Origin of the sequence: Hymenobacter yonginensis (genome assembly GCF_027625995.1) — a bacterium.
GTDB classification, from domain to species: Bacteria; Bacteroidota; Bacteroidia; order Cytophagales; family Hymenobacteraceae; genus Hymenobacter; species Hymenobacter yonginensis.
On the sequence record NZ_CP115396.1, the window covers coordinates 1,599,285 to 1,710,658 of the forward strand.

Annotated in this window: 112 protein-coding genes, 2 tRNA genes and 1 pseudogene (1 of these 115 only partly in view); 67 read left to right on the forward strand and 48 right to left on the reverse strand. The window is 61.5% G+C overall.

Features of this window, described 5'->3' with window-relative positions; all coding sequences use genetic code 11:
* Positions 1–130: 130 nt before the first annotated feature.
* Positions 131–868, forward strand: coding sequence for a porin family protein (locus O9Z63_RS06930; RefSeq protein WP_270128580.1), 738 nt, complete (start codon positions 131–133; stop codon positions 866–868).
* 76 nt (positions 869–944) lie between these two features.
* Here O9Z63_RS06930 and O9Z63_RS06935 read toward each other — a convergent pair whose 3' ends face one another.
* The 3 genes from O9Z63_RS06935 to O9Z63_RS06945 form a co-directional block, all read right to left on the reverse strand.
* A complete protein-coding gene (locus O9Z63_RS06935) occupies positions 945–1,277 on the reverse strand; it encodes a hypothetical protein (protein ID WP_270128581.1) in 333 nt (110 codons plus the stop codon).
* A 484-nt stretch (positions 1,278–1,761) separates the two neighbouring features.
* The gene (locus O9Z63_RS06940) at positions 1,762–2,202 is read right to left on the reverse strand and encodes a hypothetical protein (RefSeq protein ID WP_270128582.1); all 441 of its coding nucleotides are present in this window, start codon (positions 2,200–2,202) and stop codon (positions 1,762–1,764) included.
* Positions 2,203–2,498: 296 nt separating this feature from the next.
* Positions 2,499–2,861 (reverse strand): hypothetical protein, encoded by a 363-nt coding sequence (locus O9Z63_RS06945; protein WP_270128583.1) that lies wholly within the window; start codon positions 2,859–2,861, stop codon positions 2,499–2,501.
* A 50-nt stretch (positions 2,862–2,911) separates the two neighbouring features.
* Here O9Z63_RS06945 and O9Z63_RS06950 point away from each other — a divergent pair, with 50 nt between their 5' ends.
* Complete coding sequence (locus O9Z63_RS06950; RefSeq protein WP_270128584.1) at positions 2,912–3,079, forward strand: hypothetical protein; 168 nt, start codon at positions 2,912–2,914, stop codon at positions 3,077–3,079.
* Between the two features lie 184 nt (positions 3,080–3,263).
* Here the strand turns inward: O9Z63_RS06950 and O9Z63_RS06955 are convergent, their stop codons facing one another.
* Positions 3,264–3,554 (reverse strand): hypothetical protein, encoded by a 291-nt coding sequence (locus O9Z63_RS06955; protein ID WP_270128585.1) that lies wholly within the window; start codon positions 3,552–3,554, stop codon positions 3,264–3,266.
* Between the two features lie 290 nt (positions 3,555–3,844).
* On the opposite strand from O9Z63_RS06955, the gene O9Z63_RS06960 reads away from it, so the two are divergent.
* Positions 3,845–4,105 (forward strand): hypothetical protein, encoded by a 261-nt coding sequence (locus O9Z63_RS06960; protein ID WP_270128586.1) that lies wholly within the window; start codon positions 3,845–3,847, stop codon positions 4,103–4,105.
* 257 nt (positions 4,106–4,362) lie between these two features.
* On the opposite strand, the gene O9Z63_RS06965 is transcribed toward O9Z63_RS06960, so the two are convergent.
* Both O9Z63_RS06965 and O9Z63_RS06970 read right to left on the reverse strand, forming a co-directional pair.
* Positions 4,363–4,713 (reverse strand): hypothetical protein, encoded by a 351-nt coding sequence (locus O9Z63_RS06965; protein WP_270128587.1) that lies wholly within the window; start codon positions 4,711–4,713, stop codon positions 4,363–4,365.
* Positions 4,714–4,814: 101 nt separating this feature from the next.
* Positions 4,815–5,192: a hypothetical protein gene (locus O9Z63_RS06970; protein ID WP_270128588.1), complete on the reverse strand. Its 378-nt coding sequence runs from the start codon at positions 5,190–5,192 to the stop codon at positions 4,815–4,817.
* A gap of 244 nt (positions 5,193–5,436) precedes the next feature.
* On the opposite strand from O9Z63_RS06970, the gene O9Z63_RS06975 reads away from it, so the two are divergent.
* The 7 genes from O9Z63_RS06975 (at position 5,437) to O9Z63_RS07005 (ending at position 9,514) form a co-directional block, all read left to right on the forward strand.
* Positions 5,437–5,640 carry a hypothetical protein gene (locus O9Z63_RS06975; RefSeq protein WP_270128589.1) on the forward strand — a complete coding sequence of 68 codons (204 nt, stop codon included), beginning with the start codon at positions 5,437–5,439 and terminating at the stop codon, positions 5,638–5,640.
* 49 nt (positions 5,641–5,689) lie between these two features.
* On the forward strand, positions 5,690–5,932 hold the full coding sequence (locus tag O9Z63_RS06980) for a hypothetical protein (RefSeq protein ID WP_270128590.1): 243 nt from the start codon (positions 5,690–5,692) through the stop codon (positions 5,930–5,932).
* A 1,836-nt stretch (positions 5,933–7,768) separates the two neighbouring features.
* Positions 7,769–8,188, forward strand: a complete 420-nt coding sequence (locus O9Z63_RS06985; RefSeq protein WP_270128591.1) for a hypothetical protein — start codon at positions 7,769–7,771, stop codon at positions 8,186–8,188.
* 12 nt (positions 8,189–8,200) lie between these two features.
* Positions 8,201–8,359, forward strand: coding sequence for a recombinase family protein (locus O9Z63_RS06990; RefSeq protein WP_270128592.1), 159 nt, complete (start codon positions 8,201–8,203; stop codon positions 8,357–8,359).
* Positions 8,360–8,509: 150 nt separating this feature from the next.
* Positions 8,510–8,686: a hypothetical protein gene (locus O9Z63_RS06995; protein WP_270128593.1), complete on the forward strand. Its 177-nt coding sequence runs from the start codon at positions 8,510–8,512 to the stop codon at positions 8,684–8,686.
* A gap of 57 nt (positions 8,687–8,743) precedes the next feature.
* Positions 8,744–9,232, forward strand: a complete 489-nt coding sequence (locus O9Z63_RS07000) for a BLUF domain-containing protein (protein WP_270128594.1) — start codon at positions 8,744–8,746, stop codon at positions 9,230–9,232.
* Between the two features lie 111 nt (positions 9,233–9,343).
* Positions 9,344–9,514 carry a hypothetical protein gene (locus O9Z63_RS07005; RefSeq protein WP_270128595.1) on the forward strand — a complete coding sequence of 57 codons (171 nt, stop codon included), beginning with the start codon at positions 9,344–9,346 and terminating at the stop codon, positions 9,512–9,514.
* 731 nt (positions 9,515–10,245) lie between these two features.
* On the opposite strand, the gene O9Z63_RS07010 is transcribed toward O9Z63_RS07005, so the two are convergent.
* Positions 10,246–10,319: transfer RNA gene (locus O9Z63_RS07010), tRNA-Met, on the reverse strand.
* A gap of 137 nt (positions 10,320–10,456) precedes the next feature.
* Here O9Z63_RS07010 and O9Z63_RS07015 point away from each other — a divergent pair.
* The 8 genes from O9Z63_RS07015 (at position 10,457) to bshB1 (ending at position 19,492) form a co-directional block, all read left to right on the forward strand.
* On the forward strand, positions 10,457–10,870 hold the full coding sequence (locus tag O9Z63_RS07015; RefSeq protein WP_270128596.1) for an START-like domain-containing protein: 414 nt from the start codon (positions 10,457–10,459) through the stop codon (positions 10,868–10,870).
* 114 nt (positions 10,871–10,984) lie between these two features.
* A complete protein-coding gene (locus O9Z63_RS07020; RefSeq protein ID WP_270128597.1) occupies positions 10,985–12,418 on the forward strand; it encodes an LptF/LptG family permease in 1,434 nt (477 codons plus the stop codon).
* 160 nt (positions 12,419–12,578) lie between these two features.
* A complete protein-coding gene (gene rpsO / locus O9Z63_RS07025; protein ID WP_022823754.1) occupies positions 12,579–12,854 on the forward strand; it encodes a 30S ribosomal protein S15 in 276 nt (91 codons plus the stop codon).
* 196 nt (positions 12,855–13,050) lie between these two features.
* Positions 13,051–15,210 (forward strand): polyribonucleotide nucleotidyltransferase, encoded by a 2,160-nt coding sequence (gene pnp, locus O9Z63_RS07030; RefSeq protein ID WP_270128598.1) that lies wholly within the window; start codon positions 13,051–13,053, stop codon positions 15,208–15,210.
* 133 nt (positions 15,211–15,343) lie between these two features.
* Positions 15,344–16,207 carry a sigma-70 family RNA polymerase sigma factor gene (locus O9Z63_RS07035; RefSeq protein WP_022823752.1) on the forward strand — a complete coding sequence of 288 codons (864 nt, stop codon included), beginning with the start codon at positions 15,344–15,346 and terminating at the stop codon, positions 16,205–16,207.
* 242 nt (positions 16,208–16,449) lie between these two features.
* Complete coding sequence (trxB, locus tag O9Z63_RS07040; RefSeq protein WP_270128599.1) at positions 16,450–17,397, forward strand: thioredoxin-disulfide reductase; 948 nt, start codon at positions 16,450–16,452, stop codon at positions 17,395–17,397.
* Positions 17,398–17,539: 142 nt separating this feature from the next.
* Entirely contained in the window at positions 17,540–18,676 is a 1,137-nt protein-coding gene (locus O9Z63_RS07045; protein WP_270128600.1) for a M23 family metallopeptidase, read from the forward strand.
* A gap of 96 nt (positions 18,677–18,772) precedes the next feature.
* Positions 18,773–19,492: a bacillithiol biosynthesis deacetylase BshB1 gene (gene bshB1, locus O9Z63_RS07050; protein WP_270128601.1), complete on the forward strand. Its 720-nt coding sequence runs from the start codon at positions 18,773–18,775 to the stop codon at positions 19,490–19,492.
* A gap of 98 nt (positions 19,493–19,590) precedes the next feature.
* Here bshB1 and O9Z63_RS07055 read toward each other — a convergent pair whose 3' ends face one another.
* From O9Z63_RS07055 to O9Z63_RS07065, 3 genes are all read right to left on the reverse strand, one after another.
* On the reverse strand, positions 19,591–20,520 hold the full coding sequence (locus O9Z63_RS07055) for a universal stress protein (protein WP_270128602.1): 930 nt from the start codon (positions 20,518–20,520) through the stop codon (positions 19,591–19,593).
* Positions 20,521–21,103: 583 nt separating this feature from the next.
* Positions 21,104–22,159, reverse strand: coding sequence for a response regulator (locus tag O9Z63_RS07060; RefSeq protein WP_270128603.1), 1,056 nt, complete (start codon positions 22,157–22,159; stop codon positions 21,104–21,106).
* Entirely contained in the window at positions 22,137–23,753 is a 1,617-nt protein-coding gene (locus O9Z63_RS07065) for a sensor histidine kinase (protein WP_270128604.1), read from the reverse strand. Before O9Z63_RS07065 ends, O9Z63_RS07060 begins: the two co-directional genes overlap by 23 nt.
* 144 nt (positions 23,754–23,897) lie before the next feature.
* Here O9Z63_RS07065 and O9Z63_RS07070 point away from each other — a divergent pair, with 144 nt between their 5' ends.
* Positions 23,898–24,233: a hypothetical protein gene (locus O9Z63_RS07070; RefSeq protein ID WP_270128605.1), complete on the forward strand. Its 336-nt coding sequence runs from the start codon at positions 23,898–23,900 to the stop codon at positions 24,231–24,233.
* A gap of 98 nt (positions 24,234–24,331) precedes the next feature.
* Here the strand turns inward: O9Z63_RS07070 and O9Z63_RS07075 are convergent, their stop codons facing one another.
* From O9Z63_RS07075 to O9Z63_RS07090, 4 genes are all read right to left on the reverse strand, one after another.
* A complete protein-coding gene (locus tag O9Z63_RS07075; RefSeq protein ID WP_270128606.1) occupies positions 24,332–26,878 on the reverse strand; it encodes a cation-translocating P-type ATPase in 2,547 nt (848 codons plus the stop codon).
* 160 nt (positions 26,879–27,038) lie between these two features.
* Positions 27,039–27,887: a universal stress protein gene (locus O9Z63_RS07080; protein ID WP_270128607.1), complete on the reverse strand. Its 849-nt coding sequence runs from the start codon at positions 27,885–27,887 to the stop codon at positions 27,039–27,041.
* 68 nt (positions 27,888–27,955) lie between these two features.
* Positions 27,956–28,819: a universal stress protein gene (locus O9Z63_RS07085; protein ID WP_270128608.1), complete on the reverse strand. Its 864-nt coding sequence runs from the start codon at positions 28,817–28,819 to the stop codon at positions 27,956–27,958.
* A gap of 327 nt (positions 28,820–29,146) precedes the next feature.
* Positions 29,147–30,172 (reverse strand): 2-hydroxyacid dehydrogenase, encoded by a 1,026-nt coding sequence (locus tag O9Z63_RS07090; protein ID WP_270128609.1) that lies wholly within the window; start codon positions 30,170–30,172, stop codon positions 29,147–29,149.
* A gap of 194 nt (positions 30,173–30,366) precedes the next feature.
* Here O9Z63_RS07090 and O9Z63_RS07095 point away from each other — a divergent pair, with 194 nt between their 5' ends.
* A complete protein-coding gene (locus O9Z63_RS07095) occupies positions 30,367–31,188 on the forward strand; it encodes a universal stress protein (RefSeq protein ID WP_270128610.1) in 822 nt (273 codons plus the stop codon).
* A 126-nt stretch (positions 31,189–31,314) separates the two neighbouring features.
* Here O9Z63_RS07095 and accC read toward each other — a convergent pair whose 3' ends face one another.
* Positions 31,315–32,826, reverse strand: a complete 1,512-nt coding sequence (gene accC, locus O9Z63_RS07100; RefSeq protein WP_270128611.1) for an acetyl-CoA carboxylase biotin carboxylase subunit — start codon at positions 32,824–32,826, stop codon at positions 31,315–31,317.
* 328 nt (positions 32,827–33,154) lie between these two features.
* Here accC and O9Z63_RS07105 point away from each other — a divergent pair, with 328 nt between their 5' ends.
* Both O9Z63_RS07105 and O9Z63_RS21105 read left to right on the forward strand, forming a co-directional pair.
* Positions 33,155–34,405, forward strand: coding sequence for an aminotransferase class I/II-fold pyridoxal phosphate-dependent enzyme (locus O9Z63_RS07105; RefSeq protein WP_044017719.1), 1,251 nt, complete (start codon positions 33,155–33,157; stop codon positions 34,403–34,405).
* A gap of 240 nt (positions 34,406–34,645) precedes the next feature.
* Positions 34,646–34,816 (forward strand): annotated as a pseudogene (locus O9Z63_RS21105) (histone H1); the annotation flags it as partial.
* Positions 34,817–35,034: 218 nt separating this feature from the next.
* Here O9Z63_RS21105 and tyrS read toward each other — a convergent pair.
* Positions 35,035–36,543: a tyrosine--tRNA ligase gene (gene tyrS / locus O9Z63_RS07115; protein ID WP_270128613.1), complete on the reverse strand. Its 1,509-nt coding sequence runs from the start codon at positions 36,541–36,543 to the stop codon at positions 35,035–35,037.
* Between the two features lie 194 nt (positions 36,544–36,737).
* On the opposite strand from tyrS, the gene holA reads away from it, so the two are divergent.
* The 6 genes from holA to O9Z63_RS07145 all read left to right on the forward strand — a co-directional run bounded on the left by holA (position 36,738) and on the right by O9Z63_RS07145 (position 41,368).
* Positions 36,738–37,814 (forward strand): DNA polymerase III subunit delta, encoded by a 1,077-nt coding sequence (holA, locus tag O9Z63_RS07120; RefSeq protein WP_270128614.1) that lies wholly within the window; start codon positions 36,738–36,740, stop codon positions 37,812–37,814.
* A 289-nt stretch (positions 37,815–38,103) separates the two neighbouring features.
* Positions 38,104–38,526 carry a hypothetical protein gene (locus O9Z63_RS07125; protein WP_270128615.1) on the forward strand — a complete coding sequence of 141 codons (423 nt, stop codon included), beginning with the start codon at positions 38,104–38,106 and terminating at the stop codon, positions 38,524–38,526.
* Between the two features lie 111 nt (positions 38,527–38,637).
* Positions 38,638–39,258: an FMN-dependent NADH-azoreductase gene (locus tag O9Z63_RS07130; RefSeq protein ID WP_270128616.1), complete on the forward strand. Its 621-nt coding sequence runs from the start codon at positions 38,638–38,640 to the stop codon at positions 39,256–39,258.
* Positions 39,259–39,675: 417 nt separating this feature from the next.
* Positions 39,676–40,137, forward strand: a complete 462-nt coding sequence (gene parS / locus O9Z63_RS07135; protein ID WP_269561073.1) for a type II RES/Xre toxin-antitoxin system antitoxin — start codon at positions 39,676–39,678, stop codon at positions 40,135–40,137.
* Between the two features lie 14 nt (positions 40,138–40,151).
* Positions 40,152–40,613: an RES family NAD+ phosphorylase gene (locus O9Z63_RS07140; protein ID WP_044017715.1), complete on the forward strand. Its 462-nt coding sequence runs from the start codon at positions 40,152–40,154 to the stop codon at positions 40,611–40,613.
* A 494-nt stretch (positions 40,614–41,107) separates the two neighbouring features.
* The gene (locus O9Z63_RS07145; RefSeq protein ID WP_269561075.1) at positions 41,108–41,368 is read left to right on the forward strand and encodes a hypothetical protein; all 261 of its coding nucleotides are present in this window, start codon (positions 41,108–41,110) and stop codon (positions 41,366–41,368) included.
* Here O9Z63_RS07145 and O9Z63_RS07150 read toward each other — a convergent pair whose 3' ends face one another.
* The gene (locus O9Z63_RS07150) at positions 41,369–42,202 is read right to left on the reverse strand and encodes a hypothetical protein (RefSeq protein ID WP_270128617.1); all 834 of its coding nucleotides are present in this window, start codon (positions 42,200–42,202) and stop codon (positions 41,369–41,371) included.
* Between the two features lie 181 nt (positions 42,203–42,383).
* Here O9Z63_RS07150 and O9Z63_RS07155 point away from each other — a divergent pair, with 181 nt between their 5' ends.
* The 9 genes from O9Z63_RS07155 to O9Z63_RS07195 all read left to right on the forward strand — a co-directional run bounded on the left by O9Z63_RS07155 (position 42,384) and on the right by O9Z63_RS07195 (position 54,124).
* Positions 42,384–45,596, forward strand: a complete 3,213-nt coding sequence (locus tag O9Z63_RS07155) for a tetratricopeptide repeat protein (protein WP_270128618.1) — start codon at positions 42,384–42,386, stop codon at positions 45,594–45,596.
* 100 nt (positions 45,597–45,696) lie between these two features.
* A complete protein-coding gene (locus O9Z63_RS07160; protein WP_270128619.1) occupies positions 45,697–47,394 on the forward strand; it encodes a TonB-dependent receptor in 1,698 nt (565 codons plus the stop codon).
* A gap of 91 nt (positions 47,395–47,485) precedes the next feature.
* The gene (locus O9Z63_RS07165) at positions 47,486–48,721 is read left to right on the forward strand and encodes an HU domain-containing protein (RefSeq protein WP_270128620.1); all 1,236 of its coding nucleotides are present in this window, start codon (positions 47,486–47,488) and stop codon (positions 48,719–48,721) included.
* Position 48,722: 1 nt separating this feature from the next.
* Complete coding sequence (locus O9Z63_RS07170) at positions 48,723–49,454, forward strand: MotA/TolQ/ExbB proton channel family protein (protein ID WP_269561080.1); 732 nt, start codon at positions 48,723–48,725, stop codon at positions 49,452–49,454.
* A gap of 92 nt (positions 49,455–49,546) precedes the next feature.
* The gene (locus O9Z63_RS07175) at positions 49,547–49,957 is read left to right on the forward strand and encodes an ExbD/TolR family protein (protein WP_270128621.1); all 411 of its coding nucleotides are present in this window, start codon (positions 49,547–49,549) and stop codon (positions 49,955–49,957) included.
* Positions 49,958–50,094: 137 nt separating this feature from the next.
* On the forward strand, positions 50,095–50,979 hold the full coding sequence (locus O9Z63_RS07180) for a hypothetical protein (RefSeq protein ID WP_044017709.1): 885 nt from the start codon (positions 50,095–50,097) through the stop codon (positions 50,977–50,979).
* 172 nt (positions 50,980–51,151) lie between these two features.
* A complete protein-coding gene (locus O9Z63_RS07185; protein WP_270128622.1) occupies positions 51,152–52,453 on the forward strand; it encodes a bifunctional folylpolyglutamate synthase/dihydrofolate synthase in 1,302 nt (433 codons plus the stop codon).
* 112 nt (positions 52,454–52,565) lie between these two features.
* Positions 52,566–53,228 carry a tRNA (guanosine(46)-N7)-methyltransferase TrmB gene (gene trmB, locus O9Z63_RS07190; RefSeq protein ID WP_270128623.1) on the forward strand — a complete coding sequence of 221 codons (663 nt, stop codon included), beginning with the start codon at positions 52,566–52,568 and terminating at the stop codon, positions 53,226–53,228.
* Positions 53,229–53,284: 56 nt separating this feature from the next.
* Positions 53,285–54,124: a maleylpyruvate isomerase N-terminal domain-containing protein gene (locus O9Z63_RS07195; protein WP_270128624.1), complete on the forward strand. Its 840-nt coding sequence runs from the start codon at positions 53,285–53,287 to the stop codon at positions 54,122–54,124.
* Between the two features lie 30 nt (positions 54,125–54,154).
* Here O9Z63_RS07195 and O9Z63_RS07200 read toward each other — a convergent pair whose 3' ends face one another.
* A complete protein-coding gene (locus O9Z63_RS07200) occupies positions 54,155–54,784 on the reverse strand; it encodes a beta/alpha barrel domain-containing protein (RefSeq protein WP_270128625.1) in 630 nt (209 codons plus the stop codon).
* Between the two features lie 194 nt (positions 54,785–54,978).
* Between O9Z63_RS07200 and mnmA the strand changes: the two genes are divergently transcribed.
* The 6 genes from mnmA (at position 54,979) to O9Z63_RS07230 (ending at position 62,759) form a co-directional block, all read left to right on the forward strand.
* The gene (gene mnmA / locus O9Z63_RS07205) at positions 54,979–56,151 is read left to right on the forward strand and encodes a tRNA 2-thiouridine(34) synthase MnmA (protein ID WP_270128626.1); all 1,173 of its coding nucleotides are present in this window, start codon (positions 54,979–54,981) and stop codon (positions 56,149–56,151) included.
* A gap of 19 nt (positions 56,152–56,170) precedes the next feature.
* Entirely contained in the window at positions 56,171–56,938 is a 768-nt protein-coding gene (locus O9Z63_RS07210; RefSeq protein WP_270128627.1) for a hypothetical protein, read from the forward strand.
* Between the two features lie 161 nt (positions 56,939–57,099).
* Positions 57,100–58,821, forward strand: coding sequence for a S8 family peptidase (locus tag O9Z63_RS07215; RefSeq protein WP_270128628.1), 1,722 nt, complete (start codon positions 57,100–57,102; stop codon positions 58,819–58,821).
* 124 nt (positions 58,822–58,945) lie between these two features.
* Positions 58,946–59,257, forward strand: a complete 312-nt coding sequence (locus O9Z63_RS07220) for a hypothetical protein (protein ID WP_269561091.1) — start codon at positions 58,946–58,948, stop codon at positions 59,255–59,257.
* A gap of 228 nt (positions 59,258–59,485) precedes the next feature.
* Positions 59,486–60,190 (forward strand): ribulose-phosphate 3-epimerase, encoded by a 705-nt coding sequence (rpe, locus tag O9Z63_RS07225; protein ID WP_270128629.1) that lies wholly within the window; start codon positions 59,486–59,488, stop codon positions 60,188–60,190.
* Position 60,191: 1 nt separating this feature from the next.
* The gene (locus O9Z63_RS07230) at positions 60,192–62,759 is read left to right on the forward strand and encodes a TonB-dependent receptor (RefSeq protein WP_270128630.1); all 2,568 of its coding nucleotides are present in this window, start codon (positions 60,192–60,194) and stop codon (positions 62,757–62,759) included.
* 103 nt (positions 62,760–62,862) lie between these two features.
* On the opposite strand, the gene O9Z63_RS07235 is transcribed toward O9Z63_RS07230, so the two are convergent.
* The 5 genes from O9Z63_RS07235 to O9Z63_RS07255 form a co-directional block, all read right to left on the reverse strand.
* Positions 62,863–63,876, reverse strand: coding sequence for a cupin domain-containing protein (locus O9Z63_RS07235; protein WP_270128631.1), 1,014 nt, complete (start codon positions 63,874–63,876; stop codon positions 62,863–62,865).
* A gap of 89 nt (positions 63,877–63,965) precedes the next feature.
* Positions 63,966–64,877 carry an AraC family transcriptional regulator gene (locus O9Z63_RS07240; protein WP_270128632.1) on the reverse strand — a complete coding sequence of 304 codons (912 nt, stop codon included), beginning with the start codon at positions 64,875–64,877 and terminating at the stop codon, positions 63,966–63,968.
* A gap of 31 nt (positions 64,878–64,908) precedes the next feature.
* On the reverse strand, positions 64,909–65,733 hold the full coding sequence (locus O9Z63_RS07245; RefSeq protein ID WP_270128633.1) for a sterol desaturase family protein: 825 nt from the start codon (positions 65,731–65,733) through the stop codon (positions 64,909–64,911).
* A gap of 141 nt (positions 65,734–65,874) precedes the next feature.
* Positions 65,875–66,438, reverse strand: a complete 564-nt coding sequence (locus tag O9Z63_RS07250) for a Crp/Fnr family transcriptional regulator (protein WP_270128634.1) — start codon at positions 66,436–66,438, stop codon at positions 65,875–65,877.
* A gap of 133 nt (positions 66,439–66,571) precedes the next feature.
* Entirely contained in the window at positions 66,572–67,489 is a 918-nt protein-coding gene (locus O9Z63_RS07255) for a DUF2911 domain-containing protein (protein ID WP_270128635.1), read from the reverse strand.
* Between the two features lie 513 nt (positions 67,490–68,002).
* Here O9Z63_RS07255 and hisG point away from each other — a divergent pair.
* The 9 genes from hisG (at position 68,003) to hisIE (ending at position 76,622) form a co-directional block, all read left to right on the forward strand.
* A complete protein-coding gene (gene hisG / locus O9Z63_RS07260; protein WP_270128636.1) occupies positions 68,003–68,854 on the forward strand; it encodes an ATP phosphoribosyltransferase in 852 nt (283 codons plus the stop codon).
* A 96-nt stretch (positions 68,855–68,950) separates the two neighbouring features.
* On the forward strand, positions 68,951–70,252 hold the full coding sequence (hisD, locus tag O9Z63_RS07265) for a histidinol dehydrogenase (protein WP_270128637.1): 1,302 nt from the start codon (positions 68,951–68,953) through the stop codon (positions 70,250–70,252).
* 182 nt (positions 70,253–70,434) lie between these two features.
* A complete protein-coding gene (gene hisC, locus O9Z63_RS07270; RefSeq protein ID WP_270128638.1) occupies positions 70,435–71,487 on the forward strand; it encodes a histidinol-phosphate transaminase in 1,053 nt (350 codons plus the stop codon).
* A gap of 74 nt (positions 71,488–71,561) precedes the next feature.
* Positions 71,562–72,158, forward strand: coding sequence for a hypothetical protein (locus O9Z63_RS07275; RefSeq protein ID WP_270128639.1), 597 nt, complete (start codon positions 71,562–71,564; stop codon positions 72,156–72,158).
* A 63-nt stretch (positions 72,159–72,221) separates the two neighbouring features.
* Positions 72,222–73,334, forward strand: a complete 1,113-nt coding sequence (hisB, locus tag O9Z63_RS07280; RefSeq protein ID WP_270128640.1) for a bifunctional histidinol-phosphatase/imidazoleglycerol-phosphate dehydratase HisB — start codon at positions 72,222–72,224, stop codon at positions 73,332–73,334.
* 223 nt (positions 73,335–73,557) lie between these two features.
* Complete coding sequence (gene hisH, locus O9Z63_RS07285) at positions 73,558–74,148, forward strand: imidazole glycerol phosphate synthase subunit HisH (protein ID WP_270128641.1); 591 nt, start codon at positions 73,558–73,560, stop codon at positions 74,146–74,148.
* A gap of 118 nt (positions 74,149–74,266) precedes the next feature.
* Positions 74,267–74,983, forward strand: coding sequence for a 1-(5-phosphoribosyl)-5-[(5-phosphoribosylamino)methylideneamino]imidazole-4-carboxamide isomerase (gene hisA / locus O9Z63_RS07290; RefSeq protein WP_270128642.1), 717 nt, complete (start codon positions 74,267–74,269; stop codon positions 74,981–74,983).
* A 117-nt stretch (positions 74,984–75,100) separates the two neighbouring features.
* Positions 75,101–75,859 carry an imidazole glycerol phosphate synthase subunit HisF gene (gene hisF / locus O9Z63_RS07295; protein ID WP_168679701.1) on the forward strand — a complete coding sequence of 253 codons (759 nt, stop codon included), beginning with the start codon at positions 75,101–75,103 and terminating at the stop codon, positions 75,857–75,859.
* Positions 75,860–75,983: 124 nt separating this feature from the next.
* Positions 75,984–76,622, forward strand: a complete 639-nt coding sequence (hisIE, locus tag O9Z63_RS07300) for a bifunctional phosphoribosyl-AMP cyclohydrolase/phosphoribosyl-ATP diphosphatase HisIE (protein WP_270128643.1) — start codon at positions 75,984–75,986, stop codon at positions 76,620–76,622.
* 175 nt (positions 76,623–76,797) lie between these two features.
* Here hisIE and O9Z63_RS07305 read toward each other — a convergent pair whose 3' ends face one another.
* The 5 genes from O9Z63_RS07305 to O9Z63_RS07325 form a co-directional block, all read right to left on the reverse strand.
* Complete coding sequence (locus tag O9Z63_RS07305; RefSeq protein WP_270128644.1) at positions 76,798–77,826, reverse strand: hypothetical protein; 1,029 nt, start codon at positions 77,824–77,826, stop codon at positions 76,798–76,800.
* Positions 77,827–79,153: 1,327 nt separating this feature from the next.
* A complete protein-coding gene (locus tag O9Z63_RS07310; RefSeq protein ID WP_044019045.1) occupies positions 79,154–80,296 on the reverse strand; it encodes a tetratricopeptide repeat protein in 1,143 nt (380 codons plus the stop codon).
* A gap of 155 nt (positions 80,297–80,451) precedes the next feature.
* On the reverse strand, positions 80,452–83,013 hold the full coding sequence (gyrA, locus tag O9Z63_RS07315) for a DNA gyrase subunit A (protein WP_270128645.1): 2,562 nt from the start codon (positions 83,011–83,013) through the stop codon (positions 80,452–80,454).
* Positions 83,014–83,137: 124 nt separating this feature from the next.
* Entirely contained in the window at positions 83,138–83,380 is a 243-nt protein-coding gene (locus O9Z63_RS07320) for a hypothetical protein (RefSeq protein WP_270128646.1), read from the reverse strand.
* An 81-nt stretch (positions 83,381–83,461) separates the two neighbouring features.
* A complete protein-coding gene (locus O9Z63_RS07325) occupies positions 83,462–84,121 on the reverse strand; it encodes an HD domain-containing protein (RefSeq protein WP_270128647.1) in 660 nt (219 codons plus the stop codon).
* 292 nt (positions 84,122–84,413) lie between these two features.
* Here O9Z63_RS07325 and O9Z63_RS07330 point away from each other — a divergent pair, with 292 nt between their 5' ends.
* The 4 genes from O9Z63_RS07330 to O9Z63_RS07345 all read left to right on the forward strand — a co-directional run bounded on the left by O9Z63_RS07330 (position 84,414) and on the right by O9Z63_RS07345 (position 86,923).
* Positions 84,414–85,853: a L,D-transpeptidase scaffold domain-containing protein gene (locus O9Z63_RS07330; RefSeq protein ID WP_270128648.1), complete on the forward strand. Its 1,440-nt coding sequence runs from the start codon at positions 84,414–84,416 to the stop codon at positions 85,851–85,853.
* An 87-nt stretch (positions 85,854–85,940) separates the two neighbouring features.
* Positions 85,941–86,013: transfer RNA gene (locus O9Z63_RS07335), tRNA-Thr, on the forward strand.
* 248 nt (positions 86,014–86,261) lie between these two features.
* The gene (locus O9Z63_RS07340; RefSeq protein ID WP_270128649.1) at positions 86,262–86,555 is read left to right on the forward strand and encodes a hypothetical protein; all 294 of its coding nucleotides are present in this window, start codon (positions 86,262–86,264) and stop codon (positions 86,553–86,555) included.
* Positions 86,556–86,638: 83 nt separating this feature from the next.
* The gene (locus O9Z63_RS07345; protein WP_270128650.1) at positions 86,639–86,923 is read left to right on the forward strand and encodes a hypothetical protein; all 285 of its coding nucleotides are present in this window, start codon (positions 86,639–86,641) and stop codon (positions 86,921–86,923) included.
* A gap of 160 nt (positions 86,924–87,083) precedes the next feature.
* Here the strand turns inward: O9Z63_RS07345 and O9Z63_RS07350 are convergent, their stop codons facing one another.
* The 3 genes from O9Z63_RS07350 to O9Z63_RS07360 form a co-directional block, all read right to left on the reverse strand.
* Complete coding sequence (locus tag O9Z63_RS07350) at positions 87,084–87,851, reverse strand: T9SS type A sorting domain-containing protein (protein WP_270128651.1); 768 nt, start codon at positions 87,849–87,851, stop codon at positions 87,084–87,086.
* Positions 87,852–87,976: 125 nt separating this feature from the next.
* Positions 87,977–88,447: a hypothetical protein gene (locus tag O9Z63_RS07355; protein WP_270128652.1), complete on the reverse strand. Its 471-nt coding sequence runs from the start codon at positions 88,445–88,447 to the stop codon at positions 87,977–87,979.
* A 77-nt stretch (positions 88,448–88,524) separates the two neighbouring features.
* Entirely contained in the window at positions 88,525–88,977 is a 453-nt protein-coding gene (locus tag O9Z63_RS07360) for a hypothetical protein (protein ID WP_270128653.1), read from the reverse strand.
* A gap of 920 nt (positions 88,978–89,897) precedes the next feature.
* Between O9Z63_RS07360 and O9Z63_RS07365 the strand changes: the two genes are divergently transcribed.
* Positions 89,898–90,080 carry a hypothetical protein gene (locus tag O9Z63_RS07365; protein WP_270128654.1) on the forward strand — a complete coding sequence of 61 codons (183 nt, stop codon included), beginning with the start codon at positions 89,898–89,900 and terminating at the stop codon, positions 90,078–90,080.
* Here the strand turns inward: O9Z63_RS07365 and O9Z63_RS07370 are convergent.
* From O9Z63_RS07370 to O9Z63_RS07400, 7 genes are read right to left on the reverse strand one after another with little or no spacing between them, the layout of a single operon-like run.
* Complete coding sequence (locus O9Z63_RS07370; protein WP_270128655.1) at positions 90,077–92,560, reverse strand: hypothetical protein; 2,484 nt, start codon at positions 92,558–92,560, stop codon at positions 90,077–90,079. The two genes, O9Z63_RS07365 and O9Z63_RS07370, sit on opposite strands and share 4 nt — an antisense overlap.
* 12 nt (positions 92,561–92,572) lie before the next feature.
* On the reverse strand, positions 92,573–92,740 hold the full coding sequence (locus tag O9Z63_RS07375) for a hypothetical protein (protein ID WP_270128656.1): 168 nt from the start codon (positions 92,738–92,740) through the stop codon (positions 92,573–92,575).
* Positions 92,740–93,792 carry a hypothetical protein gene (locus tag O9Z63_RS07380; protein ID WP_270128657.1) on the reverse strand — a complete coding sequence of 351 codons (1,053 nt, stop codon included), beginning with the start codon at positions 93,790–93,792 and terminating at the stop codon, positions 92,740–92,742. The genes O9Z63_RS07375 and O9Z63_RS07380 overlap by 1 nt, the downstream gene beginning before the upstream one ends.
* Positions 93,692–94,135 carry a hypothetical protein gene (locus O9Z63_RS07385; RefSeq protein WP_270128658.1) on the reverse strand — a complete coding sequence of 148 codons (444 nt, stop codon included), beginning with the start codon at positions 94,133–94,135 and terminating at the stop codon, positions 93,692–93,694. The genes O9Z63_RS07380 and O9Z63_RS07385 overlap by 101 nt, the downstream gene beginning before the upstream one ends.
* Complete coding sequence (locus tag O9Z63_RS07390; RefSeq protein WP_270128659.1) at positions 94,136–94,330, reverse strand: hypothetical protein; 195 nt, start codon at positions 94,328–94,330, stop codon at positions 94,136–94,138. It lies immediately after the preceding gene.
* Positions 94,331–94,366: 36 nt separating this feature from the next.
* The gene (locus O9Z63_RS07395; protein ID WP_270128660.1) at positions 94,367–94,612 is read right to left on the reverse strand and encodes a hypothetical protein; all 246 of its coding nucleotides are present in this window, start codon (positions 94,610–94,612) and stop codon (positions 94,367–94,369) included.
* A gap of 2 nt (positions 94,613–94,614) precedes the next feature.
* Complete coding sequence (locus O9Z63_RS07400) at positions 94,615–95,055, reverse strand: hypothetical protein (protein ID WP_270128661.1); 441 nt, start codon at positions 95,053–95,055, stop codon at positions 94,615–94,617.
* Positions 95,056–95,075: 20 nt separating this feature from the next.
* Between O9Z63_RS07400 and O9Z63_RS07405 the strand changes: the two genes are divergently transcribed.
* On the forward strand, positions 95,076–95,297 hold the full coding sequence (locus O9Z63_RS07405) for a hypothetical protein (RefSeq protein WP_270128662.1): 222 nt from the start codon (positions 95,076–95,078) through the stop codon (positions 95,295–95,297).
* A 10-nt stretch (positions 95,298–95,307) separates the two neighbouring features.
* On the opposite strand, the gene O9Z63_RS07410 is transcribed toward O9Z63_RS07405, so the two are convergent.
* From O9Z63_RS07410 to O9Z63_RS07435, 6 genes are all read right to left on the reverse strand, one after another.
* Positions 95,308–95,469: a hypothetical protein gene (locus O9Z63_RS07410; protein WP_270128663.1), complete on the reverse strand. Its 162-nt coding sequence runs from the start codon at positions 95,467–95,469 to the stop codon at positions 95,308–95,310.
* A 74-nt stretch (positions 95,470–95,543) separates the two neighbouring features.
* Entirely contained in the window at positions 95,544–96,101 is a 558-nt protein-coding gene (locus O9Z63_RS07415) for a hypothetical protein (protein ID WP_270128664.1), read from the reverse strand.
* 4 nt (positions 96,102–96,105) lie between these two features.
* Positions 96,106–97,302 (reverse strand): terminase large subunit, encoded by a 1,197-nt coding sequence (locus O9Z63_RS07420; RefSeq protein WP_270128665.1) that lies wholly within the window; start codon positions 97,300–97,302, stop codon positions 96,106–96,108.
* Complete coding sequence (locus O9Z63_RS07425; RefSeq protein WP_270128666.1) at positions 97,295–97,783, reverse strand: hypothetical protein; 489 nt, start codon at positions 97,781–97,783, stop codon at positions 97,295–97,297. The genes O9Z63_RS07420 and O9Z63_RS07425 overlap by 8 nt, the downstream gene beginning before the upstream one ends.
* 128 nt (positions 97,784–97,911) lie before the next feature.
* Positions 97,912–98,073, reverse strand: coding sequence for a terminase small subunit (locus O9Z63_RS07430; protein WP_270128667.1), 162 nt, complete (start codon positions 98,071–98,073; stop codon positions 97,912–97,914).
* Between the two features lie 92 nt (positions 98,074–98,165).
* A complete protein-coding gene (locus O9Z63_RS07435) occupies positions 98,166–98,372 on the reverse strand; it encodes a hypothetical protein (RefSeq protein WP_270128668.1) in 207 nt (68 codons plus the stop codon).
* A 150-nt stretch (positions 98,373–98,522) separates the two neighbouring features.
* Here O9Z63_RS07435 and O9Z63_RS07440 point away from each other — a divergent pair, with 150 nt between their 5' ends.
* Positions 98,523–98,711, forward strand: a complete 189-nt coding sequence (locus tag O9Z63_RS07440; RefSeq protein ID WP_270128669.1) for a hypothetical protein — start codon at positions 98,523–98,525, stop codon at positions 98,709–98,711.
* An 89-nt stretch (positions 98,712–98,800) separates the two neighbouring features.
* On the forward strand, positions 98,801–99,154 hold the full coding sequence (locus O9Z63_RS07445) for a hypothetical protein (protein WP_270128670.1): 354 nt from the start codon (positions 98,801–98,803) through the stop codon (positions 99,152–99,154).
* Here the strand turns inward: O9Z63_RS07445 and O9Z63_RS07450 are convergent.
* Positions 99,135–99,359: a hypothetical protein gene (locus O9Z63_RS07450; protein WP_270128671.1), complete on the reverse strand. Its 225-nt coding sequence runs from the start codon at positions 99,357–99,359 to the stop codon at positions 99,135–99,137. The two genes, O9Z63_RS07445 and O9Z63_RS07450, sit on opposite strands and share 20 nt — an antisense overlap.
* Before the next feature lie 314 nt (positions 99,360–99,673).
* On the opposite strand from O9Z63_RS07450, the gene O9Z63_RS07455 reads away from it, so the two are divergent.
* The 4 genes from O9Z63_RS07455 to O9Z63_RS07470 all read left to right on the forward strand — a co-directional run bounded on the left by O9Z63_RS07455 (position 99,674) and on the right by O9Z63_RS07470 (position 104,322).
* Entirely contained in the window at positions 99,674–100,993 is a 1,320-nt protein-coding gene (locus O9Z63_RS07455) for a tyrosine-type recombinase/integrase (RefSeq protein ID WP_270128672.1), read from the forward strand.
* A gap of 849 nt (positions 100,994–101,842) precedes the next feature.
* A complete protein-coding gene (locus tag O9Z63_RS07460; RefSeq protein WP_270128673.1) occupies positions 101,843–102,481 on the forward strand; it encodes a hypothetical protein in 639 nt (212 codons plus the stop codon).
* Between the two features lie 77 nt (positions 102,482–102,558).
* The gene (locus O9Z63_RS07465) at positions 102,559–103,161 is read left to right on the forward strand and encodes a hypothetical protein (RefSeq protein ID WP_270128674.1); all 603 of its coding nucleotides are present in this window, start codon (positions 102,559–102,561) and stop codon (positions 103,159–103,161) included.
* A 375-nt stretch (positions 103,162–103,536) separates the two neighbouring features.
* On the forward strand, positions 103,537–104,322 hold the full coding sequence (locus O9Z63_RS07470; RefSeq protein ID WP_270128675.1) for a hypothetical protein: 786 nt from the start codon (positions 103,537–103,539) through the stop codon (positions 104,320–104,322).
* 405 nt (positions 104,323–104,727) lie between these two features.
* Here the strand turns inward: O9Z63_RS07470 and O9Z63_RS07475 are convergent, their stop codons facing one another.
* Positions 104,728–105,162, reverse strand: a complete 435-nt coding sequence (locus O9Z63_RS07475; RefSeq protein ID WP_270128676.1) for a hypothetical protein — start codon at positions 105,160–105,162, stop codon at positions 104,728–104,730.
* Between the two features lie 170 nt (positions 105,163–105,332).
* Here O9Z63_RS07475 and O9Z63_RS07480 point away from each other — a divergent pair, with 170 nt between their 5' ends.
* Together O9Z63_RS07480 and O9Z63_RS07485 are read left to right on the forward strand one after the other, a co-directional pair.
* Entirely contained in the window at positions 105,333–105,914 is a 582-nt protein-coding gene (locus tag O9Z63_RS07480; protein ID WP_270128677.1) for a hypothetical protein, read from the forward strand.
* A gap of 87 nt (positions 105,915–106,001) precedes the next feature.
* Positions 106,002–107,165 (forward strand): RsiV family protein, encoded by a 1,164-nt coding sequence (locus O9Z63_RS07485; protein ID WP_270128678.1) that lies wholly within the window; start codon positions 106,002–106,004, stop codon positions 107,163–107,165.
* Between the two features lie 520 nt (positions 107,166–107,685).
* Here O9Z63_RS07485 and O9Z63_RS07490 read toward each other — a convergent pair.
* Together O9Z63_RS07490 and O9Z63_RS07495 are read right to left on the reverse strand one after the other, a co-directional pair.
* Complete coding sequence (locus O9Z63_RS07490) at positions 107,686–109,368, reverse strand: WG repeat-containing protein (RefSeq protein ID WP_270128679.1); 1,683 nt, start codon at positions 109,366–109,368, stop codon at positions 107,686–107,688.
* Between the two features lie 282 nt (positions 109,369–109,650).
* Entirely contained in the window at positions 109,651–110,094 is a 444-nt protein-coding gene (locus O9Z63_RS07495; RefSeq protein ID WP_270128680.1) for an energy transducer TonB, read from the reverse strand.
* A 501-nt stretch (positions 110,095–110,595) separates the two neighbouring features.
* Between O9Z63_RS07495 and O9Z63_RS07500 the strand changes: the two genes are divergently transcribed.
* Positions 110,596–111,374: the 5' portion of an energy transducer TonB gene (locus O9Z63_RS07500; protein WP_270128681.1), read on the forward strand. Its footprint extends 505 nt past the window's final position; 779 of the gene's 1,284 nt are visible here — the first part of the coding sequence; it begins with the start codon at positions 110,596–110,598; the stop codon falls past the right edge of the window.

Consider the following 111,374-nt stretch of genomic DNA (forward strand, 5'->3'; position numbering starts at 1 on the left):
TGGGGCAGCAGCAATGGAAAAACGATATACAATAAAAGACCGATACAGCCAGTTAGAAAGGCCTCGCCCTCGCCGGCTGGCAGCGGCCGGTGGGTTTACCGTGTCACATCATCCCTTACCTATTCTATCCATGCATATTTTTCTTCGCCACGGGCTGCTCGGAAGCGCCTTGCTACTGAGCGCCACCACCGGCGCGCAGGCCCAACTCACCTTCGGCCCGCGCGTGGGCCTGAACGCCACCACCATCCACTACGACTTCGGCGACTGCCGGGAGCCGGAAACCAGTCTGCACACGGGCCTGCAGGCGGGCCTGAGCCTGAATGCGCAGTTTGGCAAGCTGGCCGTGCAGCCCTCGCTGCTCTACTCCCAGCGTGGGGGCAAGAGCACGGCCACTGCTTCGGACACGTACGCCGATACCACCCGCACGTTCGACTTCCGCAACACAACGCGCCTGCACTATCTGGAGCTGCCAGTGAACCTGGTCTACAGCACGAAGGGAGCACAAGGCGGGTTCCAGGTGTTTGCCGGCCCGTACGTGGCCCTGGGGCTGGGCGGCCGACAGACCACCGATATGGACGTCACCATCCAGGCTGGCGCGCAGCGTACTACCTACGCCGATACCTTTTTTCAGAACGTCGACTTCACCAACAAGCGCGGCGAGGTCAGCCAGGTAGAATACCTGCAGGCGCTGGATGCGGGCCTCAACTTTGGGGTCGGCTACAAGCTGGGCGGGCTGCAGGCGCAGCTGGGCTACGGGCTGGGGCTGCGTAACATGATCCTGGACTACCCGGACGGCCGGTCGCCGATGCCGGAAGGGAAATCCTACAACCGCGGCCTGCACTTCTCGCTGGCTTATTTCCTCGGCTAAGCCAGAGTAGCGCGTAATCAAAAAAGGCCTGTCAGAAACTCTGGCAGGCCTTTTTTGTGGGGGAGCCGGGCACCGACTACCGACGCGGGCGCTTAAGCAAGTAGCGGTGGCCCTCACCCCCAGTGGGCATGATTTCCCAGCCCTGGGCGGCGAGGAAGTTGAGCACGGCGGCCTGATCGACAAAGATCTTGTCGCGGCCGTCCTCTTCGTAGTTTTTGAGCTTGGGGTTGGGCGTCACGCCATCGATGAGGATGAGCTTGCAGTTGCTGAGTGTTCCGGAAGGATTGATGTAGGCGACGCCGTAGTGGAAGGGGGTAGCAGAAGCGGCCAGCACCTCGCTCGGCGTCTGGGCCAGGGCGGCGGAGAGGGGAGCGAGTACGAGCAGCAGGGAGAGGAAACGACGACGCATAGCGGAAGAAGAAAGGGTAGTGGATATGGGGAACGAGGCACCGGCACGCATACTACTATTTAATGAAGTGTTTTAAAAAGTTATTTTTTCCGCCTCCGTAGCCACTGGTCGGCGCAGTAGTAGGTCACGGGCGACGATGACAGCTGCCCAAGCCTGCAAAGCGGTACACAGCAGATTAAGCATGATTTGGTGCCACGGCATACCGAGGTAGTGGGGCAGCCGCATCAGATAGAGTACCGTGCTTGGAATAGTGAATAGCAGCAACACAACTTTGGCCCAGCAGCGACCTACCCGTATGGCCCAGCTCATACCGACCAGTAGTGGATGTGTGAGAAGTAGTGTGACGTGAAATGTGTTCTGGCTGACATGAGGCGTGGGCTTGAAGGGCGTCTGGTAGCATAGGAGGCTAATGGTAGAAACGCCCAGGCCAATCAGATATAGATTCGACGCCTTGATGTCGTTCTTACGAATCGTGACTGCCATATCAGTTCACCCCGTTATGCTCGCCCTCAGTAACCCCAGCAGCAGAACGGCGGGTGAGTGTATCCCGGAACATAAAAAAGGCAACGCTGAGCATGAGGGCAAGGCCAAACCAGTTGCGGCTCGCAACCCAGAAGCTCTGGTGCAGCAGGGCAGAGGCGGATCTACCGAAGTAGTAAAGGATATAGGTCAGAAATAACCCATAGAGCACCTTCGTCCACGTCTTGCCGGCGCGGATACTGAAGCCGACGGTAATAAACAGGACGACTTCTGCCAGGCACATAAGCACAATGCCCGCAATGAATCCGTAGCCCAGGTTTGGGTGCTTGGCTGGGCCGAGTGGCTGGGGCACCAGCATATAAATTGCAGGCACCGCATAGACAGCCACTGCTACAAAATAGAGCGCAGCAGCTATATAATTGTTGTTGCGTAAGGATAGGGGCATTGATGATATCAAGATTACTTACTTAACTGCATCTACTGCAACTAGCTGATTAGCTTCTTTTCCCCGAGCTGGGATTCTAGCCTTTCCACCTCATAGCGTAGCGCCTTTTCTTGAAGTCCGCAATTGCTGCGCTGCTGCGGGAGCGAGGCTACGCCTGTACCCATATTTTTGACCCCACCGGAGCCGTGTCGGTGCGCGGCCCCCGCGTTGGCCCCGGGTAGGAGCCGCTGTGTGAGGCGCACTACCAGCTCGTGCCCGCCCACTGGGGGCCTTGCCCACTACCGAAGCCTGCTTCCTTATTCGGGAGCCGGGCCAATGCGCCGCCGCACTCGCCGCTTGGGAGCAGCTGCTTCCGCTGACTCCAGTGGTGGCGCCTGCGGTGCCTGTGGCGGCTGCCAGAGCTGATGCAGCAGCAGCAGGCCTTCGAGCAGCAGTAGGCGCTCCTCTTCCCAGCTGCGGTGCGTGTGGGGCGAGGGAGCCAGCAGCTCCAGCAGCTCGTCGGCCCGGTAGGGCACGTGCGGCTCCTGCGGCAGATAGGTAAACAGAAACACGCGGGCCTGCTCCAGCACACTGTCGCGGCCAGCATTCCCGGTGTCGGAGGCCTCAGCCAGCTGCTGGCCCAGGGTACTCAGATGAGAAGCAAGCTCGTCAGCAGTCATCGGCAAACACATACATACGCGTTTCAAATCTAGTCTTTTTCCCCGTTCTCATGATGGAAAAACAGAAATACTATGCCCTGCTCTCCCTTGTGTGCGAGATACTGCCGCACTACGCCGTTGCTCGGGCCATCTGGGCCGGCTACGGGCAGCGGTACGCCTCGGCCGCCACGCGTCTGGGCCACGTCAAACAAGGCAGGTGGCCCACCTGCCCGACCTAGTCGCGCTGGTGGAGGCCTCCACCAGCGCGAGTTCCTGATTCCGGACGCGTTGCGCCCCGAGAGCACGGCCGTGCAAGCGCCTTCGCTGCCCGCCTAACGCCCCCGTCAATTGAAACGCAGCACAGACACGGACGCCGGTCGCCGCCGATGATGCTCGCCCTGCGGGCTGCCAGGGCTGGCCAGCCTAGAGCAGTTGCACGGCCTTGCCCAGCATGTAGGCATACTGCTGTCGGTCGGCGGCCGTCAGCAGGGCTGGGCTGTCCGGGCCCAGCAGCCGCTCCTGCACGCTCAGCAGGTAGGCGCGGCACTGCGCAACGGCGCTCAGCTCGGGGGCCAGCAGCGACTGCGCCAGCAAGGTGGTTAGCACGTGAATCCACTCGGCGTGCAATTCCAGCAGCCGAGCCGTGGGGGTGGGATACAACAGCACCTCAATCATCTGCTGCTGTATGGTCTTGATTTCCTGTGTTGTAGGCATCAAAAAAATATAGGGGTGAAGCTGATTCTGCCGGGGTTATCCGGCGGTCAATACCTATAGCTTCAACCGGCAAAATGTGCCCATACGTTCCCCAAAAGGCTTTTTTGTGTAGCCGCTCACTCCCAGTTACATACCTCCGGCGCCCGACGCTCGCCCTCTTTATTTGAGAAGTCGTTCACCTTTTCTTCCTATATCCTTATGCACCTCAACTCCGCCCCCACGCCGCCGGCCCGCCGCCCGTGCCTGCGTGATCTGGCCACGCTTACGGCCACGCTGCTGCCCCGGCTCTGGTGACGCTCGCTTCGTTGCCGGAGTTCGAGCGCCGCTGCCACGAAATCAACACCACCCACCCACAGTACCGCGAGGAAACGCCGCTGGTGGTGGCCTACGAGTACCGTATCCACGACCAACTCAGCGGCGCGTTGCGCCTGGCCGGCCCGCTGGCGGCCGGCAGCTCGCTGCTCGTGGACGCGCAACTGGCCTCCTGCGCAAGAAAAGGGCTTCGACACCCTCGTTTCACTCACCGATACCCACACCCCAGCTCATCTTAGGCTACACAAACCAGCGCGCCACCTGACAGGTACGTCAGCGGCACCATGCCGCCGGCCATGCGCGCGGCGTAGTAGGAGGAGGGAGGCCTAGCGCAGCAAGTGCTGCTGGTGCCTACGCTGCCGGCCGGCATCCGCGAAATCGACCTCTCCGACTGCCGTCGCGAGTTTCAGCTGCTGCTGCCGCTGGCTGCCTGATGCCCATGCCACGCACTATTCTACGCTACGGCCCGGGTCTGCCGCGGCCCTGTTGGTTGCCCTCAAGAGCGCTGGCGCCCCCGTGCCGGGACCGGCAGCCCGGCTCCGGGCAGCAGGCTGGGCGGGGTCTGGAGCTCTTCCAGCAGGCTCAGCGCCTGCCGGGCCTCGCTGAGTTGCAGCTCGCGGCTGCGGGCCGGAAAACTAGCCGGAGCCAGTAGCTGCCGCACACTGGCCTCCACGCGCGGGGCCAGCGTCGGGGCGCCGGCCAGCAGCACCCACTGCGGTACCTGCTGCAGGTACAGCAGCAGCTCGCGGCGAATGGTAAAGAGGATGGTCGGGCCGAAGTCGCCGGACTCGGCGCTGGTGTCGAGCTCGGCGCGCAGCTGCTGCAGGCGAAGAAGGGTAGTGGTCATGGCAGGGGAATATGCCGGCCTCTACGCCCGGGCATCAGCCCTGGTTGCCATTTTAAGGCCGTTTTAAGGTCGTCAGCACTATATATCCCGTCCTCTTCGTCCTAGCTGCCGGCCGCCGTTGCCGCACTTGTTTCACCGCCCGCTGCCGCTGCGGGCATCAGCCAACAACATGCATGCGAATCCCCCCATGTTTTCTCTCGCTCTGGCGCCATGGACTCGAGCAGCAGCAAGGCCTGGCAGGCCTGCTGCCGCCGCTGTGTCAGCGGCTGGCCGGTGGCAGGGTGAGCAAAGGCATCGAGCAGGAAGAAGTATTCTTGCAGCTGGGTGGGCGAGGCCACTACCAGCCGGTAGGTTTCCAGGCCTCCGAGCGTATCGCTGAGCGTGTGTTCGAGGTCGGCGAGCCAGCGCTCATTTGGGGCTGGGGTGTGAAGCCCGGCGCGCAGGGCGTCGAGTTGAGAGAGCAGGTGGAGCAGATGCATACAGGTGCGGTAGGAGGTAAAAGAGCATACCGGAATTTATATATAATTCCGCTAATGTCACTGGCTATTCATCGAGTGCCAGCGCTCTTTCATCGACTAAAACGCCGAAGCAGCCCGCAAAGTACGCACCGGCCGGCAACCGGCCCCAATCATACTATCTGCCGCCACTTCCAGCCGCCCCAACGGCCACATTGCTATCCGCGGCCTTACCCTCTTCTCCCCGCCATGAGTCCTGATCATTCGGTTGGCCGTAGTGTTCGGCACGGAGTACACCACCGAGTATGTGGGCAAGGTGCTGGGCCACGAGGTGACCGAAGCTGAGCTGGGCCGCAAGTTCTCCATCAAGGGCGAGAAAATTACGGACGAGGCGCTGGGCAAGAATAAGGCGGCCCTCAAGCACCTAATCGAATCCAGAAGCGGCCCGCTCGTGCCCATCGACAAGACCTAGGGAAAGTATACGTTCCAGTATTTCTCACTGAGCGTTAACGACTGGTCCTATGGACTTATCGAAGTTGAGCCATTTCAGCGGCCTAGAAGGGGCCGACAACACGCCGGGTCTGCTGGGTTACGTGCTATGGGCCAGAACTAGCTGGTTTACCAACTTTACCAAGGCCCCGGCCTACGTGGGCGAGGCCCCGCCGGCCGTCATCGCCACCGCCCATGCCTTTCAGCAGGGCAAGGGCTACGCCAAGGGCGTGCAGATCTACGCCGGCGACGTCATCGAAAAGCCTGCCACCTAAGCAATGGAGCAGCCATCCTTGCCCCAGCTACTGCCGGAAGTCGCGGAGGAATAGCTAACATAACGCCCTGTGTTATCGAGGTCCAGCGACTACGGCGCAAAATCGACTTTCGCTGGCTCACGCTGGCGGAGGCCGATGAGCTGGCGAAGGATCCGCTCTTCACCTACTTGGTCACTCGGGAAGCCTGGAAGCGCCGGCCGCCAGTAGGAAAACGAAATTAGGTTTGTGAGAGAAGCGATACGTGGGACGAAAATGCCTCAGGCTTTGGCTAGGGCGTTTATGCGTTTGATGCCGTCCTGGCACGTGCAATAGGCTCCAACTGGGGAGTTGGAGCCTGGGCGTTGGTTGTGGGGAAGGAGCGGGGTATTTGGTAAGAACGGGTATATGTTATGCGCTTACGCCGCAGTCTGCGTTGGGGCGGAAGAAGCAGGCAGGCCGCCGAGCAACATCAGGGCAACCAAGGGAAGGAGTGGAGAAGTAGCGTTCATGCAAGTAGGGCGCAGTAGAAGGGTACGATAAGGTCAGCAAGGTAGCGCCCCGGGGAGGCCTACTCAAGGACAATAGGATTGATTTTGTGACATTAACTTTTTGAATACTAAAAAGCATAATAGGAAGGTAGATAATAGAAAGCTAGCTTGTTTTGCGTCCGCTTCACCCGCGGTTGGCCATGGCAGTTTTGCGGAATACAAACCCCTAACTCACCTGCTGGCCATCGGCCCGGTGCCAGAGCCACCAACAGCTGCCCTACCACGAAGGGCGATAGCCCGGCGCCGGTGGGGGCCCGGGCTGATAGGCGAGTCGTCAGAAATGGCGGCACTGCTGTGCACGATGGGCGAGGGCCAGTGCCAGCAGGATGAGCGCACCGCCATCTGGGTCCGTGAACTGACCGTGACGTAGCAACTATACCACCTGGACCAGGCGTACAACATCTTCTAAGAAAGTGAACCAGCAAATCGGCGTGACTTGCTGATCAAGCGTTCAGATTAGGGCGTTATTCTGAACGGTTTTACTACCCACGCAAATGCCCCCGAAAAACCGCGTTTTGGGGGCGTTTGCGTGGGTACTCTGGTCACTTCTTACAGTGGTTTGTTTGGCAACTATGATCATTGCCTGCCCCATTCTTGGTTGCGCTCAATGAAGGCAACTACTCCTTCGGCTTTCGTCAGGTATACTGCTATGACCCGCGGCCGTGAGTTCCCTCCCAGATTGTCGTTAAAGAGCGTAAGCACGTTGGGATATAAACGCCCTGCAAATAAAATAGGGCCTATTGAGAGCCGTCTTTCTTCAACTTCGAGTATAGGAGCAGAAAAATTGTATGAACTCCATTGCAGGGTTGCGCTGAATGGCTCATAGGGGTTTGTAGCAGCGAGTACGAAGGTATTTGTTACTTCTGCCGATGCAGCAACCGAATCGGTGCGCACCAAGCGTACCTCAGTGTAGTCACGGGTATAGTCAGGGCACGAAGGTCCATTGGTCCCTAGGTTTCCCATACGCGGTACGTTCGGGTCGTGGGCTGCACTAGGTACGTGCGCTCGTAGCCTGCCTGCGGTGCTGCGGAAGCGTAGTACGTTCCCGGCTATGTAGGGCGCCGCCCAAGCGCGTTGCGCTTCCGACAAGGAAAAAGATGGTGCCTCATCACAGTCATTGCTGCATGCTGGTAGCAGAGTTAGTGCACTCAAGCAAAGCACAGGTAGTGATGGCAACCGTTGGGAGCTTGTTGCGGATCGGGTAAATATCGAATGCATGGAGAGCAGGATAATGATTGTATGATGAAGAGGGTATCAGTAAGCACCCACTGGACAGTGTTTTTGTAGCTTTGAGCCTACCATCTGCGACATGCCGTACTCTGCTCACCATCCTGTTTACTTTGAGAATGCCGTTGGGCGCATTCTGGAACATCCCGAAGGTTATGCCTGGGTGATATATAAGGATACGCGCCGGGGGATAACGGAATTCCGTGCCCTGCTCACGCACCTCGGTCAGCTACTGCTGCGCCGCGGGTGGAGCCGCATTCTGGTAGATATGCATCTGATTCAGCCGTTGTCGGAGCCAGAGAAGCAGTTTCTGGTAGACGAATGGTACTCCCGTAAAATTGCCCGTCCGGAGCACGTCTGCGTGGCCTACCTGGCGGCGCAGGATGCTGTTTCCCGGCTCTCCATTCATCAGATTCAGGCGGAGGCCCGCAAGGAAAACACGTCGGATGCGTTTCAGACGCTAGCGGAGGCACAGGCATATCTACTTACCTGTCCCCTCTAAAGGTATCTGCTTATGAGAGATGCCATCTATGCTCGCATGAGTACCCGCGACAAGGGCCAGGACAACGAGAGCCAGCTGCGTGCCTTCGCCAAGCGGCTGGGCTACACGGTATATAAAGAGTACCTCGACACTGAATCAGGTGGCAAGACCGAGCGGCCTCAGTTTCAGTAACTCTTCACGGATGCGTACCAGCGCCGCTTCGACGTGGTACTGTTCTGGGCGCTGGACCGGTTTAGCCGCGAAGGCACTATTGAAACGCTCCATCACCTGCAGCGACTCTCGCACGCGGGCGTGTAGTTCAAAAGTTAATCCGAGCAGTACTTGGACTCGACCGGTATGTTCAAGGAGGCCATTATCAGCATCCTGGCCATCATTGCCAATCAGGAGCGAGTGCTGCGGCTGGAGGCCACTGGCATATCTACCCGGGCCATCGCCACCGGCATGGAGCTTTCACCGAGCACGGTGGCCAAGTATCTACTAAGTGCAGAAGCTCAATAATTGTCGAAGCTCAATAATTGTCGAATGTAGTAGCTACCTGCGAGCTTGCCGCCTTAAATGGGGGACAGCCGTTATCTTGCGAGCTTCCTAAAACCAGCAACCTCCCAAAATGAACAGTCGATGCTGCATCATATCATCTACATGAGTCGGGGCATACAACCGATGCAAGATCATGAACTGCGGGCCTTGCTAGAGCAGGCGCAACAAGCCAATGCGGAGCAGGATATTACGGGAGCCTTAATTTATGGCGACCACCAATTCATGCAAATCATTGAAGGAGAAGAGTCGCGTCTGGCCTCACTTTATGCAAAGCTCCTGAATGACCCGCGCCATACCAGTGTGGTGAAACTGGCGGACAAGCAAATCAACGAGCGCAGTTTCTCTTCCTGGTCGATGGCATTTCATGCAGCGTCTCCGGAGGAATTCAGCGAATTAGCCGGCTATGCTGAGCCGGAAACACTTGAATTGAAGAAACCTACCCTTAGCGCGGCTGATACGCTGCTGCTGGAGATGATGCAATCTTTCGTTTTAAAGAAAACAGATTAACGCATTCAGAAAGTCCCGCTATAAGGCGGGGCTTTTTTTGTCCTTTTCGCCAGTACCGCTGGGCGTGAGTTTTAGGCTCTGTTTCACACATCCCAAACTAACCCCAGTTGTATGAGAAACCTAATTGTGGTGCTCTTTGGCGGCATCTGCCTGTTGCTGGCTACTGCCTATAGCGCGCCGGCCCACGCCCAGCAGCGAAGCCCTGACCTCACCGTCCTCCACCTGCAGGCGCGCCATGTGCATGTCGACGCTGAGGCGATACCCGTTGCCACCGTGATGTAGCATAACTCGTGGCCGGCTTGCCCGACGAGCGCCGCAAGCCCCACCCAGACCGGTTCTACACCCGCTGGCGCCGGGTGCACGGCCGCTGGTAACAGTTCACCTTCCGAAAAGGCGAGCGAAGCGCCATGGTCACGACGCCGGAGCTTGGCTGGCGAAGTCGACTGTTTGTGTAAGGATCAATTGAAAAGGGCTCTCAGCAGTATGCGAAGAGTCCTTTTGTTAAAAGTCCGGCATCTCGGTCAGCTGGTCATCGTCGTCGAACATGCCTAGGTTGCGCAAGTAGGTGGCTGTGATGCTGGCGTGGGCGTGCCGGGAGTGTCGCTGTACCAGCTCGATGTCCTTGGTGGCCAGCTACAGGTTGATAGCGCCGGTGTGCATAGCCGTAGACCATATGCTCGCCGTCGAGCAGGCCCACGACCTCCATGACTTTGCGGTTGCGCTTGGCAAACCAGTTCTTGCCTACCGGCACGGGGCCGGGCTGCCGGGCGCGGGTGAAGATGTAGTAGTTGGGCGAGCGTAGTTCACTTATTAATGCCCGTGTACGGCTTTCGGATGAAGTCCTGCTTGTCCGTATCCCAGATCCGGTAGTCGATATATCACCGCTTACTCAGGTCGCCGTTGGCGTCAAACAGTTGGGGCTCATACTCAAGCGGGTATATGGGGATGTGATAGAACGATAAATTTCAACAAAAAAAAGGCCCTTTCTACTGCAGAAAGGGCCTTTTTACAAGTAGCGGGGACGAGAGTTGAACTCGTGACCTCAGGGTTATGAATCCTGTGCTCTAACCAACTGAGCTACCCCGCCGGGTTTTTGGTGCTGCAAAGGTAAGAACAAGATTTGTTCCGGCACAAGCCCTGAAGCAAAAAAAACCCGTGTATATTGCTCCCCTACGGTCTTTGGTGAATGCTGCGGACCAATAAATTCCTAAGTCTGTTCTGCTTATGCCTCTTTCTGCCACTCGTCACAAACATCGGTTTACCGTCGAATTTCCCATAAATGCTTCCCCAAAAATCCTGTACCCCTATCTGGCTTCAGCTTCCGGGCTGTCGCAGTGGTTCTGCCAGGATGTGCGCATCGACGAAGATCACCGCTTTAACTTCATCTGGGACAACCAGCCGCACTTTGCAGAAATGAACTCGCACCGCACCAATCGCTCGGTGCGTTATGTTTTCCTCGACCAGAACAAGCGCCACATACCGGATGCCAACTATCTAGATTTCACGCTGGAAGAGTCGCAGCTGACGCAGGAAGTGTACCTGCGGGTGCTGGACTACTCCGAGGAAACCGACGACGATGAGCTGCAGGGCATGTGGGAAGGCCTGATCGTGAAGTTGCGTGAACTGGTAGGCGGCTAAGCGGGTTTTACGCAGTAGAAAAGCGGAGCGGACGCGAAACGGACAGTATCTTCGTTTCCGTTCCGCTCTTTTTTGTGGCCCATTTCCGCTTGCGCGCCTGGTCGTCGCTACTGTATGAAAAAACTTGATAAGCTTATTCTGAAGGCCTTTATGGGGCCGTTCCTGCTCACGCTGGCCGTAGTGGAGTTTATTCTGCTGACGCAGTATATGCTCAAGTACCTCGACGACCTGGTGGGCAAGGACCTGGGGGCCGAGGTGCTGGTGCAGCTGCTATTCTACTTTGCGGTGCTACTGCTGCCCATTGCCCTGCCGCTGGCCGTGCTGCTGTCGTCGCTGATGACCTTTGGCACGCTGGGCGAGCACCACGAGCTGACGGCCATCAAGACCTCGGGCATTTCGTTGACCCGCATTCTGCGGCCGGTGCTGCTCACCAGCCTCGCGCTGATGGTGGGGGCCTTCTGGTTCAACAACGCCATTGTGCCCAAAGCCAACCTGAAAGCGTTCAGCCTGCTCTGGGATGTGCGGCAGCAGAAGCTCGCCCTCGACATCCGGCCCGGCGTGTTCTACAGCGGCATCCCCGGCTACACCATTAAGGTGAACGACAAGCAGGGCGAAGACGGCGAAATCCTGATGGGCATCATGATTTACGACCACACCCAGGGTTCGGGCAACATGCGCGTGATTCTGGCCGACTCCGGCCGCATGTTCACGCGCTTTGGCGGGCAGTACCTGGGCCTAGAGCTGTTTCGGGGGCAGAGCTACGTGGAGCAGCCCGACGCGCGCAGCCGCTCCGGCGCCACGTTCATCCGGCAGGCCTTCAACCGCAACATGATTACGTTCTCGCTGAAATCTTTCGACCTGAATCGGACGCAGGTGGAGCTGTTTTCGCAGAACAAGATGATGAAAAACATCCCGCAGCTCGAGTCCTATATCGACTCGCTGCAGGGACGCCTGCGCACGGAGCGCGGGCAGGTGTCGCGCCAGCTGGCTCCCTATTATACTTACCTGCGCTTCGATACCACCGGGCAGGCCCAAAACCGGCGGGCCGAGCCGATTCAGGTGGCTGAAACCCGGTTGCCGGCCCTCAATGTGAACGTGCTGGAACAGGCTGCCAATCGGGCCCGCAACGTCCGGGCCTTTGCCGGCACCACCGGCGAGCGGCTGGCCAATCTGGCTAAGGAGTCGGGCAACTACCGCATCGAGATTTACCGCAAGTATGTGCAGTCGGTAGCCATTCTGCTGATGTTTCTGATTGGGGCCCCGCTGGGCGCCATCATCAAAAAAGGCGGCCTGGGCGTACCGATCTTGGTGTCTATTCTGTTCTTCATCGTCTACTACATTCTGTCCATTATGGGCGAGAAGTACGGGCGGGAAGGCGTGATGCCCGTTACGCTGGGCATGTGGATGTCGACGGTGGCGCTGCTGCCTTTTGGCCTGTTTTTCCTGTATCAGGCCCGCAACGACTCCGGCCTGCTCGACTGGGACCTGGGGCGTTTCGTGCCCGCCTGGGTGCGCTGGCCAGTCCGGCGCTACAAAAAAGTGGTCTGACCGCTCGCTATTCGTTGTTCGGCACGGGCTATACTTCTGAATCAGGCAACGGGAAACAAACAACAAACCACTATTTTTTCTACCTTTGCGGCCACCCCGAAATGCGGGGTGGCTTTCTTTTTTTCATTTTTAAATCCAAGACGGGGAAACCTATCTGCCGATGAAACTCACTACCGAAGCAAAACAGGCGATTTTCGAGAAAAACAGCCTGCAAAAAGTAGCCACCGACACGGGTTCGGCTGAGGCTCAGATTGCGCTGTTCACGCACCGCATCACGCACCTCACCGAGCACCTGAAAGTGAACAAAAAAGACTTCTCGACCCGTCTGGGTCTGCTGAAGCTTGTTGGTAAGCGTCGTCGCATGCTGGACTACCTCCAGCACCGCGAAATCAACCGCTACCGCGCCATCATCAAGGAACTGGGCATTCGTAAGTAAGCCCAATGCCTGGAGCAGGGAGCCTTCCACCCCGGAAGGTTCCCTGCTCTTTTTTTGTCCGAAACCAAGTGCACCATTTGCTAGGTTCGGACGTTGATTTCTCAGAATATGATTTTTTAGAGCAAAATGGGGCCGCTGCCGGCCCCGTTTTTACGGCTGCTCGCCCGCTGCACGCTTTCCACAAGCACCCTCTCAGATGCCCAATTACACCGCGGTTACCAAACACATTACGCTGCCCGACGGGCGGCAGATTTCCATCGAAACCGGCAAGCTGGCCAAATTCGCCGACGGTGCCGTAGTGGTGCGCCTCGGCGACGCCATGCTGCTGGCAACGGTCGTGTCGCAGCCCAGCTCGCGCGGCGACGTGGACTTCCTGCCCCTGTCGGTTGACTACCAGGAGAAATTCGGTGGTGCCGGCAACATTCCCGGCTCGTTCCAGCGCCGCGAAGGCCGCCTCTCGGATTACGAAATCCTGGTGTGCCGTATCGTAGACCGTATCCTGCGCCCGATGTTCCCCAAGGACTATCACTACGAGGTGCAGGTGATGATTACCCTGATTTCGGCCGATAAAACCGTGCAGCCCGACGCCCTGGCCGCGCTGGCCGCCTCGGCTGCCCTCTCGATTTCGGATATTCCCTTCGCTGGCCCCATCTCGGAGGTTCGCGTAGCCCGCATCGACGGCAAGCTGCAAATCAACCCCCTCACCGCCGACATTGCCCGCGCCGACATCGACCTGATTGTAGGGGCCACGGCTGATTCGGTAGCCATGGTGGAAGGCGAAATGAACGAAGTGAGCGAAGAGGAAATGGTAGAAGCCATTGCCTTCGCCCACGAAGCCATCAAGGAGCAGGTGCGCGTGCAGCTGGAGCTGGCCGCCGAAGTGGAGAAATCCCACGTGAAGCGCGAGTACCCCAAGTACGAGGAAAACGACGACCTGAAAAAGCGCATCCACGAAGGTGTATATGAGCACGCCTACAAAGTGGCGCACTCGGGCAACCCCAGCAAGGCCGGCCGCAAGGAAGGCTTTAGCGCTATCAAAAAGTCGTTGACCGAGAAACTGCTGGAAGAGCAGCCCGAGCTGGACATGAAGATGTTCGGCCGCTACTACTCGTCGGCTGAGAAAAAGGCCATCCGCGACATGATGATCAAGGAGCGTACCCGCCTCGACGGCCGCGCCCTGACAGAAATCCGTCCGATCTGGAGCGAAGTGAACTACCTGCCCGGTGCCCACGGCTCGGCCCTGTTCACCCGCGGCGAAACCCAGTCGCTGACCACCGTAGCCCTCGGCACCAAGCTCGATGAGCAGATCATCGACACGGCCATGACCTCGGGCTACAGCAAGTTCATGCTGCACTACAACTTCCCGGCCTTCTCGACCGGTGAGGTGAAGCCTAACCGCGGCCCCGGCCGCCGCGAAATCGGCCACGGCAACCTGGCGCAACGCTCGCTGAAGAAGGTAATGCCTTCCGACGACGAGAACCCCTACACCGTACGCATCGTGTCGGACATCCTGGAGTCAAACGGCTCATCGTCGATGGCCACGGTGTGCGCTGGTTCGATGGCCTTGATGGACGCGGGCATTCCGGTGCGCGCTGCTGTTTCGGGCATTGCCATGGGCCTCGTGCAGGACAAGGAAACCGGCGAATACGCCGTGCTTTCGGACATCCTGGGCGATGAGGACCACCTCGGCGACATGGACTTCAAAGTAACCGGCACCGAGAAAGGTATCGTAGCTTGCCAGATGGACATCAAAATCCAGGGCTTGAGCGCCGAAATCATGACGGCTGCCCTGCACCAGGCCCGCGAAGGCCGTCTGCACATCCTGCGTGAGATGGCTAAGACCATTGCTGCGCCGGCTGCTGAGCTGAAGCCGCATACGCCTCGCTCGCACAAAATGCTGATCGACAAGGAGTACATCGGTGCCGTTATCGGACCCGGTGGCAAAGTCATTCAGCAGATCCAGAAGGACACCAACGCCACGGTTATCATCGAGGAGAAGGACGAGAAAGGCCACGTGAGCATCTACGCTTCCAATCAGGAAGACATGCAAGCCGCCATCGACCGGATCCGGGCCATTGCGGCCACGCCGGAAGTGGGCGAAACCTACAAAGGCAAGGTGCGCAGCATCCAGCCCTACGGTGCCTTCGTGGAAATCATGCCGGGCAAAGATGGCCTGCTGCACATTTCGGAAGTATCGCACGAGCGCCTCGCCGCGCTGGAAGGCGTGCTGGAAGTAGGGCAGGAGATTGACGTGAAACTGCTCGACATCGACAAGAAAACGGGCAAATACCGCTTGTCGCGCAAGGTGCTGCTGCCGAAGCCGGAGCGCGCTGCTGATTCCAACGGCGCAGCGTAAGCGCTGCCGCCGAACTTTCGCGGGTACCGGGGTGTTGCTTTCAACTGACCCGGTACCCGCGTTTGGGTATCCCTCGTATACCGGACCAACACGACCTTACTAGCATCAACAACTCAACTCTCTCGCGCCCGCAATGAGACAGCTAAAAATCAGCAAGCAGATCACCAACCGCGAAAGCCAGTCGCTGGATAAATACCTCCAGGAGATTGGCAAGGTGGATCTGTTAACCCCCGACGAGGAGGTAACGCTGGCGCAACGCATCAAAGAAGGTGACCAGCAAGCGCTGGAAAAACTCACCAAGGCTAACCTACGCTTCGTGGTGTCGGTGGCCAAGCAGTACCAGAACCAGGGCCTGAGCCTGGGCGACTTGATCAACGAGGGCAACCTCGGCCTGATCAAAGCCGCCAAGCGATTCGACGAAACCCGGGGCTTCAAATTCATTTCCTACGCCGTATGGTGGATTCGCCAGTCGATTCTGCAGGCTCTGGCCGAGCAGAGCCGCATCGTGCGTCTGCCCCTGAACCGGGTTGGCTCGCTGAACAAAATCAGCAAGTCGTTCTCGGAACTGGAGCAGAAGTTTGAGCGCGAGCCCTCGCCCGAGGAAATTGCCGAAGTACTGGAGTTGACTACCTCGGAAGTGGTGGATACGCTCAAGATTTCGGGCCGTCACGTATCGGTGGATGCGCCGTTCGTGCAGGGTGAAGAAAACCGCCTGCTCGACGTGCTCGAAAACGAGGACGAAGAATCGCCCGACACCGGCCTGATGAACGACTCGCTCCGCAAGGAAGTGCAGCGCGCCCTGAGCACGCTCACCAAGCGCGAAGCCGACGTCATCACGCTTTACTTCGGCCTGAACGGGGAACACTCGCTCACGCTGGAAGAAATCGGGGAGAAGTTCAACCTGACCCGCGAACGGGTGCGCCAGATCAAAGAGAAGGCCATCCGCCGCCTGCGCCACACCTCGCGCAGCAAGGCCCTGAAGCCGTACCTGGGGTAAGTAGTTCTACCCCGCAGCAGAAAACCCTGGCCTTTGGTTGGGGTTTTTTGTTGAATACGTGTCGGCGGCCTCCGTATTATCCTGCTTTCCCGGCGTTTCGGACAAAGTGGCCGATGTGCGGAGTTGGCGCAATTTTCGGCAATACGGAGTCGCACCGGATGAAAACCCGGGACGCGTGTACTTTTGCATCCCAATCTTAACCCTTCATGGCGCTGGCGCAAGCTGCCGCCACCTTCACTTGTATGGCGACTACCACCCCGGAACACATTAAGTGTCTGATTATCGGCTCCGGCCCGGCCGGCTACACGGCGGCTATTTACGCGGCCCGCGCCAACCTGAAACCCGTGATGTACCAGGGCCTGCAGCCCGGCGGCCAGCTCACGATTACCAACGACGTCGAGAACTTCCCCGGTTACCCCGACGGCATCATGGGTCCCGAAATGATGGAGGACCTCAAGAAGCAGGCCGCCCGCTTCGGCACCGATATCCGCTACGGCATTGCCACCTCGGTGGACTTCTCGGGCCACCCGCACCGCGTGACAGTGGATGAGAAGGTGGAGCTGACGGCCGATACCATCATTATTGCCACCGGGGCCTCGGCTAAGTGGCTGGGGCTGCCCTCGGAGCAGCGTCTGAACGGCTCGGGTGTATCGGCCTGCGCCGTGTGCGACGGGTTCTTCTACCGCGGCAAGGACGTGGCCATTGTAGGTGCCGGCGACACGGCAGCCGAAGAGGCTACCTATCTGGCCAACCTGTGCAACAAGGTGTACATGATTGTGCGCAAAGGCGAGATGCGCGCCTCGAAAATCATGCAGAAGCGCGTGACCGACAACCCCAAAATTGAGGTGCTCTGGAACACGGTAACCGATGAAATCCTGGGCGAGCACGCCGTAGAGGGCGCCCGCGTGAAAAACGTGCTGGACGGCACCACCCGCGACCTAGCCATCGAGGGCTTCTTCGTAGCCATCGGCCATGACCCGAACTCCAAGATCTTCCAGCCCTACCTGCACCACGATGAGCAGGGCTACCTGAAAACCATTCCTGGCACGGCTAAAACCAACGTGGACGGTGTATTCGCCTGCGGCGATGTGCAGGACTACACCTACCGCCAGGCCGTAACGGCCGCCGGTTCCGGCTGCATGGCCGCCCTCGACGCCGAGCGCTACCTGGCCGCGCTGGGGGACCACTAAAAGTGAATGAGCGAGTGAGTGAATGCGTGAGTTAAGCGGGCGTCACACTATCCTCCGGGATGGGACGTTGAGCTTACTTGCTCATTCACTCACTTGCCCAATCACTCTTTCACTCATTAATTTTTTGCCCTTGCTCCATTTTGTGAAACATTGGCTGCTGCCGCTACTACTGATCGGGCTGTTTTTAGGCTTGCCCGGCCAGCTGCTGGCCCAGCGACGCAAAGCGCCAGAGCCGAAGGCAAAAGCCGGCTCTGCGGGCAAGCGGAGTGATTTCTTCCGCATCAAATCTCCCACCATCCGCTACGTGCGGCCCGATACCACTATTCTGATCCAAACGGAGGAGCTGCCTGAGGAGGGCTCCGACGCCGCGAAGTCCATCTTCTTCAACCCCGCCAAAAAGCTGTCCATTGTGAGCGAGGACACTACCACGCTCAACGAAGGCGGGCAGGAGATTGTGGAGATGTCGGAAGAGGTGAAAATCGACTCTTCCTGGATTAAGGTGGCCGGCTACTATGCCATCTGGGACACCCACAACATCAACCCGTACCGCGTAGACGGCCGCCGGTTGCGCGACACGCTGAACCTGCGCCTGACCGAGCCGGAGCGTCAGCGCTTCGCCAAAATGCCGTTGGTAAAAACCCCGCTGACCTCGGATTTCGGGTTCCGGGGCTACCGCTGGCACTACGGCGTGGATCTGGACCTGGAAACCGGAGACTCCGTGAAAGCCGCCTTCGACGGGGTGGTGCGCATTGTGAAGTGGGACGGCTCGGGCTACGGCAACTACGTGCTCATCCGCCACTACAACGGCATCGAAACGCTGTACGGCCACATGCAGAAGTCGCTCGTGACGCCGGGCACATTTGTGAAGGCCGGCCAGCTGATCGGCCGGGGCGGCAGCACCGGGCGCAGCAGCGGCTCGCACCTGCACTTTGAGGTGCGCTACGAAGGCAACCCCATCGACCCGGAGCAGATGTACGACTTCCCCGACTACCGGTTGGTGAAGGACAATTTCCAGATTACTTCCGGCCTGTTTGCGTACTACAGCAAGTCGCTGAAGTACCGGGGCGGCAGCGTGCCGGGCGCGGCCAGCGGCAGTAGCCGCAGCAGCGCCAGTAGTGGCAAACCCACCCAGGCGCGCCGCATTGTGTCGCACAAAATCCGCAGCGGCGATACACTGTCGGAAATTGCCGATAAATACGGCGTGTCGCAGGCCCAGATCCGGCGCCTGAACGGTGGCACCGCCGTGCTGCGCGTGGGCCGGACGCTGCGGATCAAGTAAATAGCGTAAGAGCTGAATGGTTAAATGGCTGGTCGTTCAACGAATCGTCGGAACAGCCAGCCATTTAACCATTCAGTTTTTCAACCATTCAAGTAAATGAAACTAGACATCCTGGCTTTTGGGGCGCACCCCGATGATGTAGAAATGTCAGCAGCTGGTACGCTGCTGGCCGCAGCAGCGGCGGGCAAGAAAATTGGCATCGTCGACTTTACGCGGGGTGAGCTGGGCACGCGTGGCACGCCCGTTACCCGCGCCGAGGAAGCCGCCAATGCCAGCCGCATTCTGGGCCTGCACGCTCGTGAAAATCTGGGGCTGGCCGACGGCTTTTTCCGCAACGACCGGGAGCACCAGCTGCCGCTGATTGCGGCCCTGCGGCGCTACCAGCCCGATGTGGTGCTCTGCAACGCCATTACGGACCGCCACCCCGACCACGGCCGCGGCGCCCAGCTTGCCTCGGATGCCTGCTTTCTGAGCGGCTTACGCATGATTGAGACGCTGGGCGAAGACGGCCAGCCGCAACTGCCCTGGCGCCCCCGCGTGGTGTACCACTACATCCAGGACCGCCAACTGCCATCTGATTTCGTGGTGGATATTACGCCGCACTGGGTGAAGAAGTGGGAGTCTATTCAGGCCTATCAGACCCAGTTTTTCAACCCTAGCCTCGACCAGCCACAGACCTACCTTTCCAGCCAGGAGTTTGGCAAGTTTATGGAAGCCCGCGCCCGCGAGTTTGGCCACCTGATCGGGGTGGAGTTCGGCGAAGGCTTCACGCGGCAGCGGCCCGTAGGCGTGCGGGAAATTTCGGACTTGATATAGCGTAACGCCTTTTACCACCAAAACGATACCGCCCCGGTCGTCCGACAGCCCTTGCTGCCCGACGACCGGGGCGGTATCGTTTTGATTGCCGCCAGCCGCTAAGCCGGCCGGGCAGATTGGAGGAGAAGATTGGCTTGCATTTGTTCACGTGTCAGGCGCTCGGCGCACTTGCCGCAGCATACCGTGTAGGCTGGCGTGCCGGCGCTCCGCAGCACCAGCACCGGAATACGTGTGTGGTAAGCCTGCGTGGTGGTGTAGCAGGCATCGAAGTAGCGCAGTAGCTCGGCGCGGCTGGCGGGCGCTATGATGAGCAGCTGCGCCTGCTGGCGCGCGCAAAAATCACTCACGCCTTCCAGCGCCGACTCGTCTTCGAGCAGGTGGGTGTGCGCGTGGGGCCAGGTTAGCTGACGCAGGGCACGGGTCTGGGCCTGCTTGAGAGCAAGGCGCCGGCTGCGCTCGGTGGGGGCGTAGAACTGCACCAGATCCAGGGTACCGGGGAAAGCCTCCGCCAGGGCCGACAGCCGCGGGAGCGTGTGGAGCGGGAGCGTGCTGAAATCGGCGCTGAACACCAGCCGGCTGGGCAACGGGCGGCGGCCGGGCGGCACCACCAGCACGGGGCAGGCAATGAGGTCGGCAATGGCGGCGGCGTGGTTGCCGGGCGCTTCCTGGCGGCCGCAGTCCACGTGCTCCAGGCTCATCACCACCAGTTGGGCGGCGCAGCGCGCTGCTTCGGCGGCAATGTGGTCGTGGAGGCAGCCACGGAGCACGCGGTAGTGGTAGCGGATGCGGCGGCCGTCGTGGCGGGTAAGCTGCTGGTAGCGCAGGCGCTCCACGAGGCTGCGCAGGCGCTGTTCTTCCGCGGCCAAGTCGGCACCAGACGGGCTGGTAGGCGCGGCAGCATCGGCCGCGGGCGGCTGGCAGTAGAGCAGCACAATTTCGGCCGGCCAGCGCACGGCCAGCTTGTTGGCATAGGCGAGCAGGTGTTCGGCCGAAGCCGTGTGGTCGAGGGGAACGAGGAGCGTGTTCATAAAGCAAGCGTCAGGCAATCGGAAGGAAGCAGGTAGAAGTGACTAGTGGCTACATTGAACGGCCGGTGGTGCAGCCGGCCGGGCTACTTTTGCCGCAGAGGCGGCGCTCAGATGCGCAATGCCCAGCTTCCGCCGGATAGACGAAAGCTGCTTCCAGCCGGCCTTTGTGGAGATATAGCAGGTGCGCAACCGGTTATTTGCCGTAAATACAAACGCTGTTTTGCGTCTGATGCGGTAACTGTGCAATTCCGGGCTTTCGGTCAGCCGGACGCGGGCACCGGGGCAGAAGCTGCCGCCGTGGACGCAGGCCAGAGAGGTGAGGGGAGTGGCAGGAGCAGTAGGCATGGGCAAAGGAGCTGATGTCAGCCTCAAAGCTCCTCCGCTTCATGCGCCCATCACCTGACGAATGTCATGCCCATACCTGATTGATTTCAGGCGCAGGATATTGCGCAAAAGGGGGCATTCTTTCCCGTGCGGGGTATTATATCCAAAAGCCGGGTGGACATGGCCTGGTAGCTTGCCGCCGATATTGCCGCAACAGATCAGGGGCAGCACATTGCGGCTGCGGGCTGGGTGGTGCCAGCTACCAGTGGCCGTTGCGCAACCGGGCGGGCTGCAGCACCCGGATGTTTTTGGGCGTCAGCTCGATCAGGCCATCGTGCCGGAATTCGCTCAGCGTACGAATCAGCGACTCGGGTGCCGTGCCCACCATAGCTGCCAGGTCGTCGCGGGAGAGTTGGATGGCGGCTTCCGGGGTGCTGCCGAACTGCTCGTGCAGGTGCAGCAGCGTGTCGGCCACTCGACGCCGGATGGAGTTGTAGGCCATATCCAGCAACTGCTGCTCCCGCTCTCGCACCCGGCCCGCCAGCAGCCGAATAAACTGCTGGCCCACCTCGGCGTTGTGCATCACGAGCTGCAGAAAATCACTCTTCGGAATGTGTACCAAGTCGGCATCGTCCACGGCCACGGCTGAGTCGTCGTAGGGCGTGCGCTGCAGCACCGACAGGTACCCGAAAAACTCGCCGGGGCCGTAGAGGCCCGTAATCAGCTCCTTGCCGCCGCCGGTGGTTTTCACGGTTTTCACCCGGCCACTCTGCACAAAGTACACCCGCGCCGGTTCGTCGCCTTCACGGTAGATGTCTTGTTTTCTGCGCACGGCGTGAGGCTTGCGGTCCACGGACAGGCGCTGCAGGCCGTCCACGGCGCGGGCATCGTCCAGAAACTCGTGCAGGCCGCCTTCGCCGCGCAGGTCGTAGTCGGGCTGCAGGCGGCGGAAGCGGTTGAGGCGGCCCGTGATGGCGCTCAGCAGTTCGGCCTCATCGAAAGGCTTGGTGAGGTAGTCGTCGGCGCCCAGCTCCATGCCGCGGCGCTGGTCGGTGCGCTCGGTTTTGGCGGTCAGGAAGATGAACGGAATGCCGGCCAGCCGGGGGTTCTGGTTGAAGATATGCAGCACGCCGTAGCCATCGAGCACGGGCATCATGATGTCGCAGATCACCAGGTCGGGGCGTACGGCCAGGGCCTGCTCCACACCCAGCCTGCCGTTTTCGGCGGTATGCACGGTGTAGCCGGCCAGCTCCAGAATCTCGGCGGTGTTTTCGCGAATCGGGGCGTGGTCTTCAATCAGCAGAATGGTTTTCATAGGGGAGGGAGATAGTGACGGTGGTGCCGACCCCCAGCTGGCTGTGCAGGGCAATGGTGCCGCCCATCAGCTCCAGGTACTTGCCAACGATGTAAAGCCCCAGGCCGGTGCCGGGGATGTTAGTGACGTTGCGGGCCCGGAAAAACCGCTCGAACAGGTGCTGCTGGTCTTCCTTGGAAATGCCCACGCCTTCATCCTGCACCACCAGCGTGAGGCGGCCAGCCTGGCAGGCCGCGCGCACCTGCACCGTGGTGTTTTCGGCGGCGTACTTGAGGGCGTTGGAAAGCAGGTTGACCAGGATTTTGCGCAGCAGCGACGTGTCCAGCCAGGCGGGCTCGGTGCCCAGCAGCTCCGGCACAATGCGCTGGCCCGGCCGCAGTAGTCCCTGCACGTCGGCCACGGTTTCCTGCAGCAGCTCCGGCAGATCCAGCTGGGTGGGGCGGGCCTGCACCCGGCCTTCCTCAATCTTGCCCACCGACAGAAACTCTTCCAGAATGTCGCTCAGGTGCTTGACCGAGGTGCGGATACGGTCCAGGTGCCGCAGGCGCTTGTCCTGCTGGTCGGCGCCGGGGTACTTTTCGATGAGGGCGGCCGAGGTGAGCACTGTGGTCAGGGGCGTGCGGAACTCGTGGGAGGCCATGCTCACAAAGCGCGACTTCAGTTCGCCCAGCTCCTGCTCGGCGGCCAGGGCCTGGGTTAGCTCGCGGGTGCGCTGCTCCAGCTGGCCCAGTGTGGTCATCAGGGCGTGGGTGCGGTCGGCTACCTTGCGTTCCAGGTCGGCGTTGAGGCGCTCCACGCGCTGACGCTGAGCAATCAGCTCCCGCTCAGCTTCCTTTTTGAAGGTGATGTCGATGATGTAGGACACCACGAACAGCTCGTCGTCGAGGTGGAAGTAACTGAGGCTGATTTCCACCGGAAACACGCTGCCATCCTGGCGCAGAGCTTCCAGCGCGCCACGGTGGGCACCCATCACGCGGGCGGTGGGGTGGGCGTTGAAGCCGGCCCGCAACTGTTCGTGGCGGCGGCCGGCGGCATCGGGCACCAGCTCCTCGATGCGGCGGCCCGTGAGGCCCGTCGGGCCGGGGTAGCCGAACAGCTCCTGGGCCTTGGCATTGGCTAGCTCGATTTGGCCCTGGCGGTTGCAGACGATGATGCCGATGGTGGCGTGCGAAAACACGGCTTCAAACCGACCCAGGCTCTGCGCCAGCTGCTGCTCGGCCTGGTGCAGCGGCTGGGTGTTGGTGAGCCGCACCAGCAGATAGGGCCGCCCCTCCAGCTGCAACGGCGAAGCCTCTACCTGGGCCCAGAACGTGTGGCCGGCCTGGTGGCGCACCTCCAGCTCCTGCTCGTAGCGGCCTTCCTGCCGGATTTTTTCACGCAGCACGGCTTGGTCGGCGGGCAGGAGCGGCGCGGCCCGCAACGACCGGACCGGGTCCTGGTAGAGGGCCTGGGCCGAGGGGTAGCCCAGCAGCTGGTAGCCGGCCGCATTCACCCGCGAAAACCAGCCCAGCGTTACGTCGTAGAGGCCCACAAAGTCCTTGGCCTGCTCAAACAGAATGTCGGTTAGCGGATTCTGGTATAGCTGGGTGGGCATGGGCGGCAAGAAACAGAGAAGGGCGCAACTTGCGCAAAAAACCACAGATGACCTCTCTCAGCTGCCTGCCTGACGTTCGTCATGTGGGCGGGGGAGCCTGAATGGTAGTTTTGGCCTCGTCCTTCCCCATTTTCACCGCCGCCCATGCCAGGCTATCCTTCACCGGCGGCGCCAGAACTGCCGGCTGCTGCCGTGCTGCTGGTGCTGCTGCCCGCGTCGTCGTTTTCGGTCCCGGCAGCCGGGCCCGGCTTTTCGGCCCTCGATCTGGCGGCACTCCAGCGCCTGTTGGGCGCGGCCGTGCAGGTGATGCAAGTCAATGAGGCAGCTTTTCCGGCGGTGGTACACAGCTTTGCGCCCGAGCAGCTGCCCACCTGCGTGCTGCTGCACCAGGGCGTGGAGCTGTGGCGCCAGCCCGGCGTGCCCACCCCGGACGGCGTGGCCGCCCTCTACCGGGTGCTGCTGCAGGCCGGCATCAGTTGATAGGAACTGGTTGAATTGAGCTGGCCCATCAACGAAACGCAGTAGCAGAAACGCGGGTTATGGCGTTTCTGCTACTGCGTTTTTGCCTTAGTCGCTCGTCAGGCTTTGGCCCGCCGCACGGCTTTGTAGATTTCGACCCAGCCCGTGCCGGCCAGCGCCGCCAGCGTGCACCAACCCAGCGCGGCCGGTGGCACCAGCACAAACCCGAACAGCTGCCGGGCCGCGGGCACCAGTAGCGTGCCCAGTAGCAGCGCCAGCGTAAGGCCCAGCATCAGCCACAGTATCGGGTTGGGCACCCGCAGCATCCGCCCCACCGACTGCGTAAATGACCGGCTGCTGAGCGTGAGAAAGATGTTGCTGAGCACCAGCGTGGCAAACACCAGCGTGCGTACCGCCGCTTCGGGCTGGCCCTGGCGCATGGCCACGTAGTAGACGCCCAGCACCGCCGCCGAAATGCCCAGGCCCTGCACCAGGCTGCGGCTTAGCTCGGCCCCGGCTAGGAGGGTGGCCGTGAGGGGGCGCGGGGGCTGCAGCATCTGGCCGGCTTCGGCGGGTTCGTTTTCGAAGGCAATAGAGCAAGTAGGGCCCATCACCAGCTCCAGGAAGATGATGTGTACGGGCGTGAGCAGGTTGGCCAGCGGCCAGCCCGCCAGCAGCGGCACGGCCACCGTCAGCACAATGGGCAGATGGATGGACACCACGTAGAACACAGCCTTCTTGAAGTTCTGGTAGATGCGGCGGCCCTGCGCAATGGCCGTCACCATGCTGCCCAGGTCGTCATCCACGAGCACCAGCGAGGCCGCCTGCCGGGCTACCTCAGTGCCGCGCCGGCCCATCGCCACGCCGATGTGGGCGGCCTTGAGGGCCGGGCCGTCGTTGACGCCGTCGCCGGTCATGGCCACCACGGCGCCGTTCTTTTTCAGGGCTTCCACCACGCGCAGCTTGGCTTCCGGAAACATGCGGGCAAATACGGCAGTGGCCGCGGCCTGCCGCTGCAGCTCGGGCTCGGGCAGGTCCATCACCTGCTGGCCAGTGAGCAGCGTATTGGCGTCGGGCAGCTGAATCTGGCGGGCAATGGCCTGGGCGGTTTCGGGGAAATCGCCGGTAATCATCTTCACCTGAATGCCGGCCTGCGTGAAGGCCCGGACCACCTCAGCAGCGTTGGCTTTGGGCGGGTTTTCCAGCGCCACCAGCCCCAGAAGCGTCCACCGGAAATCGTCCTGCTCCGCCGGGAAGCCGCCCGATGCGGGCTGGCCCTGCGCCACGCCCAGCACCCGGTAGCCCTGCGTAGACAGCTGCCGGGCCATTTCGCGCACCCGGCTGGCATCGGTCGGGGCCAGGCGGCATACGGCCAGAATGTGCTCTACTGCTCCCTTGGCCGCCACCACCTGCGCGCCGCCGATTTGCCGTACGTGGGTCATCATGGGGGGCGTGCCGGCCAGCGGGTACTCGTGCACCATGGGGCAGGGGGCCTGGGCCTCGGCGGCGCTGGCCGTGGCGAAGGCCGCCATCAGGGCCTGTTCCATGGGGTCGAACGGGGTGGTTTCGCTGGCCCAGCGGGCGTAGGCCAGCACCTGCGTGGCCGGCGCGGGCAGCGCGCCCGGCACCGGCAGCAGCGCCTGGGTGGCTTCGGCGTACACCTGGGCCAGGCGCATGCCGTCCTGGGTGAGGGTGCCGGTTTTGTCGGTGCAGATGATGGTGGCCGAGCCCAGGCTTTCCACGGTTTGAGGCTGTTTGGTGAGCACGCCCAGCCGGCTCAGGCGGGCGGCGCCCAAGGCCATAAAGCTGCTGAAGGCCATCGGAATTTCCTCGGGCAGAACGGACATGGCCAGCGTGAGCCCAAACAGCAGCGCCGTCACCCAGTTGCCGGAGTGGGCATAGTTCACGCCCCACACCAGCGCAAAGGCACCCGCGCCCACCCAGGCCATGCGCAGCACAAACTGGTGCACCTGCCGCTGCAGCGGCGTTTTTTCGGTGACGATGCTTTCCATGCTGTGGCCGATGACGCCCAGCCGGGAGCTGTTGCCGACGGCCGTGAGCTGCAGCCAGGCGCTGCCCGCCACGGCGCTGGTGCCGCCAAACACGGCGTCGCCGGGGGCCTTGGCTACTGGCACGGCCTCGCCGGTCAGGATGGCCTCATCCACCGAGAAGTCGTTGGGCTCGGTCACGGTGCCGTCGGCGGGCAGGCGGCTGCCCTCGGCTACCAGCACGGCATCGCCCACCACCAGCTCCTCAACCGGTACCGTAACCACCGCCCCGTTGCGCCGCACCTGGGCCTGGGGCTGGGTAAGCTCGCGCAGGGCGCTTAGGGCTTGGTTGCTGCGTATATTCTGGTAGAGGGAAATGCCCGCTACCAGCAGCAGGGCCAGCAGCAGCGTAATGGCTTCCTGGGCTTGGCCCAGCACCACGTACAAGCCGCCGGCCGTCAGGAGCAGCAAAAACATGGGCTCCAGCACCACTTCCTTCAGGGTACTCAGCCAGCCGGCCCCGGCGGGTGCCGCCAGGGTGTTGCGGCCATGCGCCCGGCGGGCTTCGGCTACGGCCGCATCAGTGAGGCCCGGGCCGCCGGCAGTTTCGCTGGCCACGGAGGCAGCGGCTGAGGAGGCTGGTTTCGGCGGGGCGGGAGCGGGGAGTGCAGCGTGCATGGCGGCGGTTAATGATATACGAAACCCGGTGCCCCGTGCGTAGGGCAACAGCCAGCGGGGCGGGTACCGGGCCCATGCCCGATGCCCGCCCCGCCTGGGTTCAGGAGTGGAAGGATACCGCTGACCGGTGGCACGCTGCCAGCCGGCCGGAAAAACCGGCTCAGGGCAATAGCGGCTCGGGGGCGGTGGGCAGCAGCAGCACCGGTAGCGGCGTGTGGCACAGCACATGGTCGATGACGCTGCCGTGGAAGAGCTTGTGCACCCAGCCGTGGCCCTGGTCGAGCAAACCCACCATATCCGCCGACAGTTCTGCCGCAGCCTGCAGAATGCCTGGCCCCAGTGCGTCGCCGGTGGCTTTGTGCAGCCCGCAGCCACTTATGGCGGCGCTCAGGCCGGAGTGCTGCAGGGCCCGCAGCCCGGTCCAGCCCTCGGCGTGCTGGTCGGCGGGCAGCACGCACACTGCTACTACCTCGGTGTCCAGCGCATCGAGCAGAGGCGCTACGGCGGTGGCGGCCGGCGCCAGCCGAAACGCCCGGTCCTCGACGGCCAGGGCCAGGCGGCGCGGCGCGTGCAGGGCCGAGTCGGGGAGGTGCTCCGGCACCAGTAGCAGCGGGTAGCCGGTTTCATGGGCCAGGGGCAGGGCACGGTTGCTGAGCCACTCATCCAGCAGGCCCTCGGTAGCCGTGAGGCCGGCCACCAGCAGCAGCGGATGGTAGTGGTTGAGGGTGTACACCACCGCCCCGTACCAGTCGGTTTCCAGCAGCTCGGCCGTGGCCGGCACCGACAGGCTGGCCGCCACCTGCTCCAGCGCCTGCCGGGTTTCCTGCGCGTAGCGGGTGTCAATGGGCGGCATAATCACCCCGAACTCGGTGGCCGTGAGCGGCATCGGCGAGTAGGCGTGCACGAGATGCAGCTCAGCGCCCAGCGCCACCGCCAGCGCAGCGGCATAGGCCTGGGCCCGCTCGGCGGCGGCCGAAAAATCGGTGAGAACAACCAGGTTGGGTTTCATGGTGCAAGAGGAAAAAGTAGCAGAGTGCATCGTGCCAAGGTATCAGCGAAGCGCGTGCCGCGTGCCGCTTAGCACATCGGGGGCATCCAGCCGGGCTGTTCGGGCGCTTCAACCGGCAGCAGCAGCACCGGCACGCGGCTGCCGCGCAGCACCTGGGCCGTCACGCTGCGGTGAAACCGCCCCACGAAGCTCCGGGGACGGGCCATCAGCACCAGCAAATCGGCCTGCATGTCGTCCAGGGCCTGCAGAATCCCGGTAGCCGGGGGCATGAGCTTGGACTCGTAGAGCACGGGCGCGGTGGCGGCCGGCAGCAGCCCGCTCAGGCGCACGGCCCCGAGGGCCCGCTGGCCCGCAAAGGCCTCCCGCTCGGCTGTTGGCGCTACGTGTACCACCGTGAAATCGGCGCCCCAGCGGGCCAGCAGCGGGGCTACGGCCCGGGTGGCGGCGTTTGGCGTGAATTCTTCGGCATCGACAGCCAGCACGACGCGGCGCGGGGGGACCTCTGCGGAGGCCGCGGCTGGCACCAGCAGTAGCGGGCGGTGCGTGGCCCGCAGCACGGGTAGCGCCTGGTTGTGCAGCAGGTGGTCGAGCGTATCCTGCTCCGCGCTCAGGCCCATGGCCAATAGCAGCGGCTGGTGCCGCCGCACGGCTTCATCCACGGCCTCGGGCGCCGACCATACCGACACTTCCACGCTGGCCGGGGCGCTCAGGCGGTCGGCCAGCTGGTGCAGCGCCACCGAGGTTTCGGCCTGGCTGCGGTAGGCCTGCGTGGTGGTCACGGTCACTAGCTCGGGGTCCAGCACCGGATTGTGGTAGAGGTGCAGCAGCACCAGCCGGGCGTGCAGCGGCGCTCCGAGCAGGCCCGCATAGCGCGCGGCCTGCTCAGCGGGGGCGGCCAGATTGGTCAGGACGAGAAGGGAAGGAGGAGGCATAACGCAGCGCTGGAAAGAGGGAAATTGGCATCGGGCCGTCTGCCGCCGCCCGGCCCCGGCCTGCGGCGGCGGCGTCCCGCAACGGGTGCCGCGTCAGGCGGCGGGCCACTGCTGCGTGCCGCGCCGGTAGGCACTGGTGAGGGCCAGGGCGGCCAGCAGCAACATTGTAAGCAGGAGCGTGGGAGTAACCATGGTGTTTGGGTATTGGGGGCTGAAGGGCCCACGTTAGACAAGAAAATTTACTGCAAATTCGAAGTTTTATCCTGCTAATAAACTGACCTGCATCAGTTTGCGCTATGACATTCGTCATGCCCTGCGGGGTGAGCCTCAGCCAGGGCTGCCGGCGGCCAGGGCCCGCACCATTGGCTGAAGCTCGTGTGCCGGGGCTTCGCCCCGGTCCCAGGCCGTGAGGCTGGCCACGGTGGCTTCGGCAATGTTGGTGAGGGCCTCGCGGGTCAGGTAAGCCTGGTGGCCGGTGACGAGCACGTTTTTGAAGGTCAGCAGGCGGGCAAACGTGTCGTCGAGTAGCAGGTCGCGGGTGTGGTCCGTAAAAAACAGGCCCTTCTCGGCCTCGTATACATCCAGCCCCAGAAAGCCCAACTGGCCCGATTTAAGGGCCCGCAGCGCGGCGGCCGTGTCCAGCACGCCCCCGCGGCCGGTGTTAATGAGCATCACGCCGGGCTTCATGCTTTTCAGCAGCCGCTCATTGATCAGGTGGCGGGTTTGGGGTGTGAGCGGCGTGTGCACGCTGATGATGTCCGATTGGGCGCAGAGCTGGTTGAGCGGCACGTACTCCAGGCCGTAGCGCTCGGTCAGCTCGGGGTTGGGCTGCACGTCGGTGCCCAGTAGCCGGCAGCCAAAGCCGTGCAGAATGCGCGCCACCACGGCCCCAATGCGCCCCACGCCCAGAATTCCCACCGTTTTGCCGTGCAGCTCAAACCCGATCAGCTGGTCGAGGCGGAAGTCGTTGGCGCGCAGCTGCTGGTCGGCCTGGCGCAGGTGGCGGCACAGCGTCAGCATGAGCGTCACGGCGTGCTCGGCAATGGCGTGGGGCGAGTAGTCGGGCACGTTGGCCACCCGGATGCCCAGCTGCCGGGCCGCCACCAGGTCTACGTTGTCGTAGCCGGCGGCGCGCACGGCTACGTAGCGCACGCCGTAGCCGCCCAGCTGCTCCAGCACCGGCCCCGACACGTCATCGGGGCTGAACACGCTGATGGCCGCCGCGCCCTGGGCCAGATGGGCGGTGTCGGCGCACAGGCGCGTGTCAAGCAGCTGCAGCTGGTGGTGGCGGGTGTTGGCGTGCTGCAGAAAGCTGCGCTCAAACGATTGAACACTGAACAGGGTGGCGCGCATAGGGCAGGGCGAAACGCAACCCGGCCACCCACCGAAAACCGGCAGGCCGGGCAGGCTGCAGCACAAGGTTACGGCCTAGCCCGGTCGGTTTCCATGACGAACGTCATGCCCGCCGCTAAGCTTTGGCATAGGACGGGCGGCGGCGGCACCGGTGCTTTGCAACCTACTTTCTCTTCCCGCTACGCCCCCTGCTCATGGCCACTTCGCTGCTGATTCTCACCGACTTCTTCCAGGCCGCCAACCGCGCCCTCGACTACGCCACCAATCTGGCTGGCCCGCTGGGTGCGCGCCTGGTGCTGCTGCACGTACGCCGCGACTCCGTCCTCGACCCCGAAATGTTCACCGGCGAGCTGTCCAACCTGAGCCAGGAAGCCGTTGGCCTGGCCCTCAGTAGCCTGGCCGGCAACCTGGCCGTGCCCGTAGTGGCCGAAGTGGCGCACGGCCGCGTGGCGTTTGCCGTGGCCGATGCCGTCAGCCGCCACCATCCGGCCCTCATCATCCTGGGCCGCCCCGACCACACCGGCACGCCTGATGAGCTGGTGCAAACCACCGCCCTCGACATCCTGCGCACGGCTCCGTACCCCATGCTGGTGGTGCCCCACAGCCAGCAGTCCACCGCCCCACCCCGGCGCGTGCTCCTGGCCGTCGATGGCGAGCCGTTCACGCTCGGCGAGTACGCTGGTTCCGCCCGCCACCTGCTCACGACGCTGCAGGCCCAGCTCACGGTGCTGCACGTCGCCCCCGACGGCGGTTCGTCGGCCGCCACCGAAACCCAGGCCCTGGACTCCGTGCTGCGCACCGGCCTCACCATCGATTTGCCGCCGGTGCAGACCCGCACGGTCGGGCACGCTCCGCCCGCCGCCGCCATCCTGCACGCCGCCAACCCCGCCGACTATGATCTGGTGGTGCTGATTGCCCGGCACCGCAGCTTCTTCGGGCAGCTCTTTCACCGAAGCGTAACGGCCCAGGTGCTGCTGCACAGCCGGCTGCCGGTGCTGGTGCTGCCTGCGGCGTAGTATGGGCGCCGAACAAGGGAAGCTGGAGCCGAAATAGAGAGCTGTACTAGCCCTCTAATAAGTTTATACAAAGCAAAACGCCCGACCAGATGGTCGGGCGTTTTGCTTCACAGTAGCCTGCTTATTCTACCGCACCCCCAGCCGGTTGCGCTTCCAAGCCGAGCCGGTAGCGGCTGGCGCGTCAGCGGATGCAGCGGTGGCACCGGGTTTTTTGTCCGTCAGGAGCATGGCGGTGAGCACGGCGGCGAGCTTGGCGGTGGCTTCATCGGGGGCGGCGGGCTTCAGGGCGTCGGCCGGGAAATGGTCGCGGATGAAGTTGGTGTCGAAGTTGCCGCTCACGAAGGCCGGGTGCTGCAGCACGTAGCGGCCGAAGCCCAGCGTGGTTTCGATGCCCGTAATCTGGTACTCCTCAATGGCGCGCAGCATCCGGGCAATAGCCTCCTCGCGAGTAGCCCCGAAGGTGACGAGCTTGGCAATCATCGGGTCGTAGTAAATCGGAATTTCCATACCCTGCTCAAAACCGTCGTCGACGCGCACGCCGGGGCCCTGGGGGCGCACGTAGGTGGTCAGCGTCCCGATGTCGGGCAGGAAGTTGTTCTGCGGATCCTCGGCGTACACGCGCAGCTCCAGGGCGTGGCCGGTGATGGTCAGGTCTTCCTGAGAGAAGGCCAGGGGCAGGCCCTGGGCCACCTTGATCTGCTCCTTTACCAAGTCGAGGCCGGTGATTTGCTCTGTCACGGGGTGCTCTACCTGCAGGCGGGTGTTCATCTCCAGGAAGTAGAAATTGTGCTGATCATCGAGCAGAAACTCCACGGTGCCGGCCCCGGTGTAGTCGCAGGCGCGGGCCACATCCACGGCGCAGCGGCCCATTTCGGCGCGCAGCTCGGGCGTGAGCACCGAGGAAGGCGCTTCCTCAATCACCTTCTGGTGGCGGCGCTGAATCGAGCATTCCCGCTCGAATAGGTGCACGATGTTGCCGTGCTCGTCGCCCAGGACCTGAATTTCGATGTGGCGCGGGCCGGTCACGAACTTCTCGATGAACACCGAGCCGTCGCCGAAGGCCGAGGTGGCTTCGTTGATGGCTAGCTGCATCTGCTCCTCGAAATCTTCGGCCGAATTCACGATGCGCATGCCCTTGCCGCCGCCGCCGGCCGAGGCCTTGATCAGGATGGGGAAGCCCACCGTGGCGGCAATGCGCTTGGCTTCTTCCACGTCGGAAATAGCCTCATCGGTGCCGGGCACCAGCGGGATGTTGTAGGCTTTCACGGCCTGCTTGGCAGAAAGCTTGTCGCCCATCACGTTCATGGCTTCCGGCGAAGGACCCACGAAAATCAGCCCGGCCTCCGTGACCATGCGGGCAAACTCGGCGTTTTCGCTCAGGAAGCCGTAGCCGGGGTGAATGGCATCGACGCCCAATTGCTTGCAGACTTCCAGGATTTTGTCGCCGCGCAGGTAGCTGTCCTTGCTGGCGGGCGGGCCCACGCACACGGCCTCGTCGGCGTAGCGCACGTGCAGGGCGTTGCGGTCGGCCTCGGAGTAGATGGCTACGGTCTGCAGGCCCATTTCCTTGGCCGAGCGCAGCACGCGCAGGGCAATTTCGCCGCGGTTGGCAACGAGCAGCTTGGTTATTTTTTTCATCAGGAGAGAGGTGGAGCGGGTGGGAGTGGCAGCTGTCATCCTGAGCGGAGCGAAGGATCTTATCACGGGTAGACTACAATAGAACAGTTGCCGTTCCAGCGTGATGAGGTCCTTCGCTCCGCTCAGGATGACAGGGAATTTTCTGATTCTGACACCCAAAGAAACGCCATTCCGGCCGGACCGTAAAACCGTGCGCGCCAATTCGTGGATGGTTGGAAGCCTGCCTGCTGAGGGTTACCTTTGCGGATTGCCATAACTTTGTACATTCCCCGGTGGTTAGTTCTTCGCGGACAGCCGCTCGTTTCCTTTCACATTAACCCGTCCCCTCGTGGATCTATTTGAGAAGATTGCCGCCAACCGCGGCCCGCTGGGCAGCCACTCGCACTACGCGCACGGCTATTTCACGTTCCCTAAGCTGGAAGGCGAAATCAAGCCCCGCATGATTTTCCGCGGCAAGGAGGTGCTCACCTGGAGCCTGAACAACTACCTGGGCCTGGCCAACCACCCCGAGGTGCGCAAGGCCGACGCCGACGCCGCTGCCGAGTTCGGCATGGCCCTGCCCATGGGCGCCCGCATGATGTCCGGCAACTCCAACCTGCACGAGCAGCTGGAAAATGAGCTGGCCGAATTCGTGATGAAGCCCGACTGCATGCTGCTCAACTTCGGCTACCAGGGCGTGGTGTCTATCATCGACGCCATGGTGAACCGCCACGACGTGATTGTGTACGACGCCGAGTCGCACGCCTGCATCATCGACGGGGTACGCCTGCACGCCGGCAAGCGCTTCGTGTATACCCACAACGACATGGGTAGCCTGGAGAAGCAGCTGGAGCGCGCCAAGCGCCTCACCGACGAAACCGGCGGCGGCATCCTCGTGATTACCGAGGGCGTGTTCGGCATGTCGGGCAACCAGGGCGACCTGCGCGGCGTGATTGCGCTGAAGGAGAAATTCCAGTTCCGGCTGTTTGTGGATGATGCGCACGGCTTCGGCACGATGGGCACTACCGGCGCCGGAACGGGCGAAGAACAGGGCGTACAGGACGGCATCGATCTTTATTTTTCGACGTTTGCGAAGAGCATGGCCAGCATTGGCGCCTTCGTAGCCGGCCCCGAGAACGTAATTGAATATTTGCGCTACAACATGCGCAGCCAGATTTTCGCCAAAAGCCTGCCCATGCCGCTTGTAGTGGGCGCTTTGAAGCGGTTGGAGCTGCTGCGCACCCGTCCCGAGCTGAAGGAAAACCTTTGGACCATTGTGCGGGCCCTGCAGAGCGGCCTGCGCGAAAAAGGCTTCAATATCGGCACCACCACCTCGCCCGTAACGCCGGTGCTGCTGGAGGGCCAGATTCCCGACGCCACCCAGGTAACCTTCGATCTGCGTGAGAATCACGGCATTTTCTGCTCTATCGTGGTGTATCCGGTAGTGCCGAAGGGCGTCATCATGCTGCGTATTATCCCTACCGCGGTTCATACCCTCGAGGACGTGGATACGACCATCAAGGCGTTCGAAGTGGTGCAGGAAAAGCTGTCGAAAGGGCTTTATTCCAAAGCCGAAGTACCTGCCGGCCTGCAGAACTAGGTTCGGCTTCGCTAAATACAAAAGCCAGTCCCTGAGAGGGGGCTGGCTTTTGTATTTGGTACTATTCTGTGATGCGGGTGGCCGAGGGTAAAACCTTAAATCAACTTTTTTTCAAAAAAAGTGGCCCTGAGAGCCGTGAAACGCGTTTAGGAAAAAAAGTGGGCCACTTGCTTGTATTTGAAATCCCTGTATATTAGGCCCGGTCAAACTATTTTTTCCACTCCACACAACCCCTCACACATGAGCAATTTCAGCCAACTCAAGGACCTCGTTATGGGCCTGGAAAGCGACTTCGAGAAGTTCTACGACAAGAACAACTCGGCCGCTGGCACCCGCGTGCGCAAAGGCATGCAGGAACTGAAGAACATGGCCCAGAGCATCCGCACGGAGGTTCAGAACGCCAAAAACAGCGCTGCTCCAGCTGCTGGTGCTGCTAAAGCTGCTCCGGCTGCCAAGAAGGCTGCTCCCGCTGCCGCCAAGAAAGCTGCTCCGGCTGCTCCCAAAAAGAAGTAATCACGGATGAACACGGATTCGACAGATTAGTCGGATGCTGTTCGCCTGGATTATGCAAAAGAAAAGGCCTCACCTATCCGGTGAGGCCTTTTTTTATGGCTCGCAGCCATCGTGGCTTACACTACCTTAATGAGGTAGTAGTTTTTCTTGCCCTTCTGCGCCACCACGTACTTGTCGTGCAGCAGCGGCAGCTCGGCGGCCTGCTGCTCCAGCGTAGCCTTGGCGCGGTTCAAACTCACGCCGCCGGCCTGAATCATCTTCTTAGCCTCGCCTTTGGAGGGGAAGATGACGGCGTTGGTGGCCTCGCTCAGCAGGCTGATGACGTTGTGCTCCGAGAGGCTGGCGCGGGGCACCTCCACGTGGGGCACGCCGGCAAATACGTCGAGTAGCGTGGCTTCGTCGAGCGAAGCCAGCTCCCCGCCGCCGAACAGCACCTGCGAGGCCGCCACGGCCGCCTCGTAGGCCGCCTGGCCGTGCACGCGGATGGTCACGTCCTGGGCCAGGGCTTTCTGCAGGGTGCGCAGGTGCGGGGCCTGGGCGTGCTCAGCTTCCAGCGCTTCGATTTCCGGCTGGCTCAGCAGCGTGAACACGCGGATGAGGCGGGGCACGTCGGCGTCGGCGGCGTTGAGGAAGAACTGGTAGAACTGGTACGGGCTCGTCATGGCGCCATCGAGCCACACGGTGCCGGTTTCGCTCTTGCCGTACTTGGTGCCGTCGGACTTAGTGATGAGCTGGCCGGTGAGGGCGTAGGCCTTGCCCTCGCCGCCCGACATGCGCCGGATCAGCTCGGTGCCGGTGGTGATGTTGCCCCACTGGTCACTGGCGCCCATCTGCAGGGTGGTGCCCAACTCTTTGTAGAGGTGGAAGAAGTCGTAGCCCTGCAGCAGTTGGTAGCTAAACTCGGTGTAGCTGATGCCAGTCTCTTCTAAATTCTCCCAAATACTTCCCTTGAAAGCCTCTCCAAATTTCTCGCTTTTCGCTTCAAAATCAGGATCAGAGAGCTGCTGTACAAGTGAAAGAATACCTAACGTAAACTGAATTTCTTTCACTGCCTCGTCTACTTTCCCTTCATTGATAAGCTCAACAGCAGAGTTAAGGTTGGAAGAAGCAGTGTCAATTGTGTTGTGAATTCTTCCAACGGTTTTGTTGATGCCTATTCGTTTCTGCACAGAATCTTTAGACATCATGTAGTTCACGGTAAGGTGCTTGCCCACTTCGCGCAGAAACTGCAGGAAGTTGAAGTCCTTGAACCAGTCGTAGTTGTTCACCACCCGCGCGCCGGTGGGCGAGTCGTCGAACACCAGGAACTTCTCTAGCTGGGCCTGAATACCGGCCTGGTTGCGGCGCAGGGCTTCTTCATCGAGCAGGTTGCGCTCGGCCGATTTGCCCGATGGGTCGCCAATCATGCCAGTGGCACCGCCCACCAGGGCCAGGGGCCGGTGCCCGGCCCGCTGCAGGTGCACCAGCAGCATGATGGTGGCCAGGTTGCCGATGTGCAAAGAAGGCGCGGTGGGGTCGAAGCCGATGTAGCCGGTGATGGGCGCGTTCTTCAGCAGGTGCTCCTCGGTGCCGGGCATCATGTCGTGAAACATGCCCCGCCAGCGCAGTTCGTCTATTAAGTTCAAGGGTGAAGTTGTGAAGTGGTGAAGTTGTGAATTAGGCGGTGGTTGTAGGATAAAGACACGACAGACACGGCCAACTCACGCAAGTAAGAGGCGCAAAGGTAAAAAGGCCTGTGGTACATTTGCAGTCCAAGTGAAAGCCGCGGCGGGATTGCGCCGTGGGGCCTTCACAACTTCATCACTTCACAACTTCACCCTTGACCGCCTCGCCCGACGAAATCCTGAAGCAGCTCCAGCAGCGGCAGTTTGCGCCCGTGTACTTTCTGCAGGGGGAGGAGCCGTACTATATCGATCTGCTGGCCGATCTGCTGGAAAAGCACGTGCTGCCCGAGCATGAGAAAGGCTTCAACCAGGTGGTCATGTACGGCAAGGACACCGACGTGGCCGGCATTCTGGGCCAGGCCAAGCGCTTCCCCATGATGGCGGAACGCTCGGTAGTTATTGTGAAGGAGGCCCAGGCCGTGGCCGATCTGGAGGCCGAGAAGTCGTGGCCGTTTCTGGAGGCCTACCTACGCAACCCGCTGCAAAGCACGGTGCTGGTGTTCTGCTACAAGCACAAGACGCTGGATGCGCGCAAAAAGCTGGGCAAGCTGCTGGCCGGCGACAAAAAGGACCCCGCCCCGGCCGGTACCGTGCTCATGACCAGCAAGAAGCTCTACGATAACCAGGTGGCACCCTGGCTGAGCAACTACGTGCGCTCGAAAAACCAGCAGATTACGCCCCAGGCCACGGCCATGCTGGCCGAGTACATCGGCGGAGAGCTGGGCCGCCTCACCAACGAGGTGGACAAGATGCTCATCAACCTGCTGCCCGGCCATAGCATCGACGAGGACCTAGTGCAGCGCATGGTGGGCATCAGCAAGGAGTACAACATCTTCGAGCTGCAGAGCGCCCTGGTGCGCCGCGACGTGCTCAAAGCCAACCGCATCCTGCTCTACTTCGAGGCCAACCCCAAGAACAACCCGCTCATCCCGAACCTAACGCTGCTGTTCAATTACTTTTCCCGCCTGCTGGCTCTGCACCAGAATCCCAACCCCTCCGAAGCCGACTGGCTGAAAATGGGCCTGCGCTTCCCCATCCAGCGCAAAGACTACCAGACCGGCCTGAAGGTGTTCGACTTCCACCGCACCCGCGACATCGTGCACCTCATCCGCCGCGCCGACGCCCAGAGCAAAGGCATCGACTCGGGCTCTATGACCGACGGTGAAATCCTGCGCGAGCTGATCTGGCTGATCATCCACCCGGTGCCACTGCACGCGGTAGTAGGGCAGTAGAGGACGAGTTAAGGTTACCTTGAAGAGTAGGTGACGGCAGGGGGCGTGAGTAGTGTATACTTAGTTAATATGATGGAGCGTAGTCGTAAACTGAAGTGGTATTGGCTGCTTGCGACGCTGTTCATAATGGGAGGGTTATGGATGACATACCCGCTCGACCATAGTCTGCTGCCAGCTCTGTTAGGTGCCGGATTTGCCTCCTTTTTCCTGTACGCCGTAATCTGGCTGCTGCGCCGCATCCTGAAACCCCGCCCCAAACGAAATGTGCCCTGACTGCTTCCCGGCCGGGTTGTACGGTTTTCCCTCGTGGTGGGAATATGAGGCGTTTGAGCAGCACCTGCTCCGCAAGCCGCTGATGATGCTGCCGGCTGAGGAGGCACCATCGGCGGAGCCGGTGGTGCGTTTTGCGTGCCCGACGTGCCGGGAAGTATGGGTGCTGTCGGAGCCGGAGGGAGCGTGGCGGGGCTATTTCCTGCCGGTGGCCGCTGCCGCCGCTTATGGCCGCTGGCTGGCCCTGCGCGAGAAGCTGCGCCGGCTCGGCGGCTTCGGGCTGTTGCTGGCGGCGACACTGCATTGCGGGTGGCGGTGGTGGGGAGCGTTCGGGGTGTGGGGAGTAGTTGTCGGTGCCGGGTTGGATGGTGGGAAGTACTTGGTAGAGCAAAATAGAAAGAGGTTTGAAACTATGTCGGTACAATTAATGTATAGACATTGATTTTCATTTTCGCGGACCGCATATCTGGCCGAAGCATCGCACCTACGGGACGGGGTCGGCACGATTTCGCGGTGCAGCGGGGAGACGCCTACTTCTTTCTATTACACTAGCATGAACATTCTGAACGTCATTTCCAGCCCCCGCGGCGGCGCTTCCTTCAGCATCAAACTGGCCAACGGCATCATCGAAAAGCTGCAAGCCGCTTATCCCGACAGCACCGTAACCACCCGCGACCTGGCCACGCATCCGTTCCCGCAGCTGGAAGAAGCCAAGCTGCAGTCTTTCTTCACGCCGCCCGCCAACCGCACGCCCGAGCAGCAAGAAGCCGCCCGCCACTCCGACGACGCCATTGCCGAGCTGCAAGCCGCCGACATCATCGTTATCGGCGCACCACTCTACAACTTCGGCATCCCGTCCACGCTCAAAGCCTGGATTGACCACATTGCCCGCGCCGGCATCACGTTCAAGTACGTCGATAACGCACCTCTGGGCCTGGTAACCGGCAAGAAAGTGTACGTGGCCATGTCCAGCGGCGGCATCTACTCAGAAGGCCCTGCTGCCGGCTTCGACTTCGTGGCTCCGTACCTGCAGGCCGTCCTCGGCTTCCTGGGCATGACCGACGTAACGGTAGTGCGCGTGGAAGGCGTTGCCATCCCTGGCGTACAGGATACGGCCTTGGAAAATGCCCTGAACAGCGTGAGTATCCCAGAGCCGGCCGAACTTACCGCGTAGCCAGCAGCAACGGCGTAGAGACGCAAGACCTTGCGTCACTACGCCGTTGCTGATGTTGTTAAAAATTCACGCTTCGAGTCGTTCAACGACGAGACGCAACATGTTGTGTCTTTACATCGGCTGCTTCCAGCTTAACCCGCTAGTGAAGATCCATAGCTGGTTCCCTCATTACCAGAAAAGCCCGTCCGGCTTCCCATTGGGGAAATCGGGCGGGCTTTTCTGCTTGGCGGGGGGCCTGTTGAGATGCGCGGGTGTCCCTGAAGCCCCGGTCTATTTAGGAGCCTACGATACCCGCTGATAAGCCCAAGGTACCCGCCTTGGAACGCCCGCGCTGACAGCTCCGGAGAACCAAAGGAAATTTTTCCTCGTTAATCAGAAAAAATTCCATAAGTTCGATTCGCTAACCGGAAATTTACCATGGCCACACCTGCTCATCAACCCAAGATTACGGCCCCCATGCCGGCGGCTTTGCGCAAAAAATGGGCCGCCTGGGGCCGGGCCGGGCAGGACGCCTACGCCTTGGTGATGGAGGCCCGCAAAGGTGTGCCGGCGGCCACGGTGTTTGAGGTGGCCGAGGCCTACCAGCTGCAGGCCCAGGAGCTGGAGGCCATCTACGAGCTATCCACCAAAACCCTGCGCACCTACTCCCAGGAAAAGAAAAACCTGAGCGCAGCCAGCAGCGAGAAAACGCTTAAAATCATCAGCCTCTACAACCTGGGGCTGGAGGTGTTCGGCAACGCGGCCGCATACCTGCGCTGGCTCGACAAGCCCGCCCACGGCCTCGACGGCGAGATTCCGCTGCGGCTGCTGGAAACCAGCGGCGGCATTGATCTGGTGGCCGAGGAACTCACGCGCATCGCCTACGGCGACTTGTCGTAACCGGGAGAATCTGCATGCTGGTATACCGCATCTGCTTGGCCAAGTACGCCGACGACCTGTTCGCCTCGGGCTACCGGGCGCGCTGGAATTTCAAGGACCAGTTCGTGATTTACACGGCCGCTACCCGCGCCCTGGCCTGCCTCGAAAACGTGGTGCACCGCAGCGGCGAGGGCCTCACCGACCAGTTCCGGGTGCTGGTAATTGAAGTGCCCGACGACGTGCTGATCGAAGAAATCAGCCCCGCCCAGCTCCCCGCCGACTGGGAAAAAGCCAGCCGCTACGCCGTGTGCCAGCCCCTCGGCGACGCCTGGTACCGCCGCCGCAGCTCGGCTGTGCTGCGCGTGCCCTCGTCCATCGTACCCCAAGAATTCAACTACATCCTGCACAGCCGCCACCCCGATTTCAAGCGCATCCGCATCGTGGCCCGGGAGGAGTTTCGGTTCGACTCGCGCATCAAGGCGCAGGATGTGGGTTGAGTGCAGACCAGGATGGATAAGAAGATTTTGACGCTGCTACTTGGGCTGACGTGCCGCTATAGTATAGCGCAACAGCCGCAGAAAGTTACTCGTCTGAGAATATCGGTTTCAGAGATGTTTGCCCACCGGGAGTACGTACTTACCGATAGCACAATTCAGGTTGAGCTACATGGGTTAGGCATCCGGGATGCATTGTTTACCAGAGTAATAACACCAGCGGAACGGAGTGCGCTGTTTGCCCCACTGGACCAAGTGTATTTGTCCACGCTAAAAAGCCACTACCGAAACGGCGGCACCGACTCCCACCAGCCCAGCTACACGTTCACAGTGGTGAAGGAAAGTTTCATCAAGCAAATCAGACTGGATGACTACCGACTCAGCTGTCTGATAGGCGTTTCGGAGAAGCTGGATAGGCTTCTTCCTGAGGCCTTCCGGCTACGCTACGCCACTGAAGTGACCAAGTGATTTTTTCTACTATCTCCGCTGCCTTTCCTATGCAAGTCCTCGACATCATCCCCGTATCCCCCAAAGAAACCTTCCTCATCGGCCACCTGACGGGGCCGGTGCAGCCGGGCAAGTGGGCGCTGCGCCTGAACGGCGAAACCGTGGCCGTGCTCGATATTGTGGGCGAGGCCCAGGTCCAGACCGGGCCTAAGGGCAAGCTGCTGCCGCCCCGCGTGCTGGAATGCCGCGGCCCGGTAGACCGCCGCGCCATCGACTTCACCCGCGACGAGGTGACGCTGGAGCGGCAGTAGCTAATACCGCTCCTCGCCGCGGGCCGAGCTGAGGTCCAGCAGATACTCGCAGGCTTTATGGAAACCGTCCGTTTCATCAGGGCTACGGCGTGCCACCATATTATAGCCGCTGGCCTGATGGGCTTCGAGCAGCCAGTAGGCACCATCTAGCATAAGAACGGGCTGGCAGGCAGATGTACGTTGGAACTGGTATTGTGCCAATAGCTGCCGAAAATGCTGCAGCTGTTGATGCGTGACCGGCAAGACAGTATCAGCCGAGTCTATGAGTTGTGCCCGGCGTTTTCCTTCAGCTACGCTCCTAATAAATTCAGGATCGGCCATCGTCTGAGTATAATATTTCTGTGCACGAGTCCGCTCGCCGGCGGTTACGGTGGGTGATAGGCTATCCGGATGCTGGACAGTTAGCATATGAAAGCCCGGCTTCTTGTCGAGAACCTGAGTACGCAGCGAAGCCCCTTCTTCATTGGCACTGAGCGTCAGAAGTACTGGTAAGTGAAAGGAGCGAAGCCAAAGAAATCGATACGTATCCGTGCCTAGGTAATAATTGGACAGGACTGGTGCTTTGAAATACGTCAGCGCATAGGAGGCATATTTCATTTCGTCAGTACAGTTCATCACACTTTCGTCGATGACGTACGAAGTCGGGCGCTTGCTCTTAGAAACATAAGTGGCAGGCAGTGAATCCGCCGCCGGAAAATAGAACGTGGTGGAGTCCCGTGGATGGCCCTGGGCATCGGAAATGGCCGGGTTTTGCGGGTAGCTGCCCGCAGAATCAGTGGGAGCGGAGCAGCCGGCCAGCAGCAGGAGCGGGAGCAGCAAACAGGAGCGTTGCATGGGGGAGAGGCTGGCGGATAAACAGCGGACCGAAGGTAACTGCCGCCTTTCGGCTACACCAAACCCACCTAATCCCTCGTTACCACTAGCTAAAAGGCGATTCTGCCGCAACCCAAGCGCGTTTTTCGCTACTTTTGGCCAACTCCGGCCCTGGTGGGGCCGCTTCCCGTAACGCCGAGCAATGAAGTTATTCCCCCGGATTGCGCTGGCCGCTTCCCTCAGCGCCGCGGCGCCGCTGGCCGCCCAAGCCCAGCAAACCCAGGTGTTCGCCTCCGACGAGCGCCATTTCCAGGAAGGCCTGGAGCTGTTCGACCGTGGCAAGTATGGCGCCGCCCAGCAGGCGTTCCAGCGCTACCTCGACCTGACCCAGCGCCGCACCGGCGAGCTAGCCGAGGGCCGCACCATCGACGCCGAGTACTACTACGCCGTGGCCGGCCTCTACCTGTTCCACCCCGACGCCGAGGACCGGATTCTGGCCTTTGCGCGCCAAAACCCGGCCCACCCCAAGGCCGCCGTGGCGTTTTTCGAGCTGGGCAAGTTCTACTTCGACAAGAAGGACTACGTCAAGGCCATCGACTACCTGCAGCGCGTGGGCACCGACAACCTGAGCACCGAGCAACGTGCCGAGTCGGAGTTCAAGCTGGGCTACAGCTACTTCGCGCAGAAGGAGTTCGACAAGGCCAAGCTGCAGTTCGACCGCAACAAGCAGGGCACCCACGAGTACCGCTACGCCAGCTCCTACTACGCCGGCTACTTGGCCTACCGCGCCGGCGACTACGCCGGAGCCCGCCAGGACCTGGCCGTGGCCGAGCAGAACGACGCCTACCGCCCCGTGGTGCCGGCCGTGATGAGCCAGATCTACTACAAGGAAGGCAACTTCGACGGCCTGATCGACTACGGCACCAAGGCCCTGGCCCAGACGCCGCCGCCGCAGTCAGCCGACGAGATTCAGCTGCTGGTGGGCGACGCCTACTATCAGAAGCAGGACTTCAAGCAGGCCGCCGAATATTTCGACAAGTATGCCGCCGGCCGCAAGAAGATCGAGCCCGAGGTGCAGTACAAAATCGGGTATGCCAACTACAAGCAGGGCGACTTCAAGGGTGCTATCGGCTCGTTTAAGGGCGTGGCCGCCCGCCGCGACTCGCTGGGGCAGAATGCCGCCTACCACCTGGGGCTGAGCTACCTGCAAACCAGCCAGAAGCAGCTGGCCCTAAACTCGTTTGACGCGGCCCGCAAAGCCAGCTTCGACCGGAACATCACCGAAAACGCCACCCTCAAGTACGCGCAGATCAACTACGAGCTGGGCAACACGCCGGAGGTAATTGCGGCCCTCAAGGACTTCGGCAAGAAGTACCCGCGCTCCAAAAACCGCGAAGCCGCCGACGACATCCTGAGCGAGAGTTTCCTGAATTCCTCCGACTACGCCCAGGCTCTCAACTACCTCGACAACCTCGACGACCGTAGCGCCAAGCTCGACGCTACCTACCAGCGCGTATCCTACCTGCAGGCCGCTACGCTCTACAACAACGCCCGCTACACCGAGGCTCTGCCGCTGCTCGACAAGAGCCTGAAGTACCCCCAGGACGACGCGCTGCGCGCCGCTGCCCAGGTGCTGAAAGGCGAAATCTACAGCGTGGGCCAGCAGTACCAGCCCGCCATTACGGCCTACACCGCCGCGGCCCGCACCGCCCGCTCTGGCGGCGTCACGCCCGACGAGAAGGTGTTCGAGCAGAAGGCCCGCTACGGCCTCGGCTATGCCTACTACAACACCCAGCAGTACGACCGCGCCCGGCCGCAGTTCCAGGCCTGGCTGCAGGACCCGGTGGCCAAGCCCGTCGACCCCAACTACTATGACGTGAGTCTGCGCCTGGCCGACACCTACTACGTAGCCAAAAACTACACCCAGGCGCTGGAACTCTACAACAAAGTCATTGCGGCCAATGCTGCCGACAAAGACTACGCCTACTACCAGAAAAGCGTGGTGCTGGGTTTGCTGGGCCGCCGCGACGAAGCGGCCAGCACACTCGGCACGCTGTTGCGCACCTCGCCCACCTCGCGCTACGCCGACGACGCCGTGTACCAGCAGGCCCAGCTGGATTTCGAGGCGGGCTCGTTTCAGCAGGCCGTGGATGGCTTCTCGCGCCTGATTACCAACCGCCCCAACTCGGCCCTCATCCCGCAGGCGCTGCACAAGCGCGGTGTGGCCTACGCCAACCTGGAGCAGCACGATAAGGCCGCCGCCGACTTCAAACAGGTGCTGAGCCAGTATCCGCGCACCAAAGCGGCTAGCAGCGCCATCTACTCGCTGCAGGAAAGTTTGTCGGCGCAGGGCAAGACCGAGGAATTCGACCAGTATCTGGCCCAGTTCAAGCAGCAGAACCCCGACAGCAAAGCCACCGAAAGCGTGGAGTTTGAGGCCGCCAAGTCGCTGTACCTGGCCGAGAAGTACGCCCAGGCCATTCCGCGCCTGGAGTCGTACCTGAAGCAGTATCCCGATAACGCCCTGGCGGCTGATGGCCGCTACTTCCTGGCCGACGCGCTGCTGCGCACTGGCAAGAAGGCCGAGGCGCTGCCGAAGCTGAAAGCTGTGGTACAGGAAGGTAAGTCGGAGTTTGTGAACCGCGCCGTGGGCCGGGTGGCCGAATTGGAGTTCGAGAACAAGAACTACCCCGAGGCCATCAGTTACTACACGCGACTGCGCACGTCGTCGCAGAACAAGCGCGAAATTGCCAATGCCGGGCTGGGGCTGATGCGCAGCTACTACGAAAGCGGCGACCTGGAAAACACGCGCCGCGTGGCCCAGGAGCTGCAGACGCAGGCCGCTTCGCCCACCGCTACCAACGCCGCGCTGCTCTACCTGGGCAAGGCCAGCTTCAAGGCCGGCAACTTCGACCAGGCCATTACGGAGCTGAACACAGCCGCCACGGCGGCGGCGGCCGATGAAAACGGCGCTGAAGCCCAGTACCTGGTGGCCGATGCGCTGTATCAGCAGAAGAAGTACCCAGAAGCCCTCGACGCCGCCTACAAAACCAACACCTCCAACTACGAGCTGTGGCAGGGCCGGGGCTTCCTGCTCATCTCCGACATCTACGCCGCGCAGGGTGAAAACTTCCAGGCCCGCGCCACCCTCAACTCTATCATCGACAACAAATTTCCAGTGGCCGAGGTGATTGACGGGGCCAAGAAGCGCCTCGCCGCGCTGCCTTCCGACAGCCCGGCCGGCGGCACCAAACCCGCCCCGACCAAGCCCACGACCACCAAGCCCGGCACCAGCAAAGCCCCGGCCACGCCCAAGGGCAAAACCGCCGGCCGCAGCTCCCTGCTGCCCAGCACTGCCCAGCCCACCGACACCATCAGCAACCGCACCGATGGGCCGGTAGGCGAGGAGGAATAGGCGCAAGCTTGCTTGTGTATCCTGAAATAGTTGTCTGAATATTAATTGGTTGCTGCAGCGTATCTCAACCGATGCCTGCACTGAATCCACTCCCGAACTTATGACGCTTCATCCGTCGAAAATGCTGGCGCTGGCCGGCCTGCTGGCCGCCGTGCCCGCCGTGGCCCAGGCCCAGACTACGCGCCCCAACCCTCGCGGCAAGATTGAGGAGGCCGAAATCGAAATCGTAAAAGAGCGGGTCAACCAGCTGCCCGAAGCCACCCGCAACTTCGAGAAAATCACCATCGCGCCGCCCACCAAAACCGCGGCCCAGGTGCCGTATACTTACCCCGACTACAAGCTGCCGTCGGACCTGCTCAACCCCTCGGTGCGGGTGCTCACCATCCGGCAAGAGGAGCTGACCCCGCAGACCGGCAACTACCTCAAGGCCGGCATCGGCAACTACGGCACCTTCCTGGGGCGCGCCCACCTGCACAACACTCGCAGTAACTCGGCCTCCTACGGGCTCGATTTGAACCACCTGTCGTCGAGCCGCGGCCCGATTGACAAGCAGAACTCCGGCCAAAGCCGCACCAGCCTGGGCGTGCACGGTGAAACCTACAGCGGCAGCACGGCGCTGGGCGCTAAGGTGGACATCGGGCGGGAGCGGTACAACTTCTACGGCTACAACCGCGACCGGCCCGTGCTGCCCGAAGCCGACAGCCTCAAGCAAACCTTCTTCCGGGCCGATGCCAAGGTGTACGCCCGTAACCGCGCCACCGACGCCGCCTTCCAGTACGACGTGGCCCTGGGCTTCCGGCACTGGAACGACCGGTTTGAGGCCAAGGAAAACAACATCTACGCCGAGCTGCGCTCCAGCTACGCCCTCACGGAAACCAGCCGCGTGACCGTCAACGGCGACCTGTCGTTTATCTCCTTCAAGGATTCGCTGAGCTACCGCCGGCCCTTCGTGCAGGTGACGCCCGCCTACAACCTCACCCTGAACCGCCTGGCCCTGACCGTGGGCGCCACCCTGGGCTACACCGGCGACACCATCCGCGACGTGTCGCAGTTCAAGGTGTACCCGGCCGTGCGGGTGGGCTACACCGTTACGGAAGACAAGTTCGTGGTCTTTGCCGGTTTGGGCGGCGGTCTGCAGCGCGTGAGCATGTACGACCTGACCACCGAAAACCCCTGGCTGGCCCCCAACCAGCGCGTAGCCGACACCCACCGCGGGCCCACGCTGTACTTCGGCTTCCAGGCCGCGCCGGCCCGGGCGCTGGAAGTGAATGCCAAGGTGACGCTCAGCAACGACCGGAACCTGTACTTCTACAACAACTCCCGCCGCGACTCCACCAAGTTTGACCTGGTCTACGACAAGAAAGCCACCCAGCTGCTCAACATCCACGGCGAAATCATCTACAACGCGGCCGAGAAAACCCGCATCGGCCTCAAGGCCGACTACAACGGCTACAACGTGAAGACGCTGGCCGAGGCCTTCCACCGGCCGGCCTTCCAGTCGGTGCTGTTTGCCTCGCACAACGTGTATGAAAAGCTGCTGCTGGGCGCTGAGCTCTACACCTATAGCTCCAGCTTCGGCTCGGGCTACCGCTACGGCGCCAATGCCCTGCAGCCCCGCGAATTCGTGCGCCCCACCGACTCCGTAATCGACCTGAATCTGCGCGCCGATTACCGCATTATGGAAAATCTAAGCATCTTTGCTCAAGGCAATAACCTGCTTAACCGGCAATATGAGCGGTTCCTCAACTACCCAGTGAAGGGAATCAACGTATTGGCCGGTGTCACCTACGACTTCTAAAATTAGTGCTTGGTGCCTGGTGCTTAGTGCATAGGTCGTGCAACGACCAGTTACTAAGCACCAAGCACCAGGCACTACGCACTAAAAATATATGCCGCTCTCCGACCATATCCGCACCCTGCTCCGGGACCATGACTGCGTCATCATCCCCGACTTTGGCGGCCTGATTGCCGACTACGCGCCTGCCCGCATTCATCCGGTGCGGCACACGCTGGCCCCGCCGGCCAAGCGCGTAGCCTTCAACCAGTCGCTGACCCGCAACGACGGGCTGCTGGTGGATGCGCTGAGCGCACGCCTGAACCTGAGCACGGCGCAGGCCCGCCAGCTGGTGCGCGAGGCCGTGGCCCGCATGCAGGAAGAACTGGACACCACCCAGCGCGCCGAATTGAGCGGTATTGGCACGTTCCGCCGCTCCGCCGGCCGCGGCCTGGAGTTTGAGTACACCGGCACCGACAACCTGCTGTCGGCCAGCTTTGGGCTGCCGGAGCTGGTGTCGCGCCCGGTGCGCGCTACCGATGCGCTGAACTCGCGCGAGCGGCAGCCGGCCGTGCCGCAGCTGGCCACCGTGCGCCGCCGCGCCGCGCGGCTGGTCTACAACGCGCTTACCGCCGTGGTAGTAGGCCTGATGTTCTCGGCCAGCTATATGTTCGCCGATCAGCAGGGCTATCTGCCCCAGAGTCTGCGCCTGCCGGCTTTCCGGGAGGTAAGCGCTAACACGCCGCAAATCCAGCCAGTAGTAACCGCGCCAGCCATCAGCCGCCAGCAGGCGGCCCTCACGCCCGCCGATAACTACGTGGCTCCGGCGCCAGCCGCCGCTACCCCGGCCGCTGAAGTAGCTGTAGCTACGCCCGCCGTGGCCACCAAGCCCGCCGCTGCTCCGGTGGCGGCCGTGGTGCGGAAAGCGCCGGTAGCCGCGCCGGTGGTGAAAGCCGCGCCGGCCGCTGCCGCCAAGGCCGTAGCCGTGAAGCCCGTGAGCAAGGACGTGCAGGGTCCGGCTGCCAAATCGGCCAAAGCCGCCGTGAAAGCGCCGGGTTGGGAAAAAGCCCGGGCCGGTAATGCAACCCCGGTAGCCAGCACCGCGACAATTAACAGCCGCACCAACCGTTACTACGTGGTGGCCGGTTCCTACACCAGCCTCGCCAATGCCGAGAAAGGCCGTCAGGCCCTGATTCGGTTGGGCCACCCGGCCCGCGTGATTCTGCCGCAGGCCGGCAGCCGGCAGTTCAAGCTCTCCGTTGCCGATTACGCCGACCGCACCTCGGCCGACCGGCAGGCCACCATCCTGCGCAAGCGGATGGGTTCCTCTCTCTGGGTACTCAATTACTAGCATGACCGTATTGCTTTCCCTGCTGCTTCAGATGCAAGTCGGCAGCGCGCCCGCCGCCGGCGCGGCCACCGCCGACTCCACCGCCACGGCCGCCAACGCGGCTGCCAACGCCGCCGCCGCCGACCTCTCGCTGGTGGATTTGATTGTGAAGGGCGGGGGCATCATGATTCCGCTGTTTCTGCTCTCGTTTGTGTCGCTCTACATCATCATTGAGCGCTACATCACCATCCGCAAAGCCGCGGCCGTGCCCGAGTCGTTCATGCCCGGCATCCGCAACCTGATGGTGAAAGGCGACCTGCAGGGGGCCAAAATGCTGTGCGCCCAGACGGCCACGCCGCTGGCCCGCATGATTGAAAAGGGCATTCGCCGCATCGGGCTGCCGCTGAAAGACATCGAAACCAGCGTGGAGAACGTCGGCAAGGTGGAAATTGCCCGCCTCGAAAAGAACATCAGTATCCTAGGCATCATTGCCGGCATTGCGCCGATGCTGGGCTTCGTGGGTACCATCATCGGGGTTATCAAGATCTTCTATGCCATCAGCGCCACCGGCGACTTCGGCATTGCCCAGATTTCGGGCGGTCTGTACACCAAGATGGTTACCTCGGCCACCGGCCTGATTGTGGGTATCATTGCCCACATCGGCTACCACTGGCTCAGCATCATGGTCGAGCGCCTGGTGTTCCGCATGGAAAACTCGGCCATCGAGTTCATGGACATCCTGCAGGACAACTAAGTGAGCAACTGAGTAGCGGAGTAACTGAGTAGGTTTTCCTTCTGCTCAGTTGTCTGCACATCCACTCAGTTACTCCGCTACTCAGTTACTCTATGAACCTCAGCCGCCGCCGTAAGCTTTCCTCGCACGTCGAAACCAGCTCGATGAACGACATCATGTTCTTTTTGATGCTGTTCTTCCTGATTGTGTCGACGATGGTGAACCCCAACATCATCAAACTGATGCTGCCCAATGCCAAAAGCAGCAAGCAGATGATGAAGCAGCCCATTACGATTTCCGTGGACGCGGCCGGCGGTTATTTCATCGACCGGCAGCCGACCAGCGCCGCGCAGTTGGAAGGCGAGCTGCAGCGCCGCGTGCAGGGCCTTGACAGCCCTATCGCCGTGCTGCGCGTAGATGCCTCCCTGAATGTGCAGAAGCTCGTAGACATCCTGGAAATCGGCAACCGCCTCAAGATTAAAATGGTGATGGCCACCCAGGCCCAGCAGGCCGCTGGGAAATAAGTTGGGTGATGAGGTATATGAAGTGAAGACGTGAAGAGGAAGCGGGCGAGGAAGTTCATCTGGCCTCTTGTTCTGAACCATTAGTACTTTACCTCCCTTACCTAGTCACCTGATTTCTTCATCACCTCATCACCGCAATGGAATACCGCGAAGAACATCGGAAAGAAGCCCTGGTTGGCACCGTGCTGCTGCACGCGGCCCTGGCTGCCGTGTTCTTCTTCACCGTGTTCAAAGGCCCTGATCCGCCCCTCGACGCGCTGGGTGGCGACGGCGTGGAGCTGAACTATGGCGTGGACGAAGCCGGCTCCGGCGACATCCAGAGCCTGGCCACCGCCAACGACTCGCGCAACCGCGAGGACAGCCGCCCGCCCGCCTCCAACCCCGACCCGCAGCCCACGCCGCCGCAGCCCCAGACGGCGCCGCCCGTACCGCAGCAGGCCGCCGAGGCCCGCACCGTCACGAGTGAGGCCGAGGAAAGCCCCGTAACGGCCCCGCCCGTGGAAAAGCCGTCGCCGGCCCCGCGTGAGGAGGTAAAGGAAGCCCCCCGGCCCGTGGAGCGCCCGCGCACGCTCTACACGCCCAAAGGCAGCGCCAATGGAGGCGGCAACGGCGTAAACGGCAGCAGCAACGCACCCACCGGCAACAACAACGGCGACCGGCCCGGCTCCGTCGGCGACCAGGGCGACCCGAATGGCTCGCTGGATGCCAAGGCCCTCTACGGGCAGCCCGGCAGCGGCGGCAGCGGCAGCAGCCCCGGCTCCGGCGGCCTCGAAATGAGCGGCTGGGCCTTCGTGAACCGACCCACGGCTCCGGCTATCGACAACAACTCCGGCTTCGTGCGCTTCAAGATTAAAGTGAGTGCCGACGGCGAAGTGGAGGCCGTGACCAAGGTATCCGGCAACGTATCGGCGGCGCAGGAGCGGGCCTGCCGCGACGCGCTGGAAAACGCCGAGTTCCGCCGCACCAACTCCGCCAACGGCGGCGGCACCGGCTTCTACACGTTCCGCTTCACGGTGCGCTAGACTTTCAAACGCTTAAAATCATACCGGGCCGCCGGCTGGAGAAATCCGGCCGGCGGCTTTGTTTTGCGGGCCGTAGCGCGAACTTTGTAGTTCGCGCCTTCGCGCCGTTGCAGTTATCTGAACGGTGCGGGGGCGCGCACTACAAAGTGCGCGCTACTGCTTTCCTGCCTCCATGACCTACCAGCAAACCCTCGATTACCTCTATAGCCATCTGCCCATGTTTCAGCGGGTGGGCGAGGCCGGCTACAAGCCGGGGCTGGAACGAACGGAGGCGCTGGCCGCGGCCATGGGGAACCCCGAGCGGCAGCTGCGCTGCGTGCACGTGGCGGGCACCAACGGCAAGGGCAGCAGCTCCAACCTGCTGGCGGCGGTGCTGCAGGCAGCCGGCTACAAGGTGGGCCTCTACACCTCGCCCCACCTCAAGGAATTCACGGAGCGCATCAAAATCAACGGGCAGGACCTGACGCCGGAATATCTGGTGGCGTGGGTGGCCCGCTGGCAGCCGCTGTTTGCCGAGCTGCAGCCCTCGTTTTTTGAGATGTGCGTGGCCCTGGCCTTCGTCTACTTCGCCGAGGAGCAGGTAGACGTGGCCGTGGTGGAAGTGGGGCTGGGCGGACGCCTGGATTCCACCAACATCATCACGCCGCTCGTCTCGCTCATCACCAACATCAGCTACGACCACCAGAACCTGCTCGGCAACACGCTGCCGCTGATTGCGGGCGAGAAGGCCGGCATCATCAAGCCCGGCGTGCCGGCCATCATCAGCCAGACCCAGCCCGAAGTGCAGGCGGTGTTCGAGCAGAAAGCTGCTGCCGAACAGGCCCCGTTGCGCTTCGCCGATCAGCACTACCTGGCCGAGCTGGCCGCGCCCACGGCCCCCGCCGACGACACCCAGCTCCTCACCATCACCCAACCCGACGGCCAGCTGCTGCTCTCCAAACTAGAGCTGGGCTTGGTGGGCGACTACCAGCGCCTGAACCTGCCCGGCGTGCTGGCCGTGGTGGACGAACTGCGCCGCCAGGGCTTCACGATTCCGGAGGCCGCCGTGCGCGAAGGGCTGCGCGAGGTGCGCCGCCTCACCGGGTTTCTGGGCCGCTGGACCATCCTGGGCCGCCAGCCGCTGGTTATCTGCGACACGGGCCACAACGAGGCGGGCATTCGCTTCATCGTGGGGCAGCTGGCGCGCCTGCCGATGCAGCGGCTGCACTTTGTGCTGGGCGTGGTGAATGACAAGGATGTGAGCAAGATGCTGAGTCTACTGCCGCCGCACGCCACCTACTACTTCTGCCAGGCCAACATTCCGCGGGCCCTGCCAGCTGCGGAGCTGGCTGAGCGCGCCGCGGCCGTAGGCCTGCATGGTAGCGTGTACGGCCCGGTGCCGGTAGCCGTGCAGGCCGCCCGCGCCGCCGCCGGCCCCGATGATGTGGTGTTCATCGGGGGCAGTACCTTTGTGGTTGCCGAAGTGGACTTTTAGGGAAGTCGTTATTTGTTGTTCGTCGTTCGTTTTTCGGCGACTCATTGAACAATGAAAAACTACCGGCCCATTTGCTTCGAAAAACGAACGACGAACAACAAATAACGACCCAGTGCCCCGTATCAAACTCCAACGCTTCGCCGAAAACGCCGAACGGCCCGACATTGTAGAACCCGGCAAAGCCAATTACGAGCAGCTGCGCGGCCGCTGGCACGAAGACTTCTTCGGCACGCCGCACCCCATCACGCTGGAAGTGGGCTGCGGCAAGGGCGAATACACGGTGGGTCTGGCCGCCCGCTACTCGGAGCGCAGCTTTCTGGGGCTCGACATCAAGGGCGAAAGAATCTGGCGCGGCAGCAAGCGGGCCGAGGAGCAGGGTTTGCGCAACGTCGGCTTCGTGCGCACCCGGGCTCACGACCTGCTGCAGCATTTCGCGCCCGCCGAGCTAACTGAAATCTGGATAACCTTTCCCGACCCGCGCCCCCGCGACCGGGATATAAAGCGCCGCCTGACCTCGCCGCGCTTCCTCGACCTGTACCGGCAGATTCTGCAGCCCGGCGGCCTCGTGCACCTCAAAACCGACAACGAAGCCCTGTTCGACTACACCCTGGAAGTGCTAGCCGAGCGGCCCGGCGTACAGATCCTGGCCCAGACCAAAGACCTCTACGCCACGCCCGAGCTGCTCCCGCACGCCGAGGACATCGTCACGAACTTCGAGAGCAAGTACCGCGCCCAGGGCGTGCCCATCAAGTACGTGCAGTTTCAGCTAAGTTAGGTTCCCGCAAACAGCCAAGTCGGCTGCGTAGAACGCTCCGCGTCATAGTCGAAAGTATGCAACCGTTGCCCGTTCTGGATACTGCGCAGCTGTTCCCGGTGGTGGATGCGCACCTGATTGCGCTGCTGCGGACTCTGGCCCCGGCCGACTGGGAGCAACCTACGCTGGCCCCGCAGTGGCGGGTGCGCGACGTGGCCCTGCACCTGCTCGACGGAAACCTGCGGACCTTGTCCATGCTGCGCGACGGGCATTTTGGGGGCGCCGGGCCCGCCAGCCCGGCCTACGCCGACGTGGTGGAGTACCTCAACGGCCTCAACAACGAGTGGGTAGCTGCCGGCCAGCGTCTCAGCCCAGCCATCCTCACGTGGCTGCTGGAGCTGAGCGGGCCGGCCTACAGTGCCTACATCAGCTCGTTGCCGCCTTTTGAGGTGGCCGCCTTCCCAGTGGCCTGGGCCGGCGAAGAAACGTCCCTCAATTGGTTTCACGTAGCCCGCGAGTACACCGAAAAGTGGCACCATCAGCAGCAGATCCGGCAGGCGGTAGGGCAGGAGGCGGCGCTTTTCGCGCCTGAGCTGTATCAGCCGTTTCTGAGTACCTGCCTGCGGGCGCTGCCGCACCACTACCGCAAGGTGCCGGCCCCCGCAGGCGCGGTGGTGGCGCTGGCTATTACGGGCGCGGGGGGCGGCAGCTGGTATCTGCGGCGGGCCGAAACCAGCTGGGAGCTGGGCACCGGGTATACCGGGCCGGTAGCTACCCAAATCATACTGGACGGGAGCGTGGCGTGGCGACTGTTCACGAAAAGCCTGCCGCGCGAGCTGGCGGTACAGCACATGCAAGTGGAGGGCGACAGGGCGTTGGCCGACCCGCTGCTTGGTCTGATAACCGTGATGGCCTGACGGCCCGCTAGCGGCCTGAAGCTGGCAGGCCTACGCCTCCAGCTCCTCGAACACGGCTTCCAACTCGGTGAAGTCGCGCAGGCCGGGCTTGATTTCGTCGCCGCCTTCCAGCACGATGCCGGCGGGGCGCACCGTTTCCACCAGTTTCCGGACGGAGCCGCCGGTGCTGGCCGCAAAGCCGGCCCCCAGCCACAGCGGGAACATGCGGGCCTGTTGGATGAGGTGGGTCAGCTGGGTGGCCGAAAGCGGCTGGGCGGGCGGTGTGGCCAGCACGAAGCCGGCCAGATGGTGTTGCTGGTCGCGGAAACGGGTGTCCACGTCTTCGGGCAGCATATCCGGAATCCAGGAAACCAGCTTCTGGGTCGGCAGCAGCAGCTGGGCCAGGTCGGCGGGAGTGCGGCGCCGGTGCAGCAGCAGCCCGTGCAGGTTGCAGCGCTGGCCCAGCTCGTTGATGTCTTCAGCAGGCAGCTTCTCAAACTCGCCGACCAGCTCCACGCCGGCCACCCAGCCGCTGATTTCCTGCACGGCCTCGGGCGTGAGGTAGCCGGGCAGGGCCGGGTCGAGCAGGAAGGAAAGGCGGTCGGCCCCCATGCCGGCGCAGTAGCGGGCATCGGAGAGGTTGTTGATACCGCGCACCAGCACGGACGTAAGCAAGGCCATAGCAAAAACAGAATTAGACGGGCCAGCGGCTTAAAAGCGGCTGGCCGCAACGAACGGAGCGCGAAAGTACAGATTCCGGCCGGCCCGGCGCGTTTCTGCGGGCGGGTTTCGGCCGGGAAGAAACCACGAGCCCGCCGCGGTTGTTATCTTTGCCACTGCGGCCACGGGCCTTGACCCCGCGGGCGCCTCTTTCTATGACGCAATTTGCACCCTCGACGCCTGCCGCTCCGCGCGGCCGCGTCCTCGTCGCCATGAGCGGCGGCATTGATTCCTCGGTAGCGGCTGTGCTTCTGCACGAGCAAGGCTACGAAGTGGTGGGGATGACCATGAAAACCTGGGACTACGCCTCGGCCGGCGGCTCCAAAAAGGAAACCGGCTGCTGCTCCCTCGACAGCATCAACGACGCCCGCCAGATTGCCGTGGACCTCGGCTTTCCGCACTACATCATCGATATCCGGGATGAGTTCGGCGACTTCGTGATTTCCAACTTCACCGAGGAATACCTGGCTGGCCGCACGCCCAACCCCTGCGTGCTCTGCAACACCCACATCAAGTGGGACGCGCTGCTGCGCCGCGCCGACCAGCTCGGCTGCGAGTTCATTGCCACCGGCCACTACGCCCAGGTGCGCCACGAAGACGGGCGCTACGTCATCAGCAAAGGCCTCGACGAAAACAAAGACCAGAGCTACGCGCTGTGGGGCGTCAGCCAGGAAAGCTTGGCCCGCACATTGTTTCCGCTGGGCAAGATGCGCAAAACCGAAATCTATGACGAGGCGCGCCGCCGCGGCTTCACCGAGCTGGTGAACAAGCCCGAGAGCTACGAAATCTGCTTCATTCCCGACAACGACTACCGGGGCTTCCTGCGCCGCCGCGTGCCGGGCCTAGAGGAGCGCGTGGCGGGCGGCAAGTTTGTGTTGCGCGACGGCACCGTGCTTGGCACCCACGAAGGCTACCCGTTCTACACCATCGGGCAGCGCAAAGGGCTGGGCGTGGCGCTGGGCTACCCGGCCTACGTCACCGAAATCCGGCCCGATACCAACGAGGTGGTGCTGGGCAATTTCGATGACCTGGCCAGCTCGCGCACCACGGTGGGCAAGCTGAACATGGGCAAGTTTGCCTCGCTGGAAGGCCGCGGGCTGGTGCCGAGCCGCACCAAAGTGCGCTACAACCACAACGGCGGCGCGGCCGCCTTCCTGGAGCAGATCGGCGACAAAATCCACGTGTACTTCGAGGAGCCCGTGCACGCCGTGACGCCCGGCCAGGCCGCCGTGTTCTACGACGGCGACGACGTAATTGGCGGCGGCTGGATTGAGCGTCACACCATCGGCGAAACTCCCGTATCTTCGGAAGCCGCGGCCGCCTGTTAGGCCGCCCCTATTTACATCTATGACTGTGGGTTCAACTGTTATTTCCGGGCTGCGGGCCCGCCGCTGGCTGGTGCCGGCTCTGCTGACGCTGGCCGTGGCCGGCTGCCAGAACGAAACCGAAACCGTAGCGCCCACCGACACCAGCTACTACCAGCCGGAAGTCGGCCAGTTTCGGATTTATGAGGTGACCGATACGCTCTGGAACAACTATGTGCGCCAGCCGCAGCCCCGGTTTCAGTTTCGGGAGCGGGTGGAGGAGAAGTTCACCGACGCCAGCGGCCGCACGGCCTACCGCGTGGTGCGCGCCCGCCGCAACTCGCCCACCGACGCCTGGCGCGACGACAGCGTGCTGGTGGTGAGCCCCTCGGCCACCAATGTGCTGGTGACCCGCAACAACCGCCGCACCGTGGAGCTGGTGTACCCGGTGCGCACCGGCTACTACTGGAACCTGAACGCCTTCAACGAGCAGAATCCGGTGGATAAGGCCGATGCCCACTACAAGCAGGTGGAAGCGCCGTTCACAACTACCAGCGCCGCCGGCCAGACCACCACGTATCCGAAGACGGTCATGACCGGGCTGCGCGAAACTGATGCGGAAGATGGCGGCGAGTACATCAACGCCTTCTACTATTTCCGCAACCGCCAGGTGTATGCCGCTGGGGTGGGGCCGGTGTACCGGAGCCGCCGCCGCTTCATCTACTGCCCGCCCGGCAACTGCGTGCCCGACCCTACGCGGCCCTTCACCGGCTCCACCCGCACCGAAGTTCTGATAGAGTCTGGCCGCTAGCCAGGCTGGTTACCCTTCGTATTGGATGCTGACTGTACAGCCGCCGCCCCGTTATTACGGGCGGCGGCTGTTCTGTTGTAGGCCCGGTTGGCAGGAGCTGGCTTTGTCGGAGTACGAAGCCAAATTCGTATCTTCCGGCACGTCTACCAGCTGAGTTTTCCATGCAACACTCGTATTCCGCCTTGCTGGCGGGTTTATTTTTGGCGGCCGCCAGTGCCGCGCTGCCCACTGCCACTCAGGCCCAGGCCATACCGGCTTCCGGCCAGGCCAACACCGTGCGCAAACACCTGGTGTATTTCCGCGACAAAGCCGGCACGCCTTTCACCGTGAGTCAGCCGCAGGCCTACCTGTCGGCGCGGGCCGTGCAGCGCCGTACCCGCCAGAACATTGCCGTGCAGCCCCGCGACCTGCCCGTAACGCCCGCCTACGTGACGCAGCTGAAGGCCGTGCCGGGCGCCACCGTGTGGTACACCTCGCGCTGGTTCAACGCCGCGGTGGTTTCCTGCGATTCGGCCACGCTGCGCAACCTGCAGGCGCTGCCGTTTGTGCGCAGCGCCACCACGCTCACCCGCACGGCCGCCGCTGGCCCGGCCCCGGTGCGGCCCCGCAGCTTCGAGGATGCTGCCGACCCCACCCTGGACCGCACCCAGGCCAATCCGGTGTATGGCACCGCCTACAAGCAGGCCCAGATGATCGGGGCCGTGTCGCTGCACAACGCCGGCTTCCGGGGCGAGGGCATGCAGATTGCCGTGTTCGACTCCGGTTTTCCGGGCGTCAACCAGACCGCGCCGTTTGCCGCCATGCGCACGGAAAACCGCCTGGCCGACGTCTACAACTTTGTGGAGCGCAACGCGGCTGTGTACGGGCGCGACAGCCACGGCACGCACTGCCTGTCCACCATGGCCGCCAACCAGACGGGCGCTTTCGTGGGCACCGCGCCCAAGGCCACGTTCCGGCTCTACATCACGGAGAACATCATCGGCGAAAACCCCATTGAGGAAGTCAACTGGCTGCTGGCTGCCGAGCGCGCCGACTCGGCCGGGGTGGACGTTATCAGCTCCTCGCTCGGCTACAGCACCTTCGACACGCCCTACGGCAACTACACCTACGCCGACCTGAACGGGCGCACCACCATCAGCACCCGCGCCGCCACGCTGGCTGCCCGCGCCGGCATGGTGGTGGTGAACTCGGCCGGCAACGAGGGCAACAGCGCATGGCAGCGCATTCTGGCCCCCGCCGACGCCGACTCCATTCTGGCCGTGGCCGCCGTCGACTCGTTTGGCCGGCGGGTGGGCTTCAGTTCCATTGGGCCCAGCGCCGACGGCCGCATCAAGCCCAACCTGGCTGCTATGGGTTCCCAGACCGCCATTGTGAACACGGCCGGGCAGCCCACGCGGGGCAGCGGCACGTCGTATGCCTGCCCGGTGCTGGCCGGCATGGTGGCCTGCTTCTGGCAAGCCAACCCCACGCTCACAGCCCAGCAGGTCATCAGCTTTCTGCAGCGTTCGGCTTCGCAGGCCGCCGCACCCAACAACCTGCTCGGCTATGGGCTGCCCAATGCCGTGGCGGCCTACACGCTGGCCAACCCCGGCGTGCCGCTTTCTACTGGTAGTCCCAAAGCCGTGACGGGCCAACTGGTGGTATACCCGAATCCGGTGAAAGGCGAGGAGCTGAATTTGGAAGTAAGTGAGGCGCTGCGCGGCAAGCCGCTGCAGGTGCGCTTCTACGATGCCCGGGGCGCGCTGGTAGCCGAGCAGAAGCTGCCCGCCACCACCGCCGCCGTGCTACGGCTGCAGCCCGGCCCGCTGGCCAAAGGTGTGTATACCTGTGACGTAACGGCCGGCGACACCATCCGGCGCACGGTGCGGTTTGTGAAGCAATAAATAGCCAGCCATATTAGTAGCGTAAGCGAATAATTTTAGTACCTTGGAAAGGAATTCGGACGAACCGGATTCCTTTCTTTTTTTCAGGGGAAAATCTCCCACAAGCCGCAATACCATGTTGCAAATGATGATTTCGAAGCGTCTGGGGCGTCGCCAGTTCCACTTCACCGTGCAGGGAGCCAATCTGCACGAAGTCGTAACCGAGTATGAGCGGCTCAGCTTTCCGGATGTGGCCAAATGCGGCATCTGCGGTTCCGACAACCTCGACCTGACCGCCCGCGTGGCCCAGGACAAGTTCAAATACACCTCGCTCCGCTGCCTGGACTGCCGCGCCGACGTCACGTTCGGCAAGCGCCAGGAAGACGACCAGACGTATTTCCTGCGTAAAAACGAAGAAGGCAAGCTCGACTGGCGCGCCTATGACAAGAGTAACTGAGTAGTGGAGTAACTGAGTGCTGTGTGGTACTCACAGGATAGAAGAGGCGCCGGCGGCAACGTCCGGCGCCTTTTTTTGTGGAAACCGGCCGGCGGTAGAATACCAGACGGGGGCAGTTGGTCGTTTGGGTGAGCAGCCTGAAATGCCTGGCATGCCAGCGGCTAACTTTTATTGTATACTCCGCTACTCCACTACTCAGTTACTCTTTACTCTTTCTACCTTCGCGGTATGACTCAAAACCGCCGCCCGATGCCGTTGCTGGCTCCTTCTTTGCTTGCTGCCGACTTCGGCAACCTCCAGGCCGAAACTGAGCGCCTCGCCGGCAGCGCCGCCGACTGGCTGCACTGCGACGTGATGGACGGCCGCTTCGTGCCCAACATCTCCTTCGGCATTCCGGTGCTGCAGGCCATTCACCGCCACGCCAAGCAGCCGCTCGACGTGCACCTGATGATTGAGGAACCCCAGCACTACCTGAGCGCCTTCCGCGACGCCGGCGCCCACAACCTCACCGTGCACTACGAAGCCTGTACGCACCTGCACCGTGTTATTCAGCAGATCAAGCAGCTGGGTTGCAAGGCCGGCGTGGCCCTGAACCCGCACACGCCCGTGGGCGTGCTCGAAGACGTGGCCGCCGACCTGGACCTGGTGTGCATCATGTCGGTGAACCCCGGCTTTGGCGGGCAGGCCTTCATCCCGAACACGCTGCGGAAAGTAGCCGCCCTGAAAGAGCTGCTGGTGGACTGCGGCTCGTCGGCGCTGATTGAGATTGATGGCGGCGTAACCAGCGAAAACGCTTCGGCCTTGGTGGAAGCCGGCGCCGACGTGCTGGTGGCCGGCTCGTTTGTGTTCAACGCCCCCGATCCGGTGGCCACCCTGGCCGAGCTGCGCGCCCAGCTGGCCGCTACGGTCGGTGCCGAAGAAGCCCGCCGCTAGTATGCCGCACCGTTCCTCTGGCTTGCCCGGTCTGCCGCGGGCTTTGCGCGTGGCGCTACTGCTACTGAGCCCGGCGCCGCTGGCACTGCTGCCGGCCTCGGCCGTATGGGCCCAGACCACGGAGCGCATTACGCTCAGCGGCACCGTGCGCGACGCCGCCGGCCAGCCGCTGGAGCAGGTGGGCGTGGGCGTGGAAGGCCAGCCCGGCGGCACCGTTACGGACTCGAAGGGGCGTTTCTCGCTGCAGGTGCCGCGTACGGGCCGGCCGGCAGTGCTGGTGGCGCGCAGCCTGCGCTACCGCGCCCAACGCCTGCCCGTAGTGCTGAGCGAAGACCGCACCGAGCTGAGCCTGACCCTGCAGACTGATTCCCGCACGCTGGGCAACGTGACCGTGCGCGCCCGCACCGACGAGGCTGACACCCGCGAGCAGGTGAGCATGATCCGGCTCGACCCGCGCACGGCCAAGGTGCTGCCGTCGCCGTTCGGCGACTTCAACGCCATCCTCAAAACCCTGCCCGGCGTGCAATCCACCAACGAACTGACGAGTACGTACTCGGTGCGGGGCGGCAACTACGACGAAAACCTGGTCTACGTCAACGGTATTGAGATTTACCGGCCATTTCTGGTGACTACGGCGCAGCAGGAAGGCCTGAGCTTCGTGAATCCGGACCTGGTGAACAAGGTGGAATTCTCGACCGGCGGCTGGCAGCCCAAGTACGGCGACAAGCTGTCGTCGGTGCTGAGCATCGACTACAAGCAGCCCACCAAATTCGCGGCTTCGGCTACCGGCAGCCTGGTGGGCGGGGCCATGCACGTGGAGGCTACCTCGCCGGGCAAGCGCCTGAGCTACCTGGCCGGTATCCGCTACAAGAATGCCACCTACGTGCTCAGCTCGCTGAACCAGGCGCAGGGCGGCTACAATCCCACGTTCTACGACGGCCAGGCCTACCTCAACGCCAACCTGGGGCCCAAGGGCAACGAAGACCGCACCTCGCTGGGCGTGCTGGCCACCTTCGCACACAACGACTACCGCTTTACGCCCGAGTCCGGGCAGGCCACGTTCAGCACGGCTACCAACCAGGCCACGCGCCTGTTTATCGTGTACCAGGGCCGGGAGCGGATGCAGTACGATATGGCCCAGGGCGGCCTGAGCTTGAAGCACAACTTCTCGCCGCGCCTGCAGGGCGAAGTGCTGGGCGGGCTGGTGTATTCGCGCGAGCTGGAATACCGCGACGTGGAAGCCAGCTACAGCCTGGCCGACATCAACCGCGACCCGACCTCGCGCGACTTCGGGCAGGCCGTGCGCCAGCGGGCTGTGGGCAAGCGCTTCGACCACTCGCGCAACACGCTGCAGGCGGCCATTGCCACGGCCGAAGCCCGCGCCCGCTGGACGCCCGGCAGCCGCAATACCGTGCGCTTCGGGGTGAAAACCGGCCGCGAGCGAATCGAGGACGTGCTCAACGAGTACAGCTTCGCCGACTCGGCCGACTTCGTGCCCGATGCGCGCCGCACGCGCCTGGTGGCCGACCTCGACCTGCAAAGCACCCGTACCCAGGGCTACGCCCAGCATACCATCGAGCTGGACTCGCTGCGCACGCTCACGTACGGCGTGCGGGCACACTGGTGGTCGGTCAACCAGCAGCTGGTGGTGAGCCCGCGGGTGCAGTATTCGTTTATTCCGCGCAGCCGGCCCAACCACTCCTATAAGGTAGCGGCCGGGGTGTACTACCAGCCACCGTTCTACCGCGAGCTGCGCGACCAGCAGGGCAGCCGCCCCACGCCGGGCAGCCCGCTGCTGGTGGAAGCGCGTCTGAACCCCGAGTTGCGAGCCCAGCGCTCCATGCACTTCATCGTGGGTAATGAAATCCGGTTTCAGCAGTACGGCCGGCCCTTCCGGTTCACGGGCGAGGCCTATTTCAAGTACATGACCGACGTGGTGCCCTACGACGTTGACAACGTGCGGCTGCGCTACTTCGCCAAAAACCTGGCCACGGCCTACGCCGCCGGCGCTGACTTCCGGGTGGGCGGCGAATTTGTGAACGGGGCCGAATCGTGGTTTACGCTGGGCGTGCTCACCACCCGCGAAAACCTGCAGGGCGACTCGCTGAACCTGTTTGAGCCTAACCGCGTGGGGGCCGACAGCTTGGTGGGGCGGGAAGCCAAAGGCTACATCCGCCGTCCGCAGGATCAGCGCCTCAACTTCGGCATCTTCTTCCAGGACCATCTGCCCAACAACCCGTCGGTGCGGGGCTACGTGAATTCGGTGTTTGGCACCGGTCTGCCGTTCAGCCCGCCCAACAACGAGCAGGAGCGCGGCACCACCAAGCTCACCCGTGCCTACTGGCGCGTGGACCTGGGCTTTTCCAAGGTGCTGACCCTGAACACCGAGCCCGACCGGCGCCTGGGCCGCCTGGAAAGTTTGTGGCTGGGCCTGGAAGTGCTGAACGTGCTGGCCCGCAACAACGTGGCCGGCTACAGCTACGTGCAGGACCTGAACGGCCGCACCTACGCCGTGCCCAACTACCTCTCGCAGCGCCTTGTGAATCTGCGCGTCATTGCCCGGTTCTAAGCCGCTCCCTCCGCGTCAGGATAGAATATTTAGGCCCCGGGCCCGGTAGCTGCCAGCTGCCGGGCCCGTTTTTTTATCCACTATTCAGCCAGCATCGGTCCGGCTAACGAAACGCCAGCGGTGGCCCTACCACGCGCATGTCGTGGCGGGCAAAGAGGGCGGCGGCCTGGGCAGGGGTAGGTGGAACTTGGAAGGCGGCCGCGGCCCGGAAAAAGTCTTCCATGTGTCCGGCGGGCTGAAAGCCGTAGAGCAGCCGGCCCGTGTCGGTGAGCTGGGCGAAGGTATGCGGCACGTTGCGGGGCAGGAAGACAAAGTCGCCGGCCGACAGTGTGTGCTCGGCCTCGCCGACCCGGAACCGGTACGTGCCGCTCAGCACGTAGAAGGTTTCGTCCTGGTGAGGGTGCACGTGCAGGGGCGGGCCGCCGCGCTCCGCCCCGCGGTACTCAAACAAGCTGAACGCGCCGCCGGTATCCTGGGCGGCCACCTTGAGACTGTTGGCGCTGGGCCCCAACTGCGTCTGGCCGTGGGGTGGCCGCGCGGTGCCGGCCCGCACCACGAAGCCGGCCGCAAACTCCGCACTCAGCTCATAGTGCTCGGTCGGCGACAAGCCCGGCCCCACGTTCTGCAGGCCATGCTCGGCATTGACGCGGGCCAGTGCATCCGGGGAAAGGGGCGCCTGCTGTCGGCTCATGTACACAAAAAACTCTTCCAGCCGGCCCGCGGGCAGCAGCCAGTACAGCAGCTGGCCCCGGGCAGAGCGCTGCACCCAGGTGTGCGGCAGCTGGCGCGGCAGAAACACCGTGTCGCCGGCCTGCAGCAGCAGCTTCCGCTCGCCCAACTGAAACAGGTACTCGCCCTCCGCCACGTAGAATATTTCATCCTGCGCCAGGTGGCGGTGCAGCGACGGGCCGGCTGGTTCAAGCCCCGTGTAGTCGAAGAATGCCAGGGCGCCGCTGGTGTCGCGGGCAGAAAGCTTGAGGTCGTTGGGATTGATGCCGTGGAAGGGCGTCGGGATGCCGAAGCGGCTTTGTCCCGCCCGCACCACCAGGCCGGCCGGGGACGGAGCAGTTTGGGCTGCCACCGGCCAGGCCCAGTCCAGCAGGGGAAGGGCACACAAAGAAGGGAGGGCCGAAACCAGGAAATCGCGCCGTTGCATAGCTCTGAGGATTGGTGAGTATGCGAAAGGTAGCGGCGCAGGCCAGGGAGTTAGTGGTAAGAATCGGACGTTTCTGCCTGCCCAAACACGCGCTCCGGCGCCTGGCCCTCGTGCAACAGAAAGGCGTTGGGCGAGAGGCCCGTGAACTGGCGGAAGTCGCGGGCCAGGTGCTGGTAGTCGTGGTAGCCCACGGCCAGGGCTACGCTCAGCCAATCCGTCAGCGGCTGGGTATTTTTCAGACGCATGGCCTGGCCGAAGCGGGCTATGCGCGCAAACAGCTTGGGGCTGATGCCTTGCCGCTCCACAAACTGCCGGTGAAACTGCCGCCCACTCAGGCAGGCCTGCCCGGCCAGCCAGTCGAGGGAGGTCTGGCCGGGGTGGCACAGCAGGTACTCGGTGGCCTTGTGAAACGCCGGCCGGTAATCGGGCCGGGCCCGGCCGATCAGCCGGGCCAGAAACGTTTCCACCACCGGAATCATGTCGGGATAGTGGCGGGTGTTGCGCAGCTGCTCGCTCACCTGCCGGATTTCGCCGGCAAACACGGTTTCGGCGTCCAGTAAGGTGTCGTTGAGCTCGGCCAGCGGCAGGCCCGTGAGGCGGTGCAGGGCCCCGGGCTGAAACACCACCTGCAGCACCAGGAAGTCGCGCCCCACGTGCCGGCTGGTCAGGAGCGTGGGCTGCCCGGCCAGCCGGCACGCGGGGCTGGTCTGCAACGGCCCGCTGAGGCCCTGTGCCACTTGCTCCGGGTCGCGTGGGAAAAAGCTCAGGCAGTTTTCAGCCCGTGGCCAGTAGGCTTTCACCGGTAGCTGCGTCATCTCCGCCGGAAAATGGCAGCCCACTATCTGCAGTTGCCGCACGTAGTCGCGCAGGCCGGGGCTGGGCAGTCGGTAGTCGAACACGGGCGTCATCATGGCGGAGGCAGGCCGGAACGTAAGCACGGGGAACAGGCAGAAGATACGCAAACATCCGGCGCGTTGCGCGGCCTTCACATGCTTATGTGGCGGGCGTGCCGGGTGCGGGCGGTTGGGTGGGTTCCTCGTGCACGTCGCGGAAGAGCAGCATAGGCAGCAGGCGTTCCTCCTTGTCGGCGTCGAAGCCGCAGGTGGCCTGGAACTCACGCGGGTTGTGATAGGTGCCGAATAGGTAGTCCCAGAGCGGCAGGTCACCGTAGTTGTGACTGTGCTTCTGGTATTCGTGGTGGATGCGGTGCATTTCGGGCCGCTGAAACACGTAGCCGATCCACTGGGGCGTGCGCACGTTGGTGTGGTAGAAGAACTCGCCCAGCGCGGTGCAAAGTGTATATACGGCCCCCGCCGCCGGACTCAGGCCCAGCAGCGTGAACACCAGCAACCCGCCCAGAATGGAGTTGACCGTCATTTCCAGCGGGTGCTTGTAGAAGGAGGTAATCACCTCGATGCGCCGGGGGCTGTGATGAATCTGGTGAAAGTGCCGCCACAGAAAATCGACGGTATGCCGCCAGCGGTGCCACCAGTAAAACACGAACGTGGCCACCACATAGGCCAGCACGCCGCCCGCCACCGGCCCCACGTGCCGCGAAAGGTGAAACACCGAGTATTCCGACAGCCACTTTTCCCAACTCACGCCCGCCAGCAGCACCACGCCCAGTTGGGCCCCGTTTATGGCCAGCACGCGCAACGGCCACGACGAAATCCGGGGCAGCGGCCAGCCCGGAATCAGCCGTTCCAGCACGAAGCAGCCGGCAAAGGCCAGCAGAATATAGCCGAGCGTGGGCGGAAAATCCAGCTGAGGCAGGAGGGAAGAACTGTCGCAAACGGACAGCAGCGTCGTACTAAACATACAAATCTGAGCTTGGTGAAACCATGCTCAAAGGTGCCCGGGCTGGCGGCGCTTTCTCTTGATCTATATCAAGTTCGTTGTGTGTAGTTTGTAGCTAATACACGATTCACAAACTACACACAACGAACCACGCCCTACGTCCTACGCCCGGGCGCGCAGGCGGCTGAGGGTTTCGGGGGTGAGGCCGAGGTGAGAGGCAATGTGCTTGAGCGGCACGTGCTGGAAGATGGCCGGGAAGTCGCGCAGCAGCAGCTGATAGCGTTCAGCAGCAGACAGCATCCGCAGATTCAACGCCCGCTGTTCGCTGAGCACATAGTAGCGCTCCGTAAGCACGCGGCCCACAAAGTTGAACTCGGGAAACTGCCGGTACAGTTGCTGCAGCTGCTCCCACGACAACGACCACAGCACGCAGTCGGTGAGCAGCTCCACGTACTCGTGCGACGGTTGCCGCGAAAAGAAGCTCAGGATGGACACCACAAAGTCGCCGTCGCGCATAAACCACGCCGATACGTCCTTGCCTTCGTGCAGCGAGTAGCCGCGCACCACCCCGCGCTCCACAAAATACAGCCGCCCGGCTACCTGGCCCGGCTGCAGCAGTTGATGCCGCCGCGGCAGCTCCTCGCGCCGCACCAGCTGCGTCAGGGCCAGTTGCAGGCCCTCGGAAAGCGGGCAGATGGCCTGGCATACCTGCAGAAAAGGGCCCATTTACAGGGAGGTGAGGATGTGAATGGAATGGTGGGACTGAAATACTGCAACTACAGTCGGTTCAGACCGCCAAGAAACGAAGAAAGCAGGCTCGCGGCCTGCTTTCTTCTAAATTCACCTGTCACCTCACTGCCTAATACGCTTTGCCCTGCCACTCAATGAGGGCGGTGCGCATGGTGGGGAGCTGGGATTTGAAGGCTACATCGTCTTTGTCGCCCATCTTGATGGCCTTGCGGCCGTACACGATGGCCGTGTCGTAATCGAGCTTGGACGCCAGCAGGCGCGCCTTGATCCAGTTGTTGGTGTACACGTCGCGCAGCCGGATAGACTCGTTGATGAAATACAGGGCCCGTTCGGCCTGCAGGTTGTTTTGCACCAGATAGTCGGCCGCCTGGGCCAGCAGCTGCCAGTCGCCGGGGCGCTGGGCCACGGCCTTTTCGATGCCGGCCACCACCTTGGCCTGCACATTCGTGTCAATGTAGAGGCTGACGGTTTTCTTTTCCCAGCTCAGGTTGAGGTGGGCCGAGCCGGGCTTCACGTCGGAAAACCAGTAAAGCAGCGTTTCGTGGAAGGCCGAAACTTCGGGTACCACCGGCACGCGCAGCACGTCGTCCTTCGGGTCGTAGCCCTCGGCGCCCCAATGCGTGGTCACGCGGTTGAACACCATGTCCCAGTCTTGGTCGGAGCGGGGGAAGACGTAGAACGAGTACTTGCCGGCCGGCAGGGTTTTGCCGTTCACTCGCACGGTATCGGCGAAGGTGATGACCGTGTTTTCGTTGGCGCCCGCCCGCCAGATTTGGCCGTAGGGCACCAGGCCTTCCCAGATAACGCGGTTACGGACGCTGGGAGCATGGTAGTCCAGGTTCACTTCCGACAGGCCGATGGTGTGCGAGAGCAGCACATGGGGGCTGGCCTGCGGCAAGGGCAGCAGCGAGGCCGGCGGCATAGCCGGGGCAGGTCCGGTCTGGGCCAGGGCGCCGGAAATAGCCCCCACGCTCAGCAGCAGGCCGCAGATACCGGGAACGACAAGTTGAACGAAAGAACGACGCATAGGATAGCAACAGATGGCAGGAGGGAAGCGGGCCGGGAACTAGGCTGATGTAGGAGCAGCAGAAACAATGATGCCAATAATCAGTTTAAGGCAAACGGGAGGGCAAAGGTCCGGGTTCTACAGAATTTTTGCCGGATTTAATTTCGTTCTGACCGATTCCCGTGTACTTTTGCCCCGCAACTCTGCTTCTATGCCTGCATCTGCCGCGCTTTTCTTCTGCACCAACAGCCCCGGGGCTGCGTCCGCTACGAGCGGCGCCCTGGTTGGGCTGCGCGCGGCGCATCATCATCTGCACGGCCACCATTCCTCTTTTTAGAGGAATGATACACGCATATTGTCCCGTTGGGCGAACCGCCTCAGGTTCCCCGGCCCCCGGAAGTGGTGGCCCCGGCACCCTATTGCCGCCTGCCAGCCCTTTCGCACCTCCCCAGTCACTCTTCCCGAATTACAGTTAAGCCTTGGCCACTCGGTCAATTCTTACTTGCTAATTCTTAATTACTAATTCCCCACGATATGCTCCGTCTGGCCATCCAGAAATCGGGCCGCTTAAGCGAAGACTCCCAGAACCTGATTCGGGAGTGCGGCATCAGCTTCCTTGCGGCTTCCAGCAAGCTCAAAACCGAAGCCACCAACTTCCCCCTCGAAATCCTCTACCTGCGCGACGACGATATTCCCGGCTACGTGCAGGACGGCGTGGCCGACCTGGGCATCGTGGGCCAGAACGTGCTGGTGGAAGCCGGCTTCCCCAACCTGGAAGTGGAAGGCCTAGGCTTCAGCAAGTGCCGCCTGAGCCTGGCCGTGCCCCGCGCCGCCACCTACGACTCCATTGAGGATTTGCAGGGCGTGAACATTGCTACCTCGTACCCGCGCATCCTGGGCGACTACCTCACGGAGCGCGGCGTGAAGGCCAATCTGCACACCATCAGCGGCTCGGTGGAAATTGCCCCCAGCATCGGGCTGGCCGAGGCCATCTGTGATATTGTGAGCAGTGGCTCCACGCTGCTGGGCAACGGCCTGCGTGAGGTGGAAACTGTGTTCCGCTCCGAGGCCGTGCTCATTGCCAACCAGAACCTGAGCGCCGAGAAAAAGGAGCTGCTCGAGCAGCTGCAGTTCCGGATGCAGGCCGTGCGCCGCGCCCGTCGCAACAAGTACATCATCCTCAACGCCCCCGTGGCGGCCCTGGATGCGGTAAAGCAGCTGCTGCCCGGCATCAAGTCGCCCACCGTTACGCCGCTGGCCGAGGAAGGCTGGGTATCGGTGCAGTCGGTGGTAAACGAGGACGACTTCTGGCACATCACCAGCCAGCTCAAAGCCGTCGGCGCCGAAGGGATTCTGGTTCTCCCGATTGAGAAAATGATTAGTTGAATGGCTTAATGGCTGAATTGTTAAATGGTTGAATTGTGCCAGGACTTCCTGAACGACCAACCATTTAACCATACAACAATTCATCAATTCAACCTCATGAACATCTTCCAATATCCATCCCAGCCGGAGTGGGCGGCGCTGCAGCAGCGGGCGGCCCAGCAGCAGGCCCAGGACGTGGAGCAGCGCGTGCAGCAGATTTTCGAGGACGTACGCCAGCGCGGCGATGCAGCCCTGCTCGACTACGCCCGGCAGTTCGACGGGGCCGACCTCTCTAGTGGTCTGCGCGTGGGGCCCGAGGAACTGGCAGCCGCCGCGGCCCAGGTGCCGGCGGAGTTGCAAACGGCTATCCGGCAGGCGCACGCCAACATTCTGCGGTTCCACAAAGCGCAAATCCCGCAGGAGGAGCGCGTGGAAACCATGCCGGGTGTTACGTGCTGGCGGCGGGCGGTGCCCGTGCAGCGCGTGGGCCTCTACATTCCGGGCGGATCGGCTCCGCTGTTCAGCACGTTGCTGATGCTGGGCGTACCGGCCAAGCTGGCCGGCTGCCCCGAAATCGTGCTCTGCACCCCGCCCCAGAAGGACGGGTCGGTGAACCCCATCATCCTGTTCACGGCCCAGTTGCTGGGTATTAGCACCATCGTGAAAGCCGGCGGTGCCCAGGCCGTGGCCGCGCTGAGCGGCGGTACGGATTCGGTGCCGGCCGTGGACAAGATATTCGGCCCCGGCAACCGCTACGTGACGGCCGCCAAGCAGCTGGCCACCCGCTACGGCGTGGCCATTGATATGCCGGCTGGCCCATCTGAAGTGCTGGTTATTGCCGATGAATCCGCCACGCCGGCCTTTGTGGCCGCCGACCTGCTCAGCCAGGCCGAGCACGGCCCCGACTCGCAGGTGATTCTGCTGTCGGACTCCCTGTCGATGCTGGAGCAGACCAAAGCTGAGGTGGAGCGCCAGCTGCGCGAGCTGCCCCGGGCCGAGGTGGCCGCCCAGGCTCTTACCGAAAGTCGCGCCATTCTGCTGCGCACGCCGGAGGAAATGCTGTACTTCTCGAACCAGTACGCGCCCGAGCACCTGATTCTGGCCGTAAAAAATCCGGAACAGCTGGCCGAAGGCGTGACCAACGCCGGTTCCGTGTTCCTGGGCCACCTCACCCCAGAAGCCGTGGGCGACTACGCCTCGGGCACCAACCACACGCTGCCCACCAACGGCTACGCCCGCAACTACAGCGGCGTGTCGCTTGATTCGTTTCTGAAGAAAATTACCTTCCAGCGCCTCACCTCCGAAGGCCTGCTGAACGTGGGCCCCGTGGTAGAAACCATGGCCGAAGCCGAAGGCCTCCGCGCCCACGCCCGCGCCGTCACCCTCCGTCTGGAAGCCCTGGCCGGCGGGGAGGAATAAGTATAGGATTAACAGTAGAACGTCATGCTTGATCTAGCGTCCGCTTGTCGAAGCATCTCGCTTGCCGAAGCCAAAACGACAACCGCTCTATAGCCCAGGGTTTGAACCCTGGGCTACTGAACTGCCGCCGGCCGTTCTACAAAATCCGTGAAATCCGAATAATCCGTTTAAATCCGTGATTCATGTTCAACCTCGATAGCCTCGTACGCCCCAACCTGCGGGATATGAAGCCCTACTCGTCGGCCCGCGACGAATTTCAGGGCGAGGCCCAGGTCATGCTCGACGCCAACGAGAACAGCCTCGGCAGCGCCGGCCCCGACCAGTTCAACCGCTACCCCGACCCGCTGCAGCGCGCCGTGAAGCAGGAGCTGGCCCAACTCAAAGCCGTACGTCCCGAGCAGATTTTCCTCGGCAACGGCTCCGATGAAGCCATCGACCTGCTGGTGCGCCTCACCTGCGTCCCCGGCCACGACAGCCTGCTCATCCTGCCGCCCACTTACGGCATGTACGAGGTGGCCGCCAACCTGAATGATGTGCGCGTGGAGCGCCTGCAGCTGACGCCCGACTTCCAGCTCTCGCCCGAAATCGTGGCCGGTGTGCTGGCTTCGGATGCCAAAATTGTGTGGCTCTGCTCGCCCAACAACCCCACCGGCAACCTGCTTCACGCCGAAGCCATCGAGGAAATTCTGCGCGGTTTCCGCGGGCTGGTGGTGGTAGATGAGGCCTACGCCGATTTCGCCGCCGCCCCCAGCTGGACCACCCGTCTGGCTGAATTTCCTAACCTAGTGGTGCTGCAAACCTTCTCGAAGGCTTGGGGTCTGGCCGGTCTGCGCCTGGGCATGGCCTTCGCCTCGCCGGAAATTATCGGCTACCTCAACAAAATCAAGCCGCCCTACAACGTGTCGGAAGCTACGCAGCGTTTCGCCCTGCAGGCCCTGCGCGACGCCGACCGGTTCGAGGCGCTACGCCAGCAGCTGCTGGTAGGCCGCGACTGGCTGGCCGAGCGCCTGCCCGCGCTGCCCATCGTGGCGGAGGTTTTCCCCTCGGATGCCAACTTCCTCCTGGTGCGTTTCCGTCCCGATGCCACGGCCGTGTACGATTTCCTGGTCGCCCGGGGCATTATCGTGCGCAACCGCACCACCCAGCCCGGCTGTGTCGGCACGCTCCGCCTCACCGTAGGCACCCCCGCCGAGAACGAGCTGCTGCTCCAGGCCCTGCGGGAGTTTGCGGGGTAGTATATATAAGGAGTAAAGCAGTTTCACGGTTCGTACTCCCGAGCACTTTCGCCACTCCTTCCGAATTACTGACAATGAAAACAGCTTCGCCAGTTCGGTTCAAGGATCAGAACAAAATTCTTCGACACTTTCAGCAGTGCATTTCGGTGTGCTGTCCTAAGTGTGAAAAGAAGGCGGAGGTTTCCACGGACTTCACATCATACCACAGCCACCTTTATTGCCCGAGCTGCTTTTATCAGTCGGACAAGCCATTGGTGTGTTTTGATATGGTGGTGAAGGAGTATTGCAAACGGTGCAACTTCAGGATTGTGGTGGAAACGCCAGAGGTCAGGCACAAGAAGGAAGCCATCAAAGTCCGGTGCCCCGATTGCGGCTGTGAGGAATCATACAAGCCGACGTACATCGAACACGTAGGCTATTCTTACAACTTTGATGGCGTCGATCCTTTTTTTCAACTGCCGCTCTGGTATCAGGCTCCCTTCAAAGACGAACTGCTTTGGGCCTATGGTCCGGAGCACTTGCTTTATCTGGAGGAGTACATTGGAGCTAAGCTGCGGGAACGGAATCAACCGCGTTACACGACGATGGTGGAGCGGCTGCCGCAGTTTATCAAATCCGCCAAAAACCGGGATGCGCTGCTGAAACTGCTGGAACGCATGAAGCTGAAGTAATCATCAGCTGACTTACATTTTGTACTGCTAACCCTGTCGTTGGATGACAGGCTTGACCAACTCATGAAAAAAGTACTCTTCATTGACCGCGACGGGACCATCCTCATCGAGCCGCCGACGGATTTTCAGGTGGACGCGCTGACGCGAGAAAAATTTCAGTTTGTGCCCGGTGCCATCACCGGCCTCTCGCGCATTGCCCGCGAGCTGGATTACGAGCTGGTGCTGGTGAGCAACCAGGACGGCCTCGGCACCGCCAGCTACCCGGAGGATACCTTCTGGCCAGCGCACAATATGATGTTCGACGTGCTGCGCTCGGAAGGAGTGGAGTTCGTGCGCGAGCACATCGACCGGAGCTTCCAGCACGAGAACCTGCCCACCCGCAAGCCCGGCACCGGCATGCTCACCCAGTACCTGGGCGAGGGCAGCGGCTATGACCTCACCAACTCCTTCGTCATCGGCGACCGGCTGACCGACGTGGAGCTGGCCCAGAACCTGGGCTGCCAGTCCATCCTGCTGAAGCCGGAAGGGGAGGGCGACGACCGCGCCGCGCTGACCACCATGAGCTGGGAAAAAATATACCAGTTTCTGCGGCTGCCCGCCCGCACCGCCGTGGTACAACGCGACACCAACGAAACCAAAATCAGCATCGAGCTGAACCTTGACGGCAACGGCCGCCCCGAGATGCACACCGGCCTGGGCTTCTTCGACCACATGCTCGACCAGCTCAGCAAGCACTCGGGCGTGGATATGAAAATCACCGTACAGGGTGACCTGCACATCGACGAGCACCACACCATTGAGGACACGGCCATTGCCCTGGGCGAAGCCTTCACCCAAGCCCTCGGCGACAAGCGCGGCCTGGCCCGCTACGGCTTCCTGCTGCCCATGGACGACGTGCTGGCCCAGGCCGCCATCGACTTCTCGGGCCGCCCCTGGATTGTGTGGGACGCCGAGTTCAAGCGCGAGAAAGTAGGGGATATGCCCTGTGAAATGTTTTACCATTTCTTCAAGAGCTTCTCCGACGCCGCCCGCTGCAACCTCAACATCAAAGCCGAGGGCCAGAACGAGCACCACAAGATTGAAGCCATTTTCAAGGCCGTAGCCAAGTCCATCAAAATGGCCCTGGTGCGCGACGCCGGCCGCATGGAAATCCCCAGCACGAAAGGTGTTTTGTAGTTTATCCATTTGTATAAACAAATGGATAAAGAGCTGGTTACGCGTGATTTGCACGCACAACTGTCATCCTGACTGAAGCGAAGATTCTTACATCTTGCACCGATTCGTGCTACCGTAATAAAGGCTCTCGGTTCCAGTCAGGATGACGATTTATAAGCTAAACACTCTTTAAACATTTGTATAAACAAAAGAGTAAACGACGTCCTTCACTCGATATGTTCAAATGGAAATAGCCATCATTGATTACAAAGGCGGCAACGTGCAGTCGGTGCTGTTTGCGCTGGAACGACTGGGCGTGCAGGCCACGCTCACGGCCGACCACGACGTGATTCGCCGCGCCGACAAAGTGCTGTTCCCGGGTGAGGGCGAGGCCGCCTCCGCCATGCGGGAGCTGCGCGCCCAGGGCCTGCACGAGCTGCTGCCCACGCTCACGCAGCCGTTCCTGGGCATCTGCCTGGGCATGCAGCTGCTGGGCCGCCACACCCAGGAGGGCGGCGGTACCGAGCTGCTCGGGATTCTGCCTTTCGACGTGGTGCGGTTCCCGGCCACGCCGGAGTACAAAGTGCCGCACATGGGCTGGAACAACCTGCAGGCGCTGCGCGGTCCGCTGTTCGAAGGCCTCAGCGCCGAGGACTACGTGTACTTCGTGCACAGCTACTACGCCCCGGTGGGTGAGTACACCATTGCCGAGGCCGCGTACCCCGCGCCGTTCAGCGCCGCCGTGCAGCACGAGAACTTCTACGCCGTGCAGTTCCACACTGAAAAGAGCGGCTCCGTCGGCACCCGTATCCTGGAAAACTTTCTCAAGCTGTAAGCCCTGTCTGTCATCCTGAACGGAGTGAAAGACCTTATCAAACCAGAACGAATTGTTACAACTTGATAAGGTCCTTCGCTCCGCTCAGGATGATAGGTGAACTGTTCTTAAATCCAACATGGAAATCATTCCCGCAATTGACCTCATCAACGGCCAGTGCGTGCGCCTGACGGAGGGCGACTTTGCTCAGCAAACCACCTACGACGCCGACCCGCTGGCCGTGGCCCAACGCTTCGAGGCCGCCGGCGTGAAGCGTCTGCACCTGGTGGACCTCGATGGGGCCCGCGCCAAGCGCCCCGTAAACCTGCCCGTGCTGGAGCGCATTGCCCGCCACACCAGCCTGCACATCGACTTCGGGGGGGGGCTGCAGAGCGAGGACGCCGTACGCCAGGCCTTCGACGCCGGAGCCCGGCAGATTACCGCCGGCAGCATTGCCGTGCGCGAGCCCGAAACCGTGAACGGCTGGCTCCGCGCCTTTGGGGCCGACCGCATCATCATCGGGGCCGACTACCGCGACAACCACATTTCCATCAACGCCTGGGCCGAGCAGAGCGAGCGGACCCTGCGCGAGTTCGTGGAGGGCTACCTGGCCAGCGGAGCCACCACCTTCATCTGCACCGATGTGAGCAAGGACGGCAAGCTCCAAGGCCCGTCACTGGCAACCTACACCGAACTGCGGGAGCAACTGCCCGCTGCCCGCCTCATTGCCAGCGGCGGCGTGACCACCATTGCTGACGTGGAGGCCCTGGCCGCCGTGGGCATGCACGGGGCTATCATCGGCAAAGCCATCTACGAAGGCACCATCACGCTGGAGCAGCTGCAGCCCTGGCTATGATTTCGTTTTTAAGTTGTCAGTTGTTCGTTGCTTGTCCACTCTCGATGTAGTCAGCCGGCAATAAATCATACAATCACTGACAACTGATAACGAACAACTAACAACTAAAAACCAAGCATGCTAACCAAACGAATTATACCCTGCCTCGACGTGAAGGATGGGCGCACCGTGAAAGGGGTGCGCTTCGAGGGCCTGCGCGACGCCGGCGACCCGGTGGCCCTGGCCGCCCGCTACGCCCGCGAAGGGGCCGACGAGCTGGTGTTCCTCGATATCACCGCCACCAACCAGAAACGCGCCACGCTTGTGGCCCTGGTGCGCGACGTGGCCCGGGAGCTGGACATTCCGTTCACCGTGGGCGGTGGCATCGGCACCGTATCCGATGTGGAGGCCCTGCTCATGAACGGAGCCGACAAAGTGAGCATTAACTCGGCTGCTCTGGCCCGCCCTGAGCTGATTGACGAGCTGGCCGCCCGCTTCGGGTCCCAGTGCATTGTGGTGGCCGCCGATGCCCGCTACCACGACGCCGACGGCTGGCAGATCTACACCCGGGCCGGTACCCACAACACCGGCCGCGACGCGGTGCAGTGGTGCCGGGAAGCCGCCGAGCGGGGCGCGGGTGAAATCCTGCTGACCTCCATGAGCAACGACGGCACCAAGGACGGCTTTGCGCTTGACATCACCGGGGCCGTAAGCCGGGCCGTAACCATTCCGGTGGTAGCCTCGGGCGGCGCGGGCTCCAAGCAGGACTTCACCAACGTGTTCCAGCAGGCCCACGCCGATGCCGGCCTCGCCGCCAGCATCTTCCACTTCGGCGAAATCGGTATCCGCGAGCTGAAAGAACACCTGCGCCAGGACGGCATTGCCGTGCGGCTGTAATTTTTGAGTGATGAGGTGATGGGGTGAATAGTGATGAGGTAGCTCGTCAATCTGTTTTACTTCTACATCAATGTCGGAATTCTGACGCCTTACCTCATCACCTCTTCACCTCATTACTTAGAATATGAATTTTGCAAAAATGCCCGATGGGCTGATTCCGGTGATTGTGCAGGATGCCTACACGGGGCAGGTGCTGATGCTGGGCTACCAGAACGAGGAAGCGCAGCGCGTGACCCGCGAAACGGGTCGCGTGACGTTCTTCTCCCGCTCCAAGCAGCGCCTCTGGACCAAGGGCGAAACCTCCGGCAACTACCTCACCGTGGTAAGTGAGCACGAGGACTGCGACCAGGACGCCCTGCTTATCCTGGCCCGCCCCGACGGCCCCACCTGCCACCGGGGCACCACCAGCTGCTTTGAACAGCCCCAGCAGACGCGCTACCCGGCCCCGGCCGTTAGCTTCGTGGCGGAGCTGGAGCGCCTGGTGCAGCGCCGCCACCAGCACCCCGACGAAGACCCCAAGTCATACACCGCCTCGCTGTTCCGCAAGGGCATGCCCAAAATTGCCCAGAAAGTGGGAGAGGAGGCCGTAGAAACCGTCATCGACGCCGTGGGCGGCAACGTGGAAGGCCTGAAAGGCGAGGCCGCCGACCTGCTTTACCATTTGTTGGTATTGCTGACGGCCTCCGGACTTTCCATGGAAGACGTGGTAGACGTGCTCAAGCAGCGCCACACCACCATTTCCGGCGGGGTGCGCCGGGAATAGGCAACGAAAGTTGCGGAAGTGACTCCGGTTTGGCGGTTCTCTCCGCTGTCGAATCGGAACCCCTCCCAACGGCCGCCGCATCGTTCGCAACTTGGGTTAACCAAACTCTTTAAATCGAAAAAGCCCCTTACCGACTTATAGTTGGTAAGGGGCTTTTTCGATTTACGGAGGTTATCTACTTGTTAGACAGATTCTTCCTGATTTTTTCCAGTAGGATCCGGACAATCTCCAGGTCGTCCACGTCTTGAATGCTCAGTTGGGTGTCCAGACCCGGCCCGGCAATGTGAATGAGGTAGCCCTCAGTGGGCGGGGCCACCGTCGGTTCGGATACTCGGGGAGAAGCCAGCGGGGCTGCCCGGGGCGTCGGCGCGGATAGGGGCTCAGGCGGGGTGGAAGCGGCCGGAAGTATAACAGGAGGTACAACTGCTGCTTCCGGGGAATACTGTGTGGCCGGAGTGGGAGTTGTCCGGTTTAAACCAAACAGGGCTGACACCGGGTCCGAGTCCATTGCAGCGTCTGTGAGCGACTCAGAGGGCGCAGACGGTACAAGACTCGTCTCAAAGAATGTGCTGTCTGTAGCGTAGCGCTCTGTAGGGTCTAAACGGGAGTCCTGGGAATATGCTACGGCAGGAGAGGAGGAAGATGCGCCGGGAGCGTCTGAAGCTTTGAACAGATTCAGCGGCATCTCGCCACTGGCAAGCTCGCGGCGCGGTCCCTGTTGTGCAGCCAGCTGGTCGATGTCGGCCATTACGTTGCGCTCATCCAGAATCCCGGCCATGCGGGCGCCATCTACAAATGCCTTGGCTACATTCTGCGCATTAATTTCTTCTACTCCAAACTCCCGGATCAGCATGATGTCAAACATCTGCACGGGGAGCTCCTTGTTTCTGAATTTGCGACTTATCTGGGAGAACAGTGGTGGATGCAGGAAAGCTTCGCGGTGGTAAAGCAATTCCTCCTGCTTATCGTACGCGTGCTTGATGCGGCGAAACAGATTCGTGGTGGTGAGTAACTCTCTTTTGCTGGTAAGCAGACCAAACTTCACCGCTGAACCCAGGATAGCTTTAAAGGAGCCACTAACCTTGCGATTGAGTTTACGGGCGCAAGCTTCGATAGAACACTTACCACCTGTATCATAAACTACTTCTGCTACTTCCCAGGCGCCAGCATAGGAAGTTCTAGGATAGTCTATAGTCTTTGGCATATAACAGGTTGGTTGAAGTGGTGAAACAGTACGTAAATATAAGGGCATAAAAGTGAGTTGCAAGTAGTAAAAAGCATATAAAAGTCAATAAAAGTAATACTTATTTATACTTTATTTACTTTTATTTACTATTCCGATTTTTACACATTATAAATGCCCTCAATCTGGCTATTACCTTAATAGGAACAACAGTCCATATACCTGTAATTTATATACTACACTAATGCAAGAAGGGGCGGGGCCTTGCAAGATCCTGCATTAGGACTTCATATCGATCCTTACTAGAGCACTCATAGAGTTCGTTCCCGGCCCGTGACAATTTCGCCTATCACTGAACTGACTCCTAGACAAGTGCTAATATGCTTAAGCACGACATGCCCGTGCAAATGCCTGAACAAACAGGATAGTTTGCACACACTGAATAGGAGAGAAGTACCAGAAGAATCACCTGGGTAGGGTAGAGGCTCATTTTCTTTATCAATGAGCCATGCTCACTATAAGGAATACCAAGCTTACCCAACGAATCCTCAAATGCTACTGAGCTTCGACAGCAGCTGGAGCCAGGACCAATTCGGCGACGGTAGTTTGAAACCATGAATCCATTGGCTGGTAGTAGATTGTAATGGCGTGCGCAACTTCACACCGCCCATGGTTCGTCTTGCACGTACAATCTGCGCATATACAGTTCAAACATTCCTAACCAAGTCCAGGCCAACAGTTACAGCCAGTCGCTAAGTAATTGCCGCGCCGGCCAGCGTCCAGGCTAGGCACAACTAAGAGCGTATCACGTGGTGAATCATCTTGGCTCTGATAGTCTCATTTTTATCGTCCGCTATGACACGGCCGCAGCCGCGGGCTCAACTGTAGCTAATCGCCGCCAGATGACGAACCTTTTAACGCTCCAGTAACTGAGTGCCAATGGGCAACAGGCGTACACTGATGCTTGCGGACGGATGCTCCAGAAACCAAGCAGCTGCCGGGCCACTAGACGGGCCACTAGATCCGTGAACGATTAGAGCCATAAGGTGCCAACGACGAAGCCCCAACTATAAAGAAAGGCCTCAGCTGCGTCTCTACATCACTAACAGCTTCCGCAGTACACGAGCAAACAGATTCATGTTGTCTTGCCCGTACATCAGGCGTGCAAAGCCCGCCGTTAATCTTCTACTAAGCTCAGACATGACAAGCCATAGCCGCTAGAAACCGGCATCGAAAGAACAAAACCTGTTTGTCTTATAATTTATATTATGTTAAGCGGTGTTTTTAAAAATCATCCCGACTGTATGCCGGGATGATTTCGGGGGCTTCCCTACTGCTGCAGGTGAAGCTATTTCTTCAACGCGTCAAGCTTGGCGTTCATACGCTCGGCATCGGCATTACGGCCGAGCTTGGTATATACTTTGCCCAGCGACGAAATAGTGGCGCGGTCTTCTGGCTGAGCAGCCAGCGCTTTTTCGAAGTAAGGCAGCGCTTCAGCGAAATACTTCTTGCCATCAGCTTCGAACTTCTTACCACTCTTGTTATAAGTGGCAAGATCCATCTTGCTGGCCTTAGTGTACAGGTCCGCCGCCTTGTTATAATTGTATACGCCCAGGTTGAAGTTGGCGTCGAAGTTGGTTGGCTCTGCTTCTACGGCCTGGCGATACGCTTTCAGGGCTTCTTCGGGCTGCTTGGCCTGGTCCAGCAACGAACCTTTAACAGCGTACAGGTTGGCGTTTTTCGGGTCGGCGGCAATGGCTTTGTCGATTTTAGCCAGCGCTTCCTTGCCACGGCCGGCGCTCAGATCGGCGTTCAAGTCTTCGAGCATGAAGCCCTTGTTGTTGGGATACGCCTGTAGCGCCTGCTGAATTACTTTCGCTGCTTCAGCTTCGTTCTTTTCCTGGCGCGCAATCTGCAACATGCGGCCGTACATCTGCGGCGACTTGTAGTTCATGGCAATCAGCTGGCCATACGTAGACTTTGCGGTGGCAAAATCGTTTTTGGCTTCCGCGGCGTAGGCCGAGTACAGATAAGCCGTGGTATCCTGCGGACGGATCTGCTGGGCCATCTGGTACGACTTGATAGCTCCGTCGTAGTCCTTGCCATTGTAGCTTTCCACGCCGGCGTTCAGCGCCATGCCATACAGGTTGTCGAGTTTAGCGGTGGCCTGCTTGCCGTACTCACCGTCTTTGCCTTCCAGCTCGATGGTTTTCTTGTACGACTCAAACGCCGTGCGCGTGCCTTCACCGGCGCCCAGCGACTTACCGTAAATGGGGCTGGCCGCCATCGCCTCATAGATTTCACCCCGCGTGTACCAGGTTTTGGCCTTGGTGGAGGTCTTCTCATTGAGAACTGCTTTGTCGATATCGGTGCGGGCTTTGTCAAGCAGGCCCTGGCGCTGGTTCAGAATGGCGTTGGTAACGGCCGAAGTCTGAGCCGAAGCGGAAGTCAGTGCCGCCGCAGCGACAAGCGTCAGAAGGATCTTCTTCATAGGGAGGTTTTTCTGAAGAATGGTCAAAAGGAAAAAGAAAAGAAAATTTCAGGGGAAACGGGGAAACAGCGCCCGAAGTTCAGTGCTGCCCCGCGCCGGGTTGGAAAGCAAGAGGCTGGTCGTGAAACCAGCCTCTTCCCTCCTTTTGCGCAAAGCTATTCGGTCGGCACCGAATCTGCATCGTCAGCAGCTTCCGGCTCGGCCGCCACATCGGCTACTTCTACCGCCGACGTCAGGCCTTCGCCGGTAAGTGCATCCAGCTCAGCTTCTTTTTCTTCCTCGGCCGCGACTTTCGCCACCGAAGAAATTTCATCACCCTCGTTGATTTTCAGCAGCCGCACGCCCTGGGTGGCCCGGCCGATGATACGCAAATCAGCCACCCGCAGGCGGATGGTGAGGCCCGATTTGTTGATAATCATCAGGTCGTCGGTGTCGTTGACGTCCTTGATGGCAACCAGCGCACCGGTTTTCTCGGTGATTTTCATGGCCTGCACCCCTTTACCACCGCGGTTGGTGATGCGGTACTCTTCCAGCTCAGAGCGTTTGCCATAGCCGTTCTCCGAAACCACCAGCAGCTCCTGCGTGGGGTCCGAAACGCAGACCATGCCTACTACCCGGTCGGCATCCGAAGCCAGCGTGATGCCGCGCACCCCGGCAGCCGTGCGGCCCATGGAGCGCACTTTGCCTTCGGGGAAACGGACGGCACGGCCGGAACGCAGCGCCACCACAATTTCGGAGTTACCGTTGGTCAGGCGCACGTCGAGCAGCCGGTCGCCCTCATTGATGGTAATGGCGTTGATACCGGCCGTCCGTGGACGCGAATAGGCTTCCAGCGGGGTCTTCTTCACCGTACCCTGCTCGGTGCAGAACATCAGGTAAGTGTTTTCCAGGTAGTCCGGGTCGCGGAGGCCGCGCACGTTCAGCACGGAGCGCACCGAATCTTCGCGCGGAATCTCAATCAGGTTCTGGATAGGCCGACCTTTGGCGCCTTTGCCACCTTCAGGCACTTCGTACACCTTCAGCCAGAACACCCGGCCCAGCTCCGTGAAGAACAGTAGGTACTCGTGGGTGGTGGCTACGAACAAGTGCTCAGTGAAGTCATCCTGCTTGGAGCCGGCGCCCCGGGCACCTACCCCACCGCGGCCCTGCGCCCGGTACTCGGCCAGCGGGGTACGCTTGATGTAGCCGTCGTTGGAGATGGTAATCACCATGCTCTCGTCCGCAATCATGTCTTCCATCGAGAAGTCGCCACCGGCGTACTCAATGGCCGTGCGGCGCTTGTCGCCGTACCGCTCCCGAATATCGATCAGCTCGTCCTTGATGATCTGGCGCTGCAGCTCCTCGGAAGCCAGCACCGACTTCAGGTAATCAACCAGCTTCATCAGCTCGTCGTACTCCTGCACAATCTTGTCGCGCTCCAGACCGGTGAGGCGCTGCAGGCGCATGTCCAAGATGGCGCGGGCCTGCACCTCGCTCAGCGAGAACCGCTCGATCAGCTGGCCGCGGGCCACTTCGCCGTCGCGGGAGCCCCGGATCAGGGCAATCACCTCGTCGAGGTGGTCGAGGGCAATGAGCAGGCCTTCCAGGATGTGGGCGCGCTTCTGGGCTTCGGCAAGCTCGTAGCGCGTGCGGCGCACCACCACGTCGGCGCGGTGCTCCACGAAGTAGTGGATCAGCTCCTTGAGGTTGAGCGTCATCGGACGCCCTTTCACCAGGCACACGTTGTTGACACCGAACGACGACTGCAGCTGCGTGTAGCGGTAGAGCTGGTTGAGCACCACATTGGGCATGGCATCGCGCTTCAGATCGTAGACGATACGCATCCCGTCGCGGTCGGACTCATCGCGCAGGTCGGCGATGCCTTCGATCTTCTTCTCGTTGATGAGGGCCGCCGTTTTCTCGATCATCGACGCCTTGTTCACCATGTAGGGAATTTCGGTGATGATGATCTGCTCCTTGCCGCTGGGCAGGGTTTCGAAGTGCGCCTTGGCCCGCACCACAATGCGGCCACGGCCGGTTTCGAAGGCCTGCTTCACGCCTTCGTAGCCGTAGATGGTGCCGCCGGTCGGGAAGTCGGGCGCCAGCACGTGCTCCATGAGCTCGGCCACGGTGATGTCCGTGTTGTCGAGGTAGGCAATGATGCCGCTCACCACTTCGGTGAGGTTGTGCGGGGCCATGTTGGTGGCCATGCCCACGGCAATGCCGGTGGTGCCGTTCACCAGCAGGTTCGGAAACTTGGCCGGCATCACGCTCGGCTCTTCCAGCGAGTCGTCGAAGTTGGGCTGGAAGTCAACGGTTTCCTTGTCCAGGTCGCCGAGCAACTCGTCGGCGAGGCGCTTGAGACGGGCCTCGGTGTAGCGCATAGCCGCCGGCGAGTCGCCGTCGACGGAGCCGAAGTTACCCTGGCCATCCACGAGCGGGTAGCGCAGGCTCCAGTCCTGGGCCATGCGCACCATCGTGTCGTACACGGAGGAGTCGCCATGCGGGTGGTACTTACCCAGCACCTCGCCCACGATACGGGCTGATTTCTTGTAGGACTTATTGTAGGAGACGCCCAGCTCGCTCATGCCGTAGAGCACGCGCCGGTGCACGGGCTTGAGACCGTCGCGCACGTCGGGCAGGGCCCGGGAGATGATAACCGACATCGAGTAATCGATGTAGGCGCCGCGCATCTCGTCTTCGATGTTAATCGGAATGATTTTTTCGCCTTCCGCCATAGGGAGAACTTAGTCGGCCGGCTGCGCCCTGAAGGGCCGCGCCGGCACTGTGAATGAAGGGTGCGTTAAGCCTGCAAGATAGGCAAAAAAGGCCGTTTTTCCAACGTCTGGCCGCGCTTCTCCCCTACTTCAGTGACTTACTTTTGTCAGCTTTGTGCTTGCCGGCCTTGGGGTTGTATGTCTTGATTTTTTCGCCGATGGCCGGGTTCTGCTTCTTCAGCAAGGGCTGCCCCCGGTACTTGACGCCATCGTGAAAATGCACCTTGCGCGTGTGGCAGGAATTGATGGGGCAGGTACGGCAGGACGCGGCCAGCAGCAGCACTAGCGCCGGCACCAGCAAACGGAGATAAAACGAGCGGAATGTCATGCGGCAAAGATGGCAGTTTCTGGTTGTCCGGGACGGCGCGGGCTTCTACACCGCCGTGCACCCGACTGAAGGCAGGATGCTTTAACCCAGATCCTGACCTTCCCATTCGCGCAGAAACTGCGTCAGGAAGGTTTCCATGAAGGCATGGCGCTGCTCGGCTACACGGCGGGCCGCGGGCGTATTGAGCCGCTCCCGCAGGTGCAGCAGCTTCTCGTAGAAATGGTTGATGGTGGGGGCCACGTTCTGCTTGTAGCTGGCAAACGAGGCGTGCTGCACCGGCGGCACCGTGGGGTCGTGCAGCGGCCGGCCCTTGTGGCCACCGTAGGCAAAGGCCCGGGCCACCCCAATAGCCCCGATGGCGTCGAGACGGTCGGCGTCCTGCACCAGCGCGCCTTCAATGGTGCTCATGGGCGTAGGTACGCTAAGGCCTTTGAAGCTGACTTCGCGGATAATGGTTTCCACGGCCTGAATAACGCTTTCGGGCGCGTGCTGGCTCTCCAGCCAGGCCCGGGCGGCCCGGGGACCGGCTTCTTCGTCGCCGTCGTGAAACTTCCAGTCGGCTACATCGTGCAGCAGCGCGCCCAGCTCGGTGTGCAGTGGGTTGGCTTCCGGAGTGTCCTGGACCAGGGCCCGGGCCACCTGCCACACTCGGCGGATATGCTCCCAGTCGTGCCCGGAACCTTCGTATAAGAACTTTTCCCGAACGAAGTCGGCAGTACGGCTGATGAGGGCAGTTTCCAAAACCTGAGGGCGCTAGTGAGCCTGCAAAGCAACAACACCCGCGCCACAAAATAACCGGCCCGCCTGCCAGAGCCGGCGCACGCAGCACCAGACTTGCAAATATGTAGCTGATTACGAATTTCCTGCCCGGCTTTCGCCAATTAACTCCCGCTTGTATTCGCCGGCCGCAATCCGTACCTTATGAAAGTGTAGCACCGGTCGAATACTCATTCCCCACCTACACGAAACCGCTTTGCTCTCTACAGCCATGGACCGGTTAAGACGTTGCAGCCGTGTAGCTGCCTGCTGGGCTTTGTTGGGCGGTCTGCTGCTGCTGGCCCCGTTGCCGGTGCCGGCAGAGGGCTTGCGCAATGATACTCCACTCCTACCGGCCTCGGGCCCGGGCGCGGTGGTTTCGCTGCGCACCCTGCTGGACACCGTGGCGCTTGGCTCGACTGCCACCTATGAGAGGCTGGCGCTGCAAGCCGGTTTCGCGGTCCAGACCTTTTATCTACAGCGCGACTTCGCCCCGGCCTGGACACACCCCGACTCCGGCTGGAACCACAGCGCCACCCGGGCGCTGGCCCTGCTCCGGCGCGCCCCTGCCTTCGGGCTCCACCCCGAAACCTACGCCTGGCCCCTGCTGCAGTCCCTGCCCGACTCGCTGCAGCATGCCTCCAGCGTGGCCGGCAGCCTGAGTGGGTTTGAGCTGCGCCTGACCGATGCGCTGCTGCGCTACGCAGCCCACCTGCGCTATGGCCGGCTGCAGCCGTTTACGACCAGCCCGGCTACGCTGAGCGAGCCGGCAGCCCGGCAAAGCATCGAACAACTCACGCAGGCGCTGGCAGCCGCAGAGTTTGAAACGGCCTTTTTGGCCTGCCAGCCCACAGGCACGAGCTACCAGGCCCTGCAGCAGGCCTGGCGCCGCACGCTCCCCCCCGATTCGGTGCTGATGAGCTCCGCGCAGCCGGCCTACGGTAACGCGGCCGATTTCCGGCGGGTGGCACTCAACCTGGAACGGCTACGGTGGGATATCGCCCTGCCCGACTCGGAAACGTACATTCTGGTGAACATTCCATCCTATTCGCTGCACATCATCGAAAAAGGCCGCGTCGTCCGCACGCACCGGGTTGTGGTCGGCAAACCCGATACGCCGACCCCCGTGCTCAGCAGTCGACTTACCGTGTTCATGACGGCCCCCGAATGGCGCGTGCCGCACAGTATTGCCGTGCGCGAGATATTGCCCGAGCTGCAGGATGACCCTGGCTTCCTGGCCGACAATAAGTATCGGCTATTCGATGCCCGCAACCGTCAGGTCAATCCATGGCGGGTCCGCTGGAGCCGCGTCACGCCGCAGACCTTTGGCTATACCATTCGGCAGGAACCCGGCCGGCACAATGCGCTGGGCAATCTGGTGTTCTACTTCGCCAACCAGCACGCCATCTACCTCCACGACACGCCAGCCCGGGCCCTGTTTCGGGAGCCACATCGGGCACGCAGCCATGGGTGCATCCGGGTGGAAAAGCCGCTGGAGCTGGCAGCCTACCTGTTGGAGCGTGAACACCAGCAAGCCGCCCTGCCCGACATCCGGCGCAATATCGCCACCCACACCACCTGCCGCTACGACCTGGCCCAGGGCCTGCCCATCCGCATCCGCTACACCACCTGCGAAGTGCAGAACAGCCGCCTGCGCTTCCATCCGGATATCTACTGCCTGGATGAAGACCTGGCCACCGTTTTAGCATCCCCCTGAGGGCGTGCGGGTTCTATAAAATCGTTATTCTTTTTTTCGCTCAGGCTTGAAAATCTAATTTTAGCCCCTAGTTTTGCACCACAATTCGCCTCCTTAGCTCAGCTGGTAGAGCAACTGACTTGTAATCAGTAGGTCGTTGGTTCGATCCCGACAGGAGGCTCTAAGACAAATTAACCCCTTGCAAATCAATGATTTGCAAGGGTTTTTTTCTTGGTGTGCCCGTCGGTGTGCCTCTTTGCAGGTTTTTGAGGTTATCCAGCGGGCAGATTGCCTGTTTCTGGAATTGGCCCTCTCCTATTGTGATAGCCTTAAAACGGCCAGTGTGCGGCCACCCAGATCTGGCGAGCTTATCGCACTTTCCCCAACTGGCTCAGGTTAGGTGCTGAAACAGGCAATACTTTTCCGCTCATGAGTGCCCCCCTCTTTCACCCCGGTCAGGAGGTCGTCTGCATCAACGACGACTTCACGATGCTGCTGGTACAGAACCCCAATATCCAGACGCCCAAGCGCGGGCCGATCTACACCGTGCGCGACATCTACGACACGCACAACGGCTTCGGTATCACGCTGGCCGAAATTAATAATGCCGCCGTGGCACCTGGCTTTCCAGAGGCCAACTTCCACGAATCACGTTTTGCGCTGGTGCCTCCACTGGAGGAAATCAGTATCGCGGAAGCCATTGAGGAGGCAGTACTGGTATAGGCAATCCAGAAAATAAGTACTGACCAATGCAATATCTGTGGGCGTTTGAGAGTCTATAGTACTTGTACTGTCAAACTTATTATATGGAAACCTTACAAGCAGAACTATTGCCCCCGAAGCGATATGACTTTGATGAAGGACAACTTCAAGTCTCTCTACTATCTCCTAACGGTCTGTCCCAGATACGCATCGAGGTACTAGCTCCGGTTGATCACCAAGACTCTACAGCTGCTATGCGGGTAGACGAAGACTATCCGGATCCACAAACAGCACACCGACGGTATCATGCCTTCTCGGGAGCCGATGCAGATTACTGGATGGGTAACTTATACTTGCTGCATATGGAGATGCAGCCTGATGTAAAATAAGAAAAGCCCCGAACCTGCAGAAGGTCGGGGCTTTTTCGTTGCAGTAGGTGGACCGTTGCCGGACACACACCTAGAAACCGGGTCGATGGCGCAAAACTAGAAGATTTTTCCTGTTGAGCTTCTCCTACTTTCTGCTCTCGCGTTATAGGATCGTAACAGACTAGTGTTGAACCACGAATTTCTTTCCGATTTGCGTACCCGCTAGACCGCCTACCTGATACGTGTATACACCACTAGGTAAATCACGGGCCTGTAGCAGCAGATGATCAAAACTGCCGTCTACTGTAAAGCGGCGTACTGCACGCCCGGCCGGGTCAAGCACGACCAGCTCCGCCGTCTCATTGCGGCTTAGTTTATACGGCAGCTGAATGGCTTCGGCTGTCGGGTTGGGATAAGGGCCAGCCAACGGATCCGCAGCGCGGGCAGCTGTTTTCAGGGGTGTGTAAGTCCCGGGAAGTGCATAGACCTTGGTTACCGTTTTTTGATTGCGTTCAACGTACGCGAGCAGCTTGGCACCAGTAGGCAGGGCGTAGGGCTCGGCGTAACTGCAGGAGTCGACCAAGAGGACTGTGGAACCCGTTTCATCCAGTACACGCAGGTAGCTCACAGAGTTACCCGCCGACACCTCTGCCCGGTAGGTAAACGCCACTTCCACACCGGCCGTGCTGTTAAACAGCCGGTCACTCACATTCAGGACATCGTACAGCTCGCTGCCGTTCGGGGCGCCCGTGGCCAACTGCCGGTAAATGGAATGGTTCGCATTGTAGATACGTACCTGGTTGGTCGTTCTATTAAGACCCGCATACTTAATGTCGCCCGTTGACAGTTTAAACGGAGTTACGTTCTCGGCATACGTGTGCTCAAGTGTGATTTGCGCATGGGCTGCCAACGAAGCCAGCAATAGGGAAAGCGTAAACAACTGTTTCATACAGGAAGATGAAGGTAGAAAAAATTGAGGCCCGCAATATACGGGCCCCGGGCATTGCTTTATTGCCTTACGTGCTACTGTCATGGTGAAAAATAGCGCGTAAGAGGGCTGCTTTCCCTGTTGGTCTACGCCTTGGTAGCGTCGATAGCCTCCCGTCGGCGACGTACTATGGCCCGCAGCCAGCCCGCGCCGGCCAGCGGCAGCGGTACCAACGAGTAGAGCAGGCCCAGCCCAGCCAGGCCGACGGCATACGGCAGCAGCGGCCGCACCCAGCTCTCGGCCGTGGTGGCCATGGGCACCTCTGCATTCCGGCCGGCGGCCACCGCCGGGCCCTTCTTGCTCTGGGCCGTTGTGACCTGGGCACCGTCTGTGGCCAGCACCACTGCGGCCTCGGGCTTATAACTTGCAACTACTTGCTTAGCAGCCGGGGCGTTGACTGCCGCCCGCCCCTGCACCAGTGGCACCGTGCGCGGCTGGGCCCGCAGGTTCTTGCGGTACTGCCGCTGCACGGCACGCGGCAGCTGGGCCACCTGCACCGGCGTGAGGGGTTTGTGTAAGGGGTCTGGAGCAGCTAAGTCAGCAGTAACCCCTGACATTGGCCTGTCATCCTGAGCAGCGCAACGAGAGCCGGCACAGCTGGCCAACAGAAGAGCGAAGACTAGGAAGGCGCGCATCAGATGATTTTGGTAAAGAGTAGAACCCCCACGGCAAACCATACCCCGCCCCCGGCTGCCAACCACCAGCGGGTGCGGCCGTCGAAGTCGAAGCGGGCAGTCGTCGTCGAGGACTGGTAGTTGAACTTGAACACAGCCCATGCCTGGCGGAAGCTCTGCTTCGAGTTGATCCAGACGCGGGTGAAGTTGTAGGCCTCGTTATGGAAGAGGCTAAACGAAAGGCAGATGCTGCCCACTTCCCAGGCCAGCCAGCCCAGCGTGTAGGGCAACGAGGCGGCGCACACCCACGCATCGAGGGCGGCGCCCAGGCCCACCAGGATAGCCGCGGCCCGCAGCCACACCAGCACGCGGTGCTCGTTCCAGGTGAACGACTCGGCGGCCTGCCCCGCGTAGAGCAGGCCGTCACTGACGCCATTGAACACGGCGAACAGATTGTAGAGCAGCCAGAACATTATCGGCCCAGCGGGTTGTTGGCGCGCTGGGCGGCTTCCCGCTTCAGGCGCAGCGTGTGACGGTAGGCGTCGGCGGTGGCCACGATGAGGGCAAACACAATAATACCCAGAGCCGACCAGAGCAGGGAGCTGCCGTCGCCGTGGCTGGCATTGTCGCGAAAGCCGAGCAGGGCACAGATGCCGGCGATGATAAGCGATGCGGGCTAGGGCGTTGGGAGCAGGCAGCTCAATCTCCACAGAAAACTCAGTGCGGGTGTCCGGACTGGTGCGGCCGGCTGAGGCGGGCACCACCAGCACCGGGGTGCGGGTACCATCTGCTACCTGCATGTACACCTGTGGCGAGTCGAGGAGGGTGGTCAGGGCCTCATGCTGCTGAGGGCTCAGGTTGCCAGCGCGCAGCAGCTGGCGCCGGGTGCGGCTGCGCTGCAGCACCAGGGCCGGAACACTCTCGGGCCGGAACACGCTGCCAGCTTCGGGCGTGGTGCTGGGGTCGTAGTCGCCATCGAAAAACCAGCCTTCCCAGTTGCCCAGCGGCGAAAGTCAGCGCAGGTACACGCCCCGACCGGGGCAGATGGGAATGAGTTGAATGAGCAGCGGCTGGGTGTAGACTTCCATGCCAGCGAAGGTGCGAGGCGAAAAAGGCCACTGCAACCGCAGTGGCCTTTTTCGCCTCGCAACCGGGGTAAAACGCCGCGCAAGTTGGTGAGAACTATCCCCAAGCTTAGACTGACAGGCGCACCATTTCCCGCGCAATGGCCAGGCCGATGGCTTCGGGTACATCACGAATGGGAGAGGGAGCAGGCATAGGGCTAGGTCAGGCGGTGATAGGGTAAGCGGGTGCAGTTGAGCTTGTGAGGGCAGTGGCGGCGGTATATCTTGCGGCACTATTCTGATTTAGAATTGCATTCAACAATCCAGATATGACAACTGAAATTCTACAAGTGCAGGGCGTAGCCGTGCGGGTTACCTATTCTGATACCGCCCACAAGGAGCGGCTGATTATCAAGGCGAACGAGCTGTTGAGCGCCGGCCACAGTTGGTGGGATTCTGAGGACCAGGACGGCGGGTTTTTCTTTGACCGCGCCGCCCCGCCTCAATCCTAAGCCAGCGTCACTAGGCTGGCGGCACCGATGTAGATATCCGCTACCTGCGTATCGGCATAGAGCCAACTCATGATCTGGTAAAGCGTGGCTCCGTTGGCGGCGCGGGCGTAGTTGTCGAACAGGATGATGTCCTGCGCCCGCGTTGCCCCAAGTTTGACAAGCTGCGTTTTCGTCTGCGTGAACACGATACGCACCCGGTCGCCAACGCCTGCCCGCATGTCATACCCTGGGTTGTTGCCGGGCGTGTACAGGTTGACTCCGAAGCCGTTCACGCCGTTGTTGCCGGTCGATACCTTGACGTAGGACGCGAAGGTCAGATCGTCCAGGTCGTTGCTGTAGACCGGCACGCTGTCCTTGACGCCAAACAGGTAGGTGTTCAGCCCCTGTTGCGCACTGCCGACGGCATCCGTCAGCTGCCACTCGATGTAGCCGATGAGCGGGTTGGCCGTGGAGGGGCCGATGGCAAACCGTGTTTTGGCGTAGCGTTGGATGCCGTTGGCCCCGGCCGTGGCCGTCATGGTGTTGGATGGGTTGATGGCGATGCCAACCACGTCGGCGGTGAACTCCTGCTTTTTGCGCGTTAGGTAGGGGTAATCGGGGTCGGCGTCGCTAGTGGCCGGCGGGGTGCCGCCGCCTGTCGGGGTGCAGACCAGCAGGGCTGTGGCGTCGGCGTTGGCTTGCGCCTTGGATACCGTGGAAGCGGCCTGCTTTGGGGTGCCCGTGGTGTTCGCCCCGCACGACTGCACGGCGCTGATATACCATCGGGTCGGCTGCTGGCCGTTGAGGGCTTTCACCTTTTCTTCGCCATGTTTGAGGTGAGAGAAGGCATCCCAATGGTGTAGGTTGTCGTGCAGGTTGTAGCCGATGGCGTCTACTGCCAAGCACTTGGGGCGGCTATCAGCAAACGCCTGAATATTGGCGCGGGCCTGGGTGTTGTCGTGGCTGTCCGTCTGCGTCTGCGTAAGCGTTACCGACTCCCGGCCACCATCGGGCAAGCCACAATCCGCTTTCAGGTCGGCCCAAATCTGCGCCAACTCCGGCCCCCAGTTAGGCAGGTCGGCCCATGTTTCGCCCTGGTTGCAGTCCCACACGACCTCTGCGCTCGTCAGCGGCAAGCCTTGCGCCAACCACCATTCCTTCAGCAGCAGAATCTGCCGCTTGATTTCGTTGTAAGCTGAATTGTCAAATCCGCCACCGTAAACTGGCGCGCCCTGCTTGGTGAATTTGGTGATGTCGGTTCCGTCCAACGAATAGCGAGCAGTGGCCAGCATCCCCGGCCCAGCGTTTTCCCATGCCTGCGAGTATGGCACTACAGCTCCAAACCAATTAGGATGCCCGGTTGCCGTAGCGCCACTGCTGTAGTCATTCACGCCCATCTGCAGCTTCTGCACGGCCGAGCCATTCGCTACCATGCTACGCTGGAACTCCCGCGTGATGGCCGGTGTGATGCCGGCCAGGTGCCCGCCGGCCAGGAAGGGCGCTTTCAATCCCTGGCTGTGCTCGTTGCTCTGGCCGGGGTAGCTGATGCGGAACTGGTTCACACTGCCAGTAGGCGGCGCGGTGGCCGCCTGCGTAGTACCGGAGAACTGTGCGCCCTGGGGCGAGTCGGCATAGGTAGTGCCGTTGCCCAGCGCCTGCCATTTGTAGTAGTAGGTAGTCGAGGCGCTCAGGCCGGTATCGGCGTAGGATGGCGAAGAGAGCGTACCACCCACCTGCACGAAGGCCCCGCCGCTGGCAGGGCTGCGGAACAGCTTATAGCCGGTGGCATTAGCCACCGAGGAAGCGGCCACGTTGAGGGCGGTGCTACTGGTGGGCGTGGCTAGTGGGTCGGCCGGGGCGGCTAACGTAGTAGCGGCAGCGGCCGTCACCGTCAGGTTGCGCACCGGCGAAATCTTGGTGGCGTTTACCGCGTCGGTGACGGTGCTGGCAATGTCGTAGCTGCCGGCGGCCGAAGGTGTCCAGTTGCCGGTAGCCGCACTACCGATGCTGACCGTAGCACCGGTGGCCGTGTTGGTGGCCGTCACAGCATAGCTGTAGGGCGCCGTGCCACCGCTGGCACCGGCCGTGTAGGCGACAGCCGTGCCAGCCGCTACCGAGGCAGCCGAAATAGTGAGGGTCGCCGCAAGAGCTGAGGGCGTGGGCGTCGTTGCTCCCTCAGCTTTCCGAAAAACCAGAATCCACTGCCCGTCGATGTACTTGTACATGTCGTAGGCGGCCAGGCTCTTGAGGTGGTACCAGAGAAACCCCTCCTGCCCGCCCGTGGTTGGGCCTGGCGCGTAGCTCTCCGAGTACACCTGCGTGCCGTCGATGCCGTCCTCGCCATCCACGTAGTCGGTGCCCTTGACCGGTGTGGTGCCGGCCGCGCCCTTTTTGGCCAGCCGGAACACCCAGGCCCCGGCTACCTTCTGATACTCGTAGCCGCTGGCCGTGTCGGTGTACACGTCGTTGTCGACACCGAGCGCAGCGCCAGGTACGCCCACGCCGTAGCGCGTCTACCCTCTCTGGCCAATGCTGACTACTATTTCATCGAGCTGGCGCACGAGCAGGTCGGCCAGCGCGGGCCCCGGCAGGTTGGCTCCGGACACCAGGGTGGCCAGAATTTCAGCGCGAAGCTGGGTAAGCGCAGTGACAACCTGCGCGGAAGTGGTGGATTGAGCCATTACTTGAAATCAGTATCGGTAAGGTCGGAAATCAGGAAGTCGTGGATGCCGGCCGGCGGCGGCGGTGCGACCACCACGGGGCAACTGCCGGGGTAGCTGCGGTCGGTATCGGTGAGCGTGAGCACCAGCTGGGTGGCGCAGGGCAGTGGGTCGGGCGGCAAACTCAGGCGGCACACGCCGGCGGGCAGCGAGGCCGGCAGCGGCACGCTGCGGATCTCCAACTCACTGCCGTAGCCGTCGAGGTAGCGCCACTCGGCGTACCAGGTAGCGCCCGCGGCCCGCTCAGGCAGCCACACGGCCAGCTCCAGCGGCAGGCCCACGGCCTGCACCAGCTGGCCCGAGGGGAAGGCGGAGAGCGGCAGGGCGGGCCGGGCGACATAGGCCACATAGGCGGTAGCGGGCAACTCGGGCGGCACGGCACTGAGCAGCGCATAATGCGCGCCACGGGCCTGCTGCCACTCGCCGGTCCCGGTGGCGTCCACTTCCCGCCAGCGGTAAGTAAAGGACAGCGTGGCCTGCCCGTCGTAGCGGGCCCGGCGGCCGGTGGGATAGCGCATTTCCGGTACCAGCTCGGCGTGCAGGGCCTGGGCCACGTCCACCAGCTCCCGCTGGCGGCGCACGGTTTTGCGCAGCCGCGCGAACGGGGCCTCAGCATCCGGCCGGCTCAGCTCCAGCTCGACATGCAGGCCGGGCCGGGGTTGGCTACCGGCCGTGAACAGGTCCGACACGGGCGTAGCCAGCAGCGCCGGGCGCGGCACCCGGCCACCCACGGCGTAGTAGGCCGGGGCTGGCAATGGTTCAGGCTCAGGTTCAGGCTCCGGAGCGGGCGCTGTCACTTCTACCGTCTGCTCTACCCGGCAACCGCGGGCATCTTCCACCCGCAGCGTGTGCGTGCCGTAGGTGGTGAGCAGCAGCAGCGGCACGCCGGGCAGCGTGCCGGCTGGCACGCTGTTAAGCACGAACCCGGCGGTATCGAGTAGCGTGGCCTTCACCCAGGCGGCGGTAGTGGTGGGCGTGAATTCGATGCTGGGCAGCGGGGTGCCAGGCAGCACCTGCACGCCTGCTACAGCCAGGTCGCACGTGCCGGGCTCGGCCGTGCCGCCCCCGCCCGTGGGCGCGCCGCAGCTGATAGTATAGCTGCGCTCGACGGTGTTTTTCGTCGGTACCGGTGATGGTGTAGGTGTCATCCGGGGCCGGCGAGAAGCGGAAGGTGGTCGAGGACCCGGCGTAGAAATCGGCGAAGACCTGCTCACCCTGGCTGTTGAGCACGGCCACGCTCAGCGTCACCGGCTCGGTGCCGAAGTTGCCGGTTTTGCGCAGCGTGATGCGCAGCTCGGCGCCCGGGCCGGGGCTGAGGCAGGTATGCTGAATACCGATCTGAGGAAGTCCGGCCATTTAGTAGGCAGTTGAAGAGGTGAAATCCGGGAACAGGTCCGAGCGCAGGGCGCGGCGCGTCTCAGCCGTCAGCGCCAGGCGCAGCCGGCCGCGGCTGGCCTGCAGCACGTCGCGCAGCGTGCCCGTAGGCTTGCCGAAGCGCGGGTCTTCGCCCCGGAACAGGCGGGTGCCCCGGCGCAGAATGCTGGTGGCCACGGCCCAGGGGCTGGCCGAAGAGCCGCGGGCCGCCAGCTAGGCCGTGATATCGGCCACCATGGCCCGGCCGGGCTTGGCCTGTGGGTCGGCGGCGGGGCCACTACCGGTTTCCAGGGCGCCGATGTGGGCCGGGCCGTAGAGGCGGGCCAGCTCCGGGACTGACTCGTTGCGTAGCGCGGCAATGGTGCGGCCGGTGGCCCGCTGACCCTTGGCCGTGATGGCCTGGCCCAGCTCGGCCTGGGTGCGGTTGATTTCGGTGTTGAGCAGCTGGGCCAGATTCATGCTTAGCAGAGGCTGGCCCGCTCGGCGGGCGTGATGTCGAGCTGTAGCACCACGCCGTCGAGGTTGGCGTCGAAGGCGTTGTAGCTGCTGACGATGTTGCGGGCCACCACCTTGGCAATGGCTGGGTGCTTCTCCAGCGCCGAGAGCAGCGCGAAGGCCTCGGTGAGCAGCGCATCCATGCGGGGCAGGCGCGCGGCCGCGTCATCGGTGAGCTGCGAGTAGGCCAGCACGCTGATGGTAGCCTGAAACGTGACCGTGGTGCGCATGCCGTACTTGTTGACGGAAGGCACCACCAGCATCTTATCCTCCACCAGCACCACCCGGCTGTCGGGCGTGAGCTGATCGAGGGTGATGTTGGCCTCTTCCTTCTCGCCGTGGGCGAAGTGGCAGCCAGGGATGGTGGCGAGCGCGCAGGCGCGGAGCGTGGGGATGGGGTACTGCATCGGAGTGCTATCTTGGGGGCATGGTTATCATCATGCGTGTGTTGTTGGTCCTGTTTCTTATTCTTTTGCTGCTGGCAGGCCTATCCTATGGTGTATATGAGGTCTTTAAATGGGATTTGCCACTAACCTTGGTGCTGGCTTTTTTCTGGTTTTGGCCGATGATTTGGTTGCCCCTCTTGCTGTTGCTGATCGTCGCATGCCTCTGGAATCTAGGGGTGTGGGCGAGAGAGCAGTTGCAGTAGATGTGTAGCACTAGCCCTGTCGTTTCTGTTGCCGCTCCTGCTGCACGTGCACCTGGTGGCGGTAGTAGGCTTTGTGGTTTTCCAGCTCAATCATCGTGTTGACCTCGGGCCAGCTGAGCTGGTAGAAGTAGTTCCAGCGGGTCTTATCGCCGCCGGCCAGCGCGTCCACCACGGCCAGCGTGTCCCACTCCAGCGAGAACTGCCCGACGCCTGCGGCCCGCTCAGCTTGGCTCAGCGGAATGCGCTTCAGGCGGGCGGCGTGGGCCCGGCGGATGCGGTCGAACTCGGCAAAAAAAAATCCGTGAGCGGCAGCGCTTCCCGCAGCTTCACCGCTCCGCAGAGCTGCTCCACCTCGGCCACCTGATTTGTGTCGTAGGCCGTGCCGTGGTAGGCGGGCTGCAGGATGGTGGCCAGCACCTTCAGCCGCAGCTGGGCCACGTCGCCGCCCAGCTCCTGCATCAGGGCCCCGATATCGGCGGCCTGCCCGAAGCTGATTTCTTCCAGGCTGTCGAGCACTGGTACTTCCACCTCGCCCAGCTGGAGCACCGTGGGGCGCTGGTAGCTTTCGCGGGTGGGCATGGGCTCGGAGAGAAACAGGCCGGCGGCCAGTGCCTGCTGCAGCTGCCGCGGCTGCAGGCTCAGCAACTCCGGAGCGGAGCAGTCGAGCAGCACGGCCAGGCAGTCCTGCAGGGTGGCCTGCTCACCGAGGTCGGCCAGCCGGATGGCCTGGGCCAGGGTGACGCTGCCCCAGTCGGTGGGCAGGGCGGCCAGGTGCGAGGCGAAAGAGATGGGCAGAACGGGCATAGGCTTAGCGGCGGCGACTCGGGCCAAAGGATTGGTGGACGGTGATGGGGGCGGCAACGGGCTTGCCGATGCAGTTCAGGGCCACGTAGCGCACGGGGTCGATGCAGTGGTTAAAAGCATCCACCGGCTCATTGGTGGGCTTGCCGGTGAGCCGGTCTACCCGGTACTTGTAGTTGCTGAGCTCCTTGCGCAGGTTGATCGAGCGGCGCGTGACGTTGAGCGGGTAGCGCTTGAGAATGTCGAGGCCGTTGCTCACCGAGTCGGGGCCCTTCAGGGCGCCTTCGATTAGGCGGAAGCCCAGGCGCCGCAGCTCCTCGATACTCTTGGGCTCGGCCGAGTCGGCCACCAGGCGCTTGAGCGTGGCCGCTGGGTCTTCTGCCAGCAGGCGCTGGTGAATGTCGGGGTTGGTCAGGCCCTCGGCGTAGAGCACCTCATCCAGCCACAGCTCGCCCTGCTGCAGATACACGTCGATGGCGGTGGTCGGGTCGTTGGTAAAGCCGAAGTCCATGCCACGGCCGATGAACTTGGCCAGCGGGGGCACTGCCTCTACCACGGTCCAGTTGCGCAGCACCAGGCCTTCGATCTTGCCGGTCATGCCGCGGGCGTACACCTTCCACAGTTCGAGGTCCTTCTGCTTCAGGCCTTCGATCTTGGCCCGCTGCTTCTCCATCAGGAACGGGTTGTGGCGGTGGTCACTGATGAGCAGCTCTACCCCGGGCCGGCCGATGATGGACTCGTGCACATAGAACTCAGCATTGGGGTTGTAGTCGATAAAGACCTGCTCCTTGGTGCGTAGCTCCAGCTCGTCATAGATGGGCTTGACCACGCCCTGGGCCTCGTTGACGAACAGGAAGTCCCGCTTGCCACTTTTGGCGTCCTGGCTGTCCTCGTAACTCTTGAACTCCATCACGCAGCCGTTGTGGAACTCGAAAATCCGCTCCGACTTGTTGTAGGACTTGATCAGGCTCTGCAGCTCGGGGCTGTTGTTGTAGATGTCGAGCGCATCACGCAGGGCCCCGGCCTTCAGGTTGGGAATATCCTGGCCGGCCACGGTGCACACCTTGCGCTTGAGCTCCGAGAGCTTGGTGAAGAGCACCTGCAGGATGCTGTAGGTTTTGCCGCTGCTGGTGCCGCCCTGGTTGACGACAGTATCGGCCGCGCTGTGGTAGTTGTCAACGAAGAGGCGGGAGCTTTTAAACATCGTCCACCTCCTTCTCCGAACGGGCCAGCGGCGGGCCGGTGGTGATGATTTCCACCTTCGTGTTGAGCACGGGCACCGTGGCGGCCTGCGTGTTGTCCTTCTCGAACACGCCTCGGATGCGGCCCATGTCACGCAGTGCCGCGGCCGAGTCGTAGAGCTCCACCGCAATACCGAACTCGGTAGGCTTCCAGGACTTGATGAGGCCCAGCTCCTGCGCCTGAGCCAAGGCCACCAGGTCTAACTCGGCCCGATCCTGCAACACCAGCGGGCCTTCCACGTAGACCATGGCATCGGGGCCGAAGCGCAGCACTTCCAGCTCCAGCTCCATTTCCCGCTTGCGCAGCTTGGTGAGCATGGCACGAAAAGCAGCCGCCTCCTTTTTGGGTAGCGGCCGGATTTTTTCACCAATAAGTTCTATTTCCTCCTTCACCTGGGCCAGTACCACGTTGGCGTAGGCGGCTACCCGTTGCCGTACGGGCACCTGAATAATGCGAACGAAGCCATTCAGGCGAGTTTCGGCAATGTTGCTGATGAGCTTGGTGAGCTTGCCAGCGGATAGGCTCAGGTCATCGAAGCGCGCGTCGATAGCCGCCTTTATCTCAGGTTTCTTCAGGTTCCGCTCCCGATGGAGTAGGCCGACTCTTCCGAGTAGCCGGCCCGAATTGCCGCCTGAGTGCAATTCCAGTCCACACAGTACTCCTCGACGAAGCGCTGCTGCTTCGCGGTGAGCTTTTTGGCGGTGGTGGCTGGGGCTTCGGGTTGAACTGACATGCCACGAAACTCCCACCATCCGCCTGCGCCTACAATAGCCACCCGCCCAAAACGCCGCGAACCTACCCCAAAACGTCGCGCAGTTTCGGGGCCTACTGCTCGACGTGGGCTAGCATGCGCCGCAGCTGCACGGTGCTCACGGCCAGCTCCCGGGTGGTTTCGCGGCGCGCCTTGGTCTGGGTCCAACTGGGGTGGGCACTCAGTAGCTCCGCCACCCGGCGCTGGGCGCGCATGCACTCACCGATGGGGTGCGCCTTGGGCTTGGGTGGCTCGGGGGGCAGGCTGATGTAGTCGAGCACCTGCCGACGCTCGACGGGGTCGAGCTGGGCCAGGGCTTAGCGCAGGACTTCAGCATGGGGCTGCCAGGGACGAAGGGAAAGTGCATTGAGCATAGCAACGGTGGTGAGGGAGCGAGGGGATGTTTAACAGATTTTTAGCTTCTTGCCGAAATGAATACGGCCAACCCAGAGCACCCGCAGCAGCCCGAATCGCCTGAAAACGAATCGTCTTTCCTTCCCAAGCTGGAAGACCTAATTGCCGTGACAGGGCTGTTCACGCCCAGTCTGATTCTGGAAGAATTGCAGGACTTGGAGAAGTTGGATGAGCAGCAAGAAGTGAGTAAGCCGGACATAGATTAGAGCGGGATAAGGCGGATGACGGTCAGTTGGTACTCCTTGCCGGCGTCCTGCACCTGGTTGTAGGCGCGCTGGCTCCTATCTTGGCGGGCATGAAAAAACTATTCTATATCGTGGGCTGCCTGCTGGTGCTAGGTAGCTCGCCTGCTTTCGCTGTGGCAGATGATCCGGCGGTGATTATCGTGCGGGTTCATGAATCCTTAAAGGGTGCTCATTTGGTCATTGAGCGGGGTGCTGAAAAGCCCGAGGTAATTGATTTTGTAGCTGGTAACTCCGCCAGCGAAAATGCAAGTGCGGCCAAAGGGTATCACAGCGTCATTTCCAAACTCTACCAGCAAGGCTATGTGCTGCAGAGCACAATTACGGGAGCTAGTCTGCAGGGTGGAACGTCCGCAGCTACTTACAGCCTGAGCACACTAGTCTTCATCAAGGGCCCGAAGCTGTAACGATGCGCAGGGCTTCCTCTATCGTTTCCACGATGTGGTAGGGGGAGCCCCGCCATTTGGCCCGGAACTCCTCCTCCCCCTCCGTGAGCTTTCGTTTGCTGGGTGGCTGGGCCGGGTCCTTCACCTCCAAGATGAACGTGCGGCCGCGGTAGCCGACGAGCAGATCGAAGCAGTTCTTGAGCTGGTGGCAGTGGCGCGGGCACACCGAGTAGCCGGTGTGCCCGCCCGGTGTGCCCGTTTGGCGGCAACTCGCTACCGGTGGGCACCGAAACCGGGCTGAGCCGGTGCAGTACAATCCGGTTCTGCGTGTAGGATACAGAGAATAACGATACGCCCCGGTAAAGTACTGATTTCAACAGGAGGCTCACATATTCACTACCGGAATGCCCGGAAACTTGCTCCTCGCGCTGCGAGAGCTGGTTTCCGGTTTTTTTGCGTCTGGGGGTACTCGGTTCTCTGGGCGCGAATCTTTCAACTCTGGGTGGGAGTCACGCCCCCCCTTACGCCCCCCATACCGGTATGGTGACGCAATTCACGCTTCGCACCGACAAAAAGGACAGCAAGGGCCGGTGCCCCGTGCATTTGGTGGTTTACTTCGACGGCTTGCGCCTGCGCTGCGCCACCGGCGAGAAGTGTAAACCGGCCGACTGGAACACCGAGCGGCAACAGTTCCGGCGCTCCTATCCACTGGCCGAGGACGCCAACGCGTTGCTGGCCCGCATGGCCACCGACGTGCTGGCCTGGTGGCGCGCCGTACGCGCTGCCGGCGAAACCCCTACCGTAGCCGGCCTGAAAAATGCCCTGAGGCCGGCCCCGGCTCCCACGCCCGTTCCCGAGCGGCTGGTGGTAGCGGAAATCATGGAATTTCGCGAGGTCATGCGCCGGCGCGGGCTGATGTGGAACACGCTGCGCCACTACCTGGTCACGGCCAACTGGCTGCGCGACTTCGAGCAGTGGGCCAACCGTCGGCTAACGGTGGCTGGGTATGACCTGGCCACCCACGACCTGGTGCTGGCTTACCTGCGCCACGAGCGGGCCCTTAGCCCCAATTCTCTCTACACCGTGGGCAAAGACCTGCGGCGGCTCTTCGGCTACCTGCGCGATGAACGGGGCCTGCCGGTGAGCGTGGAGCCCCGTAAGCTGCGCGTGGCCTGCCAGGATACGGAGAAAGTCTACCTCACCGGGCCGGAGCTGGAGCGGCTGCGCGTGACGGTGCTGCCCACCACGCTGGCGCCCGTGCGGGACGTGTTTCTGTTCTGCTGCTACACCGGCCTGCGCTACTCCGACGTGCTGCAGCTGCACGGCGGCAACGTGGAGGCCCTGCCCGACGGCTCGGGCCGGGTGCTGCGTCTGACCCAGACCAAAACCCGCACCCGGGTGAGCGTCTACCTGACAGCCGCCGCCTCTGCACTGCTGGAAAAATACGCCGGCCCCGAGCGCGAGGGCCCGGATGCCCGCCTGTTGCCGGTGTACCAGAACCAGGTGATGAACCGCTACCTCAAGCGTATCTGTCAGCTGGCCAGCGTCACGGCCGGAGTCGAAGTGGTGGAAGTGCGGGCCGGGCAGGTGATCAAGTCCATGCGGCCCAAGCATGAGCTGATTACGATGCACACGGCCCGCCACACCTTCGCCACCCAGAGCCTGCTGCGCGGCATGCCGGTGGAGGTGCTACAGAAGATCCTGGGCCACGCCAGCATCAAGACCACGCTGGTGTACGCCAAAATCGTGGAGGATTTCCAGCACCAGACCATGCGCCGCATCTGGGATGACGCGCCCACGCCGGCACCGGTAGCGGTAGCGGCCGACACCATCTGCACCGTGGAATCGTCGGCCGCCTGATTCCTATCACACGACACCCCGACTCACTCAATGGGTCGGGGTGTCGTGTGATAGGATCCCTGAAGATGGCCAGCCCGGCAAAGTAGCGGATACAAGTCGCGGACCACGCCCACGATGCGGGCCTCGTCGAGCTGTTGGCCCACGGGGTCCGGCATCCCCAGGCCGGCCACCAGGGCTTGGTTGACGATAATGGCGAAACTGTCGGCGCGGAACTGCGGACGGCTACCAAGTGCAGGCCCATCGTTTCCACTAGGGCATAGCCCACCAGCATCGTCCCGACTGACAGGCGCTTACATAGCATAGGTAAGCAAGTGGCAGAGGAGTTCGAAGATATAATGTACTGGTGATCGGGCACAGTAACAAGCCGAGCAGCAATACACGCAGGCCTGGCGCAACCTCTTGAGCCTGCACATCAGGGCCGGCCGTCTCATTCACCAGTTTTTTGGCCGCCCGGCCCTAACGGCGCTGGCGATTCAGGCTCTCAAAGGGCTACCCGTCCTCACCAATCAGGTGCTGAAGCTGATGCATGGGAAAAGCTATTGATTCAGTACTTCAAGAAGTAGCACAAGAGCAGGAACCGAAAGTATGGGCAGTGAGAAGCTGGGCGGGGCGGCTGTCTCATAAGGCCGTTTTGGCGACCCATCTGCTCCACCTTTCTGCTTGGCCGAGAAGGTGCCAAAGATTGCCTCATTTGCTGCCTTCAGGAATCAGTGACCCACTATCTTCGCCCTGGTTGATTTCTTGCGAAAAACGACGGTGATTTCCGGGTATGCCCTCGTGAGTACTACCGGCCAGCACCCGTAGACCAATGCCTTGCGGACTTACACCTTATCCTGCCGCTCTCTCCCGATGCTGTTACTGGATGAATCGAATGTTTTACGAGGAATCGGAGCCATCGGTGCTGCACTTGAATACCTTGGCTATGCGCTGCTGGCTGCAGTAACCTACCTGGGTTTACGATTGCTCTGGCGACCGGTCCGCCGCTCCGACGGGTCGCTAGAGTGGGGAACGAATGTTGGTCGTTGGCTGAGCGGCCTGCTACTGCTGACGCCGGCTACATTGCTACTGACTGGATGGCTCTGGCCGGAGTGGTATTCACGGCGTGCCGACCAGGCTTATTCTGCCAGGCAACGAGCGCAACAACTACGGCTGGTGGGCGACTATGCATTGGATCCGACTATGAGTGACTCCTGCCTGCGCCGTGCTACTTTTACCCTCTCATTGTATGCCGACAGCACGTTTCGTGCGCAGGCCGATTTGCCGGAATTTGCATCTGATTCGCTCATCAGCGGGCGTTGGAGCCTGAACACGGACCACTCACCCCGGCTCATCGTTACGTTGGAGCCCTCGTGGAGTAACGTTAGGGCCTATCCATTGTACACCGATGCTACAGCTACTATTCCTTATCTGGAGGCCTCTACGGACTTGCCAGGAAAGCCCTCTAGCTATCGTCTTCGCTTGGCCAAGCGGCATGCTACTGATCGGTAGGATCCCCGGCTCAGCAAGGACGTTATCAGAGCATTTACATTGCCTTTAATAGATCGTGGCCCCTATACTCCCTAGGAATGGAAGGCTTATTTTTCGTCTTATGCTGGTTTTTAGCCTTTCTCTTTATCGTGACGCTGGGTCTGGTGAAGTTTGTGGTCATTCCCTGGGGACTGCTCCGCGCTTTTTTTCACAGCGACTGGATTCCACCAGTGGTCAAGCAAGTGGTGGCCTGGACCGTAGGAATCCTTGTGCTCCTGCTCTTTGGGTTCCTGAGTTGGAGTTGGTATCGGCAGTGGCAGGTGAGGCAGACGGCGGCAGTTGAGCGTTACTTGCCACCAATTCGCCTCACGGCCCACCAACCCGGCCTGTTGCCGTTCCCGCTGGGCCGAGGCCGTATTGAGGTAGCCCGCTATAACCAGGACCCGCTGCTGGTCGTAGCCGGCGACTTGGTCATCGAGGGCCGGCTACGCGCCTACTTCACCGCTAGCCCGGACTTGAAGTTTCTTAACGAAACCAATAAAGTGCGGGTAAGTACTGAACAGGGAGATGCTACCCAGGCTACGGGACGGTCGGTGTATGACCCCGGTAGCCGAACCGTAAGCGGATCAATTCGCTGTGTGCTGCCCTCAGGCAAGCCGCTTTCCATTACTTTCTCGTCCACCCCAATTACCAGACCATAAACCCCGTAGTGTTTCGGTAGACATTTTCCAACCTGTTGCACTCACTACGACCTGGACAGTTCGTGCAGTGTTCTGGTGTTCAGAAGCTCATGCCATTGCGACAAAACGGGAATACCTTATCAGAAGCCCAAGTTGCGCCACTAACCTGGACTTGGCTGTTTTTAAGCCGCCGCCGCGTGAGGAAAATTAAACACCCCCCAAACATTGAAGCCGGCAATTACCGCCCCAGGAGTACATTTAACGCCTTTTGGTCAGCCTATTATCGTTTATCAGTCCTAACAGTTCGAGGGCCGCACATCTCACCACTACCTTACCCCATTGATGCCGCCTCGTATGCTTACTCCTGTCGACTCACTACCCGCCCGCTCCTCGGGCATGAGTAGCCTGCTCCTGTTCGTGCTTTGCCTGGTGGGGAGTTGCGCTGTCGTGGGGGGCGTGATCCTAATCGAGTTCATGTCCTTCTCCAGAGGCCAGGACGACTTCCAGGAGGGCTCTTACCTGCTGATTTTCTTTAGTCTATTCCTAAGTTTCTGCGGGCTGGTTGCCGGATGCTTCTCCCGCAAATTCGGCCACGTGCTAGCCATCCTGCTGGGCCTAGCCCCGGTGAAGGTGCTGTCTTTCTTTATCTACGAAGTGAGTGGCCATAGTACCCGTGCAGTATCGCCTGCCGACCAGCTGGCCGCTGAGGAGCAGGAGCAAGCGCGGATAAAGGCCCGGCGAGCAGCCCTTACGCGTGCTGCGTTGGCTCAACGACAGGCCATTGCCCGCACGCATCCTTACGCGGGCCGGGATTCCACCCAGCCGTATTATACAGCCGATCAGATGCCCAGCCTCACCGGCAAACCGGAGTTCCGACCTGAGCAGCACGAGTCGTACCACGAGTTGGCCCACTTACTCAGCCGCGCGGCAACTCCCCATTTGGATCATACAGAATTGCAACCAGATACAATTCCGGTCAGCTTCATCGTTGGCCCGTACGGAGGTATCTTCCAAGTCCAGATTCAGTACGGGGAAATACCCGAGACTGGCGCTCACACGCGGGCAGAGGCAGCAGTGCTGCAAGCCGTGGAAGAGTTGCCGCTACTACATCCCGGCCGCATGAACGGTCAGCCCGTATCGGTACGCATCCTGGTTCTAGTATCCGTACCAGCTTCTCACTAAAGGCGCCTTCCAATACCAAGGTGGGCTAGACAGCACATGTGTTGCCTAAACGCTACGTATTATGGCCGCAGCGGTAGTGTGTGCCACCGGTAAACGAGTTACTAGATTGGATGGGCGAGACAGGAGAATCAAAGCTGGAGAGGCAGAAACCTGTGTTGAAGATCATCCACGAGCCCACCGCCTGCGCGGTACAGCCACAGGCTCAGCAACAGCAGGACAGGAATAGCTAGCACACCGGCCGCGGTTAAGAAAATCGGCTTCCACATGTGGCAAGTTATGGCCGTCAAGAATTCTGACAAGATAATTGACAACGCATCAGCCATTGGAGCAAGTCCCTGGTTCGCCTTTCCCGAAGCGGCCACGATGGTGCCTGGCAATCGGGTGACTCGCTAGGACCCTGGAGCATTATATCCAATAGGGCAGGTTGTCGGGGGAAAAGTACGCCGCCAGCTCATCAAAATCACCGGCGGCCTGGCACCGTTGTAAGTAGTCAACGGCCGCGGCCGCGTCGGGGTCGGGCACAGACTGCAAGTAGTCCAAGGTCTGTTCAATGCCGGCAAAGGCGACGAGTTGAATGTCGAACTCGCAGGCCGTGTCAAAGCTCAGCTGCTTGGTGCGCCAGAGCAGCAGGGCGTCGCGCACGTCCCCGTGCAGGGCGATAAGGTAGCCGGCCAGGCGCAGCCCTTCCGTCGTGGCCCCACCGCCCTGAGTGTAAGCCTGCATGTAGCGGGCACTTAGGGTGGTGAGCAGGGCGCGGGCAAACGTGATATTGAGGCGTTGTCGGTAGCAGTGGTAGAGGCGCAGGCCCGCCTCCGACTCGTCCTCCTCGTCCGTTAACACTGCAAGAGCTTGTTCGTTTAGCTGTCCGGTTCTTTCGTAGGTGGTCAGCAGATCACACGTCGTCATGGGAAATCATCAAGCGGAGGAAAGGGATAAAAATCAGCAGCGAGTGAGGCCATGTAAAGAAAGCAGAAGCCGTTGCGTCTATCTTTCGCCGATTCGTCAGGAAGATGCGCACACATCACTCAGCAGAAGTTAAGCAGCAAATTTCGCGGCCGGCCATGAGAAAATGGAGTCTACTCTTATATTGCTGGCTACTGCTGCCGTTTGCCGGGCAGACACAACAGGCAGGCGTAGCCGGCACTGCCAGTTCTGTGCGCACGTTCGTGCAGGCGTTTTACGGCTGGTATCTTCCCAAAGCCACAACGGGCGGCGCTGGCAGGACCTGGCAGACGGCCCTTGAGAAGAAGGCGAATTGCTTCAGCCCGGAGTTGCGCCGCCGGCTCCGCGCCGATGCTACCGCCCAGGCCAGGGTCGCGCATGACCTAGTCGGCCTCGACTTTGATCCGATCCTCAACAGCCAGGACCCAGACCCCTATTACCGCGTAGGGAAAGTAGTTCGCAAGGGCCAGACGTACATGGTCGAGATTCGCCGCGTGGTTCCCGGCACCGCGGGCCAGCGGGCCGTGCTGGCAGAAGTTGGCGGCACAGCAGGGCAGTGGTACTTTGTGAACTTCCGCTACCCGGAAAGCCCCGATCTGATCACCTTACTCAAAACGCTGGAGAAAAGCCGCACGACCAGTTTCCGCTAACGTGACCGTATCTTTCCTCGGTTTACATACTCTGCAGCCTGCGCCACTAAATGGGCAGTAGAGTAATCAATACGCTTATTCCCCATCATGTCTCTACCTCTATCTGGCCGGTATGTTGGCCTGTTGCTGTTGCCCTTGCTGATGGCCTGTCAGACTGATAAGCCAACCCAACATCCGCCCGCATCACCAACCGCCCGGCAATTCCCCACGGAAAAGCCAGCCTCGGCTCCTTTCCGCGGGTGGCGGCGCTACACCGGGCAGGTAGGGTCTTATCCGGTGGTAGTTGAGCTGACCTTCGAGGATACCGCCACGGTCGGCTCCTACTACTATGCGCGCCATGGTGAACTGGTGCCGTTGCGGGCGCAGCCGCCGGGGCCGGGGCAGGCACTGCGGCTGCGCGAAGGAACCGCTGCAACCAGCAGCGGCACCTGGGAGGCGGTGCAACCCGCCGGCCCGGTGCTCAGCGGCAACTGGCGCAGCCCCAATGGCCGGCGAAAACTGCCGTTCTCGCTGCGGGAGGATTATGCCGGGTCCGTGCGCTACGAGCAGGTCGGGTTCAGCCGCGAAGGCCAACTGCCCGCCGACTCTGCCGTGTGCGGTATTCCGGGCCGTACCGTGAAATTTTCGCTGCAAGGAGTGCAGTTGCTCGATGCCGGGAGCAGCCCCGCCCTCCAACGGATCCAGCAGCTGCTGTTGCCGGTGCCCCCCGCACAGCTGGAGGCCTACGTGGTCCGGCAGGTGGCCGACAACGTGGGCGACTGCACCGAAACCGAGAAATCGGCCTGGGTAAGCTACAATGCCGACCACCTGCTGTCCGTGACTTCGCTGGAAGTGGTGTTTGCCTTCGGTACCCCGCACCCAACCCACCACTTCACCTCGATGACCTTTGGCCTGCGGACGGGTAGCCGGCTGCGTCTGGCCGATTTGCTGCGCCCCGGCTACGAGCAGCCGCTGCGGCAGCTGCTAACAAAACGGCTACTGGCCGATCCCAGTTACGGCGACTTTTACCGGGGTGAGCAGGCTGAGGGCCAGCAGCGGTGGCTGGACGAGGCCGGGCGGCCGCAACAACTGGTGCCGTTGCCGGCAGAGGGGTTTGTGCTGACTCCCGCTGGGCTGGAGTTCACCTGGAACGAGTACGACATAGCCCCCTACGTGATGGGCCCGCAATCCGTGGAGCTCAGCTACGCCGACCTGCGCCGGCTGGTTCGGCCCTCAGGGCCCCTGGCAGCGGTAGTTACGCGACATAAGTGACAAGGAAATATCAGCAGGTCGAACTGATATTGGTCGTCGTCACACGTGCCCTCTCAATCGAGCGCACTGGTAAAAAGCATGGAAAAGAGAGCATTAAAAAGGCAACACGCTCTTTTACCAGATCTTGAATGAGGCGGGAAACTTATCGGCTTCCCGTCTATTGTAGGTTCGTTTGGTGGCCGTCACCATCACCACCACCTATAGCTCTCGGTAGTGGTAGGCCCTGAAGTGAACTACATCGCCTAGTGGATCTCGCCATAAAAGTTCTTCCACTCTGCCTGGATGGGGCCTGGAGGCCGGCAGCACTAGCGGGCGAGCATATACTACTTGTCCGTCTTGCTGGTAGACCGCATGACTGGTCGCGCCCCTTTGAAAGGGGCCATGAGAAAAAGGAAAATTAACGCGTAAAGGAAAACAAACGGTACGTTTGGCTTAGTATGTGATACATTGACTGCCAGGGCATTCCATAACTACCACGCGCTCTACCCCTGCAGCCTGGGCCCTGGCTATTTCCCGCTAACTATTTCCCGCTAACTATTTCCAGTAACTGAGACTGACCGGCGGTATCTACGACTCGCACGCGTCCCTGCTGCAGACGGGGTACGGTCACCGGCTCCAGCGTATTAGTCGTTCGGTGCTGGCCGACGAGGTTAGAACTTCCCGCATACTGCGGCTCCGTTTCGATAGACGTGAACCGGGCCGGTAGCACCAGCCGTCCGCGTTGATCAATCAACCCAAAGAGCTTACCCTGCCGCACCAGTGCCACCCCTTGGTGGAAGTAAGACGCTAGAACCAGACCACCAGAGTACGTCACTTTCTGGCCTTTGGTATCAATCCCGTAGCTTTCATTGTGTTTGCGGACCAGCGCGTAGCCCCCGTGAAAGGGGCCGACCCAGTCGAAATAGTCCGCCGAAATCTGCTTGCCCGCTGCATCCTGATAGGTATACTGAACGGCCGTGCTGCCCTGGGCCGAATGGATGAGCTGCGCCCCCGGGTATTGGTCGCGGGAGGCATTGGGGACCAGCTTGCCGCACACGGCGTAACCTTCGGTGAACTCGGAGAGCAGCTGGCAATCGGGCGTAAGCAGGCGAAGTTGTCCTGAGTGGCTTAAATACCCGACACTATCCTGCTGGAAGAAGATAAACCCCAGCGGGGTCTGTTGCAGCACGTCGTAGCGGGGTGGAATCAAAAATCCGCGCTGCAGGTCGTAGAGCCCGCTTTTATGGGTGCGCTCATCCTGCAGCACCAGCGGCGGCTGGGCCAGGGTGCTGTCCAGGGGCTGCCCGGTGGTGTACTCGCCCACATCCACCAGCCCCCGCTCAGGACTGAACAAGGCCAGATGCGTACGGCGGTTGCGCACGTCGCGCAGCAAAAACTGCCGGTTGCCCACGTAGAAGAATTGGCCCGTCTGCTGCGTGGGCACCACCGGGCGGCCGCTGGCGTCTAGCAAACCTGACTTACCGTCCCGAGCAACGGCAAACCACCGTCTTGCTGGCCCCGTGGGTACGATGGATGCGTAGCCGCTTAAGGCCGGCAGGGGACGCAGCAGCGTGTCGGTCACGATGACGGGGTGCCCGCGGCGGCGCAGGTAAACCAGCTGTTGAGGGCCGGTCTCCACGCCGGCGTCGAGGGAGTCGAAGAGCACCTGGCCCTGCAAGTTCACAATTCGCTCGATGCGCTGCACCTGATTTTTGCCGGGAATGATGGTCGTTATCTTGAGAAAGGGCAGCAAGCGAATGCGCTGGGCACCCCTGGCAGGCGTCAGGTCCAGGTATAGCGGAGCCGCCTCGGCGGCCGGCCGGTGGGTGTACACTTCCCGCTTACTCGTTAACTCCAGCATCCGCACCGGGCCGGTCACTTGGTTTCGGCCTACCTCTGCCACCAGCAGGCGGTTAAAGCGGGGCAGCGCCGTGAAGTGGTGCGTGCCCGGCTCCCGGTACACGACCTGACCGCGGGCGTCAAGCAACAGCGTCTCATTGCCCTGCTGCAACTGAATATGGTCGCAGCCGGCGGATTCTACTTCCTCATACTCCTGGGGTAGCAGCTGCCGGCCCTGCAGATTGAGCACGGCCCAGCGGGCCGGGCCCGAATTATGGCCCACCTTCACCAGACTGCTGGTGAGCACCCGCACGGGCCGCTGGGCATACGGAATGACCACCCGGCCCCGGGCGTCCAGTACTGCCCAGGCCCCGTCTGCGTTCATGTCCGTAATAAGCCCGCTGGCATCGCACAGCTCTTGGGCCGGGGCGGCAGTAATAACTGCTAACTGCAGAAAAAGCAGCCATCGGATGGCTAAGCGCATAGTATAGGATTAAGAAGAATAGGCAGCAATGGAAGCCCCATGAGCGTGCCCGATTGACTGTAGTGCAACTTCACGGCGCGTTGCTGCACGGCGGAAAGCGGCCAGCCCATCAGGCAGCAGGTGGAGTCGGATAAGTCGCTAAGAGTGCTAACTCAAGAAATACTTCCGTTTGAGCTGCGCACACTAAGGCCGGGGCGGAAGCTGCACTAGCAATGATTTGCGCACGGCGACCCGCTGACCGTTTTGCTTGCCGGGTATGAATCGGGGCAGATTATCCAGCGCTGCCAGAGCGGCGGCATCGGCCTGTGGATTCAGCCCTTGCACCACCTTTTTTTCGAACACCCCTCCCCGGGGACCGATGACGATGCTGACGATTATGCGGCCACTCATGGACTGCGCGCTGGCACCGAGCCGCTTACGCACGCGACGACTCAGCGTGTCCTGCAGGGCGGACCAGCCGCCTTCCAGGACGACTGTGGGACTCTGTTCAACAAAGGTGTAGATGCGGCTGGAATCGGCGTCGAACAGGGGCCGGGTAGCAGCCGGAGTAGCGACTGGGCTACCTTGGCCATGACTCAGCAGCGGATAAAACGCCAGGAGAAAAGATAATAATACGGTACGAGTCATGGGATAAGCCATTAAAAAAGAAGTTGGTGGCCACGAAGGTAGCTCCCCGATGGCAACAAGGGAGAAAGTCATCGTAAGCCGAGGCGCTGCTCTTCGGTATAGGTGGTCCTGGCTGGCGCTAAACGGGCAAACTTGCTATTCTCCTGTTTAAAAGGATCATTCCAGAAACTGCAGCAGCAATAGGACACTCTGATTTCAAAAGCTGACATCATGAGAACGCACAGTGCTAACTAGGTAATACGTAATCAGCTCCCCACCAGAAAGTCAGACTGGAGTTAACAAGCTGCTAAGTATGTTGGCCCTTGCCCCATCCATACCGGCAGAGCGCCCGCCTCTGCCCATCGTCTTCGGGTGGAAGTAGCTGCTGCCGGGTGACCCCACGGTTCTGGCATTGTGGCTACAGTTCTCGTTATCACAGTATATTGCCTCCACTTCATGCTGGCTTATACATTATTCGTCTCCTCGTATAGCCCTCTAGATTTTACTTCTACTCCTACGTATTTGAAACATATTGTATCGGTAGGTGCCATTTACCTGGCCTTGGCCACCATTGCCTGCGGGCAGGTACAATCGCCTGCTCCCAAAGACTACTCGCAATTACTGGCTGGACGCTACGACGTGCGGGAAGCCAAACGCCTTCTGCAGCAAACCGTCGTCTACCCCCGGTGCGTGGAAGAGCAAAAAGCCCAGGGCAAGACGGAACATAGTGTCAGCATCTTCTCGCTGACGGTAGATAAGGAAGGTCGGGGCGGCCAGGTTGATTTCACCGTCACGAAGCAGATCAGTCGGGCGTGCGCCCCGGAGATTGAGGCCGCCATTCGGGCGGCCGTCCAACGGTTGCCGCGCTTTCGTCCGGCCCAAGAAAATGGCGTGCCCGTACCGGTAGAACTCCGCATGGGGATGGAGTTCCCACCACCGGATCCGGAAGACTATGGTAAGCAAGAGCCCGAGGTGAGGGCCAACTATCCGGGGGGAGACGCTGCCTTGGATAAAGCGCTGGGCTTCCCCAGCAAGCCGCTTACCAGGGCAGACTCCGTGAATGTGGTATCCGTGCTGTTGAGTGTACGCCCGGATGGGCGGGTGGGCCGCACGCGGCTCATGAGCCTAAGTCAGCCAGCGCCCGGGTACTATCAGGGAATCTATGCGCAAACGATGGTTCGCCGCTTAGCAGTGTTCACACCGGCCAAGAGCAACGGCAAGTCGGTCGGGTCTGAGTTCATTCTCAGCGTGTACTGTCCCGCGGAGGAAAAACTGGAGGAATTGGCCTTTCTGGGGCAGCT

What these genes read in the sequence shown, in the direction of transcription:
- O9Z63_RS06930 (WP_270128580.1), top strand. Translation starts at nt 131, where the DNA reads ATGCATATTTTTCTTCGCCACGGGCTGCTCGGAAGCGCCTTGCTACTG.
- O9Z63_RS06935 (WP_270128581.1), bottom strand. Translation starts at nt 1,277, where the DNA reads ATGCGTCGTCGTTTCCTCTCCCTGCTGCTCGTACTCGCTCCCCTCTCC.
- O9Z63_RS06940 (WP_270128582.1), bottom strand. Translation starts at nt 2,202, where the DNA reads ATGCCCCTATCCTTACGCAACAACAATTATATAGCTGCTGCGCTCTAT.
- O9Z63_RS06945 (WP_270128583.1), bottom strand. Translation starts at nt 2,861, where the DNA reads ATGACTGCTGACGAGCTTGCTTCTCATCTGAGTACCCTGGGCCAGCAG.
- O9Z63_RS06950 (WP_270128584.1), top strand. Translation starts at nt 2,912, where the DNA reads ATGATGGAAAAACAGAAATACTATGCCCTGCTCTCCCTTGTGTGCGAG.
- O9Z63_RS06955 (WP_270128585.1), bottom strand. Translation starts at nt 3,554, where the DNA reads ATGCCTACAACACAGGAAATCAAGACCATACAGCAGCAGATGATTGAG.
- O9Z63_RS06965 (WP_270128587.1), bottom strand. Translation starts at nt 4,713, where the DNA reads ATGACCACTACCCTTCTTCGCCTGCAGCAGCTGCGCGCCGAGCTCGAC.
- O9Z63_RS06970 (WP_270128588.1), bottom strand. Translation starts at nt 5,192, where the DNA reads ATGCATCTGCTCCACCTGCTCTCTCAACTCGACGCCCTGCGCGCCGGG.
- O9Z63_RS06980 (WP_270128590.1), top strand. Translation starts at nt 5,690, where the DNA reads ATGGACTTATCGAAGTTGAGCCATTTCAGCGGCCTAGAAGGGGCCGAC.
- O9Z63_RS06985 (WP_270128591.1), top strand. Translation starts at nt 7,769, where the DNA reads ATGCCGTACTCTGCTCACCATCCTGTTTACTTTGAGAATGCCGTTGGG.
- O9Z63_RS06990 (WP_270128592.1), top strand. Translation starts at nt 8,201, where the DNA reads ATGAGAGATGCCATCTATGCTCGCATGAGTACCCGCGACAAGGGCCAG.
- O9Z63_RS07000 (WP_270128594.1), top strand. Translation starts at nt 8,744, where the DNA reads ATGGGGGACAGCCGTTATCTTGCGAGCTTCCTAAAACCAGCAACCTCC.
- O9Z63_RS07005 (WP_270128595.1), top strand. Translation starts at nt 9,344, where the DNA reads ATGAGAAACCTAATTGTGGTGCTCTTTGGCGGCATCTGCCTGTTGCTG.
- O9Z63_RS07015 (WP_270128596.1), top strand. Translation starts at nt 10,457, where the DNA reads ATGCCTCTTTCTGCCACTCGTCACAAACATCGGTTTACCGTCGAATTT.
- O9Z63_RS07020 (WP_270128597.1), top strand. Translation starts at nt 10,985, where the DNA reads ATGAAAAAACTTGATAAGCTTATTCTGAAGGCCTTTATGGGGCCGTTC.
- rpsO (WP_022823754.1), top strand. Translation starts at nt 12,579, where the DNA reads ATGAAACTCACTACCGAAGCAAAACAGGCGATTTTCGAGAAAAACAGC.
- pnp (WP_270128598.1), top strand. Translation starts at nt 13,051, where the DNA reads ATGCCCAATTACACCGCGGTTACCAAACACATTACGCTGCCCGACGGG.
- O9Z63_RS07035 (WP_022823752.1), top strand. Translation starts at nt 15,344, where the DNA reads ATGAGACAGCTAAAAATCAGCAAGCAGATCACCAACCGCGAAAGCCAG.
- trxB (WP_270128599.1), top strand. Translation starts at nt 16,450, where the DNA reads ATGGCGACTACCACCCCGGAACACATTAAGTGTCTGATTATCGGCTCC.
- bshB1 (WP_270128601.1), top strand. Translation starts at nt 18,773, where the DNA reads ATGAAACTAGACATCCTGGCTTTTGGGGCGCACCCCGATGATGTAGAA.
- O9Z63_RS07055 (WP_270128602.1), bottom strand. Translation starts at nt 20,520, where the DNA reads ATGAACACGCTCCTCGTTCCCCTCGACCACACGGCTTCGGCCGAACAC.
- O9Z63_RS07060 (WP_270128603.1), bottom strand. Translation starts at nt 22,159, where the DNA reads ATGAAAACCATTCTGCTGATTGAAGACCACGCCCCGATTCGCGAAAAC.
- O9Z63_RS07065 (WP_270128604.1), bottom strand. Translation starts at nt 23,753, where the DNA reads ATGCCCACCCAGCTATACCAGAATCCGCTAACCGACATTCTGTTTGAG.
- O9Z63_RS07070 (WP_270128605.1), top strand. Translation starts at nt 23,898, where the DNA reads ATGCCAGGCTATCCTTCACCGGCGGCGCCAGAACTGCCGGCTGCTGCC.
- O9Z63_RS07075 (WP_270128606.1), bottom strand. Translation starts at nt 26,878, where the DNA reads ATGCACGCTGCACTCCCCGCTCCCGCCCCGCCGAAACCAGCCTCCTCA.
- O9Z63_RS07080 (WP_270128607.1), bottom strand. Translation starts at nt 27,887, where the DNA reads ATGAAACCCAACCTGGTTGTTCTCACCGATTTTTCGGCCGCCGCCGAG.
- O9Z63_RS07085 (WP_270128608.1), bottom strand. Translation starts at nt 28,819, where the DNA reads ATGCCTCCTCCTTCCCTTCTCGTCCTGACCAATCTGGCCGCCCCCGCT.
- O9Z63_RS07090 (WP_270128609.1), bottom strand. Translation starts at nt 30,172, where the DNA reads ATGCGCGCCACCCTGTTCAGTGTTCAATCGTTTGAGCGCAGCTTTCTG.
- O9Z63_RS07095 (WP_270128610.1), top strand. Translation starts at nt 30,367, where the DNA reads ATGGCCACTTCGCTGCTGATTCTCACCGACTTCTTCCAGGCCGCCAAC.
- accC (WP_270128611.1), bottom strand. Translation starts at nt 32,826, where the DNA reads ATGAAAAAAATAACCAAGCTGCTCGTTGCCAACCGCGGCGAAATTGCC.
- O9Z63_RS07130 (WP_270128616.1), top strand. Translation starts at nt 38,638, where the DNA reads ATGAACATTCTGAACGTCATTTCCAGCCCCCGCGGCGGCGCTTCCTTC.
- parS (WP_269561073.1), top strand. Translation starts at nt 39,676, where the DNA reads ATGGCCACACCTGCTCATCAACCCAAGATTACGGCCCCCATGCCGGCG.
- O9Z63_RS07140 (WP_044017715.1), top strand. Translation starts at nt 40,152, where the DNA reads ATGCTGGTATACCGCATCTGCTTGGCCAAGTACGCCGACGACCTGTTC.
- O9Z63_RS07145 (WP_269561075.1), top strand. Translation starts at nt 41,108, where the DNA reads ATGCAAGTCCTCGACATCATCCCCGTATCCCCCAAAGAAACCTTCCTC.
- O9Z63_RS07150 (WP_270128617.1), bottom strand. Translation starts at nt 42,202, where the DNA reads ATGCAACGCTCCTGTTTGCTGCTCCCGCTCCTGCTGCTGGCCGGCTGC.
- O9Z63_RS07155 (WP_270128618.1), top strand. Translation starts at nt 42,384, where the DNA reads ATGAAGTTATTCCCCCGGATTGCGCTGGCCGCTTCCCTCAGCGCCGCG.
- O9Z63_RS07160 (WP_270128619.1), top strand. Translation starts at nt 45,697, where the DNA reads ATGACGCTTCATCCGTCGAAAATGCTGGCGCTGGCCGGCCTGCTGGCC.
- O9Z63_RS07165 (WP_270128620.1), top strand. Translation starts at nt 47,486, where the DNA reads ATGCCGCTCTCCGACCATATCCGCACCCTGCTCCGGGACCATGACTGC.
- O9Z63_RS07170 (WP_269561080.1), top strand. Translation starts at nt 48,723, where the DNA reads ATGACCGTATTGCTTTCCCTGCTGCTTCAGATGCAAGTCGGCAGCGCG.
- O9Z63_RS07175 (WP_270128621.1), top strand. Translation starts at nt 49,547, where the DNA reads ATGAACCTCAGCCGCCGCCGTAAGCTTTCCTCGCACGTCGAAACCAGC.
- O9Z63_RS07180 (WP_044017709.1), top strand. Translation starts at nt 50,095, where the DNA reads ATGGAATACCGCGAAGAACATCGGAAAGAAGCCCTGGTTGGCACCGTG.
- O9Z63_RS07185 (WP_270128622.1), top strand. Translation starts at nt 51,152, where the DNA reads ATGACCTACCAGCAAACCCTCGATTACCTCTATAGCCATCTGCCCATG.
- O9Z63_RS07195 (WP_270128624.1), top strand. Translation starts at nt 53,285, where the DNA reads ATGCAACCGTTGCCCGTTCTGGATACTGCGCAGCTGTTCCCGGTGGTG.
- O9Z63_RS07200 (WP_270128625.1), bottom strand. Translation starts at nt 54,784, where the DNA reads ATGGCCTTGCTTACGTCCGTGCTGGTGCGCGGTATCAACAACCTCTCC.
- mnmA (WP_270128626.1), top strand. Translation starts at nt 54,979, where the DNA reads ATGACGCAATTTGCACCCTCGACGCCTGCCGCTCCGCGCGGCCGCGTC.
- O9Z63_RS07210 (WP_270128627.1), top strand. Translation starts at nt 56,171, where the DNA reads ATGACTGTGGGTTCAACTGTTATTTCCGGGCTGCGGGCCCGCCGCTGG.
- O9Z63_RS07215 (WP_270128628.1), top strand. Translation starts at nt 57,100, where the DNA reads ATGCAACACTCGTATTCCGCCTTGCTGGCGGGTTTATTTTTGGCGGCC.
- O9Z63_RS07220 (WP_269561091.1), top strand. Translation starts at nt 58,946, where the DNA reads ATGATGATTTCGAAGCGTCTGGGGCGTCGCCAGTTCCACTTCACCGTG.
- rpe (WP_270128629.1), top strand. Translation starts at nt 59,486, where the DNA reads ATGACTCAAAACCGCCGCCCGATGCCGTTGCTGGCTCCTTCTTTGCTT.
- O9Z63_RS07230 (WP_270128630.1), top strand. Translation starts at nt 60,192, where the DNA reads ATGCCGCACCGTTCCTCTGGCTTGCCCGGTCTGCCGCGGGCTTTGCGC.
- O9Z63_RS07245 (WP_270128633.1), bottom strand. Translation starts at nt 65,733, where the DNA reads ATGTTTAGTACGACGCTGCTGTCCGTTTGCGACAGTTCTTCCCTCCTG.
- O9Z63_RS07250 (WP_270128634.1), bottom strand. Translation starts at nt 66,438, where the DNA reads ATGGGCCCTTTTCTGCAGGTATGCCAGGCCATCTGCCCGCTTTCCGAG.
- O9Z63_RS07255 (WP_270128635.1), bottom strand. Translation starts at nt 67,489, where the DNA reads ATGCGTCGTTCTTTCGTTCAACTTGTCGTTCCCGGTATCTGCGGCCTG.
- hisG (WP_270128636.1), top strand. Translation starts at nt 68,003, where the DNA reads ATGCTCCGTCTGGCCATCCAGAAATCGGGCCGCTTAAGCGAAGACTCC.
- hisD (WP_270128637.1), top strand. Translation starts at nt 68,951, where the DNA reads ATGAACATCTTCCAATATCCATCCCAGCCGGAGTGGGCGGCGCTGCAG.
- hisC (WP_270128638.1), top strand. Translation starts at nt 70,435, where the DNA reads ATGTTCAACCTCGATAGCCTCGTACGCCCCAACCTGCGGGATATGAAG.
- O9Z63_RS07275 (WP_270128639.1), top strand. Translation starts at nt 71,562, where the DNA reads ATGAAAACAGCTTCGCCAGTTCGGTTCAAGGATCAGAACAAAATTCTT.
- hisB (WP_270128640.1), top strand. Translation starts at nt 72,222, where the DNA reads ATGAAAAAAGTACTCTTCATTGACCGCGACGGGACCATCCTCATCGAG.
- hisH (WP_270128641.1), top strand. Translation starts at nt 73,558, where the DNA reads ATGGAAATAGCCATCATTGATTACAAAGGCGGCAACGTGCAGTCGGTG.
- hisA (WP_270128642.1), top strand. Translation starts at nt 74,267, where the DNA reads ATGGAAATCATTCCCGCAATTGACCTCATCAACGGCCAGTGCGTGCGC.
- hisF (WP_168679701.1), top strand. Translation starts at nt 75,101, where the DNA reads ATGCTAACCAAACGAATTATACCCTGCCTCGACGTGAAGGATGGGCGC.
- hisIE (WP_270128643.1), top strand. Translation starts at nt 75,984, where the DNA reads ATGAATTTTGCAAAAATGCCCGATGGGCTGATTCCGGTGATTGTGCAG.
- O9Z63_RS07305 (WP_270128644.1), bottom strand. Translation starts at nt 77,826, where the DNA reads ATGCCAAAGACTATAGACTATCCTAGAACTTCCTATGCTGGCGCCTGG.
- O9Z63_RS07310 (WP_044019045.1), bottom strand. Translation starts at nt 80,296, where the DNA reads ATGAAGAAGATCCTTCTGACGCTTGTCGCTGCGGCGGCACTGACTTCC.
- gyrA (WP_270128645.1), bottom strand. Translation starts at nt 83,013, where the DNA reads ATGGCGGAAGGCGAAAAAATCATTCCGATTAACATCGAAGACGAGATG.
- O9Z63_RS07320 (WP_270128646.1), bottom strand. Translation starts at nt 83,380, where the DNA reads ATGACATTCCGCTCGTTTTATCTCCGTTTGCTGGTGCCGGCGCTAGTG.
- O9Z63_RS07340 (WP_270128649.1), top strand. Translation starts at nt 86,262, where the DNA reads ATGAGTGCCCCCCTCTTTCACCCCGGTCAGGAGGTCGTCTGCATCAAC.
- O9Z63_RS07345 (WP_270128650.1), top strand. Translation starts at nt 86,639, where the DNA reads ATGGAAACCTTACAAGCAGAACTATTGCCCCCGAAGCGATATGACTTT.
- O9Z63_RS07350 (WP_270128651.1), bottom strand. Translation starts at nt 87,851, where the DNA reads ATGAAACAGTTGTTTACGCTTTCCCTATTGCTGGCTTCGTTGGCAGCC.
- O9Z63_RS07355 (WP_270128652.1), bottom strand. Translation starts at nt 88,447, where the DNA reads ATGTCAGGGGTTACTGCTGACTTAGCTGCTCCAGACCCCTTACACAAA.
- O9Z63_RS07360 (WP_270128653.1), bottom strand. Translation starts at nt 88,977, where the DNA reads ATGTTCTGGCTGCTCTACAATCTGTTCGCCGTGTTCAATGGCGTCAGT.
- O9Z63_RS07365 (WP_270128654.1), top strand. Translation starts at nt 89,898, where the DNA reads ATGACAACTGAAATTCTACAAGTGCAGGGCGTAGCCGTGCGGGTTACC.
- O9Z63_RS07375 (WP_270128656.1), bottom strand. Translation starts at nt 92,740, where the DNA reads ATGGCTCAATCCACCACTTCCGCGCAGGTTGTCACTGCGCTTACCCAG.
- O9Z63_RS07385 (WP_270128658.1), bottom strand. Translation starts at nt 94,135, where the DNA reads ATGGCCGGACTTCCTCAGATCGGTATTCAGCATACCTGCCTCAGCCCC.
- O9Z63_RS07395 (WP_270128660.1), bottom strand. Translation starts at nt 94,612, where the DNA reads ATGAATCTGGCCCAGCTGCTCAACACCGAAATCAACCGCACCCAGGCC.
- O9Z63_RS07400 (WP_270128661.1), bottom strand. Translation starts at nt 95,055, where the DNA reads ATGCAGTACCCCATCCCCACGCTCCGCGCCTGCGCGCTCGCCACCATC.
- O9Z63_RS07405 (WP_270128662.1), top strand. Translation starts at nt 95,076, where the DNA reads ATGGTTATCATCATGCGTGTGTTGTTGGTCCTGTTTCTTATTCTTTTG.
- O9Z63_RS07415 (WP_270128664.1), bottom strand. Translation starts at nt 96,101, where the DNA reads ATGCCCGTTCTGCCCATCTCTTTCGCCTCGCACCTGGCCGCCCTGCCC.
- O9Z63_RS07420 (WP_270128665.1), bottom strand. Translation starts at nt 97,302, where the DNA reads ATGTTTAAAAGCTCCCGCCTCTTCGTTGACAACTACCACAGCGCGGCC.
- O9Z63_RS07430 (WP_270128667.1), bottom strand. Translation starts at nt 98,073, where the DNA reads ATGTCAGTTCAACCCGAAGCCCCAGCCACCACCGCCAAAAAGCTCACC.
- O9Z63_RS07440 (WP_270128669.1), top strand. Translation starts at nt 98,523, where the DNA reads ATGAATACGGCCAACCCAGAGCACCCGCAGCAGCCCGAATCGCCTGAA.
- O9Z63_RS07445 (WP_270128670.1), top strand. Translation starts at nt 98,801, where the DNA reads ATGAAAAAACTATTCTATATCGTGGGCTGCCTGCTGGTGCTAGGTAGC.
- O9Z63_RS07455 (WP_270128672.1), top strand. Translation starts at nt 99,674, where the DNA reads ATGGTGACGCAATTCACGCTTCGCACCGACAAAAAGGACAGCAAGGGC.
- O9Z63_RS07460 (WP_270128673.1), top strand. Translation starts at nt 101,843, where the DNA reads ATGCTGTTACTGGATGAATCGAATGTTTTACGAGGAATCGGAGCCATC.
- O9Z63_RS07465 (WP_270128674.1), top strand. Translation starts at nt 102,559, where the DNA reads ATGGAAGGCTTATTTTTCGTCTTATGCTGGTTTTTAGCCTTTCTCTTT.
- O9Z63_RS07470 (WP_270128675.1), top strand. Translation starts at nt 103,537, where the DNA reads ATGAGTAGCCTGCTCCTGTTCGTGCTTTGCCTGGTGGGGAGTTGCGCT.
- O9Z63_RS07480 (WP_270128677.1), top strand. Translation starts at nt 105,333, where the DNA reads ATGCGCACACATCACTCAGCAGAAGTTAAGCAGCAAATTTCGCGGCCG.
- O9Z63_RS07485 (WP_270128678.1), top strand. Translation starts at nt 106,002, where the DNA reads ATGTCTCTACCTCTATCTGGCCGGTATGTTGGCCTGTTGCTGTTGCCC.
- O9Z63_RS07490 (WP_270128679.1), bottom strand. Translation starts at nt 109,368, where the DNA reads ATGAACGCAGACGGGGCCTGGGCAGTACTGGACGCCCGGGGCCGGGTG.
- O9Z63_RS07495 (WP_270128680.1), bottom strand. Translation starts at nt 110,094, where the DNA reads ATGACTCGTACCGTATTATTATCTTTTCTCCTGGCGTTTTATCCGCTG.